Source organism: Bacillus sp. FSL R5-0560, assembly GCF_037966305.1.
GTDB lineage: Bacteria > Bacillota > Bacilli > Bacillales > Bacillaceae > Bacillus > Bacillus mojavensis.
Genome location: NZ_CP150195.1, coordinates 869,557 through 984,899, shown reverse-complemented (window position 1 = coordinate 984,899; position 115,343 = coordinate 869,557). Strand labels below are relative to the sequence as shown.

General features: G+C 45.8%; 110 protein-coding genes, 16 tRNA genes, 3 rRNA genes, 1 pseudogene and 1 riboswitch (1 of these 131 running past the window's edge). Of the genes and pseudogenes, 36 read left to right on the top strand and 94 right to left on the bottom strand.

Annotation, left to right across the window (positions count from 1 at the left end; translation table 11 throughout):
- Both NST56_RS04895 and NST56_RS04890 read left to right on the top strand, forming a co-directional pair.
- On the top strand, window positions 1–67 hold the 3' portion of the coding sequence (locus NST56_RS04895) for a helix-turn-helix transcriptional regulator (protein WP_168749409.1). It extends 134 nt beyond the left edge of the window; only the last 67 of its 201 coding nucleotides appear in the window; the start codon falls outside the window, past its left edge; its stop codon occupies window positions 65–67.
- 1 nt (window position 68) lies between these two features.
- Window positions 69–542: a hypothetical protein gene (locus NST56_RS04890; protein WP_268470828.1), complete on the top strand. Its 474-nt coding sequence runs from the start codon at window positions 69–71 to the stop codon at window positions 540–542.
- Between the two features lie 17 nt (window positions 543–559).
- Here the strand turns inward: NST56_RS04890 and rpsN are convergent, their stop codons facing one another.
- The 6 genes from rpsN to NST56_RS04860 all read right to left on the bottom strand — a co-directional run bounded on the left by rpsN (window position 560) and on the right by NST56_RS04860 (window position 5,323).
- Entirely contained in the window at window positions 560–829 is a 270-nt protein-coding gene (gene rpsN / locus NST56_RS04885) for a 30S ribosomal protein S14 (RefSeq protein ID WP_168747266.1), read from the bottom strand.
- Window positions 830–936: 107 nt separating this feature from the next.
- The gene (locus tag NST56_RS04880; RefSeq protein WP_326227659.1) at window positions 937–1,467 is read right to left on the bottom strand and encodes a hypothetical protein; all 531 of its coding nucleotides are present in this window, start codon (window positions 1,465–1,467) and stop codon (window positions 937–939) included.
- A gap of 89 nt (window positions 1,468–1,556) precedes the next feature.
- Window positions 1,557–2,693: an FMNH2-dependent alkanesulfonate monooxygenase gene (gene ssuD, locus NST56_RS04875; RefSeq protein WP_010333487.1), complete on the bottom strand. Its 1,137-nt coding sequence runs from the start codon at window positions 2,691–2,693 to the stop codon at window positions 1,557–1,559.
- Window positions 2,694–2,712: 19 nt separating this feature from the next.
- Window positions 2,713–3,546: an ABC transporter permease gene (locus NST56_RS04870; RefSeq protein ID WP_268504951.1), complete on the bottom strand. Its 834-nt coding sequence runs from the start codon at window positions 3,544–3,546 to the stop codon at window positions 2,713–2,715.
- Window positions 3,540–4,538 (bottom strand): aliphatic sulfonate ABC transporter substrate-binding protein, encoded by a 999-nt coding sequence (locus NST56_RS04865; RefSeq protein WP_339180396.1) that lies wholly within the window; start codon window positions 4,536–4,538, stop codon window positions 3,540–3,542. The genes NST56_RS04870 and NST56_RS04865 overlap by 7 nt, the downstream gene beginning before the upstream one ends.
- 17 nt (window positions 4,539–4,555) lie before the next feature.
- Complete coding sequence (locus NST56_RS04860) at window positions 4,556–5,323, bottom strand: ABC transporter ATP-binding protein (protein ID WP_339180394.1); 768 nt, start codon at window positions 5,321–5,323, stop codon at window positions 4,556–4,558.
- A 398-nt stretch (window positions 5,324–5,721) separates the two neighbouring features.
- Here NST56_RS04860 and katA point away from each other — a divergent pair, with 398 nt between their 5' ends.
- Complete coding sequence (gene katA / locus NST56_RS04855; protein ID WP_339180392.1) at window positions 5,722–7,173, top strand: catalase KatA; 1,452 nt, start codon at window positions 5,722–5,724, stop codon at window positions 7,171–7,173.
- A 38-nt stretch (window positions 7,174–7,211) separates the two neighbouring features.
- On the opposite strand, the gene NST56_RS04850 is transcribed toward katA, so the two are convergent.
- From NST56_RS04850 to NST56_RS04840, 3 genes are all read right to left on the bottom strand, one after another.
- The gene (locus NST56_RS04850) at window positions 7,212–7,397 is read right to left on the bottom strand and encodes an FbpB family small basic protein (protein ID WP_168747263.1); all 186 of its coding nucleotides are present in this window, start codon (window positions 7,395–7,397) and stop codon (window positions 7,212–7,214) included.
- 142 nt (window positions 7,398–7,539) lie between these two features.
- The gene (gene thiC, locus NST56_RS04845) at window positions 7,540–9,312 is read right to left on the bottom strand and encodes a phosphomethylpyrimidine synthase ThiC (protein ID WP_010333481.1); all 1,773 of its coding nucleotides are present in this window, start codon (window positions 9,310–9,312) and stop codon (window positions 7,540–7,542) included.
- 131 nt (window positions 9,313–9,443) lie between these two features.
- Window positions 9,444–9,551: riboswitch (TPP riboswitch) on the bottom strand.
- Between the two features lie 68 nt (window positions 9,552–9,619).
- Window positions 9,620–10,312, bottom strand: a complete 693-nt coding sequence (locus tag NST56_RS04840; protein WP_339182074.1) for a Type 1 glutamine amidotransferase-like domain-containing protein — start codon at window positions 10,310–10,312, stop codon at window positions 9,620–9,622.
- Window positions 10,313–10,413: 101 nt separating this feature from the next.
- On the opposite strand from NST56_RS04840, the gene NST56_RS04835 reads away from it, so the two are divergent.
- From NST56_RS04835 to NST56_RS04825, 3 genes are read left to right on the top strand one after another with little or no spacing between them, the layout of a single operon-like run.
- On the top strand, window positions 10,414–10,638 hold the full coding sequence (locus tag NST56_RS04835; RefSeq protein WP_010333480.1) for a hypothetical protein: 225 nt from the start codon (window positions 10,414–10,416) through the stop codon (window positions 10,636–10,638).
- Window positions 10,635–10,994 carry a spore coat protein gene (locus tag NST56_RS04830; RefSeq protein ID WP_211090770.1) on the top strand — a complete coding sequence of 120 codons (360 nt, stop codon included), beginning with the start codon at window positions 10,635–10,637 and terminating at the stop codon, window positions 10,992–10,994. Before NST56_RS04835 ends, NST56_RS04830 begins: the two co-directional genes overlap by 4 nt.
- A 20-nt stretch (window positions 10,995–11,014) precedes the next feature.
- On the top strand, window positions 11,015–12,151 hold the full coding sequence (locus NST56_RS04825) for a zinc-dependent alcohol dehydrogenase (protein ID WP_268446588.1): 1,137 nt from the start codon (window positions 11,015–11,017) through the stop codon (window positions 12,149–12,151).
- Between the two features lie 40 nt (window positions 12,152–12,191).
- Here NST56_RS04825 and NST56_RS04820 read toward each other — a convergent pair whose 3' ends face one another.
- The gene (locus tag NST56_RS04820) at window positions 12,192–12,389 is read right to left on the bottom strand and encodes a hypothetical protein (RefSeq protein ID WP_010333477.1); all 198 of its coding nucleotides are present in this window, start codon (window positions 12,387–12,389) and stop codon (window positions 12,192–12,194) included.
- 152 nt (window positions 12,390–12,541) lie between these two features.
- On the opposite strand from NST56_RS04820, the gene spo0M reads away from it, so the two are divergent.
- Complete coding sequence (gene spo0M / locus NST56_RS04815; RefSeq protein ID WP_168747258.1) at window positions 12,542–13,318, top strand: sporulation control protein Spo0M; 777 nt, start codon at window positions 12,542–12,544, stop codon at window positions 13,316–13,318.
- A gap of 96 nt (window positions 13,319–13,414) precedes the next feature.
- On the opposite strand, the gene NST56_RS04810 is transcribed toward spo0M, so the two are convergent.
- From NST56_RS04810 to NST56_RS04715, 20 genes are all read right to left on the bottom strand, one after another.
- Window positions 13,415–13,496 (bottom strand) — tRNA-Leu (locus tag NST56_RS04810).
- Between the two features lie 254 nt (window positions 13,497–13,750).
- Window positions 13,751–13,839 (bottom strand) — tRNA-Leu (locus tag NST56_RS04805).
- A gap of 7 nt (window positions 13,840–13,846) precedes the next feature.
- Window positions 13,847–13,917: transfer RNA gene (locus NST56_RS04800), tRNA-Cys, on the bottom strand.
- 5 nt (window positions 13,918–13,922) lie between these two features.
- Window positions 13,923–13,997, bottom strand: a tRNA-Gly gene (locus NST56_RS04795).
- 47 nt (window positions 13,998–14,044) lie between these two features.
- Window positions 14,045–14,116 (bottom strand) — tRNA-Gln (locus tag NST56_RS04790).
- Window positions 14,117–14,125: 9 nt separating this feature from the next.
- Window positions 14,126–14,201 (bottom strand) — tRNA-His (locus NST56_RS04785).
- Window positions 14,202–14,225: 24 nt separating this feature from the next.
- Window positions 14,226–14,299: transfer RNA gene (locus tag NST56_RS04780), tRNA-Trp, on the bottom strand.
- Window positions 14,300–14,304: 5 nt separating this feature from the next.
- A tRNA-Tyr gene (locus NST56_RS04775) sits at window positions 14,305–14,389 on the bottom strand.
- A 22-nt stretch (window positions 14,390–14,411) separates the two neighbouring features.
- Window positions 14,412–14,484 (bottom strand) — tRNA-Thr (locus tag NST56_RS04770).
- Between the two features lie 5 nt (window positions 14,485–14,489).
- A tRNA-Phe gene (locus tag NST56_RS04765) sits at window positions 14,490–14,565 on the bottom strand.
- A gap of 12 nt (window positions 14,566–14,577) precedes the next feature.
- Window positions 14,578–14,654: transfer RNA gene (locus NST56_RS04760), tRNA-Asp, on the bottom strand.
- 59 nt (window positions 14,655–14,713) lie between these two features.
- A tRNA-Met gene (locus NST56_RS04755) sits at window positions 14,714–14,790 on the bottom strand.
- A 7-nt stretch (window positions 14,791–14,797) separates the two neighbouring features.
- Window positions 14,798–14,873 (bottom strand) — tRNA-Val (locus NST56_RS04750).
- Between the two features lie 9 nt (window positions 14,874–14,882).
- Window positions 14,883–14,954: transfer RNA gene (locus NST56_RS04745), tRNA-Glu, on the bottom strand.
- Between the two features lie 34 nt (window positions 14,955–14,988).
- Window positions 14,989–15,080, bottom strand: a tRNA-Ser gene (locus NST56_RS04740).
- Between the two features lie 5 nt (window positions 15,081–15,085).
- Window positions 15,086–15,160: transfer RNA gene (locus NST56_RS04735), tRNA-Asn, on the bottom strand.
- A gap of 9 nt (window positions 15,161–15,169) precedes the next feature.
- Window positions 15,170–15,285 (bottom strand): 5S ribosomal RNA (gene rrf / locus NST56_RS04730).
- A 107-nt stretch (window positions 15,286–15,392) separates the two neighbouring features.
- Window positions 15,393–18,320 (bottom strand): 23S ribosomal RNA (locus tag NST56_RS04725).
- A gap of 169 nt (window positions 18,321–18,489) precedes the next feature.
- Window positions 18,490–20,039: ribosomal RNA gene (locus tag NST56_RS04720) — 16S ribosomal RNA — on the bottom strand.
- The 16S, 23S and 5S rRNA genes sit together here with 16 tRNA genes alongside, the layout of an rRNA operon.
- Before the next feature lie 228 nt (window positions 20,040–20,267).
- The gene (locus NST56_RS04715) at window positions 20,268–21,152 is read right to left on the bottom strand and encodes a nucleotidyltransferase-like protein (RefSeq protein WP_339180386.1); all 885 of its coding nucleotides are present in this window, start codon (window positions 21,150–21,152) and stop codon (window positions 20,268–20,270) included.
- A 206-nt stretch (window positions 21,153–21,358) separates the two neighbouring features.
- On the opposite strand from NST56_RS04715, the gene NST56_RS04710 reads away from it, so the two are divergent.
- Entirely contained in the window at window positions 21,359–21,712 is a 354-nt protein-coding gene (locus NST56_RS04710; RefSeq protein ID WP_010333473.1) for a YgzB family protein, read from the top strand.
- 30 nt (window positions 21,713–21,742) lie between these two features.
- On the opposite strand, the gene perR is transcribed toward NST56_RS04710, so the two are convergent.
- Together perR and bcp are read right to left on the bottom strand one after the other, a co-directional pair.
- On the bottom strand, window positions 21,743–22,180 hold the full coding sequence (gene perR, locus NST56_RS04705) for a peroxide-responsive transcriptional repressor PerR (RefSeq protein WP_010333472.1): 438 nt from the start codon (window positions 22,178–22,180) through the stop codon (window positions 21,743–21,745).
- 134 nt (window positions 22,181–22,314) lie between these two features.
- Window positions 22,315–22,788 carry a thioredoxin-dependent thiol peroxidase gene (bcp, locus tag NST56_RS04700; RefSeq protein ID WP_010333471.1) on the bottom strand — a complete coding sequence of 158 codons (474 nt, stop codon included), beginning with the start codon at window positions 22,786–22,788 and terminating at the stop codon, window positions 22,315–22,317.
- A 151-nt stretch (window positions 22,789–22,939) separates the two neighbouring features.
- Between bcp and NST56_RS04695 the strand changes: the two genes are divergently transcribed.
- Together NST56_RS04695 and NST56_RS04690 are read left to right on the top strand one after the other, a co-directional pair.
- Window positions 22,940–24,229: a glutamate-1-semialdehyde 2,1-aminomutase gene (locus NST56_RS04695; protein WP_168747249.1), complete on the top strand. Its 1,290-nt coding sequence runs from the start codon at window positions 22,940–22,942 to the stop codon at window positions 24,227–24,229.
- A gap of 220 nt (window positions 24,230–24,449) precedes the next feature.
- Complete coding sequence (locus NST56_RS04690; protein WP_101863566.1) at window positions 24,450–25,511, top strand: aromatic acid exporter family protein; 1,062 nt, start codon at window positions 24,450–24,452, stop codon at window positions 25,509–25,511.
- Window positions 25,512–25,583: 72 nt separating this feature from the next.
- On the opposite strand, the gene NST56_RS04685 is transcribed toward NST56_RS04690, so the two are convergent.
- From NST56_RS04685 to fabL, 5 genes are all read right to left on the bottom strand, one after another.
- Window positions 25,584–27,326 (bottom strand): ABC transporter ATP-binding protein, encoded by a 1,743-nt coding sequence (locus NST56_RS04685; protein WP_168747248.1) that lies wholly within the window; start codon window positions 27,324–27,326, stop codon window positions 25,584–25,586.
- Between the two features lie 84 nt (window positions 27,327–27,410).
- Window positions 27,411–27,941, bottom strand: coding sequence for a DUF402 domain-containing protein (locus NST56_RS04680; protein ID WP_003223272.1), 531 nt, complete (start codon window positions 27,939–27,941; stop codon window positions 27,411–27,413).
- Between the two features lie 143 nt (window positions 27,942–28,084).
- The gene (locus NST56_RS04675) at window positions 28,085–28,345 is read right to left on the bottom strand and encodes a YgaB family protein (RefSeq protein ID WP_010333466.1); all 261 of its coding nucleotides are present in this window, start codon (window positions 28,343–28,345) and stop codon (window positions 28,085–28,087) included.
- A gap of 173 nt (window positions 28,346–28,518) precedes the next feature.
- Window positions 28,519–28,776, bottom strand: coding sequence for a gamma type acid-soluble spore protein SspE (gene sspE, locus NST56_RS04670; protein ID WP_010333465.1), 258 nt, complete (start codon window positions 28,774–28,776; stop codon window positions 28,519–28,521).
- A 70-nt stretch (window positions 28,777–28,846) separates the two neighbouring features.
- Window positions 28,847–29,599 (bottom strand): enoyl-[acyl-carrier-protein] reductase FabL, encoded by a 753-nt coding sequence (gene fabL / locus NST56_RS04665; protein WP_010333464.1) that lies wholly within the window; start codon window positions 29,597–29,599, stop codon window positions 28,847–28,849.
- An 82-nt stretch (window positions 29,600–29,681) separates the two neighbouring features.
- Between fabL and NST56_RS04660 the strand changes: the two genes are divergently transcribed.
- Window positions 29,682–29,906, top strand: a complete 225-nt coding sequence (locus tag NST56_RS04660; protein ID WP_010333463.1) for a hypothetical protein — start codon at window positions 29,682–29,684, stop codon at window positions 29,904–29,906.
- Between the two features lie 6 nt (window positions 29,907–29,912).
- Here NST56_RS04660 and mutY read toward each other — a convergent pair whose 3' ends face one another.
- Complete coding sequence (gene mutY / locus NST56_RS04655; protein WP_339180382.1) at window positions 29,913–31,028, bottom strand: A/G-specific adenine glycosylase; 1,116 nt, start codon at window positions 31,026–31,028, stop codon at window positions 29,913–29,915.
- A 215-nt stretch (window positions 31,029–31,243) separates the two neighbouring features.
- On the opposite strand from mutY, the gene NST56_RS04650 reads away from it, so the two are divergent.
- Window positions 31,244–32,227: a metal-dependent hydrolase gene (locus tag NST56_RS04650; RefSeq protein ID WP_268505948.1), complete on the top strand. Its 984-nt coding sequence runs from the start codon at window positions 31,244–31,246 to the stop codon at window positions 32,225–32,227.
- On the opposite strand, the gene NST56_RS04645 is transcribed toward NST56_RS04650, so the two are convergent.
- The 5 genes from NST56_RS04645 to NST56_RS04625 form a co-directional block, all read right to left on the bottom strand.
- Window positions 32,224–34,809, bottom strand: coding sequence for a YfhO family protein (locus NST56_RS04645; RefSeq protein WP_339180379.1), 2,586 nt, complete (start codon window positions 34,807–34,809; stop codon window positions 32,224–32,226). The two genes, NST56_RS04650 and NST56_RS04645, sit on opposite strands and share 4 nt — an antisense overlap.
- Window positions 34,810–34,879: 70 nt before the next feature.
- Window positions 34,880–35,869 (bottom strand): glycosyltransferase family 2 protein, encoded by a 990-nt coding sequence (locus NST56_RS04640; protein ID WP_339180378.1) that lies wholly within the window; start codon window positions 35,867–35,869, stop codon window positions 34,880–34,882.
- Between the two features lie 232 nt (window positions 35,870–36,101).
- Window positions 36,102–36,965, bottom strand: coding sequence for an alpha/beta hydrolase (locus tag NST56_RS04635; protein WP_010333458.1), 864 nt, complete (start codon window positions 36,963–36,965; stop codon window positions 36,102–36,104).
- Window positions 36,952–37,284 carry an SdpI family protein gene (locus NST56_RS04630; protein WP_339180374.1) on the bottom strand — a complete coding sequence of 111 codons (333 nt, stop codon included), beginning with the start codon at window positions 37,282–37,284 and terminating at the stop codon, window positions 36,952–36,954. The genes NST56_RS04635 and NST56_RS04630 overlap by 14 nt, the downstream gene beginning before the upstream one ends.
- 85 nt (window positions 37,285–37,369) lie before the next feature.
- The gene (locus NST56_RS04625; protein WP_010333456.1) at window positions 37,370–37,888 is read right to left on the bottom strand and encodes an SH3 domain-containing protein; all 519 of its coding nucleotides are present in this window, start codon (window positions 37,886–37,888) and stop codon (window positions 37,370–37,372) included.
- 190 nt (window positions 37,889–38,078) lie between these two features.
- Here NST56_RS04625 and NST56_RS04620 point away from each other — a divergent pair, with 190 nt between their 5' ends.
- Window positions 38,079–38,291, top strand: coding sequence for a helix-turn-helix transcriptional regulator (locus NST56_RS04620; RefSeq protein ID WP_339180370.1), 213 nt, complete (start codon window positions 38,079–38,081; stop codon window positions 38,289–38,291).
- 1 nt (window position 38,292) lies between these two features.
- Window positions 38,293–38,676, top strand: coding sequence for a hypothetical protein (locus tag NST56_RS04615; protein WP_339180367.1), 384 nt, complete (start codon window positions 38,293–38,295; stop codon window positions 38,674–38,676).
- A gap of 36 nt (window positions 38,677–38,712) precedes the next feature.
- Here the strand turns inward: NST56_RS04615 and NST56_RS04610 are convergent, their stop codons facing one another.
- A complete protein-coding gene (locus NST56_RS04610) occupies window positions 38,713–38,982 on the bottom strand; it encodes a YfhJ family protein (RefSeq protein WP_024120650.1) in 270 nt (89 codons plus the stop codon).
- Between the two features lie 124 nt (window positions 38,983–39,106).
- Between NST56_RS04610 and NST56_RS04605 the strand changes: the two genes are divergently transcribed.
- Window positions 39,107–39,259 (top strand): small, acid-soluble spore protein K, encoded by a 153-nt coding sequence (locus NST56_RS04605; protein ID WP_010333452.1) that lies wholly within the window; start codon window positions 39,107–39,109, stop codon window positions 39,257–39,259.
- A 33-nt stretch (window positions 39,260–39,292) separates the two neighbouring features.
- Here NST56_RS04605 and NST56_RS04600 read toward each other — a convergent pair whose 3' ends face one another.
- The 3 genes from NST56_RS04600 to recX form a co-directional block, all read right to left on the bottom strand.
- On the bottom strand, window positions 39,293–40,486 hold the full coding sequence (locus NST56_RS04600; RefSeq protein WP_268447382.1) for an MFS transporter: 1,194 nt from the start codon (window positions 40,484–40,486) through the stop codon (window positions 39,293–39,295).
- A 137-nt stretch (window positions 40,487–40,623) separates the two neighbouring features.
- The gene (locus NST56_RS04595) at window positions 40,624–40,944 is read right to left on the bottom strand and encodes a YfhH family protein (protein WP_010333450.1); all 321 of its coding nucleotides are present in this window, start codon (window positions 40,942–40,944) and stop codon (window positions 40,624–40,626) included.
- Between the two features lie 7 nt (window positions 40,945–40,951).
- Window positions 40,952–41,743, bottom strand: coding sequence for a recombination regulator RecX (gene recX / locus NST56_RS04590; RefSeq protein ID WP_010333449.1), 792 nt, complete (start codon window positions 41,741–41,743; stop codon window positions 40,952–40,954).
- An 88-nt stretch (window positions 41,744–41,831) separates the two neighbouring features.
- On the opposite strand from recX, the gene NST56_RS04585 reads away from it, so the two are divergent.
- The 3 genes from NST56_RS04585 to NST56_RS04575 all read left to right on the top strand — a co-directional run bounded on the left by NST56_RS04585 (window position 41,832) and on the right by NST56_RS04575 (window position 43,164).
- Entirely contained in the window at window positions 41,832–42,743 is a 912-nt protein-coding gene (locus NST56_RS04585) for a TIGR01777 family oxidoreductase (protein ID WP_339180362.1), read from the top strand.
- A 53-nt stretch (window positions 42,744–42,796) separates the two neighbouring features.
- Window positions 42,797–42,907 (top strand): YfhE family protein, encoded by a 111-nt coding sequence (locus NST56_RS04580; protein WP_010333447.1) that lies wholly within the window; start codon window positions 42,797–42,799, stop codon window positions 42,905–42,907.
- A 65-nt stretch (window positions 42,908–42,972) separates the two neighbouring features.
- A complete protein-coding gene (locus tag NST56_RS04575) occupies window positions 42,973–43,164 on the top strand; it encodes a YfhD family protein (protein WP_229148989.1) in 192 nt (63 codons plus the stop codon).
- 38 nt (window positions 43,165–43,202) lie between these two features.
- Here the strand turns inward: NST56_RS04575 and NST56_RS04570 are convergent, their stop codons facing one another.
- The 4 genes from NST56_RS04570 to NST56_RS04555 all read right to left on the bottom strand — a co-directional run bounded on the left by NST56_RS04570 (window position 43,203) and on the right by NST56_RS04555 (window position 46,896).
- On the bottom strand, window positions 43,203–43,787 hold the full coding sequence (locus NST56_RS04570) for a nitroreductase (RefSeq protein ID WP_024120644.1): 585 nt from the start codon (window positions 43,785–43,787) through the stop codon (window positions 43,203–43,205).
- Between the two features lie 87 nt (window positions 43,788–43,874).
- The gene (locus NST56_RS04565) at window positions 43,875–44,753 is read right to left on the bottom strand and encodes a PhzF family phenazine biosynthesis isomerase (protein ID WP_339180357.1); all 879 of its coding nucleotides are present in this window, start codon (window positions 44,751–44,753) and stop codon (window positions 43,875–43,877) included.
- A 113-nt stretch (window positions 44,754–44,866) separates the two neighbouring features.
- Complete coding sequence (locus NST56_RS04560) at window positions 44,867–45,898, bottom strand: iron ABC transporter permease (protein WP_326218860.1); 1,032 nt, start codon at window positions 45,896–45,898, stop codon at window positions 44,867–44,869.
- Entirely contained in the window at window positions 45,895–46,896 is a 1,002-nt protein-coding gene (locus NST56_RS04555; protein ID WP_010333442.1) for an iron ABC transporter permease, read from the bottom strand. Before NST56_RS04555 ends, NST56_RS04560 begins: the two co-directional genes overlap by 4 nt.
- A gap of 156 nt (window positions 46,897–47,052) precedes the next feature.
- On the opposite strand from NST56_RS04555, the gene NST56_RS04550 reads away from it, so the two are divergent.
- A complete protein-coding gene (locus NST56_RS04550; protein WP_029441294.1) occupies window positions 47,053–48,030 on the top strand; it encodes an iron-siderophore ABC transporter substrate-binding protein in 978 nt (325 codons plus the stop codon).
- Window positions 48,031–48,048: 18 nt separating this feature from the next.
- Here the strand turns inward: NST56_RS04550 and mprF are convergent, their stop codons facing one another.
- On the bottom strand, window positions 48,049–50,619 hold the full coding sequence (gene mprF / locus NST56_RS04545) for a bifunctional lysylphosphatidylglycerol flippase/synthetase MprF (protein ID WP_339180354.1): 2,571 nt from the start codon (window positions 50,617–50,619) through the stop codon (window positions 48,049–48,051).
- A 167-nt stretch (window positions 50,620–50,786) separates the two neighbouring features.
- Between mprF and NST56_RS04540 the strand changes: the two genes are divergently transcribed.
- Together NST56_RS04540 and NST56_RS04535 are read left to right on the top strand one after the other, a co-directional pair.
- On the top strand, window positions 50,787–51,269 hold the full coding sequence (locus NST56_RS04540; RefSeq protein WP_168747237.1) for a MarR family transcriptional regulator: 483 nt from the start codon (window positions 50,787–50,789) through the stop codon (window positions 51,267–51,269).
- A gap of 114 nt (window positions 51,270–51,383) precedes the next feature.
- Window positions 51,384–52,940, top strand: a complete 1,557-nt coding sequence (locus NST56_RS04535) for an MFS transporter (RefSeq protein ID WP_339180350.1) — start codon at window positions 51,384–51,386, stop codon at window positions 52,938–52,940.
- Here NST56_RS04535 and bstA read toward each other — a convergent pair.
- The 3 genes from bstA to NST56_RS04520 form a co-directional block, all read right to left on the bottom strand.
- Window positions 52,937–53,473, bottom strand: a complete 537-nt coding sequence (bstA, locus tag NST56_RS04530; protein WP_029441296.1) for a bacillithiol transferase BstA — start codon at window positions 53,471–53,473, stop codon at window positions 52,937–52,939. The two genes, NST56_RS04535 and bstA, sit on opposite strands and share 4 nt — an antisense overlap.
- 157 nt (window positions 53,474–53,630) lie before the next feature.
- Window positions 53,631–54,719: an acyltransferase family protein gene (locus NST56_RS04525; protein WP_168747235.1), complete on the bottom strand. Its 1,089-nt coding sequence runs from the start codon at window positions 54,717–54,719 to the stop codon at window positions 53,631–53,633.
- Between the two features lie 470 nt (window positions 54,720–55,189).
- Entirely contained in the window at window positions 55,190–55,822 is a 633-nt protein-coding gene (locus NST56_RS04520; RefSeq protein WP_029441297.1) for a triacylglycerol lipase, read from the bottom strand.
- 408 nt (window positions 55,823–56,230) lie between these two features.
- Between NST56_RS04520 and NST56_RS04515 the strand changes: the two genes are divergently transcribed.
- Window positions 56,231–56,794, top strand: coding sequence for a PadR family transcriptional regulator (locus NST56_RS04515; protein ID WP_010333437.1), 564 nt, complete (start codon window positions 56,231–56,233; stop codon window positions 56,792–56,794).
- Window positions 56,795–56,902: 108 nt separating this feature from the next.
- On the opposite strand, the gene NST56_RS04510 is transcribed toward NST56_RS04515, so the two are convergent.
- From NST56_RS04510 to glvA, 12 genes are all read right to left on the bottom strand, one after another.
- A complete protein-coding gene (locus tag NST56_RS04510) occupies window positions 56,903–58,060 on the bottom strand; it encodes an ABC transporter permease (protein ID WP_339180345.1) in 1,158 nt (385 codons plus the stop codon).
- 14 nt (window positions 58,061–58,074) lie between these two features.
- Complete coding sequence (locus NST56_RS04505) at window positions 58,075–59,265, bottom strand: ABC transporter permease (protein WP_339180342.1); 1,191 nt, start codon at window positions 59,263–59,265, stop codon at window positions 58,075–58,077.
- Window positions 59,266–59,276: 11 nt separating this feature from the next.
- On the bottom strand, window positions 59,277–60,212 hold the full coding sequence (locus NST56_RS04500; protein ID WP_339180339.1) for an ABC transporter ATP-binding protein: 936 nt from the start codon (window positions 60,210–60,212) through the stop codon (window positions 59,277–59,279).
- Window positions 60,213–60,355: 143 nt separating this feature from the next.
- Window positions 60,356–61,018 (bottom strand): response regulator transcription factor, encoded by a 663-nt coding sequence (locus tag NST56_RS04495; RefSeq protein ID WP_339180336.1) that lies wholly within the window; start codon window positions 61,016–61,018, stop codon window positions 60,356–60,358.
- A complete protein-coding gene (locus NST56_RS04490; protein ID WP_339180333.1) occupies window positions 61,015–62,217 on the bottom strand; it encodes a sensor histidine kinase in 1,203 nt (400 codons plus the stop codon). The genes NST56_RS04495 and NST56_RS04490 overlap by 4 nt, the downstream gene beginning before the upstream one ends.
- A gap of 330 nt (window positions 62,218–62,547) precedes the next feature.
- Complete coding sequence (locus tag NST56_RS04485) at window positions 62,548–63,405, bottom strand: VOC family protein (RefSeq protein ID WP_339180330.1); 858 nt, start codon at window positions 63,403–63,405, stop codon at window positions 62,548–62,550.
- A 17-nt stretch (window positions 63,406–63,422) separates the two neighbouring features.
- Window positions 63,423–63,827, bottom strand: a complete 405-nt coding sequence (gene catD, locus NST56_RS04480) for a DoxX family oxidoreductase CatD (protein ID WP_229148960.1) — start codon at window positions 63,825–63,827, stop codon at window positions 63,423–63,425.
- 162 nt (window positions 63,828–63,989) lie between these two features.
- A complete protein-coding gene (locus NST56_RS04475) occupies window positions 63,990–65,804 on the bottom strand; it encodes an ABC transporter ATP-binding protein (RefSeq protein WP_339180325.1) in 1,815 nt (604 codons plus the stop codon).
- Window positions 65,798–67,519 carry an ABC transporter ATP-binding protein gene (locus tag NST56_RS04470; protein ID WP_339180322.1) on the bottom strand — a complete coding sequence of 574 codons (1,722 nt, stop codon included), beginning with the start codon at window positions 67,517–67,519 and terminating at the stop codon, window positions 65,798–65,800. Before NST56_RS04470 ends, NST56_RS04475 begins: the two co-directional genes overlap by 7 nt.
- A 105-nt stretch (window positions 67,520–67,624) precedes the next feature.
- Entirely contained in the window at window positions 67,625–69,211 is a 1,587-nt protein-coding gene (malP, locus tag NST56_RS04465) for a PTS maltose transporter subunit IIBC (RefSeq protein ID WP_286058858.1), read from the bottom strand.
- Window positions 69,212–69,225: 14 nt separating this feature from the next.
- Window positions 69,226–69,990: a MurR/RpiR family transcriptional regulator gene (locus NST56_RS04460; protein ID WP_010333426.1), complete on the bottom strand. Its 765-nt coding sequence runs from the start codon at window positions 69,988–69,990 to the stop codon at window positions 69,226–69,228.
- Between the two features lie 65 nt (window positions 69,991–70,055).
- The gene (gene glvA / locus NST56_RS04455) at window positions 70,056–71,405 is read right to left on the bottom strand and encodes a maltose-6'-phosphate glucosidase (protein WP_168747224.1); all 1,350 of its coding nucleotides are present in this window, start codon (window positions 71,403–71,405) and stop codon (window positions 70,056–70,058) included.
- Between the two features lie 334 nt (window positions 71,406–71,739).
- Between glvA and NST56_RS04450 the strand changes: the two genes are divergently transcribed.
- From NST56_RS04450 to NST56_RS04430, 5 genes are read left to right on the top strand one after another with little or no spacing between them, the layout of a single operon-like run.
- Window positions 71,740–72,054 (top strand): WXG100 family type VII secretion target, encoded by a 315-nt coding sequence (locus NST56_RS04450; RefSeq protein ID WP_010333424.1) that lies wholly within the window; start codon window positions 71,740–71,742, stop codon window positions 72,052–72,054.
- 5 nt (window positions 72,055–72,059) lie between these two features.
- Window positions 72,060–73,262, top strand: a complete 1,203-nt coding sequence (locus NST56_RS04445; RefSeq protein ID WP_339180314.1) for a hypothetical protein — start codon at window positions 72,060–72,062, stop codon at window positions 73,260–73,262.
- Window positions 73,263–73,273: 11 nt separating this feature from the next.
- Entirely contained in the window at window positions 73,274–74,050 is a 777-nt protein-coding gene (locus NST56_RS04440) for a hypothetical protein (protein ID WP_010333422.1), read from the top strand.
- Window positions 74,051–74,063: 13 nt separating this feature from the next.
- Window positions 74,064–74,621 (top strand): YfjD family protein, encoded by a 558-nt coding sequence (locus tag NST56_RS04435; RefSeq protein ID WP_168747221.1) that lies wholly within the window; start codon window positions 74,064–74,066, stop codon window positions 74,619–74,621.
- Between the two features lie 50 nt (window positions 74,622–74,671).
- Window positions 74,672–75,001, top strand: coding sequence for a YnfA family protein (locus tag NST56_RS04430; RefSeq protein ID WP_081720824.1), 330 nt, complete (start codon window positions 74,672–74,674; stop codon window positions 74,999–75,001).
- A gap of 36 nt (window positions 75,002–75,037) precedes the next feature.
- On the opposite strand, the gene NST56_RS04425 is transcribed toward NST56_RS04430, so the two are convergent.
- The 14 genes and pseudogenes from NST56_RS04425 to rlmD form a co-directional block, all read right to left on the bottom strand.
- A complete protein-coding gene (locus tag NST56_RS04425) occupies window positions 75,038–75,217 on the bottom strand; it encodes a small acid-soluble spore protein H (protein ID WP_010333419.1) in 180 nt (59 codons plus the stop codon).
- A 52-nt stretch (window positions 75,218–75,269) separates the two neighbouring features.
- Window positions 75,270–77,087 carry a sigma-54-dependent Fis family transcriptional regulator gene (locus tag NST56_RS04420; protein ID WP_339180307.1) on the bottom strand — a complete coding sequence of 606 codons (1,818 nt, stop codon included), beginning with the start codon at window positions 77,085–77,087 and terminating at the stop codon, window positions 75,270–75,272.
- Window positions 77,088–77,189: 102 nt separating this feature from the next.
- Window positions 77,190–78,566, bottom strand: coding sequence for a dihydrolipoyl dehydrogenase (gene lpdA, locus NST56_RS04415; protein ID WP_339180304.1), 1,377 nt, complete (start codon window positions 78,564–78,566; stop codon window positions 77,190–77,192).
- Between the two features lie 20 nt (window positions 78,567–78,586).
- Entirely contained in the window at window positions 78,587–79,783 is a 1,197-nt protein-coding gene (locus NST56_RS04410; protein ID WP_339180302.1) for a dihydrolipoamide acetyltransferase family protein, read from the bottom strand.
- Window positions 79,784–79,796: 13 nt separating this feature from the next.
- Window positions 79,797–80,825 carry an acetoin:2,6-dichlorophenolindophenol oxidoreductase subunit beta gene (gene acoB, locus NST56_RS04405; protein WP_010333415.1) on the bottom strand — a complete coding sequence of 343 codons (1,029 nt, stop codon included), beginning with the start codon at window positions 80,823–80,825 and terminating at the stop codon, window positions 79,797–79,799.
- Window position 80,826: 1 nt separating this feature from the next.
- Window positions 80,827–81,828 carry an acetoin:2,6-dichlorophenolindophenol oxidoreductase subunit alpha gene (gene acoA / locus NST56_RS04400; RefSeq protein ID WP_339180300.1) on the bottom strand — a complete coding sequence of 334 codons (1,002 nt, stop codon included), beginning with the start codon at window positions 81,826–81,828 and terminating at the stop codon, window positions 80,827–80,829.
- Between the two features lie 227 nt (window positions 81,829–82,055).
- Window positions 82,056–82,494: pseudogene (locus NST56_RS04395) on the bottom strand (hypothetical protein).
- Between the two features lie 29 nt (window positions 82,495–82,523).
- Window positions 82,524–82,976 (bottom strand): DUF6884 domain-containing protein, encoded by a 453-nt coding sequence (locus tag NST56_RS04390; protein ID WP_339180297.1) that lies wholly within the window; start codon window positions 82,974–82,976, stop codon window positions 82,524–82,526.
- Window positions 82,973–83,728: a hypothetical protein gene (locus NST56_RS04385; RefSeq protein WP_339180294.1), complete on the bottom strand. Its 756-nt coding sequence runs from the start codon at window positions 83,726–83,728 to the stop codon at window positions 82,973–82,975. The genes NST56_RS04390 and NST56_RS04385 overlap by 4 nt, the downstream gene beginning before the upstream one ends.
- A gap of 109 nt (window positions 83,729–83,837) precedes the next feature.
- A complete protein-coding gene (locus NST56_RS04380; RefSeq protein ID WP_339180291.1) occupies window positions 83,838–85,094 on the bottom strand; it encodes an amidohydrolase in 1,257 nt (418 codons plus the stop codon).
- A 23-nt stretch (window positions 85,095–85,117) separates the two neighbouring features.
- Window positions 85,118–86,653 carry an AbgT family transporter gene (locus tag NST56_RS04375; protein WP_339180288.1) on the bottom strand — a complete coding sequence of 512 codons (1,536 nt, stop codon included), beginning with the start codon at window positions 86,651–86,653 and terminating at the stop codon, window positions 85,118–85,120.
- Window positions 86,654–86,674: 21 nt separating this feature from the next.
- Entirely contained in the window at window positions 86,675–87,859 is a 1,185-nt protein-coding gene (locus NST56_RS04370; protein WP_339180286.1) for an amidohydrolase, read from the bottom strand.
- Between the two features lie 253 nt (window positions 87,860–88,112).
- Window positions 88,113–89,099, bottom strand: a complete 987-nt coding sequence (locus tag NST56_RS04365; protein ID WP_286058870.1) for a tRNA-dihydrouridine synthase — start codon at window positions 89,097–89,099, stop codon at window positions 88,113–88,115.
- A 337-nt stretch (window positions 89,100–89,436) separates the two neighbouring features.
- On the bottom strand, window positions 89,437–90,837 hold the full coding sequence (gene rlmD / locus NST56_RS04360; protein ID WP_268472454.1) for a 23S rRNA (uracil(1939)-C(5))-methyltransferase RlmD: 1,401 nt from the start codon (window positions 90,835–90,837) through the stop codon (window positions 89,437–89,439).
- 188 nt (window positions 90,838–91,025) lie between these two features.
- Here rlmD and NST56_RS04355 point away from each other — a divergent pair, with 188 nt between their 5' ends.
- Entirely contained in the window at window positions 91,026–92,024 is a 999-nt protein-coding gene (locus tag NST56_RS04355) for a hypothetical protein (protein ID WP_339180282.1), read from the top strand.
- A 32-nt stretch (window positions 92,025–92,056) separates the two neighbouring features.
- On the opposite strand, the gene NST56_RS04350 is transcribed toward NST56_RS04355, so the two are convergent.
- Window positions 92,057–92,920 (bottom strand): DNA-3-methyladenine glycosylase, encoded by an 864-nt coding sequence (locus NST56_RS04350; RefSeq protein ID WP_339180280.1) that lies wholly within the window; start codon window positions 92,918–92,920, stop codon window positions 92,057–92,059.
- Between the two features lie 117 nt (window positions 92,921–93,037).
- Between NST56_RS04350 and corA the strand changes: the two genes are divergently transcribed.
- Window positions 93,038–93,997, top strand: a complete 960-nt coding sequence (gene corA / locus NST56_RS04345; protein ID WP_010333404.1) for a magnesium/cobalt transporter CorA — start codon at window positions 93,038–93,040, stop codon at window positions 93,995–93,997.
- A gap of 99 nt (window positions 93,998–94,096) precedes the next feature.
- Window positions 94,097–94,855 (top strand): NAD(P)-dependent oxidoreductase, encoded by a 759-nt coding sequence (locus NST56_RS04340; RefSeq protein WP_339180277.1) that lies wholly within the window; start codon window positions 94,097–94,099, stop codon window positions 94,853–94,855.
- Between the two features lie 35 nt (window positions 94,856–94,890).
- On the opposite strand, the gene pdaA is transcribed toward NST56_RS04340, so the two are convergent.
- Together pdaA and NST56_RS04330 are read right to left on the bottom strand one after the other, a co-directional pair.
- The gene (gene pdaA, locus NST56_RS04335; RefSeq protein ID WP_059291644.1) at window positions 94,891–95,682 is read right to left on the bottom strand and encodes a delta-lactam-biosynthetic de-N-acetylase; all 792 of its coding nucleotides are present in this window, start codon (window positions 95,680–95,682) and stop codon (window positions 94,891–94,893) included.
- A gap of 99 nt (window positions 95,683–95,781) precedes the next feature.
- Complete coding sequence (locus tag NST56_RS04330) at window positions 95,782–95,967, bottom strand: SE1561 family protein (RefSeq protein WP_010333401.1); 186 nt, start codon at window positions 95,965–95,967, stop codon at window positions 95,782–95,784.
- Between the two features lie 145 nt (window positions 95,968–96,112).
- On the opposite strand from NST56_RS04330, the gene yfkAB reads away from it, so the two are divergent.
- Entirely contained in the window at window positions 96,113–97,234 is a 1,122-nt protein-coding gene (yfkAB, locus tag NST56_RS04325; protein ID WP_168747210.1) for a radical SAM/CxCxxxxC motif protein YfkAB, read from the top strand.
- Window positions 97,235–98,077, top strand: coding sequence for a mechanosensitive ion channel protein MscC (mscC, locus tag NST56_RS04320; protein WP_339180270.1), 843 nt, complete (start codon window positions 97,235–97,237; stop codon window positions 98,075–98,077).
- Between the two features lie 34 nt (window positions 98,078–98,111).
- Here the strand turns inward: mscC and NST56_RS04315 are convergent, their stop codons facing one another.
- On the bottom strand, window positions 98,112–98,906 hold the full coding sequence (locus NST56_RS04315; RefSeq protein WP_339180268.1) for a YfkD family protein: 795 nt from the start codon (window positions 98,904–98,906) through the stop codon (window positions 98,112–98,114).
- A 70-nt stretch (window positions 98,907–98,976) separates the two neighbouring features.
- Window positions 98,977–100,032, bottom strand: coding sequence for a calcium/proton exchanger (gene cax, locus NST56_RS04310; RefSeq protein ID WP_326226351.1), 1,056 nt, complete (start codon window positions 100,030–100,032; stop codon window positions 98,977–98,979).
- A 167-nt stretch (window positions 100,033–100,199) separates the two neighbouring features.
- On the opposite strand from cax, the gene NST56_RS04305 reads away from it, so the two are divergent.
- Window positions 100,200–101,375 (top strand): MFS transporter, encoded by a 1,176-nt coding sequence (locus NST56_RS04305; RefSeq protein WP_326196946.1) that lies wholly within the window; start codon window positions 100,200–100,202, stop codon window positions 101,373–101,375.
- Window positions 101,376–101,573: 198 nt separating this feature from the next.
- Here the strand turns inward: NST56_RS04305 and NST56_RS04300 are convergent, their stop codons facing one another.
- From NST56_RS04300 to NST56_RS04290, 3 genes are read right to left on the bottom strand one after another with little or no spacing between them, the layout of a single operon-like run.
- Window positions 101,574–102,401, bottom strand: a complete 828-nt coding sequence (locus NST56_RS04300) for a YihY family inner membrane protein (protein ID WP_010333394.1) — start codon at window positions 102,399–102,401, stop codon at window positions 101,574–101,576.
- Window positions 102,402–102,424: 23 nt separating this feature from the next.
- Window positions 102,425–102,748 carry a hypothetical protein gene (locus NST56_RS04295; RefSeq protein ID WP_010333393.1) on the bottom strand — a complete coding sequence of 108 codons (324 nt, stop codon included), beginning with the start codon at window positions 102,746–102,748 and terminating at the stop codon, window positions 102,425–102,427.
- 18 nt (window positions 102,749–102,766) lie between these two features.
- Entirely contained in the window at window positions 102,767–103,237 is a 471-nt protein-coding gene (locus tag NST56_RS04290) for a low molecular weight protein-tyrosine-phosphatase (RefSeq protein WP_010333392.1), read from the bottom strand.
- Window positions 103,238–103,438: 201 nt separating this feature from the next.
- Between NST56_RS04290 and NST56_RS04285 the strand changes: the two genes are divergently transcribed.
- On the top strand, window positions 103,439–103,654 hold the full coding sequence (locus NST56_RS04285; protein WP_010333391.1) for a DUF1128 domain-containing protein: 216 nt from the start codon (window positions 103,439–103,441) through the stop codon (window positions 103,652–103,654).
- Between the two features lie 201 nt (window positions 103,655–103,855).
- On the top strand, window positions 103,856–105,052 hold the full coding sequence (locus tag NST56_RS04280) for an MFS transporter (RefSeq protein WP_326218832.1): 1,197 nt from the start codon (window positions 103,856–103,858) through the stop codon (window positions 105,050–105,052).
- Window positions 105,053–105,086: 34 nt separating this feature from the next.
- On the opposite strand, the gene NST56_RS04275 is transcribed toward NST56_RS04280, so the two are convergent.
- Window positions 105,087–105,605 carry a type 1 glutamine amidotransferase domain-containing protein gene (locus NST56_RS04275; RefSeq protein WP_326218831.1) on the bottom strand — a complete coding sequence of 173 codons (519 nt, stop codon included), beginning with the start codon at window positions 105,603–105,605 and terminating at the stop codon, window positions 105,087–105,089.
- 242 nt (window positions 105,606–105,847) lie between these two features.
- On the opposite strand from NST56_RS04275, the gene NST56_RS04270 reads away from it, so the two are divergent.
- On the top strand, window positions 105,848–110,230 hold the full coding sequence (locus tag NST56_RS04270; protein WP_339180252.1) for a multifunctional 2',3'-cyclic-nucleotide 2'-phosphodiesterase/3'-nucleotidase/5'-nucleotidase: 4,383 nt from the start codon (window positions 105,848–105,850) through the stop codon (window positions 110,228–110,230).
- A 34-nt stretch (window positions 110,231–110,264) separates the two neighbouring features.
- Here NST56_RS04270 and NST56_RS04265 read toward each other — a convergent pair whose 3' ends face one another.
- The 4 genes from NST56_RS04265 to treP form a co-directional block, all read right to left on the bottom strand.
- Complete coding sequence (locus tag NST56_RS04265) at window positions 110,265–110,930, bottom strand: NAD(P)H-dependent oxidoreductase (RefSeq protein WP_168747203.1); 666 nt, start codon at window positions 110,928–110,930, stop codon at window positions 110,265–110,267.
- Between the two features lie 137 nt (window positions 110,931–111,067).
- Window positions 111,068–111,784, bottom strand: a complete 717-nt coding sequence (treR, locus tag NST56_RS04260) for a trehalose operon repressor (RefSeq protein WP_339180249.1) — start codon at window positions 111,782–111,784, stop codon at window positions 111,068–111,070.
- A 20-nt stretch (window positions 111,785–111,804) separates the two neighbouring features.
- A complete protein-coding gene (gene treC / locus NST56_RS04255) occupies window positions 111,805–113,493 on the bottom strand; it encodes an alpha,alpha-phosphotrehalase (protein ID WP_339180246.1) in 1,689 nt (562 codons plus the stop codon).
- Between the two features lie 73 nt (window positions 113,494–113,566).
- Window positions 113,567–114,979 carry a PTS system trehalose-specific EIIBC component gene (treP, locus tag NST56_RS04250; protein WP_168747200.1) on the bottom strand — a complete coding sequence of 471 codons (1,413 nt, stop codon included), beginning with the start codon at window positions 114,977–114,979 and terminating at the stop codon, window positions 113,567–113,569.
- Between the last annotated feature and the right edge of the window lie 364 nt (window positions 114,980–115,343).

The following is a 115,343-nucleotide window of genomic DNA, read 5'->3' as shown; positions in this document are numbered from 1 at the left end:
ATTAAAAATCTGCAAAGCTTTCTCCATGCAAATGGAGGATGTCTTTTGGCTAGAGGAGGAAGACTAATATGGGCATGAAAACAAAAGCAGCATTTCACCTCGTTTTGTTCGGCCTTGCATGCTGGACACTGGTTGCATACTTTGAAGCTTCGGAAGGCATTGGAGCCTTTTTCAGCACAAAGAACGGCCAGATGATGTTTGAAATAAACATCACCCCGTTTATTCTTTTTATTGCGGCAGCTGCGGTTTATATGTATTTACAAAAGAAAAGCCGGCCTGCGTCAAAAAATCTCCTGCTGCCAGATGAATTTGAGGAACAGGATGAAAGAGAGCAGATGATGACGGCAAAAGCCTGCCGTGCGTCATATATCGCCGTCTACTTTTCACTGCCTGCCGCCGCTGTCCTGCTCATTTTTTATCCGCTGTTTCAGTCACACATTCCCTTTTTCCCTATTATTGTCGTATTTATCATCATGATCATCCAGCACCTATCCTACGTCATTTCCTTCAAGAAAAATGAAAAAAACTCCGGCGCGATGTAATCGTCCGGAGTTTTTTCTTACCAGCTTGCTTTTTTCACACCGGGAATATGGCCTTTATGCGCCAGCTCCCTAAAAGCAATTCTGGACATTTTAAATTTTCTCATATATCCTCTCGGGCGGCCCGTTACCATACAGCGGTTATGGAGTCTTCCAGGTGCTGAATCTCTCGGCAGCTGACTGAGAGCTTCGTAATCTCCTTTTGCCTTTAACTCCTGTCTAATAGCTGCATATTGTTCAACAAGCTTCTGGCGTTTCAATTCTTTTGCCACTTTTGATTTCTTAGCCAAGAAAAAACCTCCTTTAAATCGTAATGTTTACGATTTAAAATGTATCATGTTGTATTCTAAAATGCAAGCACATCGCTCGGTAAAACAGACGGTCTAAGCCGTCCATTCTATTTATGCAATTCAACATAATAAAGCAGAGCATCTTTATGTTTGATCAGTTCATTTTTGTTTTCAGAGGTTTTCATTGTACCGTTAGAATCTTTTATACTGCTGCCGATCAATACAGGTTTTCCGAAAGAAATCGGCTCCGCTGATGATATATTCTGAGTCATTTCCTGTGCAGTGCTGACGTCACGCTGAAACGATGAAGCAGCCGTGCTGCTCCCTTGTTCATCAACAATGCCAAAGTGAATGGTGCTCATTTTTTTCTTCTCTTCCTCATTCTCAAAATAAACAAATTGTAATGTATCGGGATTTTCTTCCGTGTAATCAGCAGTTATCGGACCTATCGTTTCAACAAGTTTTCCGTTTTGGTAATGTTCAATGTACATGTCAGCCTCAGAAATGCTTTCGTTGATATTAGTCACTTCCGCAGCGAAGGAATGTGGAGACGCAATCTTCATTCTGTTTTTTTCAATATCTGAAACATCTGCCTCTTTGATTTCCATGTGCTTCGTATTTCCGCATGCAGACAGCATAACCATCAGAGAAAAGGCACTAATAAGTATTCTCATAAAAACAGCCTCCTTTTTTGTTATCATACCATGCTCGGAGGCTGTGTTTTCACTTAAACTGAAGCTTGATTCTCTTTGACAAAATAAGTGTTTCCGACGGCTTCTCCTCTTTTTTTCTGAAGCTTCCTTGTCCGCTCATTTTCGAACGGCAAAAGCGGGAAGACGAGCTCTGCAAAATAGTACGCTTCCTCTAAATGAGGATAGCCGGAAAAAATAAATGATTCAATGCCGAGGGCCTGGTACTCCGCTATGCGGTCGGCAATGGTCTGCGGATCTCCGACAAGAGCAGTGCCTGCCCCTCCTCTGACCAGGCCGATACCCGCCCACAGATTCGGGCTGATTTCAAGCTTTGTCCGATCGCCTCGATGAAGCTCCGCCATCCGCCTTTGACCCGAAGAATCAGCACGGCGCAAAGCGTCCTGTGCTTTGGCAATCGTGTCATCATCCAAATGGCTGATTAAACGCTCAGCCGCTTCCCACGCCTCATGTTCTGTTTCACGTGCGATCACATGCAGCCTGATGCCGAACCGCACAGTTCTTCCCTCTTTTTCCGCTTGCTTTTTGACTCTCTCAATCTTTTCTTTTACCTGCTCAGGAGGCTCACCCCACGTTAAATACACATCTGTATGCTTTGCCGCGACTTCAATTCCAGCCTGTGAGGATCCGCCGAAATAGATAGGCGGGTGCGGTGTTTGCCGCGGCGGGAATAGCAAATTGCTGTTTTCCACTTTTATATGTTTTCCTTCAAAGGTAACCGTTTCTCCGCGCAAAAGCCCCCGCCAAACAGTTAAAAATTCGTCCGTTGCTTCATAGCGCTCATCATGACTGATAAACAGTCCGTCCCCGGCTAGCTCGTACGGATCACCTCCTGCCACAACATTAATCAAGAGCCGTCCATCTGAAATGTGATCTAAGGTAGAGGTCATTCTGGCTGCAAGAGAAGGCTGCATTAACCCGGGCCGTACCGCGACTAAAAACTTTAAGTCTTTTGTTTCTCCCGCTAACGCCGAGGCGGTGAGCCAAGGGTCCTCGCACGATCTTCCCGTCGGCAGTAGGACTCCTGTATACCCTAGCCTGTCAGCGGCCTGCGCCACTTGTTTAAAGTATTCATGATCCGCCGTCCGTCCATCGCTTTCCGACCCTAAATACCTTGCGTCTCCATGCGTCGGAATAAACCAAAGAATGTCCATATCACTCTCTCCTTTTCGTCTATTTTCCCTCATAACTGTTTCTCCACTTTAATAGCTTTCGTTCTAGCAGCCTGACAAAAGAATCCGTCAGCTTTCCAACCACCGCAAAAATGATAATCCCGGCAAACACTTTATTCGTTTGTGAGAATTGTCTGGCATCCATGATCATGTAACCGACCCCAGAACTCGAACCCATCAGCTCCGCTACAACAAGCCCAAGCCATGCAATACCTAGCGATAAACGAATGCCGAGCAATATATTGGGCAGGGATGCCGGCACAATCACTTTTGTCATCTGCTGGTGCCATTTAAATTCAAGCACCCGGGCAACTTCGAACAGCTTAGCGTCAACTCCGCGAATGCCGTTAAATGTATTGATATACACAGGGAAGAAAGCGCCGAGCGCAATCAACAAAATTTTAGATATTTCATCAAAACCGAACCATAAAATAAACAGCGGCGTGACAGCCAAATGCGGAACGGTTCTGAGCATTTGCAATGATGGGTCAAGATACAATTCCGTCCGTTTAGAGAATCCGGCCAAAATACCGATCAAAAGTCCAAGACCCGCACCAAGTACAAAACCAAGCGCTGCGCGGTATATACTGATTTGCAGATGGCCAAAGAGCTCGCCTGTCAAAATGAGTTCTTTAAACGTCAGCAAGATCGCAACAGGAGTAGGGAGCACTGTCGCCGACACGATGCCAAGACTGCCGATCACCTGCCAGATGGCTATGAGCACAGCAGGCAGCAGAAGCCCCTTTGCCCACCCGTATTTGATTCTATGGGGCTTTCTTTGTATCGCTTCAGCATTTGCTTTCGGCAGTGAACCTGCAGCCTCTGCTTTCATGATGGATCACCTCCAGAGACGTTTTCCTTTAACGCTTTTTTGATAAATGAATTATCAACAACTTCTCTCACATCAATTTTCTTATCTATCGCTTTTGTTTTAAATTGAAAATCCGCTGTCTCCTGCTGCGCTTTTATAATGTCTTCACGAATAACCTCATTCAGAGGCTCCGTATTTTTCAGCACATTTTCTACGATCTTTTTATCGAGATCTTTTATTTTTGCATACAGGTCAGCCGCTTCATCCGGATGTTCCTTTTGCCATACAACCGCCTGGTTAAAAACCTTCAGAAAACGGACCACTTCGTCTGGATGTTCCTTAGAGAATGTTGTTCTCACTAATGTAAACCCTGGTGAATATAAATCGGTGCTTTCACCATTCACAAGAAGTTTTGCTCCGTGTTTGATTGTTTCTAAGGATAGGTACGGCTCCCAGATGGACCAAGCCTCAACCGAACCGTTTTCAAACGCAGAAGCCGCTTCATCAGGCTGCAGCTGAATAATGGTCACGTCATCAGCTGACAAACCTGATTGATCAAGCGCTTTATACAAAAAGTCAAAGCCGCTGCTGCCTTTCGCTACAGCAATTTTCTTTCCTTTTAAATCTTTGACCTCCTTAATCCCGCTGTCTGGATTCACAAGTATACCGTTCGCCTTTAATCCATCCTGAGACAAGCCGATTTCTTTAAAATCAATGCCTGCCGCTTGCCCAGCGATCACTGGTGAATTGCCGACTTGAGAAAAGTCAAGTTTATCTGCTGCAAGCCCTTCAAATTGTGGCGGCCCGCTTTGAAACTCCACCCATTTCACCTTGATGCCTTCTTTTTCAAAAGCCTCTTCAAACCAGCCTTTTTCCTTGGCGATTAAAAGCGGGCTTAAGCTTTGCTGTATTCCGATCCGAATTTCTTTCAATGGTTTTTTGTCACCGCTGGCTCCATTTCCGCATCCTGCCAGCAGAAAAAAAATAGATGCCAATACAATGATTCCTTGTTTCATCTCTGCTCCAACCCCTTCTATATCCCTGATCCTTCTGCATACTCAACGTCTTCTGTTTTTTCGAATTCCGACAGCACCTTCTGTCTGATCGCTTGGAAATCAGGCGTCGTCCTGTTTCGGGGATAAGCCAGATGAATTGGCATCAGCTTATGAATTTTTCCCGGTTTGGCTTTTAGGATCGCAATCTCATTCCCTAAGTAAACAGATTCATCTATATCATGAGTGACGAGTATCATCGTTGTTTTTTTCCTCCGCCATATATCCAGCAGCACGTCTTGAAGGTGTTTTCGAGTAAACGCGTCTAACGCACCGAACGGTTCATCCAAAAGCAGCACCTCCGGCTCCCGCAGAAGAGCTCGTGCGATGGCCACTCTTTGAGACATACCGCCCGACAGCTCACGCGGATATGCTTTCTCTGATCCTTTTAATCTGACAATCTCGATCAGCTCATCTACCTTTTGTTTGACTTTTGGATCTTTCAAATTCAAATCGGCGGCAATATTCTGCTCAACCGTCAGCCAAGGAAAGAGACGGTGTTCCTGAAAAATAAATCCTTGCTGAATACTTGGTGCAGTCACATGCCGTCCGTTAATTTCGATACGCCCGCTAAAATCAGAATCAAGTCCTGCAATTATCTTTAAAAGTGTGCTTTTTCCGCATCCGCTCGGTCCGATGAGCGTTAAAAACTCACCCGGTGCAATTGATAATTGAATATTCTCCAAGACCGCAGTTTTGCGGCCTTCTTGAGCAAATGCTTTTTCCTTGATACTGATGGTCACAGCCACTTTTATCCCTCTCCTTCTGCCAACCCCGCCTTCTAAAAAAACAAAAAGGCCCCCATCTCTGTTTTTTGTAGAGATGAGAGCCTTCGGCGGTCCGATCAGCTGCCCAATTGTTTTTTGTTTGAATATCATGTTAATTCAAATTATTCCGATATGTCAACTCTTTTTTATTCTACATTTTTTGTATTAATGTTTATCACTTACTTTTCATATTCGCAAATAGCGCTTTTTTCTTTGAAGCCTATATCATCTCTATTTAGCTGTTCTGCCAAGGGTTTTCTGCTTTATTTAATAGTTTTTATCGCATTATATAAATGATTATTTTATAATGATTATAAAATAATATTGACTTTTTACTTAGAGATGATATTATGTTCTTATAAATTCCAAGAGGTGATGACATGAGTTCAAATAAACTGACAACTAGCTGGGGCGCTCCAGTTGGAGATAATCAAAATTCAATGACTGCCGGTTCTCGCGGACCAACTTTAATCCAAGATGTACACTTACTCGAAAAATTGGCCCATTTCAACAGAGAGCGTGTTCCTGAGCGTGTCGTTCACGCTAAAGGTGCAGGTGCACACGGTTATTTTGAAGTGACAAACGATGTAACAAAATATACAAAAGCTGCTTTCTTATCAGAAGTCGGCAAACGCACACCTTTGTTCATCCGTTTCTCAACAGTTGCCGGTGAACTTGGCTCTGCTGACACCGTTCGCGACCCGCGCGGATTTGCTGTTAAGTTTTATACGGAAGAAGGAAACTATGACATCGTCGGTAACAATACGCCGGTATTCTTCATCCGCGATGCGATTAAGTTCCCTGATTTTATCCATACACAAAAAAGAGATCCAAAAACACACTTGAAAAATCCTACAGCTGTATGGGATTTCTGGTCACTTTCACCGGAATCTTTACACCAAGTGACGATCCTGATGTCTGACCGCGGAATTCCTGCTACACTTCGCCACATGCACGGTTTTGGAAGCCATACATTCAAATGGACAAATGCCGAAGACGAAGGCGTATGGATCAAGTACCACTTTAAAACAGAACAAGGCGTGAAGAACCTTGATGTGAAGACAGCTGCAAAAATTGCCGGTGAAAACCCGGATTATCATACAGAAGATCTGTTCAACGCAATCGAAAACGGCGATTTCCCTGCATGGAAATTATATGTGCAAATCATGCCTTTAGAAGACGCAAATACGTATCGCTTCGATCCGTTTGATGTCACAAAAGTATGGTCCCAAAAAGACTATCCGCTCATTGAAGTCGGCCGCATGGTTCTTGACAGAAATCCGGAAAACTACTTTGCTGAAGTAGAACAAGCAACATTCTCACCTGGAACACTGGTCCCCGGTATTGATGTATCACCGGATAAAATGCTTCAAGGGCGTCTGTTTGCGTATCATGATGCGCATCGCTACCGTGTCGGAGCAAACCACCAAGCCCTGCCGATCAATCGCGCACGCAACGAAGTAAGAAACTATCAGCGTGACGGACAAATGCGCTTTGACAATAACGGCGGCGGATCCGTCTACTACGAGCCAAACAGCTTCGGCGGACCGACTGAGTCACCTGAGGATAAACAAGCGGCTTATCCAGTACAAGGAATGGCTGACAGCGTAAGCTACGATCACAATGATCACTACACACAAGCCGGCGATCTCTACCGTTTAATGAGCGAAGAGGAACGCACCCGCCTTGTAGAAAATATCGTAAATGCAATGAAACCGGTAGAAAAAGAAGAAATTAAACTCCGCCAAATCGAGCACTTTTATAAAGCTGATCCTGAATACGGAAAACGTGTGGCAGAAGGCTTAGGTTTGCCGATTAAAAAAGAAGTTTAATCGCATAGAAAAAACCCGCTGTTTATTCAGCGGGTTTTTTACATAGATTCACGGACTGCCGTATGCTTCTCGTCAATCTTCATATAAATTTTCTCCATTAACTCTTCATTATTCATTATCTCCCGCTTGTTCTGTTCAATAAGAAGCGCCAGCGGCAGCATCTGATTGCCATATGTTTTTCGTTTTCTGAAGTGTCTTCTCCCTTTCTCTTTTTTGGTTCCCATCATTTCTCCCTCCTTTAAAAATAAAAAGGCCCTTATCTCAAGAGATAAGAGCCTTCGGTGGTCCGATCAGCAAATGTTGGAAATGTATATTAGCTATATTAAAACGTATTCAATTTGGCCTGTCAATCGCTTTTGTATACTGTTACTTATAAAGTTTGCTGCCTTGTTTTACAAATTCCTCAGCTTTTTCTTTCATACCCTCTTGAATGGCATCCCACTCATTGAGCTCTTTGTCTTTGGCATAATCACGGATATCCTGAGAAATTCTCATGCTGCAAAATTTCGGCCCGCACATCGAACAGAAATGAGCCGTTTTTGCCCCTTCGGCAGGCAGTGTCTCATCATGATATTCAAGCGCTCTTTCCGGATCAAGCGACAGGTTAAATTGGTCGCGCCAGCGGAATTCAAAGCGGGCTTTTGATAAAGCGTCATCTCGTATTTGCGCTCCCGGATGCCCTTTTGCAAGATCAGCCGCATGCGCCGCAATTTTGTATGTAATAACCCCTTCACGCACATCTTCACGGTTTGGCAGCCCTAGATGCTCCTTCGGCGTCACATAACAAAGCATGGCCGTTCCATACCAGCCGATCATCGCCGCTCCGATCGCTGATGTAATGTGGTCATAGCCCGGTGCAATATCCGTCGTCAGCGGTCCTAGCGTGTAAAAAGGCGCTTCTTTACAGATTTCCATTTGTTTATCGACGTTCTCCTTGATTTTATGCATCGGTACATGACCAGGCCCCTCAATCATCACCTGAACATCATGCTTCCAGGCAATTTGCGTGAGTTCTCCGAGCGTCTCTAATTCAGCAAACTGCGCTTCGTCATTGGCATCGGCAATTGATCCTGGGCGAAGCCCGTCTCCAAGAGAAAAGGCAATATCATACGTTTTCATAATTTCACAGATTTCTTCAAAATGAGTATACAGAAAGCTTTCCTGATGATGAGCCAGACACCACTGTGCCATAATCGCTCCTCCGCGTGACACAATTCCCGTTGTCCGTTTAGCGGTTAGCGGTACATATCGCAGCAAAACACCCGCATGAATCGTGAAATAATCCACACCCTGTTCAGCCTGCTCAATCAGCGTGTCACGGTAAATTTCCCACGTTAAATCCTCCGCTACACCGTTTACTTTTTCAAGCGCCTGATAGATCGGCACGGTGCCAACCGGAACCGGGCAATTTCTGATAATCCATTCACGCGTCGTATGAATGTCTTTCCCCGTGGAAAGATCCATCATCGTATCTGCTCCCCAGCGAATCGCCCACGTCATTTTTTCCACTTCTTCTTCAATCGAAGACGTAACCGCTGAATTTCCGATATTCGCGTTAATTTTCACATGAAAATTCCGGCCGATAATCATTGGTTCACTTTCTGGATGATTAATATTTGCTGGAATGATCGCCCTGCCGCTGGCTACCTCATCTCTCACAAATTCCGGAGACACATGCTCACGAATTGCGATAAACTCCATCTCAGGTGTAATGATTCCTTTTTTGGCATAATGCATTTGAGTGACATTTTGGCCCGCTTTCGCCCGCAGCGGTTTCCGCTTTAACCCGGGATAGCTTACATTAGGGTTAGCCTTTTTATAGCCGTTGTCTTCTGGCTTCACAGCACGTCCATCGTATTCTTCAACATCACCGCGCCCAGTGATCCACTTGTGACGGAGCGGTTTTAAACCTTCTTGAATATTAATCTTCACATCGGGGTCCGTATACGGTCCGCTTGTATCATAGACACGAACCGGTGCGTTTTCCTCTTCGCCGAATGATCCTGTCGTCGGACTAAGTTCAATTTCTCTCATCGGCACTTGAATATCCGGCGATGCACCCTCTACATATACTTTTTTACTCCCCGAAAAACTCGACATAATGGAAATGTTGGCTTGCTGCACTGAATGATTTTGCATTACTTATCCTTCCCCTCTCTTTGTTTGAAAGGACAAAATCAAGCCCATAACCAGCACAAAAACCGGATTCAGTTGAATGAACCCGGTTACAGTCAGAAAGAAACATATTATTGCAGTATACGGCAACAATAAAAACAATTCCTCTACTTCCCCACGCTGGTACGAACCAGATCAGGTCCAAAGGGTTAAGAAGCATATCTTCTCTCTCAGCCCGCTAGCGGGCACCCCTAGTAACTATTAATTTCCCACTCATCTTATCATAAAAACAAACTGAAAAAAAGAGGAATGTATAAAATATTCAGCATATTCAAGACAAATATGTAATCGGCAATGCTGTTTCAGAGACACCATTTTCATGAAGCAACACCTCATACGCATTTGCATGAAATCTTGAACTTACAGCCTGAAAAAACTGATCATCAATAAAGTGAAGAGCTGCTCCATCATCCGCCGCATAACCGTTGCTCAACGCTTTCTCTAATATCAGGCGATGATATGAAGGTCTCCGATCCTTCTCCCCATCATAATGAGGACAAAAACTGCCTTGCAAAAAACCTAAGCTTTTCAAGCCGGTCAGCGGTCCGGCAGAATCCGTCACTCCTTCTTCAAACCAGCAGATCGCACCGGCACTTAGTCCCGCCAAAATAGTGCCATTCTCCCAGGCTTCTCTTAATATATGATCCAGTCCCCACTCCTTCCACAGCACCAGCAAATTTCTTGAATTTCCTCCGCCGACATAAATCACATCTTTCTCCAAGATAAAGGAGGCTAAATCTGTTGTCGACGGCTTAAACAAAGACAAATGAGACGGGTCACAATCAAGCTGTTGAAAAGCATGATAAAACCGCTGGACATAATTCTCTGCATCCCCGCTTGCCGTTGGCAGAAAACAAATGCGAGGTGAGGGCTGCTTTGACTGATTAATGATAAATTGATCAAGAATCAGATGATCTGGTTCCATTGAAAAACCCCCGCCGCCCATCGCAATAATTTGTTTCATCATCCGACTCCCCCAAGAAAATATTTTATCCATTATAGCACTTTCGCATAAAAGCATGAGACAAGGCAAAAATACCTTTGAACCAGGAGGTGACCGAAAAAATGGAACAAGACCGTTTGGCAAACCACGAAACAGTTGATTTACACGAGATCCTCAACTTCAAAACCGTATGTTTACTTAAATCAAAAATGATGCAGGGACTGGTGTTCGATCAGGAACTGAGAGCCCTTATGGAGAAGGATGTACAGCAGTCTGTACGGGACGTAACTGAACTTCAGAGCCTCTATCAAAAGGCCCCGACAATAACAGGAGGTGACGATCATTGAACGATTTCTTAGACCCGAAAAACGCAAAAGGCATGCCTGACCTTGCTGATTCGGCACTCGCCCTTGATTTCTTAATTTCCGTAAAAACCGGCATCAAAAATTATGCTGTCGCCATCACGGAAACCGCAAGCCCAGAACTCAGAACAGCATTGCGCAATCAATTGGACGCCGCCATTTACCTGCACGGCGAACTATCACAGCTCATGATGGAAAAAGGCTGGCTTTTCCCTTCTGACTTGGACAAACAATTTCAAATCGATATGAAATCAGCACAAACAGCCATTGATATCGCCGGGCTAAAACTTTTCCCTGATAACACGAATCGTCTCGGAACATTCGCAACACCCGATCACTAAATAATAAGGAGACATCATGAATGAAAGCTGTTACGTATCAAGGCATTAAAGACGTCCGCGTCAAAGAGGTAAAAGCGCCAGAAATCAAAAAACCTGATGATATCATCGTCAAACTGACAACCACAGCAATCTGCGGCTCTGACTTACACCTAATTCATGGCATGGTTCCCAATTTCCCTGAAGATTATATCATCGGCCATGAACCAATGGGCATTGTGGAAGAAACAGGCCCCGACGTTCACAAGGTCAAAAAAGGCGATCGTGTCATCATACCATTTAACGTCAGCTGCGGCGAATGTTTCTTTTGCAAAAACCAGCTTGAAAGCCAATGTGACAATTCAAACGCAAACGGCGAAATCGGCGCTTATTTTGGCTATTCAGAATCAGCAGGCGGCTATCCCGGAGGCCAGGCTGAATACATGCGTGTCCCCTATGCTAACTTCACTCCCTTTAAACTGCCTGATGACTGTGAAATAGAAGATGAGAAATTAGTATTGCTTTCAGACGCTATGTCGACTGCCTATTGGAGCGTTGACAACGCAGGAGTAAAAGAGGGAGATACCGTCATTATTCTCGGCTGCGGTCCAGTCGGGCTGCTCGCGCAAAAATTCGCATGGATGAAAGGCGCCAAAAGAGTCATTGCAGTTGATTATGTAGACTACCGCCTTCAGCACGCCAAAAAAACAAACAATGTAGAGACCGTTAATTTCGAACACTTAGAAAACGCCGGATTATATTTGAAAGAAATCACACAGGGCGGTGCAGATGTCGTCATCGACTGCGTGGGAATGGACGGCAAAATGTCCCCGCTTGAATTTCTCGCCACCGGTGTTAAAATGCACGGCGGAGCCATGGGTGCATTAGTAACGGCGGCACAGGCTGTCAGAAAATGCGGCACAATCCAAGTGACAGGTGTGTATGGAATGAGATACAATGCATTTCCATTCGGAGACATCTTCCAAAGGAATGTAAATATCAGAACCGGGCAAGCCCCTGTCATTCATTATATGCCGTACCTGTATGATTTGATTGCTACAGGTAAAGTAGATCCGGGCGACATCATCACACATGTTCTGCCGTTAGATCAAGCAAAGCACGGATATGAAGTGTTTGATACGAAAACAGACGGAGCTATCAAAGTGCTTCTGAAACCATAAAAAAAGACGGTCTCTCATTTTGAGAAACCGCCTTTTTATTTTATTGCTCCACTCTTCTTAATGCTTCGTTTACTGTTTCTTTTATAAACGCATCTTCCCCGGTCAAACTGTCTAATCTGAGTTCGCCGCTTCTCAGTCTTTCTGAAAGATTGTTAATGTCCTCCTCGACTGTGATTTGCAGTTCACCAGCTAAAAACATTCTATGTAATTCATCAGCGACCATCGTTTCTTTATTCATTCATGTCTCCTCCTTTACTCAAGCATCAATTTTAGTCTGTCCCTCAGATAAACGATTATAGGAAAAAAGGTTCATTTATTTTGAAATAAATGAACCTTTTTTCCTTCTTCCCACGTATAACTGTTGAGAAAAAGAAAAAGGGGAAGATCAACATGTCATTTTTCAAGAAACTTGCAGCAAGTGCCGGCATCGGCGCAGCAAAAGTCGATACCATTTTGGAGAAAGATGCGTATTGTCCAGGAGAAGAAGTCCGCGGAACTGTACATGTAAAAGGCGGGAAAATCGCCCAGGATATCCGTTACATTGACTTACAGCTCAATACAAAATATGTCATTGTAAAAGACGATGAAGAGCACCGGAAATACGCAACAATTCATTCTGTTCGAGTAACTGGTTCATTCACCATTCAGCCTGGAGAAGAACATCAATTTCCGTTCTCCTTCATCCTGCCTCTTGATACACCGATTACTGTAGGAAAGGTAGAAGTCGCAGTAGTGACAGACCTTGACATTCAAGGCGGTATTGATAAATCAGATCACGATCGTATCTTCGTAGAAGCACATCCCTGGGTTGAAAATGTGTTAGAAGCAATTGAAAACCTTGGCTTCCGTCTTAACGAAGCAGACTGTGAACAGGCATCTTATTTCCAGCGCCGCCTACCTTTCGTTCAAGAATTTGAGTTTGTTCCAACATCAGGCTATTACCGTCAGATGCTTGATGAATTAGAGCTTATTTTTCTTTTAGAGGAAGACGGTTTAGAAATTATTTTCGAAGTCGATCGCCGGGCAAGAGGCCTGCGAGGATGGCTGGAAGAGATGTATAATGACGGAGAGCAGCTCGTACGTGTCCGTTTCAGACAATCAGAGCTTGATGATATCGAACAACTTGAAGAGGTATTAGAAGAGATCATCGACCAATATGCTGAGTAAATAACAAAAAGGAGCCTATAATAAACATAGGCTCCTCTTTTTAATAAAAAACAAAACCCTGTTTCTTACTTATGTAAGAAACAGGGTTCTATTGGATACCGGTGGTCGGGGTCGAACCGACACTCCAGAAGGAACACGATTTTGAGTCGTGCGCGTCTGCCAATTCCGCCACACCGGCAAGTTTTACGTCGTATCTAACCGACGAATATAAATATATCATGGATATGATAAAGTGTCAATGAATTTTAAAAAAGTTTTTTTGGAAATATAATAATAAGTAGCTAAAGCAATTTTCTATGAAATGCAGTCCAGTGCTTACATCGACATATTCATACAATAAAAAAATGATCTACTTATGTAGATCATTGATATAATTAGCTTCATTATATTTTTAAGCACAAACACCAATTTAACTTATCAAGTAAGTAAAATTGGTGCCGAGGGCCGGACTTGAACCGGCACGGTAGTCACCTACCGCAGGATTTTAAGTCCTGTGTGTCTGCCAATTCCACCACCCCGGCAAAAGAAAGGCGACACCCGGATTCGAACCGGGGATAAAGGTTTTGCAGACCTCTGCCTTACCACTTGGCTATGCCGCCGTAATTGGAGCGGAAGACGGGATTCGAACCCGCGACCCCCACCTTGGCAAGGTGGTGTTCTACCACTGAACTACTTCCGCATCTTAAGGGACTTAATACATTATATGCAATTGATATAAAAGTGAGACTGGGCTAGCTGGATTCGAACCAACGCATGACGGAGTCAAAGTCCGTTGCCTTACCGCTTGGCTATAGCCCAATGATAATATGGGGCGATTGATGGGAATCGAACCCACGAGTGCCAGAGCCACAATCTGGTGCGTTAACCACTTCGCCACAACCGCCATAATCTCAAGATGTCATAAATTTGGCAGGGGCAGTAGGAATCGAACCCACACCGGAGGTTTTGGAGACCTCTGTTCTACCGTTAAACTATGCCCCTATAAATGGTGGAGGGGGGCAGATTCGAACTGCCGAACCCTGAGGGAGCGGATTTACAGTCCGCCGCGTTTAGCCACTTCGCTACCCCTCCACATTAAGTTTTGAAAAAACAGTGCCGGCAAGAGGACTTGAACCCCCAACCTACTGATTACAAGTCAGTTGCTCTACCAATTGAGCTACACCGGCATAGGTGGTGGCTCGGGACGGAATCGAACCGCCGACACACGGATTTTCAGTCCGTTGCTCTACCAACTGAGCTACCGAGCCTTATTATTTAAATGGCGGTCCGGACGGGACTCGAACCCGCGACCTCCTGCGTGACAGGCAGGCATTCTAACCAACTGAACTACCGGACCATTTTGATTTTAATTGGTTGCACCCTTTGGGCGCTCCTTATTTAAAAGGATATATTTTTTGGTTGCGGGGGCAGGATTTGAACCTGCGACCTTCGGGTTATGAGCCCGACGAGCTACCGAACTGCTCCACCCCGCGATGATAATGGTGGAGGATGACGGGCTCGAACCGCCGACCCTCTGCTTGTAAGGCAGATGCTCTCCCAGCTGAGCTAATCCTCCATCATATAATGACCCGTACGGGATTCGAACCCGTGTTACCGCCGTGAAAGGGCGGTGTCTTAACCGCTTGACCAACGGGCCCAGACTTTCAATTGTGATTATGTATAAATATCAGTGGCGGAGAGCAAGGGATTCGAACCCTTGAGACGGAGTTGACCGCCTACACGATTTCCAATCGTGCTCCTTCGACCACTCGGACAGCTCTCCAATAATGGCTCCGCAGGTAGGATTCGAACCTACGACCGATCGGTTAACAGCCGATAGCTCTACCACTGAGCTACTGCGGAATGAAGTCTGCCTGGCGATGTCCTACTCTCACAGGGGGAAACCCCCGACTACCATCGGCGCTGAAGAGCTTAACTTCCGTGTTCGGCATGGGAACGGGTGTGACCTCTTCGCCATCATCACCAGACAATTTCAGTGACATTTAACATTATACTATGTATATCTTGAAAAGTCAAGAGTTTTTTTGAGAGTGTTCTCTCAAAACTAGATAACAGGTGTGACATCATTAGAAATTAGGTTAAGTCCTCGATCGATTAGTATCTGTCAGCTCCATGTGTCGCCACACTTCCACCTCAGACCTATCAACCTGATCATCTTTCAGGGATCTTACTTCCTTGCGGAATGGGAAATCTCATCTTGAGGGGGGCTTCATGCTTAGATGCTTTCAGCACTTATCCCGTCCGCACATAGCTACCCAGCGATGCCCTTGGCAGAACAACTGGTACACCAGCGGTGCGTCCATCCCGGTCCTCTCGTACTAAGGACAGCTCCTCTCAAATTTCCTGCGCCCGCGACGGATAGGGACCGAACTGTCTCACGACGTTCTGAACCCAGCTCGCGTACCGCTTTAATGGGCGAACAGCCCAACCCTTGGGACCGACTACAGCCCCAGGATGCGATGAGCCGACATCGAGGTGCCAAACCTCCCCGTCGATGTGGACTCTTGGGGGAGATAAGCCTGTTATCCCCGGGGTAGCTTTTATCCGTTGAGCGATGGCCCTTCCATGCGGAACCACCGGATCACTAAGCCCGACTTTCGTCCCTGCTCGACTTGTAGGTCTCGCAGTCAAGCTCCCTTGTGCCTTTACACTCTGCGAATGATTTCCAACCATTCTGAGGGAACCTTTGGGCGCCTCCGTTACCTTTTAGGAGGCGACCGCCCCAGTCAAACTGCCCACCTGACACTGTCTCCCCGCCCGATAAGGGCGGCGGGTTAGAAGGTCAATACAGCCAGGGTAGTATCCCACCGATGCCTCCACCGAAGCTGGCGCTCCGGTTTCCAAGGCTCCTACCTATCCTGTACAAGCTGTACCAACATTCAATATCAGGCTGCAGTAAAGCTCCACGGGGTCTTTCCGTCCTGTCGCGGGTAACCTGCATCTTCACAGGTACTATAATTTCACCGAGTCTCTCGTTGAGACAGTGCCCAGATCGTTGCGCCTTTCGTGCGGGTCGGAACTTACCCGACAAGGAATTTCGCTACCTTAGGACCGTTATAGTTACGGCCGCCGTTTACTGGGGCTTCAATTCGCACCTTCGCTTACGCTAAGCGCTCCTCTTAACCTTCCAGCACCGGGCAGGCGTCAGCCCCTATACTTCGCCTTACGGCTTCGCAGAGACCTGTGTTTTTGCTAAACAGTCGCCTGGGCCTATTCACTGCGGCTCTCTCGGGCTTGCACCCTAACAGAGCACCCCTTCTCCCGAAGTTACGGGGTCATTTTGCCGAGTTCCTTAACGAGAGTTCTCTCGATCACCTTAGGATTCTCTCCTCGCCTACCTGTGTCGGTTTGCGGTACGGGCACCTCTCACCTCGCTAGAGGCTTTTCTTGGCAGTGTGGAATCAGGAACTTCGCTACTAAATTTCGCTCGCCATCACAGCTCAGCCTTATGGGAAACGGATTTGCCTATTTCCCAGCCTAACTGCTTGGACGCGGATATCCAATACCGCGCTTACCCTATCCTCCTGCGTCCCCCCATTGCTCAAATGGTGAGGAGGTGGTACAGGAATATCAACCTGTTGTCCATCGCCTACGCCTTTCGGCCTCGGCTTAGGTCCCGACTAACCCTGAGCGGACGAGCCTTCCTCAGGAAACCTTAGGCATTCGGTGGAGGGGATTCTCACCCCTCTTTCGCTACTCATACCGGCATTCTCACTTCTAAGCGCTCCACCAGTCCTTCCGGTCTGGCTTCACAGCCCTTAGAACGCTCTCCTACCACTGTTCGAAGAACAGTCCGCAGCTTCGGTGATACGTTTAGCCCCGGTACATTTTCGGCGCAGAGTCACTCGACCAGTGAGCTATTACGCACTCTTTAAATGGTGGCTGCTTCTAAGCCAACATCCTGGTTGTCTAAGCAACTCCACATCCTTTTCCACTTAACGTATACTTTGGGACCTTAGCTGGCGGTCTGGGCTGTTTCCCTTTCGACTACGGATCTTATCACTCGCAGTCTGACTCCCAAGGATAAGTCATTGGCATTCGGAGTTTGACTGAATTCGGTAACCCGGTAGGGGCCCCTAGTCCAATCAGTGCTCTACCTCCAAGACTCTTACCTTGAGGCTAGCCCTAAAGCTATTTCGGAGAGAACCAGCTATCTCCAGGTTCGATTGGCATTTCACCCCTACCCACACCTCATCCCCGCACTTTTCAACGTGCGTGGGTTCGGGCCTCCATTCAGTGTTACCTGAACTTCACCCTGGACATGGGTAGATCACCTGGTTTCGGGTCTACGACCACGTACTCATGCGCCCTATTCAGACTCGCTTTCGCTGCGGCTCCGCATCTTCTGCTTAACCTTGCACGGGATCGTAACTCGCCGGTTCATTCTACAAAAGGCACGCCATCACCCGTTAACGGGCTCTGACTACTTGTAGGCACACGGTTTCAGGATCTCTTTCACTCCCCTTCCGGGGTGCTTTTCACCTTTCCCTCACGGTACTGGTTCACTATCGGTCACTAGGGAGTATTTAGCCTTGGGAGATGGTCCTCCCGGATTCCGACGGAATTTCACGTGTTCCGCCGTACTCAGGATCCACTCTGGAGAGAACGAAGTTTTGACTACAGGGCTGTTACCTTCTATGGCGGGCCTTTCCAGACCTCTTCATCTACCTCGTTCCTTTGTAACTCCGTATAGAGTGTCCTACAACCCCAAGAGGCAAGCCTCTTGGTTTGGGCTAATCCCGTTTCGCTCGCCGCTACTCAGGGAATCGCATTTGCTTTCTCTTCCTCCGGGTACTTAGATGTTTCAGTTCCCCGGGTCTGCCTTCTCATATCCTATGAATTCAGATATGGATACCACTCCATTACGAGTGGTGGGTTTCCCCATTCGGAAATCTCCGGATCAAAGCTTGCTTACAGCTCCCCGAAGCATATCGGTGTTCGTCCCGTCCTTCATCGGCTCCTAGTGCCAAGGCATCCACCGTGCGCCCTTTCTAACTTAACCGTTAAAAAGAATCACTATGTGATATCTTGTGTTACTAATTGAATGTGATGTCTACTGTTATCTAGTTTTCAAAGAACACGTTTCGAAGGAATGATCCTTCAAAACTAAACAAGACAGGGAACGTTCTGTTTATAAGACCCAAGGTCTTATATTCCGTAAATATCCTTAGAAAGGAGGTGATCCAGCCGCACCTTCCGATACGGCTACCTTGTTACGACTTCACCCCAATCATCTGTCCCACCTTCGGCGGCTGGCTCCATAAAGGTTACCTCACCGACTTCGGGTGTTACAAACTCTCGTGGTGTGACGGGCGGTGTGTACAAGGCCCGGGAACGTATTCACCGCGGCATGCTGATCCGCGATTACTAGCGATTCCAGCTTCACGCAGTCGAGTTGCAGACTGCGATCCGAACTGAGAACAGATTTGTGGGATTGGCTTAACCTCGCGGTTTCGCTGCCCTTTGTTCTGTCCATTGTAGCACGTGTGTAGCCCAGGTCATAAGGGGCATGATGATTTGACGTCATCCCCACCTTCCTCCGGTTTGTCACCGGCAGTCACCTTAGAGTGCCCAACTGAATGCTGGCAACTAAGATCAAGGGTTGCGCTCGTTGCGGGACTTAACCCAACATCTCACGACACGAGCTGACGACAACCATGCACCACCTGTCACTCTGCCCCCGAAGGGGACGTCCTATCTCTAGGATTGTCAGAGGATGTCAAGACCTGGTAAGGTTCTTCGCGTTGCTTCGAATTAAACCACATGCTCCACCGCTTGTGCGGGCCCCCGTCAATTCCTTTGAGTTTCAGTCTTGCGACCGTACTCCCCAGGCGGAGTGCTTAATGCGTTAGCTGCAGCACTAAGGGGCGGAAACCCCCTAACACTTAGCACTCATCGTTTACGGCGTGGACTACCAGGGTATCTAATCCTGTTCGCTCCCCACGCTTTCGCTCCTCAGCGTCAGTTACAGACCAGAGAGTCGCCTTCGCCACTGGTGTTCCTCCACATCTCTACGCATTTCACCGCTACACGTGGAATTCCACTCTCCTCTTCTGCACTCAAGTTCCCCAGTTTCCAATGACCCTCCCCGGTTGAGCCGGGGGCTTTCACATCAGACTTAAGGAACCGCCTGCGAGCCCTTTACGCCCAATAATTCCGGACAACGCTTGCCACCTACGTATTACCGCGGCTGCTGGCACGTAGTTAGCCGTGGCTTTCTGGTTAGGTACCGTCAAGGTACCGCCCTATTCGAACGGTACTTGTTCTTCCCTAACAACAGAGCTTTACGATCCGAAAACCTTCATCACTCACGCGGCGTTGCTCCGTCAGACTTTCGTCCATTGCGGAAGATTCCCTACTGCTGCCTCCCGTAGGAGTCTGGGCCGTGTCTCAGTCCCAGTGTGGCCGATCACCCTCTCAGGTCGGCTACGCATCGTTGCCTTGGTGAGCCGTTACCTCACCAACTAGCTAATGCGCCGCGGGTCCATCTGTAAGTGGTAGCCGAAGCCACCTTTTATGTTTGAACCATGCGGTTCAAACAAGCATCCGGTATTAGCCCCGGTTTCCCGGAGTTATCCCAGTCTTACAGGCAGGTTACCCACGTGTTACTCACCCGTCCGCCGCTAACATCAGGGAGCAAGCTCCCATCTGTCCGCTCGACTTGCATGTATTAGGCACGCCGCCAGCGTTCGTCCTGAGCCAGGATCAAACTCTCCGATAAAGTAGTTTGACTGACTACGCACATCGCTGTGCGATTTATTTAAAACTTGATTAACAGGTACGTTTTGTCTTGTTTAGTTTTCAAAGATCATCAGCACTTCTTGGAGAAGCGACTTTATTAGTATAACATTTCGACTTTGTTCTGTCAAATGTTTTTTATTTTATTTCTCCGCCGCTGTGAGCTTGTTTTTTCAGAAGCGCATCAGCGACGTTTAATAATATACCATGCTCAAGAATCAGAGTCAACATCTTTTTTAAAAGAATATCCTCGATGAAAGACAGCCTGTCCTTTGGTTTCCATTCGGCACACGCTGATAAGACCTTTTTCCGTCAGGTAATCAAGCATGACGCCAAGGTCTTGAGTGAAATGGATTAAGTCAGGATGCTGAAGAAGCTCGCTAAATTGCCATATGTCCTTTTCTTTCATGACTTCGAAAATATGTGCTGAACCAATCTCAGCTTTAGAATGAATCAAGAAATCATTTGCTAAGAATAATAATTCAAGCCTTTTTTCCAAGCTTTCGTGACTTTCAATCAGCTCGGAATATAATTTGTACACTTGAGGCTCGATTTGACGCACTTGACTCCACACAGTGGTTTCAGGGTGGAATCCTCTGTCTATTACTTCAATACGTGCGAGATGATGCAGGGCATGAACTACCGCATTGTAGGCATCTAAAAATTGATTGGCTTCAAAGAAAGCTTTTCCTTCAACGTATCTTCTAATTAACTTGCCGTATTCAAGGCCGATCTTCAGTTTGCGTTCTGCAAACGGAAAAGTATTAAGCCTGTCGATAAGCTCAGCAATATACTCATTGCGGTCAAACATGACTCTTCCGTTTACAATCCAATCTATCATTCTTCTATTTGTGCCGAGCAAAATCCATTCTTGAACCTGAGCATCAGTTATCACATGTAAAGAGGCTGTTTTGTGATCAAATTCATAATGCTTTATAAAAACAGGTTTATCAGACTGCTTTACAATGACAAGCAAAGCGGCATCAAAGTTATCTGTCAGGGAAGATGTTTTGTTTCTTCTCTCAATCATAATAACAGCCAATGTATTAGGATGGCTTGCTCTTTCTTGATAAATTGGACGGAGAAGATTTTCCATCACTATTCCTCCAATGCAATTGTTCAATTTTTTCATTCTCTATTTGATTCAATTCTATGGTTAAATCGAAATTCCTTTTTTCTAAACACATTGAACTATTATAAACAATTTCAAAGCAAGTCTCCATATTTAAATTCCATTTCAAACGAAAACATGAAGAAAATCCCATCGGGTTTGTGCTATATTTAATTCAGAGGGGGATGGACATGGCGAAATACTCCAGCAAAATTAATAAGATCAGAACGTTTGCGTTAAGTTTGGTTTTCGTTGGGTTTATCATTATGTACATCGGGATTTTTTTTAAGGAGTCCGTTTTGCTTTCGAGTTTGTTTATGATACTCGGGCTTTTATCTATCGGGCTCAGCACGGTTGTTTATTTTTGGATCGGCATGCTCTCGACCAAAGCGGTTCGTGTCATTTGCCCTGGCTGTGAAAAAGAGACCAAGGTTTTAGGCAGAGTAGATATGTGTATGCATTGCAGAGAGCCGCTGACGTTAGATCAAAGCTTAGAAGGAAAAGAATTTGATGAGTCTTATAATAAGAAGAAAATGTCGAAATAAATAAGCTGACCGTTTTGCGGTCAGCTTATTTTAATGGTTTTCTTTTTTTGAACACTCTTGGCAGACGCCGTAAATTTCTAAACGGTGGTGGCTTACTTTAAAGCCGGTCACATGTGCAGCGAGCTGCTCCACTTCGTCAAGGCCGGGATAGTGGAAGTCCACAATTTTACCGCAGCTTTCACAAATGGCGTGATAGTGATCGGATGTAACAAAATCAAATCTGCTAGAAGCATCGCCATATGTGAGCTCTTTTACCAGGCCGGATTCCCGGAACACACGCAAGTTGTTATATACCGTCGCTACGCTCATGTTAGGAAATTTCCCTTCCAGAGCTTTATATATATCGTCCGCTGTTGGATGAGCCATAGAGTTAACGAGATATTCCAGAATCGCATGACGTTGAGGAGTAATGCGAACTCCGGTTTCCTTCAACGTTTCTAAGGCTTCTTTTAGTTCATGTGCAGCCATCCGTCATGCACCTCTCTTCTAAAAAAGATTCTTACATTATAATGTTTATAATTAGTGTACCTCTTTTTACGATAATTTGTCAATTGATAATAGGGTAAAAGTTGCAGCATTTATTATAAAGCTGACTGACAATTTTACTTTTCCGACATATCTTTCAGCGTCTGGAGCGCTTCGGCTACATGGTCTTTCACTTTTACCTTTCTCCATTCTTTAACGAGCCGGCCATCTTTGTCAATTAAAAAAGTGGAGCGTTCAATTCCCATATATTCTTTTCCGAAGTTTTTCTTCAGTTTCCACACATCAAATGCCTCCGCCAGCTTGTGTTCGTCATCGACAAGCAGCAAAAACGGCAGATTGTGCTTCTCTTTAAATTTCCCGTGTTTTTCCTCGCTGTCCGGGCTAACGCCGATAATCACAGCATCCAGCTCAGCGAAGTTTTCATGGCTGTCACGAAAATCGCAGGCTTCAGTTGTGCATCCCGGTGTCATGTCTTTTGGATAAAAGTAAAGGACGATATATTGCCCTTCATAATCCGATAATTTTACTATCTCCCCATGATCACCTTTCAACTCAATATCAGGCGCTTTTTGTCCGATTTCAATAGTCATTTCATTACCTCCGGATGTTTTTGTATTAAGCGTATCCAATTCTTGTCCAGATTACAACCATGGGCCTTGATCTTGAGCCTGAATCCGTTGTTCTTGTCTCGAAGCATGCTACAATAGAGGGGACGCATGGAGATATAGGAGGTTATTATTTTTGTATACAAAATCAGTTGAACTTCACCGTGAAGCATTAGAGCATATTGTCGGCGGTGTAAACAGCCCTTCAAGATCATATAAAGCAGTTGGCGGGGGTTCTCCTGTTGCAATGGAGAAAGCAAATGGCGCTTATTTTTGGGACGTCGACGGAAACAAATACATTGATTATTTGGCGGCTTACGGCCCGATCATCACCGGACATGCCCACCCGCATATTACAGAGGCGATTAAAAAAGCCGCAGAAAACGGTGTATTATATGGAACACCGACAAAACATGAGGTTACTTTTGCAAAGATGCTGAAGGAAGCCATTCCTGCTATGGATAAAGTAAGATTCGTCAATTCAGGGACAGAAGCTGTGATGACGACCATCCGAGTGGCTCGTGCTTACACAGGCCGCACCAAAATCATTAAATTTGCAGGCTGTTATCACGGCCATTCAGATCTTGTGCTCGTAGCCGCCGGCTCCGGTCCGTCTACTCTGGGCACACCTGACTCAGCCGGTGTACCGAAAAGCATTGCAAACGAGGTCATTACAGTTCCATTTAATGATATTGAGAGCTACAAAGCGGCCTTAGATAAATGGGGCAGTGAAATCGCAGCGGTTCTCGTTGAACCGATTGTCGGCAACTTCGGTATCGTTGAGCCAAAAGAAGGTTTCTTAGAGCAAGTAAACGAACTGACACACAATGCGGGCGCCCTCGTTATTTATGATGAAGTCATTACTGCTTTCCGCTTTATGTATGGCGGTGCTCAGGATCTTTTACAGGTTAAACCGGATTTAACGGCACTCGGAAAAATTATTGGCGGCGGACTTCCAATTGGAGCCTATGGCGGGAAACAAGAAATTATGGAGCAAGTCGCACCGCTCGGCCCTGCATATCAGGCAGGAACAATGGCCGGAAACCCCGCTTCTATTTTATCTGGCATTGCTTGCCTGGAAGTGCTGAAAGAAGAAGGCGTGTATGAAAAGCTTGACCGTCTTGGCGCTATGCTTGAGGAAGGCATTTTGGCACACGCAGAAACCCATGGTATCACAATAACAGTCAATCGCTTAAAGGGTGCACTGACGGTTTACTTCTCTGATGAGAAAGTAGAAAATTACGATCAGGCAGAACGCAGTGACGGTGAAACATTCGCTACGTTTTTCAAGCTGATGCTGGAGCGCGGCATTAATCTCGCACCTTCTAAATATGAAGCGTGGTTTATTACAACAGCACATACAGAGCAGGACATTAAAGATACGCTTGCTGCTGTTGAGGATGCTTTTAAACATCTTAAAAAGTAATATTGCACATCAGGCGGACAGGAGCTTAAAGCTCCTGTTTTTGTGTACTTTTAAAAAGCGTGTAAGATTTTGGTCTTTTTCTTGAGAAATAGCTTGAATAATTGTATTGATCCCTGTATATTACTTAATTGTTTAGCAAATAAACTCACAGGGAATTTTAATGATTAGCCATTTGCTAGGTCAAACAATTTATTATAGAAAGGAATGCACGCACAAACCAATGAAACTTGGTGCCCGCATTTTCAAAACAGGGATCGCGATTACGCTGGCTCTTTATTTAGCTTCGTGGATCGGACTTCCCGCACCGATTTTTGCTGGGATTGCAGCGATATTTGCGATCCAGCCATCAATTTACCGCTCTTTTCTTATTATTATTGATCAGGTTCAGGCAAATATTATCGGAGCTGTTATTGCCACAGTATTCGGTCTTATTTTCGGACCCAGTCCGATTATGATCGGATTGACAGCAGTGATTGTTATTACCATAATGCTGAAGCTTAAAATTGAACATACGATTTCCATTGCTCTTGTTACAGTTATTGCGATTTTAGAATCTGCCGGTGACGACTTTTTAATGTTTGCGTTGATCAGAACAAGCACAGTCATTTTAGGGGTGCTTTCTTCCTTTATCGTCAACCTGGTGTTCCTGCCGCCTAAGTACGAGACAAAGCTGATTCATAATACAGTCGAAAACACTGAAGAAATTATGAAATGGATCAGGCTGATTATGCGCCAGTCAACAGAGCATTCGATTTTAAAAGAGGATATTGAAAAATTGAAAGAAAAAATGCTCAAGCTTGATCAGACATATCTTCTATATAAAGAAGAAAGAAGCTACTTTAAGAAAACGACTTACGTGAAATCAAGAAAACTTGTCCTGTTCAGACAGGCGATAATAACCGCAAACCGGGCGCTCGACACGCTGAAGAAGCTGCATCGCCTGGAAAACGAGATTTATCATATGCCTGAAGAGTTTCAGGAAACACTGACTGAAGAACTTGATTACCTGCTTTATTGGCACGAGCGGATTTTGATGAGGTTTGTCGGCAAAATTAAACCGCATGATGATACAGATGAAGAAGGCATCCAATACAAACAGCTGCTGACAAAGTCATTTCTTAAAAACCAGCGCAACTCAGATGATGAGCTTCTTGATTATAATATGCTTAATATTATGGCAAGCGCTGTGGAATACCGCGAGCAGCTTGAACATTTAGAAACACTTATTACAAGCTTTCAAACGTACCATCCGAAAGACTGCGAAATGGAAATAGAAGAGTAGCCCGGTTCATATGCCGGGTTTTTTTATACAAAAAAATCTTATATCCTTGATAAAAGGATATAAGATTGAAGTTTAATTCAAGTTTTGGATTGTGAATAAGTGCTTGTATTGACTGTCATAATCCATCAGTTCATCATGAGTTCCGGTTTCAATGATTGTTCCGTTTTCCATGACGACAATTTTATCCGCATGCGTAATCGTTGATAAGCGGTGAGCCACGACAAAAGTTGTTCTGTCCTTCGCCAGTTTATCCATCGCTTCTTGAATGTAGTGTTCACTTTCAAGATCCAAAGCTGAAGTGGCTTCATCCAAGATTAGCAGCGGCGGATTTTTCAGAAATACACGCGCAATGGAAATCCGCTGTTTTTGTCCCCCGGAGAGCTTAACGCCTCTTTCTCCTACACGGGTCTCATACCCTTCCGGAAAACTCATAATAAAATCATGTGCATTAGCTGCTTTTGCGGCTTCCATAATGTCTTCAAGCGTGGCGTTAGGTTTTCCGATCGCGATATTTTCTCTAATCGTTTCACTGAATAAAAAGGTATCCTGAAGCACCATGCCAACCTGATTGCGCAGGCTTCTTGCTTCATAATCCCGAATATCTGTCCCGTCAATCAATAGACTGCCGCTTGATACATCATAAAACCTTGGAATCAGGCTGACGAGCGTGGATTTCCCTCCGCCGCTCATTCCAACGAGAGCTACAGTTTCTCCTCTGATTACTTTTAATGACACGTCATGAAGGATGTTTTCTTTTTCCTTTTCATATTGAAACGATACATTTTGAAATTCGACTTCTCCGCGGATATGGTCAGCTTTGATGGCATTTGGTTTGTCAGTCAGCTCATACGGCTCGTCAATAAATTCAAACACCCTGTCCATTGAAGCGATTGACTGCGTCAAGGTTGTAGATGAATTAATCAGCCTTCTGACAGGGTTATACATTCTATCGATATATCCGACAAATGCAACCATCGTTCCGACAGTCAGCGGTCCGTTGATGACAAAATAGCCGGCAAATGCAATCACGATGAGCGGTGCCAGATCTGTAATGGTGTTGACAACTGCAAAGGTCTTGGCATTCCAATTCGTATGACTGATTGCTTTATCTAAGAAATGGCTGTTTTTTTCGTTAAAGTTGGCCTGCTCATGGTCTTCTATCGCAAAGCTTCTGATCACCGGCATGCCTTGAATCCGTTCATGCAAATGCCCCTGCACCTGAGCAAGTGCCTGTGACCGCTCTCTTGTCAGCTTTCTTAAACGGCCGTAAAAATACTTCACTGATATTCCGTATAATGGAAATAAAACCACAGAAATAAGCGTTAATTTCACGTCCAGTGTCAGCATGATAGAGATCACGATCAAAATCGTCAGCATATCGAGCCATATATTCATCAGACCTGTGATCACAAAGTCCTTTGTCTGTTCCACATCGTTGATCACTCGGGAAATGACTTCCCCTGTTCTAGTATTCGCATAAAAACGAAGACTCAGCTTCTGTATATGATCAAACAGCTTGGCTCTTATATCATAGAGTACCTTACTGGCTGTCCACTGGGCAAAATATTGGCGATAATATTCAACTGGCGGGCGCAAAATTAAAAATAAGGCGAACATGATCGCCATAATGGTGAACAATGACGTTGTTTTGTCACTGGCCGTGCCGCCTCCTTGAATAATATCGTCAACTACGTACTTCAAAAGCAATGGGAGAGCAAGCGGAATGGAGAATTTTACGATCCCGATTAATACTGTAATGAAAATTTGCTTCTTATAAGGTTTGACGAATTGCATATAGCGTTTCATAACCCCCACGTTGATTCCCCCTCTCTTTATCATGATGTGTGTGAGCCCATGTGAAAAACCTGTTGTACCCCGCAACAGGTTTTTACGTAACCATTATTTTGTATAGCGCAAATACCGTTCATACCACATATCGACAAACTCGGGCGCAAACGGTCCCTGCCGCTGATGAATCCAGTGAAGCAGCGTATTTAAGTAGTCTCTTAAAATACTGTCAATTTCTTTTGGATAATTCATGGCTTTCCGATGATCATCATACTCATCTTCGTCGAGAATATTATAGGTCATGTCAGGAAATACCTTGACATCCAAGTCGTAATCAATATATTTAATTGCTTCGCCATCATAGGCAAACGGAGAACTGATGTTGCAGTAATAGTGAACCCCGTCTTCCCTCAGCATCCCGATGACATTAAACCATTGTCTTGCGTGAAAATAACAGATTGCGGGCTCTCTGGTTATCCATGTCCGGCCGTCTGATTCGGTTACCATCGTCCGGTCATTGGCTCCGATGACACACATTTCTGTACTTTTTAAGATTGTCGTTTCATTCCAAATTCTGTGGATCAGCCCGTTATGCTTATAGCTGTGAATTTGAATGGTTTCTCCTTCCTTGGGATAACCCATATTTCTCCCCTACTTTCTATAAAGCCCTACAGTTAGTATGTCCAAACTTGCTTACCGACAACGTCTTTTACCTATTATAACGTTACAAATTGAAAAATGAAAATAAAAGAGCCATTCCGGCTTGGGAATGGCACATTCCTGCTCTACACAAAGGAAGACGGCTTTTCTGAGCTGCGATATGAACGAATCACCTGCTCTGTCTGCTTTTGAAACATATCCTGTATATCTGCAAGATGTTTTCGTTTTACCGCAATTTCATCCTGAATACCGCGCAGCCTTGCATCCCTTTCCAAGTGCCGGAGTTCTGCTTCGATTTGTTTACAGCGGTCGAGCTCTGATTGGAGATCGAGAAGCTTGTCCATCGTTTTCATCTGTTCTATTACCAGCTTTTCAAATTCCGTCATCGGTTCCTCCTTCAGCCCTGGTCAAAGTCTAAACGTTTCCACCATTAATCATTTCGATCCTGATCTGGCAAACCCTTTGACTCATTCTGTTGAGCTTTCACAAGTTTTGTCGTTTTTCAAACAGAAAAAAGCACTTCCACCCGAAGATGAAGTGCTTTTTTCTGTTTCAGTGATTAGCTGTTTTGTTGTTTGTTTTGTTCAGCAGATTGGTTTTGCTGTCTTACCTGCTGAGTGTTTGTTTCGCTTGCGAATTCAGTGCCGAATTGACCTTGTTGGCCAGCAGCTGATTGTTGGTTTTGTTTTCTGACTTGCTGAACGTTTGTTTCGCTAGCAAATTCAGTACCGAATTGACCTTGACCAGCAGCTGATTGTTGGTTTTGTTTTCTAACTTGTTGAGCGTTAGTTTTGCTGAAATTATTTGAGTTAGCCATTGTTATCACCTCCACGGTCATTAGAATGTGCAGGTAATCGATTGGCTATTCCTTTTTTCAAAAAAATTTTTTAAACGAGCAGTGAGCGCCCGCCGTCAACGATAATGGTCTGTCCGCGGATCATATCAGCTTTTGAAGACACTAAAAATTCAACTGTATCGACCATGTCTTTAATCTCTACCATACGTCCCGCCGGGGTATTTTGACGCGCATCCTCCAAAAGATCTTCTCTGTTCGGGAAGTGTTTGAGCGCATCTGTGTCAATCGCTCCGCCTGATACTGCATTTACGATAATCTGTTTTGGTGAAAGCTCTACTGCGAGATAACGGGTTAAAGCCTCTAATGCAGCTTTTGACACACCAACTGTCGTATAGTTTTCAAGGTACCGGATTGAACCTAATGAGCTGATGCTGACAATATGACCGCCGCCGTTCTTCTCCATCAGCTTTGCCGCTTCCTGAGCGCAGAAAAGCAAGGCTTTTGCATTGATGTTCATCGTCCAGTCCCAATGTGTCTCCTCTAATTCCATAACCGGTCTCAGTACACCTGATGCAGCGTTATTAACAAAAACATCCAGCCTTCCAAAGGTTTCATCAATCTGCTGAAACATCTCTTTAATTTTTGCGGGCTGTCCCACGTTTGCTTTTACAATAAGCACTTTAACACCAAGTTTTTCGATTTCTTCCGCAGTTTCCAGAGCGGCTTTTTTGCTGCGTGCATAGTTAATGACAATATTATAGCCATTTTCCGCAAGTCTGATCGCCGCTGCTTTTCCGACGCCGCGGCTGCTTCCTGTTACGAGTGCGCATTTATTTTGTTCCATTTTTTCCTCAGCTCCTTGTAGCGTATAGTTCTCTTCATTCCACAAACAATAATGGCAAGAACTTTAAAGGGGGTCTTCCGTTATGTATGTCGGACGAGATATGAGCGAATTGACCATGATTTCCAAAAAAGACTGGAAAAACAGTGAACTCGCCTATTTTCATCATGCCTTTCAGCAAATTATGCCTTATTTGAACGAAGAAGGCCAATCAAAATACCGTGAATTAACCCAAGAGATTGAAGCGCGCGGCGGAATGAAGCGCAATGAAGCAGACTACAGCCACGGCACGCGCGTCAGTTATGATTAAGGACTCTTACCGAGCAGCCGAATTATATACTCCGGCTGCTTCCACTGCCATCTTCCAAATTTTTTGATGTGACACTGGAAACGCGAATTCTTCGAGCTCTTCCTTCGTTACTTTTTTCAGTTCTGCAGCATCCGACACTTGTTTTACTTTACCGAAAAACACAGAAATATTCCATACCAGGTGGGTGAAAACATGCTCCACTACACCTTGGAGGTCACTGATTTCAGCTTGTATGCCAAAATCACTTTCTAAAAATGCAGTGAGCTGCTCGCGCTCTGTTTTCATTCCTTTTTGTGTTTCAAGATTCGGGAATTCCCACAGATTGGCTAGCAGTCCCTTAGACGGGCGTTTATGAATATAGACTTGTCCGTCATCATCTGTCAGTACAATTGCAGCCATTGTTTTGATCCCGGGTTTTTTCTTTTTGCTTTTCACCGGGAGTTCTCGTTCAGTCCCTTCTGCAAACGCTGAGCAATGCTGCTGGACAGGACAAAGCAGGCAAGAAGGTGATTTTGGCGTGCAGATGATGGCTCCCAGTTCCATTAAACCTTGATTGAATTCCGAGGGTTTTTCTTTTGAAATAAACACACGGACCGCTTCTTCAAAAACGGTTCTTGTTTTTGGCTTAGCAATATCATCCCAGATGGACAGAATTCTCGACATAACACGCATCACATTTCCGTCAACCGCAGGAATCGGTTTATTGTAAGCAATGCTTAGCACTGCTCCTTTTGTGTAAGGGCCTACGCCTTTTAAGCCGCCAAACTCTTTTTCTTCTGATGGAACAACTCCTCCGTACTGCTGCTTCACTTCTTTTACAGCGCTTTGCAGGTTTCTGACACGCGAGTAATAACCGAGACCTTCCCATGCTTTGAGCACTTTTTCTTCATCGGCATCAGCGAGCGCTTCTACTGTCGGGAATTGCTCCACAAACCGTAAAAAGTAAGGAATGACCGTCTCTACTCTCGTTTGCTGAAGCATCACTTCAGACACCCACACTTTATACGGATCTTGGTCCTCTCTCCACGGCAGAATGCGCTGTTCTCTTTCAAACCATGTAATTAAATCATTTTGAAATTGCTGTATATCTTTTTGTCTTACCTTATCTTCAAGTACGTTCATATGTGTTTCTCCCCAGTCTCTCGCGCCCCGCTTTTCTTTAGACTGTTTTTTGTTGTACACTAAGGGCACAGTACGATAATATGTTACATTAAATAGAAGTAAAGAAAAAGCGGAAACATATGAGAACGATTGAACAGGTTAAAAGATTGGGTATATAAAATTAGGGAATGTCTTACAAAGTGAATGTGCAGGATAAACCTGCAAGGAGGTCACCTATGGATACGGGCACACATGTTGTCATGGGCATCGCACTCGGCGGAATTGCGACACTGGATCCGGTTGTCGGAACAGATCCGGCAATGGCTCACGCAGTCATGATCGCTACGCTTGCGGGCTCACAGGCTCCTGATATCGATACTGTGTTAAAACTTAAAAATAATGCTGTTTATATAAGAAATCACAGAGGTTTTACCCATTCTATTCCCGCCGTTTTGTTTTGGTCTGTCATCATTCCGGCGATTTTGCATTTATTTTATCCTCAGGCTGATTTTCTGCATCTGTGGCTGTGGACTTTGCTGGCAGTCGTGCTGCATGTATTTGTGGACATTTTCAATGCATACGGAACACAAGCCATCCGGCCGTTTTCGAAAAAATGGGTGGCACTCGGGCTGATTAACACATTTGATCCGTTTATTTTCATCAGCCACCTGGCTGCCATCGCGGTCTGGTATGTCGGCGGCAGCCCCGGTATCACATTTCTCACCTTATACGTCATACTGGCAGGCTATTATATCTTGCGCCTGATGATGCAGCTGCGAATCAAACGGCAGCTCCGTGAGATAATTGATGAAGAGATCGAAAGCATTATCATTTCACCGACGATGAAATTCCGGCAATGGCGAATTGCCGTTACGACCGCGCATGCTTTTTATGTAGGAAGGAGCATGGACGGGCATGTGGTGATACTTGATACGTTTAATCGGGTTCCGGTTCCTGAAACCGATGTTATGCAAGCTGCGAAGCAGGATGACAACATTGCAGCGTTTCTTTCGTTCTCTCCGGTTTACAGGTGGGAAGTGGATACGTATAAAGACCATTATGAGGTCCGGTTTATTGACCTGCGTTATCGGAGTAAAGGGCACTATCCGTTTGTGGCAATCGTTCATATCAGCCATGATCTTGAAATACGCTCATCTTATACTGGCTGGATATTCAGCGAAGAAAAGCTTCAGAAAAAATTAAAGCTCGGCTCTATTTAGAGCCGGGCTTTTTTGCGTCTTGTATAAAAAACAGCTAGGAGCAGACTGATGAAAGAAATCACAGCCGATATCTTAAAATATGGCGGATAGTAGGTCAGTTCAATTTGATTGTCTCCCTTTTGCGCCTTAAAACCAATAAAAGTGTAATCGGCTTTTTCAATTTTCTGCTGCTTTCCGTTAATTTTCAGCTCCCAGCCTTTCTCATACGGAATCGGGAGCATGATGTACTGAGGTTTGGAATTGTGATATGTGAATGTCAGCTTGTTTTTATTCCATTCCAGGCTGTCTGTTTTCTCCGTTTTGTTTTGCGACGCAGCGTTTTTTAATGTTTGATAATTTTCTTCATAAAGCGCGATATGTGAAAGCTCGTACGTTCCTTTCGGAAGCCTGATTGAGATATGATCTGCTTTAGGCACTCTGATGGTCAAATCGTTTACTCCCGTTTTATAGATCGATTGATTTGATTTTCTTGTTGTGACATAATCATTTACCTTTAGCGTAAATCCTTTGTCTCTTGCTTTGCTTTTCAAATAAAAACTGACATAGTAATCGCCCGGACCGACTGATGGCTTTTTCGGGGTGATGATCAATTCTCCTCCGTTTTCTCCAGTTACAGTCAGGAGTCCGTTTTGATATTGAGCTTGTTTTGCAGTGATGTCCGATTTGGAAATCAGATTCGTCAGATCAGGGGGCTGCTCTGTTTTTTCAGTTGGATCTGCTAATACAATTCCTTTGAGCATCGCTTGCTCTTTTGCAAGTGCCGGCAACTTTTTCAGGTCACTTTCTGCGTAAACCCTTTCGGCTGATTTGACGAAAGGAAGCATATATTGATTTTCATAAACGGTGTAGTGCTCTGATTCCATATGTTTTGTAAAGCCGTATGGAACATTCGCTTCGTTTATTTTTTCCGTCATATAGTATCTGCCGTAAAGCAGGCTGTACAAGTTCGCTCTGTCCCCCAATGATGCGTAGCGGCTGACGCTTTCTCTTCCCATATCGATGCGAAGATCATTCCAATAAAAGGAGAGCAGATGGCTGTTTAAAATGCTCGAGTAGGCGCTGAATCCATTAAACCCGTAAATAATCGGAGTGTTATTGCGCACGCCATTCATCCAGTCGATTCTCACGAGCGGGTCATTGTCTTCCTTTTGCACACGTCTGATGAGCTTAGATTGTTCGTCTCCTTTGTATTCCTCGCTTGTAATATAGGATTTTGAGACACTGTCCAGCCCGCCTCCTTCTGAGAGCGCATATTTCTGATAGGTGTTAGCGACAAGCAGCGAAGACAAAATCACCACACCGTATACAGCAAGCTTTGCCCGTTTTTTCACAAAAACTGCGGCAAACAAAGCAGCAATTGTCAGGAACAAAAGCAGTAAGATGCTTTCATTCGCTGGCTTCCATATATCAAGCTCATATCTTTGGACATGATACCAGTAAAGAAGCAGAACAACCGCTGCTGCTGGAAGCAATTCTTTCCGCCTCAGCTCCTGCAGCTGTGATAAACCTGCCGCTGCCGCCCCGGCGATTGTAAAGGCCAAAATATATTCAAACCGGTTTTGCGGTGCGGAAAAGCCGTTAAAGGCGCTTGCCGCATACGGACTGAAATGAAAGAGAATAAACAGAAGGCTCATTCCGGCAAAAAGGCGAAACACGCGGTGTTTATAAAAAGAAATGACAAACAAAAACAGTAAAAAGATGGCTGGCACCACGATAATCCTGCTTGAAAATAAAATATTATCATCGAAATTCAGCCACTCTATTTTTTCATTATACGGTGGGCGCAGGTTATTTAAATATCCGTAAACCACCGGCACAAATACCGCCGCACTGATACCAAAAGAAATGAGTCCCGAGACAATAAACATTCTGCATTGAACCCATTTTTTCACTTCATGTTCTTCCAGCTTGATAAACCATCTGAACAAGATATAAATTCCAATGAAAATCAGATTTATGTATGCAAAGTAAAAATTGTTGATTAAGCTCAAGGAGCAAGCAATGATAAACCATGCCGGACGCCGCTCTCGGATGATTTTTTCTGCTCCGAGCACGAGAAGCGGGAGCCAAATCATTGTATCGGTGAAAAATTCCCAATACGCTTCGTGGCGAAAGTAAATAATCGATACTCCGTATAGGACAGCACCCGTAAATGCCGCTGCTCTGCGTTTGAGCAAATAGCTGAAAACAGAAGCTGCTGTAAAAATAATCAGACTCAGCTTAATAATGCTGATAAAAACGGCTGACTGCGCCCAAAAAAGCGCATCCGCCTCGCCGATGAGATGAACGGATTGCAGCAGCCATACTGCGGCGGAAGTCGCAAGAAAAAGAAAAGAAGCAGAAAAATAATAGCCAAGCTGACTGAATGTGCCTCCGCCGAGTCCGAATGAATAATGATAGAAAAAGTTTCCTTGCGTGTATTGTTCATATAATAATTTCTTAAATACGATCATTTGCGCCAGTCCGTCACCGGGACCGGTCATATATCTGCCATCCGCCCATTCTTTCACAAAAAAAGCGTGTGCTAGAACCGCTATGAACAGACTGGCCGCATAAATGAAGACATGTTTTCTTTTTTTCATAAGGATTCTCCAGTCTTGCCGTTAACTTGTAAGCATGCAAAAAAGCACTGCCAATGGCAATTCATTCATTTCAGTGCAGTTTAGTCAGGCGCCGCATGTTTTTCAATTCGTTCGTTTCAGGCAGATCTTTGCTTGGGATATTTGCTTCTTTGATCAAATAATGCGGCCGTTTTTTTGTTTCGTAATAGATTCTGCCGATGTATTCTCCTATGATGCCAAGGCTTAACAGCTGAACCCCGCCAAGAAATAAGACCGCAGATATAATTGTGAAATATCCGGGTACAGAAATACCGTTTGTAAGAATTTTGACGAACGTGGTGATAATATATATAAGAGAGAGCAGCAATACAAAAATGCCGGTGTAAAAGCATATTCTCAGCGGTTTATGGTTAAAGGAGACAACGCCGTCCATTCCGTAATTAAAAAGGCTGCTGAATGACCATTTGGATGTGCCGTTTTTTCTTTCGACATTTTCGTAAAAAACAATTTTCTGTTCGAAACCGATCCAGCAAAACAGGCCTTTTGAAAAGCGGTTGCCTTCGCTCAATTTCAAAAGTGCATCTACAGCTTGGCGGCTTAACAGTCGAAAGTCTCCGACACCGTCACGCAAATCAACTTCCACAGCTTTATTAATGAACTTGTAGTAAAGGGACGAAAGAAGCGAACGCACGGGGTTATCCCCTTTCCTGTTCCTCTGGGCAATGACTTGATCATAGCCTTCCTCGTAGCCTTTGATAAAGTCCTTCAGCAAATAGGTCGGATGCTGCAAATCGGCGTCCATCACGACAACTGCCTCGCCTTGAACATGTTCAAATCCGGCCAAGATCGCGGCTTCTTTTCCAAAGTTTCGCGAAAATGATATGTATTTCACTCGGCTGCATTTGGATGCCAGGTCTTTGATCTGCTGAAGCGTGTCATCAATACTTCCGTCGTTAATGAAGAATATTTCATAATCATAATGAATGTTTTTGAATTCCTTTTTTAAAGATTCATGAATGAGTTTGACATTATAACCTTCATTGTAAGACGGGATAATAATCGAGATTAATCCTTGCTTCATTAAGGCACCTTCTTTTTATTATTCTTTTTAAGTATTGCCTTAGGGGAATTTGTACACAAATCTTCAGTAAGGCTATTCCTTTTTTTAAAGTCGTTTAAACCTGTTTTTTGTTACATTTTTGGTATGACATTTGAGTATATGTAATGTTATTTTGTCAGGTTTAAAATAGAGTATGAAAAAAAAGCATAGAAAAAGTCTGCCATTTCGACAGACGGTACAAAGAAAATCTGACTTATTGTTTTTCAAGATATTCTAAAATAAGCTGATTCACGATGGCCGGCTTTTCGTGGCTGATCCAATGGGACGCTTCATCCACAAATATTAAATGTCCGTTTGGACAGCGGCTTGCTGTTTCTTTTGCAAGCTTTCTGCTTAAAAAGCGGTCTTCCATTCCCCAAATCATCCGGTAAGGGGCTGTATGGTATTCGCGGGGATTTTCCGCAAGGCTGCCTTTTCTGAGGGCCCTGTACCAGTTCAGCATTGACGTCAGGGCGCCAGGCTGCTTCCACGCTTCTTTGTACTTTTTGATATCCTCGGAAGAAAAAAGCTCCGGCCGATCAGATAGCCCGATGGCTTTATCTAATTTCTCATAATTATTTTCTTTTAACGCAGCCTCCGGTTTGTCCGGCAGCTGGAAGAAGGCAATGTACGAGCTTTTCAGCCATTGCGGAGGGTAGACTGGCGTTACGGTTTTCATGATGTGCGGATGCGGTATGTTAATGGCGATCAGCTTTTCAACATATTCCGGACGTGTTGATGCCAAGTGCCAGGCTACTGCTCCTCCCCAGTCATGCCCGATCACGATTGCTTTTTGATCAGTAAATTGCGAAATAAGCCCAATGATATCATCTCTTAATGTATCAATTCGATAGGCCTCAATTCCTTCGGGTTTATCACTGAGATTGTAACCGCGCTGATCAGGAGCAATCACCCGATACCCCGCATCGGCAAGCGGTTTGATTTGATTTTTCCAGCCATACCAAAATTCAGGGAACCCATGGAGCAGGACAATAAGCGGGCCGTCCTCCGGCCCTGCGGAAGCAACGTGGAGCGTGATCCCATTTGTTTTGATAAACTGACTGTTAACTCCTTCCACTCAACTCTCCTCCTTGACTTTTCGTCATATGTTTCAGCCTTTTCTCCGTCAGCATAAAAGTGATGATACAAGCAGCAATAAGCATGATCAGCTGAAGAATGATAAAGCTTGATCTCAGCAGCACCCCGGCCCCCAAGACAATCAAACCTGACAGGATCATGAGCGTCGCACTGTAACGGTTGGCTTCATTCCATAATCTTTGATCTGACATTGAGCGTCTCGTTCTGAATCCATATACACTGTTAATGGATTTTGGAGGGAACAATTTGATGAGAAGACCTGCAATGATCATGAGCCCTCCGCCGACTAAACAAGCCATATGATCATCTCCTTTCTCATTGTTACGTTCAGAAAGAAGAAATGTTTCAATATCAAGGCAAAAAGACAAGCAAGAGCCTGTCTATTTAGCGTATTTGTAAATCCTTTGTCTGAATATAGCCTTTTACCCCGCCATAATCAACGAATGCCCAGCTGAAATCAAATCCTCCGTTTTCACTGAATCCCCAGCCGAGCAAAGTGACTTCTGTCCCGGAGGAAAGCTGTTTGGCTTTTCCATTTTCCGGTGTTGGTGAATAGAAGGCAGTCTGTTTTGCTGTTTTTGCTTGACTTGCGGTTTTCATTAAGAAATGTGTTGAAATATATGCTTTTTTCCCTTTGAATTCGATTTGAGCCCAATTAGCATTTGCAAATCCCTTTACAGTGACTTTCTGTTCAGATGATACCGTGCCGAGGATCGCGCTTTTTTGATTTGGTTCAGTTCGCACATTCAGTTTTCCTGCTTTAATAACATAAGAATCTGATGATGGCATGGTGACATTCATGGTCTGAGGGGTTGCGGCTTTTGCTGCGGGAGCGGTGCTACATGCTGTGAAACTCAGTCCTGCGGCGGCTGTTAAAGCGAGCAATACTTGTTTCTTTTTCATTTATAGCTCCTCCTCGTATGTTGACAAGATATAAGAGGTATTCCCTTATTGCCTGGTGAATGAAACACTATTTGTTTATTTTTTCTAACAATTAAGGAAATGTTAAGGTTTGTAAGGTGTACATTACATACTAATACTTGTATGATACATTATGTAAGGTATACGTTACATAAAGAGAGGATCAAATTAGATGAAGCACGGGGTTCGTAATTGTGTAAAAGAATACAGAAAAGATAAAGGATGGACACAGGATCAGCTGGCAGAAAAAATTCAAGTGACAAGACAGACAGTCATTGCAATTGAAAAACAAAGATATGAACCCTCGATAGGCACTGCAATTAAATTATCATTAGTATTAGAGTGCTCATTAGATCAATTATTCTGGATAGAAAGAGATAAATAAGATGAACATGACGTATTGTACCGGATTATTATTGCAAACTTTACTTCCCGTTTTATTGTATATCCTTTATTGGCATTCACCTTCAACCTTAACACTTCTGTTAGCAGTCATCGGAACAGCCCGAGTTCTTTATTCTGCCGCGCACATTCATAGAAATAAACTCTGGGGAAACGTACACTTTCAGAATGACCAACGCACCCGCTCAAATGCTCATTTCGCGGGCTATATATCACATTGGGTGATGATTGTTCTATTGCTAATAGGTGCTGTTCTTATTCATCAATCTATGCTTCCTTTATCCTATCTGCAGCTGATTGCATATACTGCTTTTCTTGGTTTTATGATTAGAATGGTGATGAGTGATGTACTCAATACAAATGTGTAAAAAACAGCCTGCCGTACTTTATGCCGGCAGGCTGTGTTAATGTAAAAGACCTCTGCTTTGGTTTAAGTAATCATTTACGTCTTCACGGCCGCTTTGAAAAAGGTGGAGCTGGCCGCCGTAGTTCTCAATCCACTGTGTGACGATTTTTTCGGTCATTTTTTCGCCTTGGTAGGCGTGTCCGGCTTTTGCATAGGTTGCTTCAAAGTCGCTCCATAACAATTCCACCCATGTTTTCGCCTGAATGTAGCTGATCATATCGTTTTTTTCCAGAAGCAGATTTGTCAGTTTCTCAATATACGTATTCATTTGGTGGTCTCCTTTCCTTCAGGAAAAAAATTACGCTTTAAAACTTCATGTTCTCCATATACTAACCTTACGTCTTCATCCGGCAAGACGCAACTTTTTGATCTCGAACCTAGGGGGATATGACATGGTCCGCAATAAAGAAAAAGGATTTCCTTACGAAAACGAAAACAAGTTTCAAGGTGAACCGAGAGCGAAGGACGACTATGCTTCAAAGCGTCCTGACGGGTCAATCAATCAGCATCCTCAGGAGAAAATGAGAGCCTCCGGCAAACGATAAAAGAAGAACAGCTGCACATGTGCAGCTGTTTTTTTACCCTTTATTGACTTGATATTCATAGACGCTTTTCTTTTCAGACAGATGCGCAAAGGTTGACAGCACCAGTCCGCACGCGGTCATCAGCGCCCCTCCCGCAAACAGCCAGGAATAGGAGCCGGTCCCGCTTAAAATGATACCGCCGATCCACGCGCCGAGCGCATTGGCCAGATTAAATGCAGACACGCTCACAGCTGCGGCGATCGTTGTGCCATTCTCAGATGAAGAAAGAACCTTTGTTTGCAAAAGAGGCGGCGTGCCGAATGCGCAAGCGCCAAATAAGAAAGTCCCGACAATGGCTGCGGCCGGATAAACGGCGATGTACGGAAATACCGCAAGTACGCCGATCAAACCGATCATGACGCCAATCATGGTCCGCGTCAGCAGAGGAAGCGGCACTTTTCCCGCAAAGAAATTCCCTGCAACCCCGCCCAAACCATAAGCGAAGAGGGCGCCTGTAATGCCGACTGTGCTGAAACCCGCTGAATTTCTTAAAATCGGTTCGATAAACGTGTAAGCGATAAATACGCCTGAATAGCCTAAAATGGTAATCGCAAAGGAATACAGCACCTGTTTGTGTTTAAATACCCCCCACTCATTCATGAGCATCGGGATGACTTTTGGTTTTCTGTTCGGCACGGTGGCCATCAGGCCTAAAAATCCGATCACTCCAAGCACCGTAATAATGGAAAACACGACTCTCCAGTTTAGGACATCACCCAAGTAGGAACCGAATGGAACACCCAGCATTAAAGCCACTGTTAAACCGCCGTTCATAGACGCAGCGGCTGCGGCACGTTTTTCTGGCGGCACCATTTCACTAGCAAATACCATCGCAATTGCAAAGAATGCGCCATGAATGGAAGCAGATAAAATTCTTGAGACGGCCAATACCGCAAAATTCGGTGCCAGCGCACTTAACAGGTTGGAAAGGATGAAAATCCCCATCAATCCAAGAAGCACCGGCTTTCTCGGGAGCTTGACAGAAACAATCGTGACAAGCGGGCCTGTCACACAGACGCTTGCCGCATAAGCGGTAACAAGGAGTCCAGCAGAGGAAACATGTATATGAAAGTCATTGGCAATCGACGTCAAAATACCCATCACCGCATATTCTGTGTATCCAATTGAAAACGTGCAGATCATAAGAACAAAAATAATGAATTTTACAGATGGATTTTTCATACTCAACGTCATCGCCTCCTTTAATTTTTAAAAAACAACGAGTTCCATCTTAAAAGAAATCCAGGATGAATTCAATCATTTTTACTCTGAAAATCGCCTTGAATGTGCTCAAATAAAAAAGAGGCTGATATTCAGCCTCTCGGTCATCCCTGCTTCTTTTGCTGCAATACTGAGATTGGAAGCGCTTCTTCTTGATCGGGAGCCGATGTTCTGTATCCCCAAGCGAAAACGCCATTTAAGTAGTTAATGTAAAACTCGTCCTCAGAGCCGTCCACAATATACGTTTCTCCCGGTGAGAAGTCCTCCGGGTTCAGCAAGTAAGCTTTTGCCATTGCAATTTTCCGTTCGAGCACTGCCAGTTCATTGATGATTCCAAGCTGTTCCGCTTTTCTTGCTTTTTCTGAAAGTCCTGCGATTTCTGTATTGAGTTCGTGCGTTGTCATTTGACTGTATCGTTTCTCCATTTTTCAGCTACTCCTCTTCCCGCAGAAATTGCTCGATTAAATCGAGTGAGAATCCTTTTCTAAATAAAAATTGTTTGACCTTCATGGCACTTTCATAGGAGCCGTCATAACGGTATTTTCTAAACGCTTTTTCCGCATGAAGACGCAGCGCTTCTTTTTCAGTGTCTTCATCATTTTCGTATTCAATCTGCTCCAGCGCCGCAGAGATGACATCAAATGAAAAGCCTTTGCGCTGCAGCTGCATCTGGGCTCGCTGTTTGATTTCTTTTGAAGAGAGTTTCTTGTCTTTCTTCAGAAGCTTTTCGATATGCGTAACTGCTTTTTCCGTCTGTTCCTCAAACGAGAAAGAACCTAGCGTATCTTTAATCGTATCGTCATCGATTCCTTTCGCCTTCAGCTCTCTGAACAAAACGTCAGGCCCTTTTCCGTTTGTTTTTTTGTGAGTGCTTACATAGGCCGCCGCAAACTCTTGGTCATTTAAATAGCTGTAATCGTTCAGCCTATGAATCACTTCCGCAATGACGGGCGCCGAGGTTTCTTTTTTCTTTAAGTAGTCTTCTACCTCTTTCGTTGACCTCATTCGATAGGATAAAAACTCAATCGCACGGTTGAAGCCTTTTTTCACTTCATCGCCGTATTGAATCTCAATGATCTCGAGGTCATCAAGCTCTTTTCCCTTTTTAAGCTCAAATTTCACGAGCACATCGGCGTCAACGCTGAAAGCATATTTTTCATCCAGAAAAATATTAAAACGTTCAGTATTCTTCTTTTGCGCTGATATCTTTGTAATAAATGGCATCTTAATCTCCCTTCTCCGGTCTCAAACGCGTTTTCTATGATCAAAATGAGGTAAAGTATAGTTATCAGAACGATGAGGAGAGATGTGTATGAATATTGCAATGACGGGCGGAACGGGTTTTCTCGGTACGCATCTGACTGGCGTCCTCACCCGCCAGGGACATCATGTTTATATCTTATCAAGAAACGCGGGAAAAACTGAACAAAAAAATATCACTTATGTCCAATGGCTGACTGAAGATGCTGCGCCTGAACAAGAACTTCCTCATATTGATGTCTGGGTAAACCTTGCGGGAAAATCGATTTTTGGCCGCTGGAATGAAAAAACGAAACAGCAAATTCTCTCCAGCCGTATCGATGCAACCCGGGAAGTACGGCGGCTTATTCATAGACAGGCGGAAAAACCGAAGGCGCTTATTCAAGCCAGTGCAGTGGGCATTTACGGCACTGACCTTGAAAAGACCTTTACAGAAGACTCTCCCACGTCAGACGAGGATTTTCTCAGCCATACTGCACATCTGTGGGAACGGGAAGGGCAAACTATTGAGGCGATGGGCATCCGAACGGTTTACGCGAGATTTGGCGTGATGCTTGGAGAAAAAGGCGCTCTCCCGCTAATGATTCTGCCATACAAACTGCTGGCCGGCGGAACGATCGGGACGGGCAATCAGTGGCTGTCCTGGATTCACGTGGATGACGCCGCCCAGCTGATTCTATATGCAATTGAAAACGACAGTATCTCAGGTCCTGTTAATGTGACCTCCCCTAATCCGGTTGAAATGAAGCAGTTCGGAAAAACGATTGCACGGGTGGTACATCGTCCCCACTGGCTCCCCGTTCCAGAATTCTTTTTATCAAAAGCATTGGGTGAGATGAGCCTGCTTATTGTGAAAGGACAGCGCGCTCTGCCTAAAAAAGCAATTACGTCCGGATTCCGTTTTACATATTCAGATCTGGAATTCGCCCTTTCGCAGCTGCTGACGGACCGAAAGGCTGTATAAAAACGGAAGGAAGCGTCAACCTTAAGAATAACATGGTTGAAGGAGGTCCTTTTATGGAAAAGAAAAGGGAGAAGCACCAGCAAGGAGCCAACCTGAAGAAAATGCAGGAAGTTCTTTATTCAAGTGAATTTAAAAAGGCGGAAAAAGCTGCTAAGCGGAAGTAGGGATACATAGCGCCGGAAAGCAGATACTATGTTTGTTTGATATCACTTTTTAGGGGGAATTTGATATGGGCAGAAATCATATCCACAAAAACCGTGATAAAAACAAACAAAAACTTCCTCAGGTTCCAGATGCGTTAAAACGAGAAACTGACGGCGTTTACGAGGAATATTCAAGCGAGCTCGCTGATGCGGATGACCGCGAAGCGCAGGAGCGCGCGAAAGCGGCCGATAAGAGAGCGAAAAGCAAGAAACGTTAATGAAAAACCCCTTGTCTCTGCTTGAGACAGGGGGTTTTTTACAGCTCGGTGAACCGTTCCTTTATCGGTGTGCGTTTTTTCACTTCCGGCATTTCATCAGGATAGCCTGTTTGTATGATCGCGGCGAAGCGCTCGTTATCCTGTAAACCGAAGGCTTGATGCACGTCTTTATCATAGAGGATCTTTCCGCTTTTCCAAACCATGCCGATTCCTTTTTCCCAGGCAAGAAGCTGGAGATTTTGAATCAATGAGCTGGTTGCCGCAAAATCATCATCTCTTGCTCTTTCGTTCTCATCTTCCTGAAATACAACAAGCAGAAATCCAGGCACACGGCTGAGTGTCTTTTTGAAATTTTGGAGTTTTTCTTCCGTCATGTCCGGCTTTGATTTTTTAGAAAATGAAGCAAAGGTTTTAATCAAGCTTGCTTTTCCTGTTTCACTGGAAACGTAAATAAATCTCCAAGGCTCCGTAACTCTGTGATTCGGCGCATATTTTGCCGTTTCTAGCATGTCAAGGATGACAGCCGGAGGGACGGGATCTTGTTTAAATTTACGGATTGATCTTCTGCTACGTATGATATCCCGCAGTGCTGAATCTTGATTTATCTGTTCGGCTTGAGGCATACCGCTTCACCCTTTCTATCCAATTGAAAATGATTATCAATCATAATCATAACGGAAAGTGCAGCTTTTTGTAAACCGTCAGCCATATTAGATTTCAAGAATCCGAGTTTCTGAGTAAACAGCAGTCCCTGTCATGTTCACTTTGATGTGATCGTTATCTCCGTTTATTTCAATTTCCACTCTTCCGTCTTTCCCTATCTCCTGTCCTTGCTCAATGATAAATGTGCGCTGCCCGGACCTGACGTATTGCTGCATGTAAGCTCCCATCACGCCGGATGCTGTGCCAGTCACGGGATCTTCTATTGTTCCTGAATACGGCGACGAAAAGTGGCGTCCGTGCAAGTCGCTGTCAGAGTGAATCGTTTCAAAGGTAAACGGGTGCACTGAGGCTTTTGGCAGATCTACTAGAACTTTCGGAAATTGTTTGTTATTTGGCACCATTTTTTTAGAGGCTTCTAATGATTTGAGCGGAACAATTGCAGTCCATATGCCTGTACTGCCAAAAACAATTGGAAGGTCCTCATGAAAGTCCTCCGCCGTAATTCCCAATGCGTCCGCGAGCTTTCCCCGGTCGCCCGTAAATGGTCTGAATTTCGGAGCGGCCTGTTCAAGTGTGATATGAATGCGCCCCTCTTTTTCAGAAATGTTTGCTGGCAGGATACCGGCTTTTGTCTGGATGGTGTACGTTTTACCGCTCTCCAGCCTTCTGTTTTCACATAACGCGTATAGGGAAGCGACCGTCGCATGTCCGCATAAATCTATTTCGTGTCCCGGAGTGAAGTAACGGAGTTCAAGATCAGCCGCCTCGCTGTTCCGAATAAAGGAGGTTTCTGAATATCCTGCGAGCTCAGCTATTCTCTGCATTTCTTCTTCTGTGTAAGCATCCCCGTGCAATACCACTCCCGCGGGGTTGCCTTTGCCGGGATTTTCCGTAAAGGCTTCATATTTTAATACCTCTGCTTTCATTCGCCTGCCATCCTTTCTGCATCAATGTCTCTGTCAGTATAACAAAATATTAGTTGCAATTTTCAGTCATTATTAAAAAACCCATTTTCTTTCAGAGAAAATGGGTTTTACGATCAGGAATTTCTTGTTTTATAGAGCAAATAAATAAAATAGGGAGCGCCGATCGCCGCTGTAAAAACGCCTGCCGGAACTTCGACCGGGGCAAATAAGGTTCTGCCGATGATGTCTGCTCCTAATACGAGCAGAGCCCCAATCAGTGCAGATGCCGGGAGCAGCGCACCGTAAGACGAGCCGACGAGGCGCCTTGCGATGTGCGGCGCCATCAGACCGACAAAACCAACCGTTCCGGCAACCGAAACCGCACAGCCCGTAAGAGCCGTACTCAGCAGCAGCAGGAAGAACCGGTTTCTTTGCACGGAGCTTCCCGCACCTGCCGCAATATCTTCACCGAGCATCTGTATATTCATATTTTTTAGACAGATAAAACAAATGAATAAGAGAATGGCTGACAGCAACACGGCTATTTTTACATGCTGCCAGTTCGATCCGTAGACTGAACCTGTTATGTATACATTGGCTTGAGACGCCCTGTAGATCGGGCCTTTGATCATGAGCAATGTGGTCATCGCTTGTGCAGACATTGAAAATCCGATTCCGATCAGCACCAGCCGAAACGTGGAGGCGCCATTTTTGTATGCGAGTAAATAAACGATAAGTCCAACAACTGATGCCCCGATAAATGCGGCTGCCGGAAGCCATGACAGACTGATCGTCAGTGAATCGCTTCGGTCTGAGAAGAACATCATGACAAGCACCACAGCCACAGCCGCTCCGCCCGTGATTCCGATAATATCCGGGGATGCGAGAGGGTTTCTGACCAGCCCCTGCAAAATTGCGCCTGCCGCAGCCAAGCAAACGCCGGCGCATACAGCTGTCAAAATTCTTGGCATGCGGAACGACATCACCATCATTTCATCCAGCTTTGAACCTGCACCGAAAAATGTTTTGGCCACATCCCAAGGAGGAATGAACCGCTGCCCGAGCCCGGCGCTTATGATGAACACAGCCGCTGTTAAACCGAGTAAAACAAAAAAGACAATCCATGCTTTCTTTTCAGCCGCTGTAAAGCCAAAACGTAGCTTCATAGATTCGCCCCCCTTCTTGCGATGTAAACAAACACAGGCATGCCAATCATCGCCGTCATGACCCCAACCGGAACCTCCTGAGGCATAATGATATATCGTGCCCCGATGTCCGCGGCAACAAGTAAAATTGCACCTAAAACAGCGGAAAACGGCAGAACCCAGCGATAGTCATTGCCGATGATAAAGCGGGCAAAGTGCGGGATGATGATGCCGATAAAGGAAATCGGCCCGGCAATGGCGACAGCAGAACCGGCAAGCAGGACAATGCATAGTGCCATAACGAATTTCAGCAGCCCCGTTTTTTGACCGAGTCCTTTGGCAACATCTTCTCCCATGACAAGAAGATTAATTTTTTGGCCGAGGAAACAGCTGATCAGAAGCGCTGCCGCGGCATACGGAAGCATTGTCAGCAGCAAATCAAGACTCCTGCCCTGCACAGAGCCCGTCAGCCAAAATAACACCTGAGCCAGCTCGAGTTCATTGACGGAGAGCATGCCTTGTGTCAGCGAAGAAAACATTGCCGCCATGGCTGCTCCAGCCAGCGTCAATTTGATCGGCGTGAGCCCTTCTCTTCCAAGCGAACCTGCGGCATAGACAATCGCGGCGGTAAAGGAAGCACCGAGGAACGAGCTCCATACAAGCGCTTGGGGTGATTGAATATGCAGAAAAAATGATCCGGCAACAATAAAAAAGCCGGCCCCTGCGTTGATTCCGAAAATCCCTGGTGATGCTAGCGGATTTTTTGTCAGCGCCTGCATCAGAGCGCCGGCAGCCGCAAGGGAAGCGCCGACAACTGTGGCAACCAGTGCTCGCGGGAGCCTGACGTCTTTAATGATGACTTGCTCATTTGATCCGTTAAAAGATGTAAATGCTTGATAGACCTGTCCCCATGACGTACCGGTATAGCCGTAAATGACACTTGCGCAGACAGCCACCAGCAAAACGAAAAGCAGACATAATAACAAAATCCATTTCGAATAAGCCTCTTTGAAGATCATCATCCAATTCTCCTAGTGATTTACTATGTACCATTCTTCACCATGACTGCAGTAAATTAATTGTTTTTGAGAATCATCCTCAATTAATGATTGACACTCTCACCACTGCTTATTATGATCTAAATGATAATGAATTTCAATATTGGGAGGAAAAAGATGAAAAAGCATATCAGCATGCTATTTGTATTCCTTATGGCCGTTATGGTGCTTTCTGCCTGTAATAGTTCAGAAAGTTCCGGTAACAGCCAGGGGGCAAACAGCAAAACAAGAACGGTTAAACATGCAATGGGGACATCAGACAATATTCCAGCCAATCCAAAACGGATTGTCGTCTTAACAAATGAAGGGACAGAGGCGCTTTTAGCGCTTGGCATTAAACCAGTCGGGGCCGTGAAGTCTTGGAAGGGTGATCCGTGGTATGACTACCTGAAAGACGACATGAAAGGTGTGAAAAACGTCGGGCTCGAAACCGAACCGAATGTGGAAGCCATCGCGGAATTAAAGCCTGATTTGATTATTGGAAATAAAGTGCGCCAAGAAAAGATTTATGATCAGCTAAATGCGATTGCGCCGACGGTTTTTGCTGAATCTTTAGCCGGGAACTGGAAGGATAACCTGACTCTTTATGCCGACGCGGTGAATAAGGCCGACAAAGGCAAAGAAGTCATTGCCGATTTTGATAAGCGCGTTGCCGATATGAAAGATAAGCTTGGCGATCAGACAAACAAAACCGTGTCTGTTGTACGGTTTCTGTCCGGCGAGTCGAGAATCTATTATAAAGATTCATTCTCCGGCATTATTTTAGACCAGCTAGGTTTTAAACGTCCTGAAAAGCAAGTGGAGCTATTCAAGAAGCAAAAGGACCAGTTTACGTTCTCAACAGACAGCAAAGAATCCATTCCTGATATGGATGGCGATGTGCTTTTTTATTTCACTTATAAAGCCGATAATGCAAAAGATAATGAAAAATGGGCCAACCAGTGGACGAGCAGTTCACTATGGAAAAACCTTAAGGCTGTGAAGTCAGGGAACGCCCATGAGGTCGATGACGTCGTGTGGACAACCGCAGGCGGAATCAAAGCCGCAAACTATCTGCTTGACGATATTGAAACGTATTTCTTAACGTCTAAATAAAAAAAGAACTCCGTCTGTTTAGACGGAGTCTTTTTTGCTTTTGCCGATCAGACGCGTGACGAGGAACATGGTGACAGAAAGAGATCTGTTTTTCCGATACGCCAAGTATTTTCCGCGCCATTCGGGTTTGTATTTTTCTTTAAATGCCCTGAGCCCGCTGAAGCTGTACATATACCGAACATTATTAAAAATGACAGCCGCGAAGCGTTCTGACCAGAAGGATGTAAAGGCTGTGCCGACATTGGCCAAAGGCGCCATACCCATGTTAAATGACGTGCATCCCTCCTCCTTCGCCCATAAAAACATGCGGATGAACAATGCATCCATAATACCGTTCGGGGCGTCACTGCGATAGCGCATCAGATCGACCGAGATTTCGCCTTCCTGATACATCGGCATGATATTTGCGAAAGCCACAATGTCCCCTTCAGCATTTTTCATATAAGCGATCGGTGCTCTCTGTAAATATGACGGATCAAAGAACCCGAGTGAAAAGCCCTTCTCCTTTTTCGAGCCGAGCCATTCATCTGAGATTTGTTTGAGCTCTTCTAAAAATGCCTCTGAAAATGGAGGATGGTCAACATGGAAGGTATATTCCTCCCGTTCAAACCGGTTATTGATCGCCCGCAGACCGGCTTTTTTCTTCCCTGATATGGTAAACGTGTTTAAGTCCACATAGGCTTCCTCGCCAAGTTTAAAAAAGTTATACCCAAAATCATGGTACAGCGCCATGTCCTCTCGTTCGATTTGATAGAACAGAACACTGAAGCCCTTTTGATGTGCTTCGTTCAGAAATTCTTCGAGCACAAGGGGGAACGATTCCTTTTGGCCGGACGGATCGCCAAGCACGACCAGACGTCTTGCGATTTTTCCAAACAGAAGCAATGCATTGCCGTCGCTTGAGAAATAAAACCGCTTATCCCCCAGAAAGCCGAGATGGCTGAGCGCGTTGCCGCCTTTATCATTCAAAAACTCAGCAAGACGTTCTGGATCAGCTTTTTCCCCAATTGGTTTGGTTTTCTTATGATACACCACTGTAAAGATAAAGAAGAACAGCGGAACGGCGATGACTGCCATAATGGTCGCATGTGTAATATGAGAAGTGCTGTGGACGAAATATTCGTGGCGCAGCACCTTCTTCATCCGATCCCAGATGAAGCTTGCGATAAGGTTATAGTTAAACAGCGCCACAGTAAACAGAGCCGCAGCGAAAATCATTTGCCCGAGCGTATAGGAAGCCTGTTCTCTGACAAATTGTTTTTTCAACAGCACAAGTAAAACAATGATAATCGGCAATATGAATATAGCACTGATATTAAGCCCTTTTAAAAAGCTGAAAACAAACCCGCCGACAAGCGCTGTAACCGCCATTGTATAGGACCGTTTTGTCCGTTTATAAAGCTCGATCGGCAATATCAGCAAAATGAGCGCTGAGCTTAAGGACAGCCCATTGAACAGCAAAAGGACCGGATGCGGAATGTGCGGAATGACTGTCAGCCGATCAATCGGCAGTGACACCGACGCAAGGACAATGAGACCGCCTACGAACACAATGAGTGAAAGCGATCCCTGCAAAATCCTCACTAACATGGCCCGCTGTACGACAAGCAGAACGTTTGTCGTTTCGATTGCCGGTGCAATTCGCGGGTTCGTTTCAAGCCGTTTCATCGTACTTTCGGTCAGGTCGCCGGCAGCAAAGAACAGCCCCAAAACGAACGGGATAAATGAATAGACGAGCCGGTACAGCACAATCGACGTCACAATGGCTTCCTGATGGTAGCCTAGCTGCTCCATTCCGAGCAAAAACAAAAGGTCAAACGAGCCGAAGCCGCCTGGAACAAGACTGATCATGCCTCCGATTGCCGCAATCACAAATACCCCGAACACATACCTGATGTCAGCATGAATTCCCATGGCGAGCAGAGACAGATAGATTACGATTCCAGCCATAAGCCATTCTGCTACGGAAGCGCCCATATAAGCGAAAATCGGATTTTTCACTATGTCTTCGCCCTCTTCATCCTCTGCTTTGCGGCCTTTTCGTATAGCCGCCGCCAAAGAGATCGGCACAATCAGCGCGAAGCCGATAACAACCGCCCACAGCCATGGTTTTTCATTGATGACTTCATCCACGGGCAGCAATCTTGCGATAACGAAAATGCTGAAAACTGAAAGGCCGAGCAGCATCGAGGATGTAAGCCAGGCAATTCCTTTCACCAGCGCTTTATGGTCTTTTGTATGCTCCTTATAAAACATCATTCTTAACCCGACTCCGGCTAACCCTCCGAAGCCAAGGACATTATTAAATGAATTAGCAATCCAGGATACCCTGAACACCTTTCCGTTTGTGATCGAAAGGCGCAGCGAATATTTAAGAACGTAATCATAGAGTGACATGGCCGCAACAGCAAGCAGGCCGATGAGCACAAGAATGAATAAGTCGGTCCGCTCCAGCCCGTTGATCACCATAAGCGTTCGTTTGAATGACAGGTTTGTCAATTCTTTTTTCGACTGATAAAACACAAATAGTAAAACAGCAACAGGAAAAACGATTTTTAAAATTGATAAAGCATTCTTTTTAATCAGCAATGGTCTCTCCAATCATATACAGTTCGATATTTCTTTCCCCAATAATCTCCAACTCATTATACACTACCGCTATTTTTCGGACAAAGTCCCATCTGCGGTTTGACTTTCTTTCAGCAGTTAAAATCGAGTAATATGGTAAGAGGAGCGAATGATGAGGAAGTGATCAAATGGAATATAACTTACATGATACAACAGTATTAAACGAAAATATTCTTTCATCTGAGGAACGTGAAATTTGGGTGCTTTATATGAAAGTCTTAACATCTGCCGGGCTCGGTGATGTGTCTGAGTGGATGAAGCTGGATATGAGCATGCCGCAAATGAAAGTGCTGATGCTTTTAAACAATCACGGAACGCTGAAGGTCAGTGATATTGCAGAGAAAATGGGAGCTTCCCTGTCAAATACAACCGGGCTGCTAGACCGCCTTGAGAAATCCGGCTTTGTTAAACGATCACATTCTGAAGAGGACCGCCGTTCAGTGGTTGTCCATTTAACGGAGGATGCGAAAAATATTTTTCGCGGGCTTTATCAAAAGGGCCATATGAAATTGAAGCGTTCCTTGGAAATACTGTCTCCTGATGAAAAGCAAGCTGTTTCCAAAGGGCTTTCTATTCTTTCCAGAGCGCTGGAGCAGGCAAAAAAAGAATAATGTCAGGCGAAGTCTGTCCTCCCGCAAACTGCGGAGGCAGACTTTTTTTATTTGACATTTAGTTCATTTTAAATGAATAATATATTTCAAGTGAAGTAAAAGGAGTTGATGAGTATGCCAAAGGCATTGGCAGATCAAAAAAGCCAAAAGTGGGCGATCAGCCTGTTTACCATCGGGGTATTTATGGCTGCGTTGGATAATGGGATCATTTCCGCTGCGCTGACCACGATAAACGAATCGTTTGCTGTTTCCCCGTCTTGGGGTTCGTGGGGCATTACGCTTTATACGCTCGGACTCAGCGTCAGTGTGCCGATCGTCGGAAAGCTTTCCGATCGCTACGGCAGAAAAAAGCTGTTTCTTATTGAAGTCGGCCTTTTCGGGCTTGGTTCTTTGCTTGTCGCCTTGAGCCAAAGCTTTCCGCTTTTTCTTATCTCACGGCTGATTCAGGCGCTTGGAGGCGGCGGAATTTTCATCATCGGAAGTTCTCACGTCCTTGCTACGCTTCCAAAGGAAAAGCAAGGGAAGGCCCTTGGCTTGCTAGGGGCGATGAACGGGATGGCTGCTGTGCTAGGACCCAATGTCGGAAGCTTTCTGCTTGATTGGACCGGATCGTGGCATTGGCTGTTTTTGATTAACCTGCCGATTGCGGTGCTGCTGGTTGTTTTCGGTGCATTTTTTATTGTGGAAACCAAAGCGCCGGAGGCCAAACGTCTCGACACGGCCGGAATTTTTCTTCTGTCCTTGTCAATTTTGGCTGTAATGTACGGCATGACAAACCTTGACGGAACAAATCTATTAAAAAGCCTGGGAGATCCTGAGGTTTATGGATTTATTCTAATTGGTATTTTCTGTTTTGCGGCGCTCGTATGGTTTGAGAAGCGGATGGAAATGCGCGGGGGCGATCCCATTCTGGCGTATTCTTTACTTCGGAATCACCTGTTTCAGCGAACGCTTATCATCGGTTTATTATCCGGGGGCCTGTTGGCGGCGGTTATTTTTATTCCGTCCTTTGTTGAGCAATATTTAGGCGTCCCTCCCGCAAAAGCGGGCTATTGGATGACACCTCTCGCCTTAGCTTCCGGAATCGGCGCTTGGCTTGGCGGAGCGCTCACCGACAAAAACGGACCGGTGAAAACTGTTGTGCTTTCAGGAATCATTTCATGTGCGGGATTTGCTTTATTTCCGCTTTGGGTGACGGAGAAATGGGAGTTTGTGATCGCAAGTGTGGTAGCTGGGATTGGTTTTGGCTTTCTGTTAGGCGCGCCGCTGAACGTCCTTGTATCAGAGGCAGCGAAAACGAATAAGGGCACGGCGCTTGGCACGCTATCATTGGTAAGGCAAATCGGCCTGACATTGGCGCCTACTCTTTATGCAGGTTTTATCACAGCAGGGTTTGACCAAATCGGTGATGAAATCAGCAGCCGCTTATCGGACAGCGGACAGTCAGGGAAGGATATGCAGATGATTCCCGAGATCGACAGTTCAGATGTTTCTTCTTTACAAGAACAGATCGAACGCATACCTGTGCCTGAAGTCAAAACTGCGATAAGCGATGCCATTCATGCAAGTGTTGCCAGCGGCTATGATCATTTATATGCGGCGGCGGCCGTGATTTCACTGCTGGTGGTTGCAGCAATCAGTCTTCCGGCTTTCCGCCGGCAAAAGCGTTAAGACCACCCCATCCGTTTGGAAAGCTCCGTAATATGAGCGATATGGTGATGGGAGTGCCAGACATACAGCCCGAGCGCGTTCTCTAGGGTAATGACCTCTTTTGTATCGGGATGGTAAAATCCGCGCTGAAATTGCTGATCTGTCAGAGTGCGAAGAAGAGCTGTCCATCTTCCGTGAAGCTCCTGCAAAAGCGCGAGTGAACCGCTCGGCTCCGCTGTTTTGGAGTCTTCAAGCTCCGACCATGCTTTTTCATCATACGGACGGATAGCCGGTGTCTCTTCTGTCAAGGTTAATTTAAAACGGATATAGCCATTCATATGACTGTCAGCCAGATGATGTACAACTTGCCGGACGGTCCATCCGCCGTCTCGGTACGGTGTATCAAGCTGGCTGTCTGTCATCCCCTCAACGGCTTGCTTCAGCTTAGCCGGCACTTCCTCCAGCACTTGAATCCATTCTTCTTTCTGCTCGTTTGATATGAATTTCCTAAGTTTGTACTCTCCTATCGGATAGCTTAGATTGGCTGTTGACATGGTTTGGTCTCCTTTCAATAAACAGGCATCTAATAATCCTGAATCATTGGCATATATTAAATTCACTTTTATTTTAAAGGAAATGGTTTAATAGTTGTTCTATCATGTATATATTTGCGTAAAAAAAAGGCAGGAACGTTTCTCCTGCCGCGATGTTTCAGCCTGCGTGGTCTCGCACTTCCATTTTTACTTTTCGCTTCTTCGGCTGATAGATTTTCCCTACAAACAAATATCCATATTTAAACTTGTTCAGTGTCCAGGATGTCAGGATCGGGCCCGCTGTGCAGACGGCAAACATTAAGAAAACGGCCGGCACAGCGGGAATGTCCGGCATATTCAACAGCAACACATAGCCAATGATCATAAAATAGGCGTGCAGCAGATAAATCGAAAAGGAGTAGTTACTGATAAACATAATGATTTTCGGCACGTGCTTTATGTTAGAAAACAGGTGAAAGCACAGGAAAATCATACTTGTTGAATAAAGCATGATGTCAGGCCGCTTTGAGCTGATCATGCCGACCTCTCCGAAATAAGAAACAGCCACAACCAACGCGGCGGATCCGATCGCAGCACTGTATATCACCCAGCGGTATTGATTCAGCAGCGCTAAAAACTGCTTGTACTCTTTTCCGCAGTAATAAGCGAGACAAAAGTAGAAAAGCCAGCCTGCAAACGGAACCCAGAAAAACGGAAAGGAACCGCCTTGTTCAGAAGCGGGAGCCGGACTGACTGCTGAGAAATAGCCCAAATAAGCGGCTGTCACCACAAACGAGACAGACAGCACCCATTTGGGCGATGCTTTTTTCAAATACTCATGAAAGAGCATGTGCAGGATGTAAAATTGGAAGATGACAAGAATGAAATATCCGATAAAGTTTCCTAAAAATACGTTTTCCAGATATTTCTGAACAAACGCCAGAAATGTCAGCTTTCCCCCCATTGCACTGGTCATCAGCAAGGCATCTATGGCTGCGATAAACAAAAACGGAATAAAAATCACTTTTCCTCTCTTCTTCAAAAACCCCTCCGGCACCCCATCAGGATAAGAACGCGCCAGCAAAAACTCAGAGATGAAAATGAAAGCAGGCGTGCTGAACATCAGGAGTGTGCGCAAAGAATCAACCGTGTGAGAAATATCGGCAAGTGCTTCCGCCTGAAGCATCAGAACCATTGAAATGATATGGAGCAGAACGACACTTAAGCACGAAATGCAGCGGATCACAAAAATTTCTTTAATTTGCATAACAGCGCTCCTTTATTTCAAATTTTTAGAAATCGATGGTTGTACCATAACACACCTGCTTCAATTGAAAAAAGTGCCTGATTTCTTATCTTTCAGCAATGCATGAAAGATAAGACCCATAAAAACCTATAACTTTTTGGTATACCGCCCTCAGCCATTTGTCCCGTACAGCCGGGCTGCTATGCTTGACGCGCTGGAACAGTGTCCTATTCACCTTTTGATAATAATCCAATTCGATTTCAGCATTCCCGAGTGAAATCGCCAAAAAAGCTGGCGTTACGGAAGGGACAATTTGTCCTGAAGGCGGTGGGGCTCCCGCAATAGCGAAAAGCTTCAGTAAAGAAGTGGTTGAGCTGGAATATGGAAGCTGAATAACCGCTTACTCTAGGTTCTGAATTCCTCAATCTGTCAGAAAACAAAAAACCTGCTGTCATGAACAGCAGGTTTAATCTAGCGCATACCCCGAGGCATCAGTTCGTATTTAGTCCCCCGCCATTTAATCCTTCTTTGATATAGGCGTTGACTTGGCTATTAGAAAGCAAGCCAATATGGCCGATGCCATAAAGCTGGATGTTTCTGGCTCCTTGTAATCGAGACAAGCTATTGATGACAATTTCATCATTTAGACTGTAGATTGATGTATAGAGAATCTTTTGATTAGGATCTGTACCAGGCAGCGCAACAGATGACACTAAACCATTAGCTCCTCCAAGCGTGACAACATTTTGAATCTTATTGCCCCCGCCTAAGTATTTTATATAGTATAGAGTATTGGCTCCTCCCATGCTATGAGCCACAATATCTACTTTTTTTGCTCCTGTTTCTTTTAAAACACGATCAATATATGCAGCAAGCTGTGGTCCGTTATTTAGGTTATTCCCTGTCTTATCATAAAAATCAATCGCATATAGTTTATTGCTTTGCCAGCCTTGAGAGATTAAGTAATTTTTAATAGCAAAAAAATTGTATGACGCGCCGCTAATCCCATGAACAAGAACAACAGGGTTATGTGCTGTTTCCGCTTTTGCACTTGAAGGCGGAGCGGCTAGAATAGACAAAATCAATGATAGACAAATAGATGATGCAATAAGTAATCGTTTCATTTTCCGTTTCTCCTCAATTATGTATTTACCAGAATGATTATACAATTAAATTTAAACTTGGTAAATATAAACTTATCAGAATCTTCAATTTCTCTATTATTTTGAAATAAGCATAAACCTGTCGATGGGTAGTTGTCTGCAGTACACTTGATCCATACACTCGATAGCAACTTGAAAGGACAATAAGCGTAGGAGACATGCGGTTGTGTTCCCAGCCTCCCTTTCCTATAATATAGGGAACAGATGAAAGCTAGACATGAGATGGCAATGACTATTTGATATAGGACAAGTTTCAAGAAGGAATTCAATTTTGTTTTCCTGGTATAAGAGAAAAGAATGATACGATTTGCGGCAGGGCATTTAAAAAACTTCTGTTTTGCAAAAACAGCCATAGACACGGAGGACAGCATGAGAGTATTAAAATACGCCATATTAGGGCTTTTACGAAAAGGCGAATTGAGCGGGTATGATATTACAAGTTATTTCAAAGCGGAGCTCGGCCAGTTTTGGAGCGCCAAGCACAGCCAGATTTATCCTGAGCTCAAAAAGCTGACAGATGAAGGCTTTATCACATTCCGGACAACGATTCAGGGCACAAAACTTGAGAAAAAAATGTATACCTTGACTGACAGCGGAAAACAGGAACTGCACGCGTGGCTGACCCGCCACCATCCTATTCCGGAAACAGTGAAGGATGAATTTATGCTGAAGGCTTATTTCATTTCTTCTCTGTCACGCCAAGAGGCAGCCGACTTGTTTACAGACCAGCTGCTGAAACGCAAGGAGAAGCTCGCTGACCTGCAAAGGAGCTATGAAAAGCTAATGGCATCAGCAGAGCCGATGTCGTTTTCTTCACCGGATTTCGGCCACTACCTTGTGCTGACGAAAGCGCTGGAGCGGGAGAAAACCTACGTTTCTTGGCTGGAGCATATTTCAGCCATGATACAAGAGGATACCCAGGAGCGGCCTTAAATGATCGAAAGTGACTGGCCGTCCGTCAAACAACATCTGGAACAAAGACTGAACCTGACAGAAAACAAGATATAATGATAAAAAGCATCTGCCCGGAGGCGGATGCTTTTACGTTCGGAGCGCTTTCAGCCCCGCTGTGAAGGTGACAGCTGCAAAAGCAAACAAGATGCCGCAAATGCCGAGTATATCCGTGATGTTTGCCCCGTTAGCGATAATTTCTGTCAGTCCGCTCATCGCCCACTTTTGCGGGAGAAAGTCAGCAATGGACTGCATCAGCTTCGGCTCAATTTCTATCGGCCAATACATTCCGCTTACCATACACGTCGCAATAACGAACAAGTTGCCGAAAGCAAGCTGCTGTTCTGGTGTTCTGACATGGGCAGCAATCATCAGCCCGATACCCACGACTGCAAACAGAAAAAAGGATACTAACACGATCAGCGCAGCCGGATTGCCCCAGCTGATTCCGAACAGCCAATGGGATGTGAGAAGCAGCATTCCAAATTGAATCCAGCCAATCACAAAGAACGACAGCACATACCCCGCTCCAATTTCCGCGCGGCTGACAGACGCGGTGAGCAGTCTCTGCCAGACACCGCTTTTTCGCGCTTCTAATATCGTGCCCGCTGCCCCCATCATTGTCAGCATCACAAACAGAATGGAAAAGCCTGCAGCTCGTGAAGCTGTGTCACTTACGCCCTTACCTTCTTTTTTATCACTGAGAGATTCCCGTTTTACAGCTGTGGCGCTATCCCCATGATCTTTGGCGATTACCGTTTTATAAGCCGACTTCCAGCTCTCCCCCGCCGCCTCGGCCGCTGTTTTTGCCGCGGTTACCTGAATGTTGAGCTTTGCCAGCTTGCTTTCGGCATACTGTTTAGCAACGGGCGCTCCTGTTAGTTCTGGACCGTGGCTGAAGACTAGCTCCGGCTTCTCGCCTTTTTCAAGCTTCTCTTGGAAAGTGCGGGAAAGGGTGATGACTCCGGCAATTTTCTTTTGTTTCAGTTTTTCTGAAGCTTTGCTTTTAGACATCGTTTGAAAGGTATACATATCATCAAGTTGCTTGAGTTCCCGGGTATAATGCTGTGAAAGAAGCGTATCATCCTGATCGACGATCGCAAGCCGCACCTTATCATCTTTTCCGCCGAGCAGACCGCCGAATACAAAGGTCAGCAGCAGCGGGGCAGCGAACATCATCAAATAGTTCTGCGGCTTCTTAAAAATGAGAGAAAGCTCAACGCCGCAAATGGCTATGATTTTTTTCACCGTGTTTTACCTCCTTATCTTGTGTGAAGCCTTCTGATGCCAACAGCCAGTGAACAAAGGCCGATTGCCGCAAAAAGAAGGACCGGCGTTTGAAGTTCAGCCCAGCCTCCCCCCTCCATTAAGGAAAGAAAGCCTTCGAGCGCCCATCGATTTGGCACCGCCTTTGAAACAGACTGCAGGAAATCCGGAAATTGATAAAGCGGAAGCATCGAACCGCCGAGAACGGCAAGCACCTGTATCCCAAAACCGCCTAAAACATCCGCTGACTTCATATCGCTGAGGCATGAAGCAAGAAGCATTGAAATGCCGGATACAGCTGCTGCGTAAGACAGCCCCAGCACACTCACGAACAAGAGATTGTCTCCCCAGTCCACATCAAACACATTGATGGTTACAATAAGAAAAATGAAAAATTGTATAATGGCAAACAAATAGGTTCCGAGCCACTTCCCGAAGAGAATGGCGTATTTTTGTGCAGGCGTCATCAGCAGTCTGGCAAGGGTTTCCGTTTCCTTTTCCAGCAAAAATGATTTCGCGCCGACCGTCATATGAAACAGCATAAACATGCAAAGCATTGCCGCCGAATAGTATTGAAAACTGGTAACTTCTTTTGTGCCGACTGATTTCTCTGTAACAGCAAGCCTGGCACCCGCTTCTTTTTCAAGCGTCTTTGCAAGGTTTTCTGCAATGAGTGAAGGATTGAGCTTTCCTTGTTTTGCGGCTTCCGTCTTGGTGACATATTCCATTGAGGCGGATGACGCTTCTCGGACCGCCTTGTATTGATCTATAAAAGACACTGCAGCCGTTTCTATGATAGAGCCTTTTAATTCCTGTTCAGTGCCAGCATAGACAGCGGCCGGTTTCTTGCCGGATCCCCAATGTGCCGGGACGGCAATTCCGACATCAATTTTCTTTTCCGCCAGCAGCTTTTTCATCTCCTTTTCACTGCCGGCTTCTGTGACCTTGATCATCTTCATTTTTTCAAGTACATCTGTTTTAAGCATCCTCGACGCGCCTGACTGATCAGACTGGACATAGCCGACTTTGATTTCATCAATCTCGCTGCCTCCGCCAAGGATTGATCCAAGAGCGGCCCCTAAGATGGCTGTTAAGATCAGCGGCATCAGGATAAGCATCATAAACCCTTTTTTGTCCGTGATTCTGATTTTGACATCTTTCCATGCGATCCATATTGCTTTTTTCATCGCTGTTCCTCCTAATCCCGCAATGTGCGGCCTGTCAGATTCAGAAACAGCCGTTCCAGATTTGGCTCCTGAACCTGGAGAGACAGGAGATTCGTTTGATGGGCAGCGGCTTCCGTGAGCAGGCTGGTGACTACTTTCTCATGGTGCGCCGCAGCAACCTCAATTTTGAGCTCAGATTCACTCACTGTCACATCATTCACATGGGCAAGAGAGCGGACAGCAGAAAGGAACCCTTCATCTGTCCTGCTGACAGTCATTTGGATGATCGTGTCTCCTCCAAGGCGGCTGCACAAGTCGGTTTTTGTGCCGATCGCAATCATTTCTCCCTGATCAATAATGCCGATCCGGTCGCATAAATACTCGACCTCTTCCATGTAGTGACTCGTATAGATCACAGTCATGCCTGTTTCGTTGAGCTGTTTGACTGTTTCTAAAATATGATTTCTCGATTGGGGGTCGATGCCGACGGTCGGTTCATCCATGATTAGCAGCTCAGGCTTATGCATAAGGGCGGCGCCGATATTGATTCTCCGTTTCATTCCGCCTGAGAAGGTTTCGATTTTCTCTTTAGCACGCTCAGTCAGTCCGACATACTCAAAGACTTCTGCTGATCTTTTTTTGGCCTCTCCATGCGTGAGTCCATACATTTTCCCCCAGAATACGAGATTTTCTTGTGCCGTCAGTGTCGGGTACAGGGCGATTTCCTGCGGGACAATGCCAATTTTTTGTTTGGCTTTGTTCGTGTCTTTGCCGATAACATACCCGCCGACTGTAATCTCCCCTCCGTCAAGCGGCACAAGTCCGGAAATCATAGAAATGGTTGTGGACTTCCCCGCTCCGTTCGGTCCGAGCAGTCCGAACGACTCACCCTTTTTCAAGGAAAAAGAGATTCCTTTGACAATTGTTTTTTTTCCGTATGCCTTTTTGATATTTTCTGCTTGAAGCACGCCGTTTCACTCCTTTTTTTATCCCATTGCCATTGTAGAAGAGATGAGAGTGTAAAACATGTGGCGCCGGATAGAACATCAGGCATAAAAAAAAGGCCTGCGGCAGGCCTTTTCAAGGTAATGCATATGCCAAACGTCATCTATCAAAAGACAGATACGCCATGTCTGACGGAATAAATGGCAGCTTGGGTTCTGTCTCTGACCGACAGTTTGCTGATAATGTTTGACACGTGATTTTTCACTGTGCCTTCTGTAATATACAGTTTTTCAGCAATTTCTTTATTGTTCAGCCCGTACCCGAGCTGAGCCAGCACTTCCATTTCGCGCTCGGTTAAGTCGTGCAGCTCCTTCGGCTTTTCTTTCACTTCCGTTCCCTTCAGCTGTTTTTCACGTTTCCATTCATTCAGCATTTGGGCTGTGAGTTCCGGCGGGAGCACCATTCCGCCTGATTGAACAGTCATAACCGCTTTCACAATTGTATCGGCTGACATGTCCTTTAACAGGTACCCGCTTGCCCCTTCTTCAAGCGCTTCGGCAATCAGCTCTGAATCTTTAAAGGTTGTCAGCATCAGTACCTTTACGCCCGTTAGCGAGCTGGTGATCAATTTTGTTCCCTCCACCCCGTTGGAACCCGGCATGCGGATGTCCATTAATACGATATCCGGTTCAAGCTCTTTCGCCTTTTCAAAGGCTTCCTGTCCGTTTCGCGCTGTGGCGATGACATCGAGTTCTTCCCGGAGCTGAAGCAGGGATGCCAGCCCTTCCCTGACGATATCCTGATCGTCGGTAATGATGATCTTAATCATGATAAACTCTCCTTTTGCTGCGCGGGCCCAAAGCTCCATTTTTTATTGGCCAAAGAAAATTCGGCGATTACAGTAAATCCTTGATCCGTTTCACTTTCAAAGCGGATCGATCCGCCGTGCTCCGCTGCCCGCTTTTTCATATTCAAAAGGCCAAAGCCGAGTGACGCCTCGGGATTTCCTTTTCCGTCATCCTTCATAACAAGGCTGATGCTGTCCGTTGTGCAGGCAAGCTGGATTGAACAGGCTGTGGCGCCGCCGTGGCGTTTGGCATTGGTCAGCGCCTCCTGCACTGTTCTGATCACAGTCGGGTGCAGAGACAGCGGGACCAGCGCAGGGTCGCCGCTGACCGTCAGTTCGGATGTGACGCCCGCATTTTTGTAAAAGTCTTCTGTCAGCTGTTTCAGCGATTCAATGAATGAGGGATCGCTCTCCGATTGCAGGGTGCGTACTGATAAGCGGATATCATCAAGCGCTTCACGGGCAAGCGTTTCACATACCCCGACTGTCTCTTCCGCTTTTCGGCTGTCTCTTTTTTGCCATTCACGCAGAAGCTGCAGCTGGACAAGAAGCGCCGTCATTTTGTGCCCCACTGTATCATGGATGTCCCGTGCCATTCTGTTCCGCTCGTGAATGGCGGTGAGTTCTTCGACCTGCTTCGCATATAAATGCAGCTCCTGGTGTGCTGCTGACAGCGCCCGATGCGAATCCGTCAGTTCCTGAAACTGCTGTTTTGCCGTTTCTTGTGCTTCAAGAAGTTTGCCGATTAATTTACCGACGACTCCGCAGAACACCACAAATGTCATGCTGGTGATATGATCCATGACGTATTCATTGCCGACTAATAGATATGTACGAATGAGGACAATTGAAAACAAAATGGAGCAAAGACATAACACAGACCATGCCATTTTTCTATTGAACCCGCGCAGAAAAAATGCGACAGCTACCGGACATAGCATAATAATGAACAAACCAGTGCCGGGAAACATGAATCCAAACGAAAAGCCGACCGTAATATCAATCAGACAAAACCAGACGTCATACTTCTCTGTTTTCAGCAGAAAATGATTGGCTGCATACACGGCAGCTCCTAACGCTATAAATAGATATTCAAACCAGCTATCATTCTTTACGAGGGACAGATACATCGAACAGCTCACCATTAAGGTGAAAATTCTTGTAAATAAAAGAGCCTTCACGCTCATCACTCCTATAAGCAATTCCCTTCTTATCATACCTGCCTCTTGTTATTTTTTACAGGTGTTTCTGGAAGATAAATCCCGGAATTAAAAAACCGCATATGAACTCTATGTCAAATGCGGCGCTTTCACTTATTTATTCAAATTCATCGCTCCCGAATAATAGGTGTGAAATAAGGCACCATTTTGCTCTATTTAAAACGATTGAGCCCGTTACAAGATGGTTCAGTTCCATGTCTAACGCCCCCTTACAGGTTAGTTCTCTTACCATAACAAGGCGGACAAAAATAAAAAATCCCCCTGCCGTTATTTACGGCAAAGGGATGACAGTCAAATCACAAATTTGATAAGCGCTCCGGAGACAGGGTCTTTCACATGAAAATGATCTTCCGTTTCTTCAATCGAATATCCAGCGTTTTTGACTCGGTCCGCTACACGTTTGAGTTCCTCTTGATGAGGCAGGACAACAGTGTAATAGTCTAGTCCGCTGGCATTTGCCGGTTTAGGCGGCGCGTTTCTTCCCGCCCAAATGTTTAAGCCGATATGGTGGTGGTAGCCACCGGCTGAAACGAAGAGAGCAGACATGCCCGCATAGTCTCCGACAATGTCAAAGCCCAGCACATCTGTGTAAAACGCTTTTGCTTCTGTCAGATCGCTGACATGCAGATGAATGTGCCCGATGACCGTACCGTTTGGAAGTGTTGTTTTCCGCACTTCTCCGGCCTCTTCCAAAAGGCTCTCGATGTCGACAGCGGTTGTCGTCATGACATAGTTTCCTTCACGATCCCGCTGCCAAGTGCTCCGGGGGCGGTCAGCGTACATTTCAATTCCGTTTCCGTCAGGATCAGAGAGATAGAGCGCCTCGCTGACAGCGTGGTCTCCCTGACCGATGGCAATCTCTTTTTCAATCAAGCGGGCAAGTGCGATACCAAGTTCCTTTCTGTTGGGCAGCAGAATCGCAAAGTGATACAGGCCCGTTACCGTGCGTTCAGGCAAGACGACAGCGCTTGGATTTTCTTCAAGAATAAGGAGGGTGCGTATTCCGTCAGCCGTTAATTCAGCTCGGCGGTCCGTCTTTTTCAAGACTTGAAAGCCGATCACATTGCAATAGAACTGAAGGGAACGCTCCAGACTGCGGATTGTGAGTTTGACATAGCCAATGGTTGTACCCTCATGAATGCTGGTCATGCTGTATGCCTCTTTTCTTATGCTGATACATTTTCGTTCTTTTTTGCTTTAAACACAAATGAGTCCAGCGCCAAGAAACGGCTTCCCGAAAGCGCCAGGTGAATGGATGTCAGAAGCAGAAGGTAATCAAATTCTGAGTTCCCCATGAATGGCGCTTTCAGCTTCACTGTAATAATGGCTCCGATCAGCGTAAGAGCAAACAGAACACCTACAATACGTGTAGCCAATCCGAAAAAGACGAGCACTCCGCCAACGAGTTCAATCGCTGCGATGACATACGCCATAAAGCTTGGAAGCCCTATGCTGCCGAAAAATTGGATCGTGCCCTCCATTGCCTGAAACTTTGATAAACCGTGAACAAAAAAGATAATACCTGTGATGACTCTTAAAAGTAATGTGCCAATTTCAAATGATTTATTCATTTTTATCCTCCTTGATAAATGTTATCACTTACTTAATGTAAGCTAGTATATATACATAACTTGTTTACGTCAAGTAATTTTGTTACATTTTACGAAATTGAAATGAAAGTACTATAAATCTGTAACAAAAAAGACCTTTGTGCAGGACAAAGGTCTTTTTCATTATTGCTTAAATTGGCTTTCGTATAAGTCACTGTAAAATCCTTTTTGGCGTATCAGCTCATCATGGCTGCCTTTTTCAATCATTTCGCCGTCTTTTAACACAACAATCTGATCCGCTCGTTGAATGGTATTCAGCCTGTGGGCAATGATGACGCTCGTTCTCCCCTCCATTAAGCGGGCAAGCGCTTCTTGGATTTTCACTTCTGTTACGGTATCAATGTTGCTTGTCGCTTCATCCAAAATGAGCAGAACCGGATCGGCCAGCACGGCTCTTGCTATGGAGATCAATTGCTTCTGCCCTTGACTGATGCCCGAGCCGTTTTGTGTCAGCACTGTATCATATCCTTTTGGCATCCGCGCAATAAAGCTGTGCGCATTCGCTGTTTTTGCTGCGGTCTCGACTTCCTGATCGGAGGCATCGAGCCTGCCGTAGCGGATATTTTCTCTGATCGTGCCTTGGAATAAGAACGAATCCTGAAGCACAAACCCCATGTTTTTTCTCAGGCTGGCTCTTGTCAGCTTTTTAATATCAATCCCGTCGATTAAAATGCTCCCCTCATTGGGCTCGTAAAAACGGGCAAGGAGATTGGTTATAGTGGTTTTCCCCGCTCCCGTCGGGCCGACAAAGGCGATTGACTGCCCGGCCGGTACTGTGAATTGGAGGTGTTTCAGCGTCTGATTGTTTTCCTCGTAGCCGAAGGAAACATTTCGGAATTCAATGCTGCCTGTTTGTATCGGCTGATGCAGAGCATTCTTTTCATCCTCCCGCTCCTCTTTTTCATCCAGCACGTCAAACACCCGTTCAGCGCCGGCAATAGCGGACAGCATCGTATTAAACTGATTGGCCAGATCATTTAAAGGGCGTGTGAACTGTCTTGAGTACTCGGCAAAGACAACGATGGTACCGATGGATATCCAGCCTTTCAGCGCAAACAGTCCGCCGATTGCGGCAATGATTGTAAAGCTTAAATTGTTTAAAGAGTTCATCACTTTCGGGATAAAGCCGGAAATTGTCTGTGCCCAGAAGCCTGAAGTCTTGAGTGCGGCGTTTTTTTCCAGAAATTCAGCTGTGATCTGGTCTTCCCGTGAATACGCTTTGATGACCTTTGCGCCTGAAATGCTTTCTTCAATATATCCGTTCAGCTCGCCAAGGTTTTTTTGCTGTTCTTTAAAGAGTTTCCCCGTACGGTTAGTAATCCATTTCAAACTTACCGCCATTACTGGAATGATCGTCAGCGTAATCACCGTCAGCAGCGGGCTCATATACAGCATGACGGCAATCGTTCCGACGAAGGTAATGACGCTCGACAGAATTTGAATCACTGACGTATTTAAAGTGGAGCTGACATTTTCGATGTCATTGGTCACCCGGCTCATCAGCTCTCCATGCCGCTGTTTATCAAAAAACGGGATCGGCAGCTCATGCAGATGGGTGAACAGCTCGCTTCGCATTCTAAAGACTGTGCCTTGCGAAATCGTGATCATCCAATAGTTTTGAAACCAGAGTGACAAAGATTGAATGAGATATATGCCAAGCAGAATGAGCAGAACGGGAATAAGCCCGCTGACCGTCTGGCCGACGATGAAATGATCGATGGCCTTTCCGATCACAAAGGGGCCGAGGAGGCCGAATATCGCGCTGATTACGACCATCAGCATTACGAGTATGAGTAGCCCTTTGCGTTCTGCCAGGTATGACCAGATTCGCCTCAGGGTGCCTTTTGTATCCTTTGCTTTCGCTCTTTTTTTGGCGCGTTCCTTTTTATCGATTGGGATTTTGGGATATTGGAAAGGCTTGCGGATGTCTTTCAGCATGACTCGCTCCCCTCCCTTCCGAATTGCGACTCGTAAATGCGCTTGTATAAATGTGATTCAGAAAGCAGCTCGCTGTGTGTGCCTTTTTCTATCAGCTCGCCATCCTCCATCAGCAAGATTTCATCAGCTTTCATGGCCGTTGTTATTTTTTGTGTAATGATTAAGGTTGTGCACTCATATGTGCTGATGGCCTCAAGCAGATTCGCTTCCGTTTGCAGGTCAAGCGCGCTTGTGCTGTCATCTAAAAGAAGGATGGATGGTTTTCTGATCAGCGCCCGTGCAATAGAAATCCGCTGCTTTTGGCCGCCGGACAAATTGACGCCTCTTTGTCCCAGAACGGTATCATATCCCTTTGGAAGCTTCATGATCGTTTCATGGATTTGCGCATGTTTTGCCGCTTCCATTATTTCATCAAGTGAAGCATGTTCTTTGCCCCAAGCAATATTTTCTTTGATTGTGCCTGAAAACAAGAGCACTTCCTGGGGCACAAATCCGATTTGCTTGCGAAGACCCTCGGCCGGAAAGTCATCAATTGGCTTTTCATCTATGTAAATGCTGCCCGAATCCGGCTGATAAAGCCGCGGGATGAGCTGAAAAAGCGTTGATTTTCCTGATCCTGTCGCCCCGAGTATCGCGATCGTTTCTTTCGGCTTTGCGGAAAATGCGACATGCCGCAGCGCTTCTCTGTCCATATCCGGATATCGGAAGGACACATCCTGAAAGTCAATTCGGCCTGACAAGCGATCTGAGAGTAATCCTCCCTCCTGCTCGTCACCTTCTGTTTCAAGCACTTCGCCGATTCTGTCGCCTGAGGCTTTTGCCCGGGTAAAAATCATAATCAAAAACGGGAACATAGAAAGCGCACCCGTAATTCGTGTCGCATAGTTAATAACCGCGACGACATCGCCGACCTGAGTGCCTCCGCTTGTAATGCTGTGAGCTCCCGCCCATAAAATAAACAGAATGCAGAGGTTCATCAGCAGCATCAGCACAGGCATTGTAAATTCTACAAGCTGAAATGCCGAGACCGTTTTTTGCATCAGCATCGTGTTTGCTTTGATAAATCTCTTGACCTCATGGCTTCCGCGCAGCAGCGCTTTAATCAGCTTGATCGCAGTTAAATTTTCCTGCATGATCGTATTCACTTGATCCAGCCGTTTCTGAACAGACCTAAACAGCGCTCCGCCTTTTTTCAGTACCCAAAGCAAAAACAAAATCAGGATCGGAATCGTCACAAGAAGAAAAAAGCCGAGCTTCACGTTAACAGCGAGTGACAGCACAATGCCGCCCACAATCATTAACGGCGCACGCAGCATAAACCTCAGGCTCATAAAAATCAGGTTTTGCACCTGTGTTACATCGTTTGTGAGCCTTGTCATGTAGGAGGAGGACGAAAACAGTCCAAATGTTGAATAAGAGAAGGACTGGATTTTTTGAAAAAGCCCTTTTCTTGTATCGTAGGAAAAGCTTTGGCTGACATGGGCAGCGTAAAAGGAATTCAGCATACCCGCCGCAAATGATAAAAAGGTCAGTCCGATCATGACCGCACCCCATATCCAAACGTGCCGCATGTCTTGCTTCAAAATCCCATCGTCGATGATTTTTGCAATCAATAGAGGCTGTACCAGTTCAACCGCGAGTTCCGTCAGCATGAGAATCAGCGCAATTCCCACCAGAAGTGAGTATGGTTTTAAATATGATAAAGCCTTTGACATGTAAAAGCCTCCAAATCCCTTTATAATCGGTTGTCTCTATCTTTACTTTACTATGATGGTCTTTTTGACGGCAAACGAAAACCCTCCCATAAAGGAGGGTCTGCTTTATTGATCTAATAGTTTTTCCACACGCTCCCGCATCTGCGGCACACTCAATCCGATAATCACCTGAAACGCTTTCCCGTTTCTGACGACGCCGTGTGCGCCAAGCGCGCGGAAGACGCTGTCGGGTTCGACCTTTTTTTCATCCTTGACGCTGACTCTGAGGCGGGTGGCGCAGTTTGTGACCTCGGTGATGTTGTCTTTTCCGCCTAACGCTTCGATGTACAATGCAGCGGTTTCATCTGCCGTTTCCGCAGCGGAGGCTGTTTCGTCCTTTTTGTTTTTTCTTTCTCTGTATTCCTGTTTTGAATACAGCTTTGTTTCCTGCTGATCGTCAATTTCCCGTCCCGGTGTGGCAATATTGAATTTAAGGATCAGAAATCGGAAGACGAAAAAATAAATAGCAGTAAATGAGAGTCCAATCAGAACTTGATACACATACGTCATACCGTGGCTGCCAAAGAGCGGAATCCAGTTCAGGGTAACCGCCTCGATTAACCCGCCCCCCATGTTTCCGACAACACCGGCCATATACATGACCGTCGACATTGTCGCGGCGAGTACGGCGTGAACCGCAAATAGGAAAGGAGAGATGAATAAGAAAGTAAACTCAATCGGCTCTGTAATGCCGGCGACGATCGCCGTGAGTGTGACAGGAATTAGCAGGCCGGCGACGAGTTTTTTCTTTTCCTTTTTGGCTGTGACATAAAACGCGAGCGCAATCCCCGGAATGCCGAAGATTTTCGAATTGCCGTGAAGCGCGAATCCGCCTTGCGGGAACAGCTCCTTCAGCGGTTTGGCGCTTTGTGAATATTCACCGAGGTGCTGCGCCCAATACGTGACGATACCGCCTTCCGCCACAGCCGGGCCGTAGATGAACGGCGTGTAAATAAAATGATGAAGGCCGGTCGGAATTAAAATCCGTTCCAGGAACGTGTAAACCCATACACCTGCTGCCCCCGAGGCAACAAGGAAGCTTTGAAGCGAGCCGATTCCCGTTTGGACCATCGGCCAGATAAAAGACACGGCCAGAGCGACCGGAATCATAATGAAGAAGGAAATCATGACGATATACGTGGAGCCTTGAAAGATGCCGAGAAAATCAGGCAGTTTTTTATCAAAATAGCGGTTATGCAAAAATACAACAATGGAAGAAATAAAGATTGCCCCAATAATGTTGGTATCAAGCGTTTTAATGCCGGCAATCATCGTTAGTCCGCTCGTTCCGCCGACCTCTTGGTTCATGTCGACGCCGAATGCTCCTCCCCATACCGTCAGGATCGAGCTGACAAAGTAGTTGAACGTCAAGTAAACCGTAAGCGCTTCCAAACAAGCGCGCGCCTGAGCTTTTTTCGCCAAAGCGACTGGGATGCCGATGGCAAATAAGAGCGGCATTTGATTAAATACGGTCCAGCCGCCCTGCTCAATGATATACCAGCACTGGTACCAAAACCCGTCAGGATCGGCGAGCGGGCCCATCAGGGTTTCGTTTTTGAAAAGTGTGCTGACACCGACAATAATGCCGGCGAACGCGAATAATAGAACAGGCACAAACATCGCGCTTCCAAAGCGCTGGACTTTTTGCATCATATCAAAACCCCCTGCTACTCAATGTCGTTTTTTTCAGCTTCTTTGTAATCAACATATGCGCGGAATAATGCTTCGCCAACGAGAAAAAACGGCGCAAAAGCGACAATTTCTTTTTTATCGCTCAATGTCACGGCCTTGCTTGTCGCATAAAGATTATGCGGTGTCAGTTGGGCGAGGACATTGTTTTTCAGATTCGTAATGGAAATAAAGGGAACACCCTTTGCGGAAAGCATTCTTGCCTGCGGGATCAGCTCAGGTGTTTCTCCGGACAGCGAAATGATGATAAACAAGTCATTCACCTTAAAATCATCCTGCATCTGGTCAAATTCATTTCTGCCCTCAATTAAAATCAGATACTTATTGAGAGGGATAAACATTCTTTGCAGATCATGGGCGCATATCTTTTGCGCCGTTCCGGACCCGTACACGAACATGCGGTCCGCTTCATCAATCAGCTGGCACATGTCCGTCATGTCCTTTGTCCTTAAAAATTTCAGGTTTGCTTCAATGTCATCCAGCAGCTTTTGAAAACTCATACTCTCGCCTTCTTCCGACTGATCTTCCCACTTCAAAAAAACGCGAAATTCACTGTAGCCGCTGAAACCAAGCTTTTGGGCAAGACGCAAAATCGAGGAACGCGATACACTGCACGCTTTCGCAAGGGCATCGATTCCAAGACGATAGCACGTGTTCTTGTGATTCAATATATATTTCAAAATATGAAAATCATTGTCATTTAATTTACTGTAATGCTGATTAATCAGTTCTTCGAGCTGCATATCAGATCCCCCCATTTTCTTTCTATTATATACAATATAGATTTCGAAAATGGGGGATTTTTCAGTTAGGAGATGCGGCTAGGACTTTGATCAAGCTCAGGCCAGAAATCTTTATTGGCTTCCATTAAATCTTCGAGAATGAGCCTTGCCACACGGGCGTTCGGCACTGTTTTTGAGAGAATGAGCGCCTGCCATAGTTTTTGGAAGGATTTTTCCGTCCACGCCTCAACTGTCAATTTCTCAACTGATACCTGCTGCTCCATCAGTCCTTTTTGGAACTGCGGAATGTTTCCGACTGTGATCGGTTCAGGCCCGTTTGAGCCGACGATACACGGCACCTCTACCATCGCTGTCGGGTCAAAGTTTGCGATTGCGCCGTTATTTTCAACGATTAAAAGCATTCTTTCACCTGTATTGTAGGCAATGGCACGGGCCAGATCGACGATATATGACGCGTGATCGTCTATTTTGATGTCGCTGTTTTTAGAGGACTGCTCGCGTGCAATCATATCGCATTGGCTGAAAATAAAGGCTTCGCGTCCTTCCATAACTTCGTTTGCCCGCGTATGGTTCGGATTTGATTTTTTCACCATGTCATCCGGGAACAGATAATATTGTAAATACGTATTCGGCAATGTGTCTGGATCGGCGGCCTGCACGTCACGCGCTTTTGCGAACGTGTCATTCCAGCTCGCCTCCACCGCTTCGGACTCTGCGTTCGGAATATACCCGTACTGAGACACATGTTCCTTCAGCTTCGGCATTAAATCATTGCCCTCTTGATCCTGAATGGATGTCCACCAGCCGAAATGATTTAACCCGTAATACCGGACCTTCATTTCTTTTCTTGAGGACAGGCCGAGAATTTGCGCCATACGGTCTTCGATACCGACCGGCATATCACAGATGTTGAGGATTTTTGAGTTCGGTCTGAGGCGTCTCGTTGCTTCCGCCACAATCGCCGCCGGGTTGGAGTAATTCAGCATCCACGCATCTGGCGAGTATGTTTCCATGTAATCTAATATTTCAAGCACGCCGCCAATCGAACGCATACCGTATGCGATACCGCCCGGTCCGCACGTCTCCTGGCCCACAACTCCGTACTTCAGCGGAATTTGCTCATCAAGCGCGCGCATCGCGTATTTCCCTACCCTGATGTGTGCCATGACAAAATCAACGTCTGTAAAAGCTTCTTCCGGATCAGTCGTCGCTGTAAATTCAATTTCCGGTGCTTTTTCTCTGATAAAAACGTCACAGGCCCCCGCAATCCGCTCCTGTCTTTCCTTATCATTGTCATACAGCTTCAGCTTTCTGATCGGAAACTCCTCCAAATGATCCAAGAGCATCAGAACAATCCCGGGAGTAAATGTGCTCCCTCCGCCCGCTATTACGATTGAGAATGATTTTTTCTTCATATGACGACCTCCTTGATAACGTTTACATTTTATTTATATCATGTGACAGCTTGTCTCGTAATGCTTTTGGCGCACTTAGGTCATTTGATCAGTTTTAGTTTTTTTTCCCATAGAGCGGGAAATTTCTCACTTGCTATCATGTAATTAAATTTGATTTTTTTACCTTTTTTGCACTCTCAAAGTCTCATCATCTGTGAAATTTGAGTGAATATACGCCCTTCCAGTTCTTATGAAAAGGTTCTTTTGTACGATTCGGATACATGCCGAATTATTTATAATCATTTATATAAAACATCCATTTGTGCGTTAATTTAGGAAAGGCAGGGGACAAAAGTTGGACTCACATAAAGTCATCGAGCTTGCAAATCAGTACAGTGCAGCCGCAGAAGAGGTCAGAAGCTCAAAAATGCTCCTTGACTCCCGGTTATCTGCATTGGGCGATGCGTGGCAGGGAAAAGCAAGAGACACATTTGACCAGGATTTTGAGGAAACAAGAGCTGCCTACGACCAGTTCGAACAGGAGCTGCTTGAAACAAGCCAGGAACTTAAGGCAGCTGCCGTAAAAATAGAAGAACGAAAAGCTGAGATTGCCAGAATGGAAGAATTAGAAAGAAAAGCAAGAGAGGAAAGACATAAACTCGAGAGGTGAATAGCGTGTCAGGAAACATTGCAATTGATCCGGATAAGCTTGAACAGCTGGCAAATGATGTGGTCACAGAATTAACTGATATGGAAAACAAATATAAGGATTTGCATGGGGAGCTGGGACAGCTGATTTTACAATGCGATCCCCGCTACAGCAGCTGTTTTTCGGGGGTCGGGGATGCTTGGAGCTCAGGAAAAGCGCTCGTCAGCAAGCTGAGTGACAATGAGATATTCATCAGAAAAACGAGCGACAAATTTGTTGAGCAAGACAATATTTTACGAAAGCTTTATAACGCTTATGACAAATATGGAACGATGACAAGCTTAACCGCCCTTATGCTGACCCAGGGAAAATACTACGGATTAGGGCTTACAAAGTTTGTGAAACAGCCAAGCGGCTTACATACTGCACGCCATTCAAACATTCTATTGGACATTTCCAGAGCAGTAGACAGCTCCCGTTATCAAAAAGCAGCCAGAGTGCTTTTGAACCCAAAATATCTGTTTAAAAAGACAAACCGACCATTTTCTGATCTGGTACATAAAAAGTTTACAAAGTACTTTCCACAGGACACAGTGGATTTTTCAAACAGCGTAAGGAGCTATACAAGAGGATTTGTTAATGAAGCCGGCGTACGCTCAACGCTGAAGGACGTCGGAAAAACAGGCTTGAAATTCGCAAAAGGAAATGCCATTACAGCGACACTGATAACCGGAGCGACAGAAACGTTTGGAGCAGGCTTAAAGATCGCAGAAAACTACTCGAAATATGAAGACAAACCCGAAGTGCTCAAAAGGGAAAATGCAAAAGCTGTTGGCAATGCAGTGAATAACACGATTTTTATCGCTGGCGGGGCAACGGCAGGCGCAGTCGTCGGCGGTGCCGTCGGAAGTGTGTTAGGCCCTGTTGGCACAGTCATCGGCGGTACGATTGGTTCCGCTGTAGGCGGTTTTGTTGGAGAGAAAATTGCCAAATTCACATCAGGTTTCGCTGAAAAAGCAGCCATAAAGCTAAAAGAACCGATTCATGCTGTCGTTGATACAGCCAAGCAAGGCTTGGAAGCTGCCGGCAAGGTCGTAGAATCAGTGAATGACGGCATAGATGCGGCCAATAAAACAATTCATAAAGGAATGGAGAAAGCAAAGAAAACGGCGGACTCGCTTATACACGGCGCAACCCATTTCCTTAAAGGCAAACTTTCATTCGGATAGGAGAATAAATCATGAATCAGTTTACGATCAGCTTAGAAGAGCTCATATTTTGTTTTTACAGCGAAGGCTTTTTTGAACAGGGCATGTCACTGAAGCAAGCCTATTTCCCTGAAATTGAAGATGAGCAGCTCGGTTTCTTATTTGAAGCAGCCTGCCGTTCGCTTTTGGCGAAGGATGCTGTTGAATACCGGAATCATCAATACAGGTTAAAAGACGAGTACTGCCCGTTTATCCACGTATTAAATGACGCGGACTATACAGTAAAGCTTTCCAAGTTTGACGAACAAGGCAGTGAACGGAATGTTTCCTGCCACGTTTCTAAATTTGGCACCTACTCTCATGAGCTTCTTTTTGATGAGCAAGTACATAGCATAAAAAAAATGGAATCAAATGACGGATTGCTTACAAAAGCAGCTGAGTTTTTAAATATAATAGATACCGAGGATAAAAGCGAATCTATCCTGGCTTTGACATCAAATGAATTTGAATTACTTCTGGAAGGTGCTTCCGAGACTCCCTCCTATCTGAAGGAATTCCTTGGAAAGCACGACTATCAGGAGGACATTACCCGGTTTATAAATGATTTGGCATTGCGTAAAGGAAAGCTGGATACACTGATGCGCCTGTCTTACGATAAAGATAACGCGCCGGAAGTGGATGACATGGCTTTTATCCTGCCCGGCACCCGCCATACTTGGCTTATTACGGGTATCACGCAAAATGAATTTTCTGTCATAACAGCAAGTGTAGATATAATAAAAGATATGCTTTTTGTTAAAGAGCGATAAAGGAGAAAAACAATTGAAGAACAATGAAGTCATTAAAGTGAAAAGCAGAATGTTTTTCAGAATCTGGCTGTTTCTCGCAACTGGAGGCGCCGTGATTGCAGGTGTGTGGCTGGTGTCAGAAGCCATTACGTTCGAATCCAAATACGCTCTGCTTTATTTAGGTGGCGGATTGATGGCAATTGTCTATGGCTTGATCACATTTTCTATGGTTTTACCAGCGTTCACAAGCCGAGGAAATGTTATTTTTCGTATCAAACAAGGGCCTGATGGGAAGATTTTCACAAAAAAACGCAGCGTGCCATTTGCTGAAATCAAGCGCATTTATATGGGGCGCCATCAATACAGTTTGAAAGGGATTTTCTTTGAGGATATTATCATTGAGAAGAATGACGGCAAGATCGTTCGCATTCCGACTTGGAACATCATAGCTAATCCATTATTTTTCGAAGCGGTTGAACGCTATATGCTGCCCCATATGACGGAAGAGGCGAAAAACAATTGGATCAGCCAATTTACGGAGATTCAGCGCAGTGTGTATTTGAAGGAATTTGAAGAGAATCCGAAGCTTTAACGCGTCTCGCTCCTTTATAATGAAATACAACTGCAGTTTGAGGGGTGCGCGTGATGCTGATGACCATTCTTTTATTTCTAGCGGCGGGGCTTGCTGAAATTGGCGGGGGCTATTTGATTTGGCTGTGGCTGAGAGAAGCGAAGCCCGTCGGCTATGGGGTAGCCGGGGCGCTGATCTTGATTGTGTACGGCATTCTCCCGACGTTTCAATCCTTCCCTTCCTTCGGCCGTGTATACGCCGCTTATGGAGGGGTGTTCATCGTACTAGCTGTCTTTTGGGGGTGGCTTGTCGATCGAAAAACTCCAGATCTGTATGACTGGATCGGCGCACTGATTTGTCTGATTGGCGTTTGTGTGATTCTATTTGCGCCGCGAGCATAACAAAATGGCCTGCTTATGAAAGCGGGCCATTTTTGTTTAATCCTCTTTTAAGTTGTTCAGCAGCACTTCATGCTCCTGCTGCGGTTCATCCAGCGGATAAATTCTTGCTGTTCCGGTTTCTTCATTCACATGCTGAATGTAAATCGGCACTCCGTTGTATGTTACTTTTTTCATATCCGGTGATTCCACGATTTCTTTTGCTCTCTGTATATTCATCTCAACACCCTCCTTCACACATAACGTTTCCACTTCTTGAAAGAAGTATGCTTTATGATCCAGCGGTCATATTAAATTTTTTCAATCGTTTGTAGAAGGTGCTGCGCGGAATGCCGCTGATTTTTGCTGCTTGGGAGACGTTTCCTTTTGCTGTTTCAAGCGCATTGATGAGGATATCTTTTTGAATTTGCTCTCGGAGATTCAGCGCCTTTGTTTCAGCCCGCTTTTCTTTTACGGGGCCGATCGGCAAGCCTGACGCTTCGAGCAATAAGGAAAGCGGCTCGTCACTCAGCCTTCCGTCCGGAAATCTGATGGAAAGGCGTTCAAAAACATTAAACAGCTCGCGAATATTCCCCGGCCACTTCCATTGCTTCAGCACGTCCAAAAAGCCTGGCGGAAGCTCTCCCGGCCATCCATTTTTCTGTGTGTAGTACGCAAAGAGATCCTCAATATCTTCAAGACGGTTCCGCAGAGGAGGAAGCTGAATCGGGTAGACATGAAGGCGGTAAAACAGGTCCTCTCTGATTTTTCCGCTTTCTGCGAGTTCACGCAAATCACAATGTGTGGCAGCAATCACTCTGATATCAACTGGAATTTCCTTTGTCCCGCCAATTGGTGTAATCTTGCGTTCCTGAAGCACCCGTAAAAGCGCTACCTGCATCGAGTGGGAAATTTCTCCGATTTCATCTAGAAATAAGGTGCCATGATTCGCTTTTTGGAAGGCGCCTTTGTAGCCATTTCGTTTCGCTCCCGTAAAAGCGCCTTCTGCATAGCCGAACAGCTCGCTTTCGATTAAATCCGACGGGATCGCTCCGCAATTCACGGCTACAAACGGCCCGTTCTTACGGTCGCTGTTTTCATGAAGCGCGCGGGCCGCGACTTCCTTCCCCGTGCCGGTTTCGCCCGACAGACAAACTGTCGCATCTGCCGCGGCCGCTCGTTCGAGGCTTATGAGCATGGCTTGCGATTGCCTGCTTTGTCCGAGGACTCCATGAAATCGAAAGGCCGCTTTTTTCTTTTGTTCCGATAAATAAAAACAAGTGCCGCTGTCCCCCATGGTGACCGCTTTTTCGATCGTAAAACCCTTTTCCTTCAACTCATAAAGATGCCGGCCTTGCCAATCCGGTATTGACGTTTGTATCGGTAGGCTTGCGCCGATGATGTGCTGTTTGGCATTGCAAAGCACGATCGGCACACGGGACGATGCCCTATCGGCAAAGCGGCTGAGCAGTTCAAGCTCTTTCTCCCTGCTTTTGGCTGCCAATTCCCTTTCCGCGGCATAGGCAATCGCCGTGGCAATGCCTAGCATATTTAGGGGTGTGTGCGCTGCCGGGCAAGAGATATCAATCACCCCCGCAAGAGTGCCGTCCTCATAATGAATCGGTGCTGCTGAGCAATTCCAGTGATGGGAGGCGACAGAATAATGCTCTGAACCTTGAATGACAACTGGCTCGCTAATGTGAAGCGCCGTTCCGATTGCATTTGTGCCAACCGCTGTTTCCGTCCAGCACGCGCCTTCGATAAAGTTAATGCGTTTGGCTTCATGGAGCGCGCGGCGATGCCCGTCAAGCGCCAGCACCACGCCGTCCGCATCAATTAATAGCGCCACCATTTCCATTTCTTTTATTGCAGGCAGCAATTTTTCCAGGTAAGGCATTGCGGTCGACAGAAAGAATGAATGTTTGTTTGACTGCTGATCCAGCTCCGTTTGCTGCAAAACCTTCGGGCCTTTTTCCAAATAGGGGTTAACCTCAGCCTTTCTGCAGCGATGCCAGGACTCGGCTATCCTTTTTCTTATTCGGGCTTCATCCAGCACGCCGTCCTTCACAAAACGTTTCCAGGTTTGCAAATCGTTCGGGATCGAATTCATTCCTTGATCGTTCCTCCCTTACACGCCGTTTTCATCTATTGTAGGGGAAAAGTAAAACGCTTTCAACAATAAAAAAGCTGGCGCATTCGCCAGCTTTTCTTGTTATGCATGCACCGCAAGCCCAATTGTGCTTAACAATGCTTCGTGCAGCGTTTCCGAGAGTGTCGGATGAGCCGCGATAAAATGCTCTGCCATATCCGCCGTCATTTCACCGTTCATGATGGCAGCCGCCTGGCCGATGAGCTCGGTCACATCCGGTCCGATCATTGAGACTCCGACGATTTCACTGAACTCTGGCTCAACCACAATTTTGACCTTTCCTTCTGCTTGGTGTTTGATGAGCGCCTTCCCGTTTGCGGAAAAAGGAAATTCACCAATCTGCACATCTCCGTAAACGTGTCTCGCCTGTTTTTCTGTCAATCCGATACAAGCAATTTCCGGGGATGTATAAATACATCGGGGCACATTTTTTTCGTTCATTTTGACGTTCCGTCCTGAAGCGTGTGAAGCTGCGATGATCCCTTCATGGAAAGCGGCATGAGCCAGTTGAATGCCACCGATCGCGTCCCCGCATGCGTAGATATGAGGCACATTGGTCTGCATCTGCTCATTTACAGAAATACCTTTATGGGAAAAATCAATTCCCGCCTGCTCAAGCTGTAATCCATCCAGACGAGGTTTTCTTCCAATCGCCACCAGCACATAATCGGCCTTCGTCTTAAACTCACGCTGTCCGCTTTTCCATATCGCCGTTTTGGCTGCTGGATCAACACGCTCTAACCGGGAGGAGGTATGAACTTCAACTCCGTCTTCCTCAAGCTTTTCCTGAAAGTGACGGGCGATATCCTCATCCTCTGCCGGAATCAGCTGGCCGGCTGTTTCAATGATCGTCACCTTCGTTCCAAGTCTGGCGAACAATCCGGCATACTCGCAGCCGATCACACCGCCGCCGACAATCACAAGCGAAGCGGGAATGTCTGAAAGGGCGAGTGCGTCTTTGCTATCAATCACCCATTCGCCGTCAAACGGGGCAAAGGGCAGCTCGATCGGCTCTGATCCGGTTGCGATCAATATTTGTTCCGCCTCTCTGATTTCTTTTCCGTTCTCCCCTTTGATCAAGAGCTTCTTGTCAGAAAGAAAGGAAGCCTCTCCCTTTACGACCTGTATTTGATTTTTCTTCATTAAGTACTGTACGCCTTGGACAAGCTGGCTGACAACCTGCTGTTTCCTGCTCTGCATCTTGTTCCAATCAACCGAGATTGCACCAGGCGGAAGTTCAATTCCGAAGCGCCCGGCATGTTTGATTTTATCAAGTACGTTTGCGCTTTCTAACAAAGACTTCGTCGGAATGCAGCCTTCATTCAGACAGGTTCCTCCAAGCGAGCCTTTGTCAATGAGCAGCACGTTTCTGCCCTGCTGTGCCGCTGAGACTGCAGCGGCATAGCCTGCCGGTCCCCCTCCGATAATGGCTAGTGTCATGTCGTTTTCACCTGCTTTTCCTATAAAATTAATGCTGCCGGTTCTTCCAAATATGTTTTAATCGCCTTCAGAAAGGCAGCGGCCGGAGCGCCGTCACAGACTCTGTGATCAAATGTCAGGCTGAGCGGCAGGACCGTGCTTCTGACAATTTCCTCCCCTAGATACACCGGCGTGTCATAGCTTGCTCCGATGCCGAGTATGCCTGTTTCCGGCGGATTTAATATCGGCGTGAAATGCTCCACTCCAAAAGCGCCAAGGTTTGTAATAGAGAAGGTTGAGCCTTGCAGTTCTTCGCTTCCCGCCCGTCCCTCGCGTGCTTTTTTGGCATTTTCCGAGATGGATTGAGCCAGTTCAATCAGCGATTTCTTTTCAGCATGGCGGATCACAGGCACAACCAACCCTTTTTCAAGAGCAACAGCCATTCCAAGATGAACATGAGGATGTGTGATAATGCGCTCATTTTTGTAGAAGCTGTTCAGCATAGGATGTGATTGGAGAGCGAGCACCGCAGCTCTTGAGACAAAATGAGTCATCGTTAATTTCGTGCCGTGCCGTTCCTCTGCTGTCGGCGCAAGCTGTTTTTGAAGCGCTGCCAGCTTAGTGATATCAGCCTTCATTGTAATCGTCAGCTGGGCGCTGTTTGCCAAGCTTTCCTGCATTCTGGACGCGATCACTTTTCTCATGCCTGTAACCGGCGTTTCCTGCGCCTTTTGGTCGGATACTGGCTCAGCCTGTTCTCTTTTCTGTTCAGAAAGCGCCTTTGTGACATCATCCTTCACGATTCGTCCACCCGGTCCCGTGCCCTTCAGATTTTTCAGGTCTAACCCTGCTTTTTCCGCTATTTTTCTGGCGACTGGAGAGATTTTCAGTCTATCTTTTTTAGTGTTTGCGGGTTTGTTTTCATGTTTAAGAGGCTGGGGATCTGCTTGCCTGCTTGCTTCGGCGGCTGGCTCTTCCGTTTCTTCCTGCACCGATTCATCGGCATCCCCGATGTAGCAGATGGCCGTACCGGGCGGAACCTCTTCCCCTTCTTTCACCTTGATATCAATGAGCGTGCCCTTTTCTGGCGCTTCAATTTCCATTTCAATTTTCTCCGACTGAATGCTGGCGATGCTTTCTCCTTTTTCAACCGGATCTCCCACTTTTTTGTTCCAAATTGATACTTCTCCTTGTTTCATGGCCATTCCCAACTTTGGCATCACTACTTTGACCGCCATATGTGTCCCCCCTTTAATTCACTGCCGGCTCGCCAAGCAATTCAAGCGTGACGCTGACGATTTTATCTGGTGTCGGCAAATATTGATCTTCAAGCACTGGCGAAAACGGCACAGGTGTGTGCGGCGCTGTAATCCGCTTAATCGGCGCATCTAGCAGATCAAAGCCTTTGTCAGCCACAATCGCGGCAATATCTGTCGCTATGCTGCATCGCGGGTTGGCTTCGTCCACGATGATCAGCCGGTTTGTTTTTTCTAACGATGTGAAAATCGCGTCCTCATCCAGAGGAGACAGACTGCGGGGATCGAGTACCTCGGCTTCGATGCCTTTTTCTGATAATTGTGCTGCCGCTTCGAGTGCGGTATTGACCTGCTTGCCGATCGCAAACAGCGTGATGTCGCTGCCCTCGCGTTTGATGTCCGCTTTTCCAAGCGGGATTGTATAATACTCTTCCGGCACTTCGCCTTTCATGTTGTAGGACGTTTTGTCTTCAAAAAAGAACACCGGATCGTTGTCTTCGATTGCCGCAAGCAGCAGGCCTTTGGCGTCATACGGATTCGATGGAACAACCGTCTTCAGCCCCGGAATGCTTGTGAAAAGGCCGTACAGCGCCTGGGAGTGCTGTGCCGCAGCCCGGAAACCCGCTCCGTATGTGGTGCGGACGGTAATTGGCACTTGCGCTTTTCCGCCGAACATATAGCGGAATTTTGCCCCTTGGTTGATGACCTGGTCAAAGCACGTACCGATGAAGTCGTTAAACATCAGCTCCGCAATCGGTCTCAGCCCTGTGGATGCCGCAGCCATAGCGGCGCCCATATAGCCCGCTTCAGAAATAGGCGTATCCAGCACCCTGCTCCGTCCAAATTCCTGAACGAGCCCTTTGGTGACGCCTAATACGCCGCCCCATGCTTCATCGTCCTGCAAATGATCGACTGCCGCTCCTCCGGCTACATCCTCACCGATCAACAGCACATTTTCGTCCCTTCTCATCGCAAGTTTCATCGCCTCATTGATCGCGTCTGACATGCTTATGACTCTTGCCATCTTACATTCCTCCTTTTTCATATGAGACATATACATCTGTCAGCAGCTCTGATTCTTTCGGATATGGGCTGTCTTGGCTGAAGGAGACTGCTTTTTCAATCGATTCATTCACGCTTTGTTCAATGTCTGCCAGTTTTTTTTCATCCGTCTCTTTTAACAGATAGTTTTTAAAGCCTTGAATGGCGTCCTTTTCTTCAAGGTGCTCAGCTCTTTCATCCTTTGTTTTATAGGTTTGGGCATCTCCTTCGAAATGGCCGTAGTTTCGGTAGGTCATGCATTCAATTAAAGACGGGCCTCCGCCGTTTCTTGCTCGTGCAATTGCTTCCTCCGCTGCCTGGTAAACTGCTAAAATATCTTTTCCGTCCACGGTTACTCCCGGCATGTTATAGGCAGCTGCCCGATCAGCGATTGAATCACAGGCTGACGCGTACTCAAATGGCGTGGCTTCGCCGTAGCCATTGTTTTCAGCAATAAACACAACTGGAAGGTTCCATACAGCCGCTAAGTTGAGGCCTTCATGAAAGGTTCCTTGGTTATTTGCTCCGTCTCCGAAAAAGCAAACGCTTACATTTTTAGTCTGTTTATATTTAGCCGTGAGCGCTGACCCGCATGCGAGCGTAAACCCGCCCCCGACGATTCCATTTGCCCCCAACATGCCTTTATCGAGATCAGCAATGTGCATCGATCCGCCTTTGCCTTTACAAAGCCCGGTCGCTTTCCCGAAAATTTCAGCCATCATGCCGTTCAGATCACAGCCCTTGGCGATACAATGGCCATGCCCTCTGTGTGTGCTTGTAATGCTGTCGCCATCATCTAAGTGAGCGCACACGCCTACAGCTACCGCTTCTTCACCAGCATACAAATGGACGAATCCGGGAAGCACTCCCTCTGCGAACAGTTCATGCACTTTGTCCTCAAAGCCCCTGATTTCCAGCATCTTTTGGTACATCCACAGCGCTTTTTCCTCAGTTAATGACAAGCCTTCTCGTTTTAACAGTTCCATTGTGTGTGCCTCCTTCTATTTAGGGTTCACAATAATAAATGCAAGAAGTGTGCCAATCTTTGGAGCCCGTAAAATCAGTCTTCTCGTCTTCACCCTGGAGACAGTTTGAGACGGGTGTCTCGTTTTGTCTCATACTGATTCATTTGTATCATTTTACAGATGCAAAAAAGACCGGATATCACCCGGCCTTTGACAATGTTCGACGTATTTATTTCCTTGGAAATTTTTTAACTTCCCAGTTCCTCTGCATCGTTTGACTGAATCACTGCTTTTGAAAGAAAATCAATTGAATATTGCGGAACCGCTTTTTTCAGATCTGCTTCGATTGCCTTCGATGCTACTTCATTTACATGCTTTGCTACTGATTCGGTATATGCTTCTTCAATTCCATCGCACGTTACTTTAGGATGGAGAAATCCCTTCGTACACATTGGGTAGCGATGAGATTGGATGTTTGCTTGCTTGGAATACATATTCAGAGGTTTTAGCGTTATATACCCCATTTGTGATCTTGATTTCTTTTTTTGGATAGGTTTCCTTCACATAAGAGGTAAGCTTCTGCTCTGCAGCACTTTTCGAAAATGGATCACCGAACCATACATGGTAGATATATAGCCCGTATCCGAATACCGCAATAACAAGCAAGCCAAACACAAGTTTTTTCATGTTCACACTCTTTTCTTGATATGTACGTGCTACAGTTCATGCTTGTCTTCAACCGCCCGGTTCAGTGCTTGAAGCATGTAGCCAATGCCTTTGTATGATAACAGGGGCCAATTGATATATTGATGCTCGCCGATGACGGCGTTTAGGACGCTTCGATATTTTTTCCCGCCAAGCATGACAAGCTCTTCGATGTCGGAAAAGCCTTTTTCGCAAAATTGGTGGCGCAGCTCCTCCGCTGTCATGATTTCCGGATGACCGGTGCCAAAAGTCACATCGTAATTTCCTGATACGATATCATTAGGGCGAAGAAAGCCGTGCTTCGCCGACAAAATCACCCACTCATCGAAAAATGATTTCGCATACCGCTCGCACGCCTGATGAAACGGGCTGAGATAAGCGACCTCTGCTCTTACCGGCCCGGCATCAGGCTGGACATCCCAGATTTTTTTCTTGCCGCAGGGGATGATGCATAGTCGTTTCATATTGATTTTCGAACTCCTTTTGTCTTCTGGACTATCACAATGATTAAAATCCCGATCATAATCGCACAACCAACAGCGAACGTAATCAACGGATACAAAAGAGGAATTATGATATTGGGGATCACTTCATACATATCAGAATGATACCCCATTGAATTTCCTCCAACGTATGAAAAATTGAGCAGTTTCACACTCAATGGATCCTCGCTTCGATCAGAATAGCTTAGAAGCTTCTCCTGTACAGTTCCATCCTGGTTGATCTTGATTATTTTCCATTTGCTTTTTTCAAGACTTATTAGATCGTCAGTTATTCTCTGAACAATGTAAACCAGATTTTGATCAGTCTTTCGATCCTTTACCGTTAATATTTCAAGCCATGAAAAGTATCTCCCTCCTCTTTTTCGATTAGAAAGCCATACTTCAGAAGGTGAGGAGAGGTATCGGCCATCTAATTGATACTGTATGTTAACAATCTCTCCGGCAGGAACGTCTTCATCTTTATCCCAGCTTGTCAGGGGCGCATGTTTTCCTGTTTTGCCTTCAATAATCCTAATATGATGATTAAAAATGTTGATATGTTGAGTATCTATTGCAGATTCATAACCATGCTTGTCTTGATATGCATAATGAATGTCATAACGATTTGTTACGTTGTGATCTATTATATTTTCTCTCAATAGTACAAAGATAGGATAGGCTGACATCACGATCAGCAGCAGGCCTATACCTGTACAAAAATGCATTCTCTTCATTTGATTCTCCTCTTTTTTTCATACCTATCAATGTACCATAAATCCAACAAATCGTCTCCTTTATTTGGAAAGCGTTTCGAATGACATAAAAAAAGAGGGGATTCCCCCTCTACTTCAACAGCTTCAATGCCGCTTGCTTCAGCAGCTGAACGCTTCGCGGAAGAATATCTTCCTGAATATCGAACTTTTCATGATGATGCGGGGCAGCGATGTCGGTGCCAATGATCATATATGTCCCTTTTCCTCCCCGCTCCTGAACTCTTTTGATCATATAGCTTGCGTCTTCACTTCCTCTTGAGCCGGTCTGGATGCCTTGCAGTGAGGAAAATCCGCCAACCTCTCCAGCAGCTTCTAGCACGGTCGAAACCATTTCCTCGTCACATTTGATCGGAATCGCTCCGCCGATGATTTCGACCTCATGTTCAAGCTCATGCATGGCTGCGCTGTGGGCGATGATCTTTCTCACCCGCTCTTCCAGATCGCGGTTGACCTCTTCTGAATCTGACCGCGTTTCAATGATCATTTTCGCGTGCTGCGGGATGATATTGGCCGCTGTTCCGCCTTCAAGCACGCCGACATTGATCCGGGTATCGCCCGAGCTGAAACGCGGAATGGCATGTATATTTAAAAGCGCCGTCGCCGCCCCTAGCAAAGCATTTCTGCCATGCTCCGGAGCCGCTCCTGCATGTGAGGAGACGCCCCGGAAATGAGCAGCCATTTTCGTAGTGGCCAGAAATCCTTCTGCACCGCCGTATACTTCCCCAAGCGGCACATTAGTCCCCAGATGATGGCAGAGGAGATAATCAACATCGTCCAGCATGCCTTTCTCAGTAACGGCATACGCTCCGCGGACACCCTCCTCAGCGGGCTGGAAAATCAGCTTCAGAGTACCTGCAAAGTTTCGATGTGCCAGCGCTTCAGCAACGCCTAGCCCGATCGCGGTATGTCCGTCATGGGCGCATGCGTGCATATTTCCTTCAAATGCAGAACGGAAGCCCTTGGCGTGAGGACCATGGTCAGCATCTGCGCTTTCTGTAATTGGCAGTGCATCCATATCAAAACGAAGTGCAACGACGGGCCCCGGCGCATTTCCTTCAAGCGTTCCAATAACTGCGGTATATCCGCCTTTCATTGCCGCAATGGTACCAGGATCGGCTCCATTTTCTATTGCACGGTCAAACGCGCGCTCCAGCTCTTTTTCTGATGGGACGCCTCTGCGGGTTTCACCATCCATTGCGTCCTTGCCATATGTCACGTGATATCCGAGAGCTTGAAGGGTTTCCACAACCTTTCCGGCCGTGCGAAATTCTGTGAAGCCCAGTTCGGGATGCCGGTGTAAATCTCGTCTTATTTGTATAATATCCATATGTCTCCCACCCTTTGTCGTTTTTACTTTGCATAAACGCCCGGTCCGATCGGCCAGCCGAATATGTACCAAATGAACATCATGAGAAGCCACGCCAAGAAGAATAGAACCGTATACGGAATCATGGTTGAAATCACAGTTCCAAAGCCCGCATCGGATTTGTAGCGTTTATAATAAGCCATCAGCATTGGCAAATACGGATTCATCGGCGTAATGGTGTTGGTGGCGGAATCCGCAATCCGATAGGCAATTTGAATAAACGCGGGATGAAAATCCAGCAGCATCAGCATCGGGATAAACACAGGGGCCAGCAGCGCCCATAAAGCAGAGCCGCTCGTAATAAACAGACTGACGATACAAGTCAGCAACGAAAATCCGATTAAAACAGGAAAACCTGTTAAATGGATGGATTCCAGAAAGTCCGCTCCTTTTACTGCCATAAAAATTCCCATATTGCTCCACGTGAAAAAGGCGATAAACTGCGAAATAACAAATACGAGTACAATAAAGCCTGACATGCCTTTAATGGAATCTCCCATCAGCCTCGGGACGTCTGTCTGATTCTTAATGCGTCCGGCCACGATGCCATAAACAACCGATACAGTAATAAAGAACAGCAGAATGATGGGGATGATGCCTTTCAGAAAAGGCGAGGAAAGAATCGATCCGTTTTCAGGATCACGCAGAAGCGCTCCCTCTGGAACAACTAATAAAGCAACGACTCCAGCATATAAAAGAGCCGCTCCCCCCGCCGCCTTCAGTGCTTTGATCTCTTTTCCCGTTAACGCCGCCATTTCAGGCTTGTATTCTCCGCGGTAGCTGCCAAGCCGGGGTTCAACGATTTTGTCAGTAATCCATGCACCGATAAAGGCTAAAACAAATACGGAGGCCGCCATGAAAAACCAGTTGTCGACTGCCGATACCTGAGCATGTTTATCGACCGTTTGTGCGACCTGTGTGGTAATGCCGGATAGAAGCGCGTCTGTTCCTGCGATCATCAGATTGGCCGTAAATCCTGACCCTACTCCTGCTGCAGCGGCCGCAAAGCCGGCAAGAGGATGACGCCCGGCTGCCATAAAAATCAAGGCGCCCACCGGCGGGATAATAACCCATGCCGCATCAGACGCCAGATTTCCCAAAATCCCGACAAATACGACGGAATAGCTGATGATCGCTTTCGGAACATGCAACATCATCTTTTGCAGCACAGCCTCGATCAAACCGACGCGTTCCGCTAGGCCGATGCCGAGCACCATCGTAAGCACAAGTCCGAGAGGCGGAAATTGAACGAAGTTGTTCACAGCTTCCGTCAGCATCCAGTGAATGCCTTCGATGCTGAGCAAACTCTTAACGGCTACCTCTTTCCCATCACCCGGATGTGTCACTGCGTTTCCTGCCAGCAAAACAGACATGGCAATGATGATCATCGATAAATAGATAAATAACATAAAAGGATCAGGCAATTTGTTTCCGACCGTTTCGACCAACTTTAATAGTCCTTTATGCTCGATTTTTTGTAAAGAATCAGCGGTCGTGACTTCCGGCAGATGTTTAGCCATAGCGCCCTCCTATAATTGGTTTTAGTTGATCTTCATTGAAATCGATTCACGGGAATGCAGGATATAATAGACTGAATTTACAAATAATTTAACACCTGCTGATAACGCTTTTTCATCGAACGTGAATTTAGGATGGTGATGCGGATAGATCATCTCTCCGGCTCCCGCTCCCAGAGCGATATAACAGCTCGGCACTCGTTCAGAAAACGACGAGAAATCCTCTCCGCCCATCATTGGCACTAACGGAAATATCTGATCCTCCCCCCACAGATCCACCGCTGCTTTTCTGACCAGTTCGGTTACGTTCGGATCGTTCACAACAGACTTGTATCCTTGGCGATAATCCAATTCATACGAGGCGCCATGGGCTTCAGTTACGCCTTTTATGATGGTTTCCATAAACGCTTCCGTATTTGCCCTGACTTCCTTTCGAAATGTCCTTACCGTCCCACCAAGCGTCACAGTGTCGGGGATCACATTGTAGGCGGCGCCGGCATGACACATGGTAACAGAGAGCACCAGTCTTTCGGCAGGATCTGTATGTCTTGAGGCAATGCTTTGCAAATGAGTAATGACCTGTGAGGCGATCACAAGCGGGTCAATGCACTGTTCAGGCTGAGAGGCATGCCCGCCTTTTCCTTTAATCGTGATATCAAAGCGGTCAGAGTTAGCGGTGACAGGACCTGATGCCAGTCCGATTTTTCCTAAAGGCATAGCAGAAAACAGATGAATGGCTATGCATACGTCAAGATGGTCCGCAATACCAGCCTTCACCATTTCCTGCGCCCCGCCGGGATGAACCTCCTCGGCATGCTGAAAAATAAAGTAGACTTCGCCGCTGAGCTCATCCTTTTTCTGAGACAAAATCTCAGCCGCCCCAAGCAGCATGGCAGTATGCCCGTCATGCCCGCACGCATGCATTACACCTGGATGGCGGGAGCAAAAATGACTGTCATGCTCCTCTTGAATCGGCAGCGCATCCATATCAGCGCGCAGCCCAATTCGTTTGCCCGGCCGCGCACCGCTCAGCCGGGCAACGACACTTGTCCTTGTCGGGCGGCTGATCTCAAGATATTCAAAAGAAGAGAGCGTATCATATACAAATTGAGCTGTTTTTTCTTCTTGAAAGGACAGCTCTGGGTATTGATGAAGATGTCTCCTCCATTCAATCACGTTCTTATACATACTGGCGTATTCATCCATCATGCTTCCAGCCCCCCTGTTTTAGAAACTCTTGCATTTACTTTATTGATTATATGGAGCTAGTTCAATTGGAATGTCAGACAATCTGACTTATTGAATCAAAAAAAGAAGAGGAAATCTGACAGATTCCTCTTCGTCTGATGTTATTTTGGACAGTGAAAATAAATAACTAACCTATCAAGCAATAATTGGCTGGTATAGTGCGGTTCCATACCGCTTTCCCATCTGCCAATGTATTGCTTATCATAAACTCTATCTACTGTTGCTCCACCCCATCAAGATACTTTCTCTCAAAGTCATCGAGCAATGCCCGCACTTCATCCGTTGACTTTGTGTTCATGCATTGATTTCTTAATTCACTCGCCCCTCGGAATCCGCGGAGATAAATCTTGAAAAAGCGAGGAAGAGGCTTGTACGGACGCGCTTCTAATGCTGAATATTTATCATGAAGATCCAGGTGCAGCCTTAAGAGATCAAGCAATTCCTTGCTGCTATGCTCTTTCGGCTCCTTTTCAAAGGCAAATGGATTTGTAAAAATACCACGCCCAATCATAATTCCATCGACACCGTATTCTTGAGCGAGTTTCAAGCCAGTTTGACGGTCAGGGATATCCCCATTGATCGTCAATAGCGTATCTGGCGCCACCTCGTCACGAAGTTTCTTAATCTCCGGGATGAGTTCCCAATGCGCATCCACTTTACTCATTTCCGCTCTTGTACGAAGATGAATAGAGAGATTAGCAATGTCCTGCTTCAATACGTGTGTCAGCCAATCGCGCCATTCATCCACATTCGTGTAACCAAGCCTTGTCTTCACACTTACAGGCAATCCCCCTGCTTTTGCAGCTTGTATTAATTCTGCCGCAACTTCAGGACGGCAAATAAGGCCGCTTCCCTTCCCATTGCCTGCCACATTAGGCACAGGACAGCCCATATTGATATCTAGACCTTTAAATCCTAGCTCCGCCATACCAATACTCATTTGGCGAAAATTCTCAGGCTTGTCTCCCCATATATGAGCCACCATTGGCTGTTCATCCTCCGTGAAGGTCAAACGGCCGCGGACACTATCCTTCCCATCCGGGTGACAATAGCTCTCCGAGTTTGTAAACTCTGTAAAAAATACATCCGGCCTGCCTGCTTCACTTACTACATGACGGAAAACAACATCCGTCACATCTTCCATTGGGGCCAGTACAAAAAAAGGCCGTGGTAATTCACGCCAGAAATTATCTATCGTCATTCCATTCAAATCCTTTCATTATGGGATACCAACGCAAACCTTTATCCCAAAATTAAAAAGCTGACCATACTTCTTTTACACTTATAGCATGCATAAGCACTTCTTATCAAACGAAAGTAAATTTTGAACATTTAAATCTTTACTAATAACATATAACAAGCGACAAAACAAACCGACTAGAAAAGCAGTTTGAGTCATAGGGTCAGGTACATAATCCAAGTTTCAGTGTATGTTCCTGCAAATTTTCTTTCAATAGCTTGGACTGCGCATGAAAAAGACCCGGAAATCGGAATTGTTTATTTTACCGAAATCCAGATCTGATTAGAAATTGTTTATTTTAGTTAGATGATTTTAATACAAGCTTCGCCACCGCTTCCACATGAGCCGTCTGCGGAAACATATCCACAGGCTGAATATATTCCACGCGATAGTCTTTCGACAGCGCCTGTAAATCCTTCGCAAGTGTGGATGGATTGCAGGAAACGTAGACAAAGCGTTTCGGTTTAACTTTTTTGATCGTATCCAGGAACGTGCTGTCACAGCCGGTTCTTGGCGGGTCAACGATGACGACGTCCGGGCGGAAGCCTTCTTTCGTCCATTTCGGGAGCCAGTGCTCGGCTGTTCCTGTTACGTACGTGGCGTTTGTCATGCCGTGTTTTTTGGCATTTTTCTTAGCATCGTCAATCGATTCTTCGATGACGTCCATGCCGCGGACTTCCTTCGCTCCGTCGGCCACCCACATGCCGATGGTGCCGACGCCGCAATACGCGTCAACGACTTTTTCTTTCCCGGTCAGCTGCGCCGCTTTTTTCACTTCATCATACAGCTTGACGGTTTGCTCCGGATTGAGCTGGAAGAAGGCGCGGGCGCTCAATTCAAAAGATACGTCGCCGAGCACCTCTTGAATCACGGTATGTCCGGCGAGGGGTTTTGATTTCTCACCGAAAATAACAGAGGTTTTCGCTCCGTTTACATTTTGAATAATGGATTTCACCTCAGGCAGGCGCTTTTGGATCGCTTTGACGATTTCTTCCTTATGCGGAAGCGTATCTTTTGCTGTGACAAGCACGACCTGCACTTCGCCTGTTTCAAAGCCGACTCTCGTCACTATCGTGCGGACGTCGCCTTTTCGTTTTCTTTCATTATAAACAGACACATTGAAGTCCTCTAAAATGCGACGGACGATGCCTGTTGTTTTGTTGGTTGCCGGATGCTGGACGATGCAGTCTTTGATTGGCACGATATCATGAGAATCAAGACCGTATAAGCCGGCAATGATGCTGCCGCTTTGTGAGCGTCCGATCTGGAATTGGCTTTTGTTACGGTAGTTCCATGGGTTGTCCATGCCGACCGTTTCTCTAATATCCATGTTTTCGACTTTGAACTTCGTATGGCGCTCCAGAGACTGGATGACGATGTCGCGCTTTTCCCGAAGCTGCTGGCTGTATGCAAGATGCTGAAGCTGACAGCCGCCGCACTGCTCGTAGACAGGGCAAGGCGGTGCCACCCGATGCTCCGAAGCCTTGCGAATCTTCTTGATCCGTCCCTCCGAAAACTTCGGCTGCACTTTCGTCGCTTGGACGACAACCTCTTCACCTGGAAGCGCGCCGGGCACGAATACGACTTTTTTCTTGAAATAGCCGACGCCTTCCCCGTTAATCCCGAGACGTTTAATCGTCAGCGGAAAGGTCTGTCCGACTTTCAGTTCGACGGGCGCCTTTTTGTTTTGTTGGTTCACGTTGTTCTCTCCGTTTCTATATGAAGCTTTCTGCGGATGGCAGAAAGTGAAATGGTTTTTTCACATCTTTCTAGTATAACATGCTTGCCTAGATTCCTTCATATTTTTCAAAAACATTTCCATTTTTGCTCAATAATTTTGCAAAACAGCCGATACAGTTTATGACTATTACATAAAAGAGGGATAAAATGAAGAAATTTCTAACCGCTGCCTGTGCATTAGGATTATTATTCAGTGCGGCAGGATGCGGAAACAGCAGCAGCGCGAGCTCTGCAAAAACAGAAAAAACAGCAGAAGACGAAAGCAAAAATCTGGATTTTCTAAAAAAAGACTTTAACAGTATTACCAAAGAAGAGTGGGGAAAAATCCATATTTCGAAAAAAGATTTAAACGGCGCATTTGAAAAAATGACAGAAGCCAATTCCAATGGAGAAAAAGTGATTAAAAATGTGGAAGTGAAAAACAATACGGTTGTTGTCACCTTTAACAACTCAGACGGAAAATCGATGGAAAACGGTCTCTTGGCAATTGTCTTCGATCAGTTTCTTCGCGCATTGTATAAGCATTCGTCATATTATGACGGCAGCGAACCAGCCATTCGATTTGTCGATCTTGACAATCAGCTGATTCAGGAAAGCAATAAGCCGCTGGATACCGACAATGAAACAGATGATTCAAGCCAAGACAGCGGGCATAAAATTCTTTCCAAACCCGGTGAAACATCCACCGAGGACAATGGAGAAATTGTTACATTAGACAAAATTGCTGATGTCCAGAAACAGACAGCAATAAAGCCCTTAACGATTACTGTCGATGAAGTCAAATTGCTGTCGCGTACAAATATCAGCCCCCTCCAGCTGAAGCTCTTTAAAAGAATGACAGATCAAAAAGTGTCTGAACCTCTTCGTTACATTCAAATCACTTATAAAGCCGAGAATACAGGAGACACACAAGTTGATTGGCAGGGTATCGAATCTGTAGAAACAGATGACGGGCAAAAGCTGACAGTTTCTGATAATAATATCTTTAAAGACAATGATCATGTTTTCGGACCTCACAAAGAAAACGAAGGTGTGATAGGAGCTGTATACAGCGGAAAAGCGGAAGATCTTCACCAATTAAAAATTACGTTTTCACCTGTTAAAAATGGCGCTTCAGGCCAAAGCATGACAGTGAAGCTTGATTAATCTCAGCGGCTGTCGAAAAGGCAGCCGTTTTTTCATTCTATACTCCTCCACAAATATAACGACGCATAGCTCAAATAAGGCTCCCACTCCTTGCTCATCGCGAGCATAACATCCTTTGCCGGTTTGTCGTCCAAATTGAAATGGCGTTTGATCGCGTTTTGCAGTCCGATATCGGCCAGCGGGAATAAATTGGGCCGCCCGAGCCCAAACATCAGCACGTTTTGTACTGTCCATGGGCCGATGCCTCTGATTTTGATCAGTTTCTTCATGATGTCTTCATCTGTCAGTTGGGGCAGCTCTGACAAATCGAGTGTGCCTTCTGCAATCATCCTTGACGTATCAATGGCGTATTCCGCTTTTCTCATGCTGAACTGGAGCTCGCGGAGATCTTGATAATCCAGCGCCGCAATCGTTTCCGGCTTCGGATAGCACCACACGCCGTCCTTCTGCTCGCCGAACGTATGGACAAACCGTTCTGTCAAGGTGTACGCAAAAGATAGATTCAGCTGCTGGTGCACAATGCATTTCATGATACAGTTGTACACGCTGTAGTCCAATACAAGCGGCGTGCCTGCATGCTCTTCAAATATCGCGGAAAGATTCGTTTTAGAGAAATGCTCAAGGACATGCTGCAAATCATGTTCCCATTGAAAAATCCGTTTGATTTCCTTCATCATGTCTTCCTGCTCTGTTTCCCCGCTGACGAGAAACTCGGGCTCGTCCGCATCGCCTAAAGCCTGCACCTTCACAATACATACGTCACCGGTCTTATTTCTGATCGGCACTCTTATGTCCCGCGCTTTCAGATCAACTGCATTCAAAGGGTCTAACGCCAGCCTGTCGAGCACACGGTCAAAATGGTACGGCGGTGTGACCGATACTTTTTCTTCCCACATATGATCAGCCCTTTTTCCGTTTTTGTTCAGTATACCACGCCGCTGGAAACCGGCAGAAAACACTGTATACTTTTCTGAAAAAGGCCGCATGATATAATGGCAGGTGGAGGGTTGTTTATGATCAACATTACCGCTATCACAACACAGCATCAGCTTTTAAAAAATATACCGATCGAACGGGTTGAACAGCCGGATATTGCGTGGTACTGGGTTGATTTTTACGGCCCGGAGGAAACAGAAACCGCGTTATTGAGAGATTTTTTTCATTTTCATCCGCTTGCGATTGAAGATTGTTTTCAGCATATGCAGCGCCCGAAGCTTGACCATTACGACGGCTATCGCTTTTACGTGCTTCATGCGCTGAATCAGGAAACGCTTGAGACCGAAGAAGTCGATATCTTTCAGGGCGAAAAATTTGTCGTCACCTTTCATTTACACGAAACACCCGGTATCGCCAAAGTCCGGGAGCGTTTATATGCTTCACCGGATCTGTTAAAAAAAGGGCCGGGGCATATTTCTTATATGATTATGGATCAGCTTGTTGATGAATATTTTCCTCTGGTGTACAAAATAGAAGACCGGCTGAATGAGATTGAAGACAGCCGCAGCCACAAAACATACGGGACGCTGATGAGCGAGGTGTTTGAGCTCAGAACAGACCTATTGCATCTCAGGCGGACCATTATTCCGATGCGTGATTTGCTGTATCGGATTTTAAGTCTTGACCATCTCAAAGACCAGCGTGAAACAAAGGCATACTTTAGCGATATTTACGATCATTTATTAAAGCTTTCAGAAATTGTGGAATCTAACCGTGACATGACGTCCGATTTGCGTGACAGCTACGTGACACTGAATTCCAACCGGATGAATGCGATTATGATGACATTGACCATCGTGTCTACGATATTTATCCCGCTCACGTTTATCGCCGGCGTTTACGGCATGAACTTCGACAACATGCCGGAGCTTCACTGGGAATACGGATATTACGCCGTGCTTGGCCTGATGGCCGCCCTTGTGATCGGCATGCTGATATGGTTTGTACATAAAGGATGGTTCAACATCTTTAAATGAGGACAGCGTGAAGCTGTTCTTTTTATTTTGGCAAGCCGATTTCCAGCATATCCTGTTCGTTTTGTATATAATGAAAAAAATGTTCAGGGAGGGATCAGATTGAAAATCGCTGTGATCGGACTTGGCAATATGGGACAGCCCATTGCCCGAAACGTGCTACAAGCAGGCTATCGTTTGACGGTATACAATCGGACGAAAGAAAAGACGGAGGAATTTGCATCCCAAGGCGCCCAAGTGGCAGAAACGCCTCGCCAGGCGGCCGAGACCGCTGATATCGTCGTGACAATGCTTTCTGATGACAATTCTGTCAGCGCTGTGACATTCGGCAAAGATGGATTGATTGAAGGATTATCAGAGAATGGGATTCACATTTCGATGAGCACGATCAGTGTTGAGTTCTCAGAAAAGCTCGCGGCCGCCCATGCGGAAAAAGGACAATCCTTCCTCGCCGCTCCTGTGCTGGGAAGACCAGATGCCGCAGCAAACGCCGCGCTTCGGATAATTGCGGCAGGACCCGCGGAAGCAAAAAAAACAGCAAAACCTCTGCTCGAAAGCTTGAGTCAGCAAGTGTTTGACGTCGGCGAAGAAAGCAAAACAGCAAACGCAGCGAAAATTAGCATCAATTTCCTGCTCGTATCCATGCTGGAGGCGTTATCTGAATCATTCCTGATGATGGAGAAATACGGTTTAGAGCAAAAGCAATTTTTAGACATCGCCAACGCGCTTTTCAGCTCCCCTGTATATCAAAATTACGGAACGATCATGGCCGAGCTGGCGAAAAGCCATTTTGAAAATGGTATTGAAAAAGGGCTTGGAGACCTAGATTGGGCCGCTTTAATAACATGCATAGAAAAATAGAAAGAAGCCTCTCCATTGCGGAGAGGCTTTCTTGTTTACAAAGACGGCAGCTTCATTTCTTTCTCAAACATCAAGTCATCAATGCTTTTAAAGGTATAGCCTTGTTTTTTCAGATCGGTAATCGCATCGTCCAGCGCCTCGGCATTGTCCTTGGAGACAGTGTGAAGCAGGTAAATCGCTCCCGGATGCGCCTGTTTGATCATGTGATCGTAGGCGTATTTTTTCCCTTTTTGATGATTGATTTTCCAGTCGACAAAAGCGACGGACCAGAAAACGGTTTGATAGCCCATGCGTTTCGTTTCTTTCAGCACGTATTCACTGAACACGCCGCGCGGCGGCCGTAAGTACAGATTGTCCTGCTTTCCCGTGATCTTATAAACCTCTTCGTTGACTGAATCGAGCTCGTCCTGAATTTGGTCAGCGGTTTTTGTCGTCAGATCTGGATGGTGAAAGGAGTGGTTACCGATGATATGCCCTTCATCCGACATCCGTTTGATCAGCTCGGGCTGATCTTTCACGAAATGCCCGGTGACAAAAAACGTTCCTGTCACGTGATGTTTTTTTAAGACATCAAGCACCTTTGGCGTATATCCATTTTCATAGCCGTTATCAAATGTTAAATAAATTGTTTTTTCTTTAGTATTGCCTAAATAAAACGCGTCGTATTTTTTGATCAGGCTGTTCAGCTGTTTTCCCGCATCTGGCGGCTGATGGTTAACGCTTCGCTTAAAGCCCCAATTAATTGGCTCATTCGGTACCGCATCTGCCTGTTTTGCTCCTGCTGCAAGCAGGACGGCGGCGCAGCATATTGCACACATCCACTTCATGGCCAGCGCTCCTTCTGCATTTTTTCTTATTTTACAGAAAGGCGCTCCATTTTATACTGACGCTTTATGCCAATATAAAAAACCGCGGCAAGCGCGATTTTATTCCCAGTCTTTTTTAAATCGTTCATATTTGGCTTCCAGGTCATCCAGCATGCCGATGAGCCTATCTATATCTTCTACGTCTGTTGCTTCAGGGTCTAATGAATCAATGACGTTCATAAACATGTCTAGTCTGTTCTTTAAATAATCAAGCTGCTGATCTTTATTGTTTACTGCGTTCCCCATTCTGCGCCTCCATTCATTTTTTATCATGGTAGCTCATTTTTTGCTGTTTTTCAATCGCCCCGCTACTTGCGATCTTGGCAAATCAGGTCTAAAATTAACTGTTGGCAGCGTTAGTATGCCCCATTTATAAAGGAGTTAGATAGTCATGACACAAAACACGAAGCTGCGTCCGATTACACCTGAGTTCGATCCTTGGGAAGCCTATATGGATGTCGACCAGTATGGAGATATGCAGCTGACGAACGTTGAATTTACAACGACGACACTGTGCAATATGAGATGCGAGCATTGCGCTGTCGGCTATACATTGCAGCCCAAAGACCCGAATGCTCTCCCAATAGATCTTCTGTTAAAACGGCTGGAGGAAATTCCCCTCCTCAGATCCATCAGTATTACAGGCGGAGAGCCGATGCTTTCACTAAAATCCGTAAAGGAATATGTCGTGCCGTTATTGAAATACGCCCACGAACGCGGGGTGCGGACCCAAATCAATTCAAACCTGACTCTCGATATCGAGCGATACGAATGGATTATTCCGTATCTTGATGTGTTACATATTTCTCATAACTGGGGAACGGTTGAAGAGTTTGCGGAAATCGGTTTCGCTATGATGGACAGAAAACCGACCTTCGAGCAGCGCGCGCGCTATTTTGATAAAATGATTGAAAACAGCCGCAAGCTAGTGGATGCCGGAGTGATGGTATCAGCGGAAACGATGCTGAACAAACGCACACTTCCGCATATTGAGCATATTCACCGCCAAATCACAGAAGATATGAAATGTCAGCGCCATGAAGTCCATCCGATGTATCCGAGTGATTTTGCGAGCGCCCTTGAATCTCTCAGCCTGAAGGACATGAGACAGGCCATTCACCGCTTGCTGGATATTCGTGATGAAAATACATGGATGCTGTTCGGAACACTGCCGTTTTACGCATGCAGTCCCAATGAAGAGGATCAAGAGCTGCTGCGTCGGCTTCGCACGGCGAAAAACGTGACAGTGAGAAATGACCCTGACGGCCGGTCGCGCCTGAATGTCAATATTTTTGACGGGAATATTATCGTGACAGACTTCGGGGATACACCGCCGCTCGGCAATATACAAACGGACAGCCTGCCTTCCGCCTACCAAAAGTGGAGAGAAACAAAGCTGGCCAAAGAGCTGAACTGCCACTGCCCGAATGTCCGGTGCCTCGGACCAAACGTACTCGTCAAAAACAGCTACTACCAGGATACAGATTTTTCAAAACGTCAAGCCAGGAGTTAGATGCGGATGGAAGAAACACTTACGGAGATTTTTCAGAATAAAATCGTTGATATTCTCCTCGTCGCCGTTATTTTGTGGATCGGTGTTTTTATCATTAACCGATTGGTGCAGTTATTTTTTAAACGGACGGACTTTATTGAAGAGAGAAAAGAGAAGACCATCGAAAGCCTTGTCCGTTCTATCACCCAATATACGGCGACAATTGGTTTTATCTTTTATGTTATTTCTTTATTTGTGCATGATTTCGGCAAAATTTTAGCCGGGGCGGGTGTAGCCGGTATCGTCATCGGTTTTGGCGCCCAATCGCTGATTAAGGATGTGCTGGCGGGTGTGTTTTTAATTTATGAACGCCAGCTGCACAAAGGCGATTATGTGACGGTAAACAATTTATTTAACGGCACCGTCGAAGAAATTGGCCTGCGCTCGCTGCAAATCCGCGAGTGGAGCGGAAAACTGCTCACCATCAGCAATGGTGAGGTCAGACAGATAGAAAATTACAATATCGATTTTATGCGTATTACCGAATCCTTTCTCATCAGCTTTAAAGAAGATCCAGACCGTGTATACAGTGTGCTGGAGGAAGCTTGCGACATGCTGAATGAAGAGCTTCGCGATTCACTGAAGCGGGATGAATTCGGAAACCCGACAGAGCCTTTTCAAATACACGGCATTACCGCTTTGAATAAAATTAACCGCGGGGTTGAATTTACCGTGAAGGGTATGGTGCGGGATGAAGATTATTTCAGCACCAGCCTTGCCGCCAGACGGGTTCTCGTTCGCCAGCTGTACCAAAACAATGTTCAAATGCTTGAGGAAGCGGTAAGGATCGAAAGACCCCAATAAAAAAACTGATTCCATAATGGAATCAGTTTTTTATTTATCTTGGCTGTGAGGAAAGCTGGAAGCTAAACGTGACATGGTCTTGAACCGGAATCCACGCGCCGATTCCCTGTGACGTGACATTTTTCACAACAAGTTTTCGTTTATTGCCTTTGAGCACTAAATAGACTTCTCCGTAAGTCACTTTCCCTTTTTCATTCACAGCCGGAGCATATGCGTTTAAATAACCAAGCTTTTTCGGAGCGACTTTATAAATTTGATCTCGTTTTGTTCCCGCTCCGATGACCGTTTCAAATGCAAGCGGAAGATTTGTTTTTTCCATCGCCTTCAGCATCATCATGCTTTTGACATCTTCCGTGTTTGGAACTTTTGCTGTCAGGCCGCCCGTTACTTTATATTGCTGCTCTTGAGCGTAATGCATTTCAGCCGTTTGTTTTCCGCCGCGGTTATCCGAACGGTTTGTATTGATTTTTTTATATTCCCAGTTGGCGACCGTTTCATTCGATTCATATCCGAGCGCCCATTTCCCGAGAAATATTGTGGCCCGGTAGCCGACCGCAAGCGGTGTGCCAGAGACCGTAGACTCGTTCAGCATTTTGATGAGGTGCGGATTTTGGATCTGTACCTCTGATGAATTCAGCAGTTCCTTAGCCAGCTTGCTCGGCTGAAGCATCGGCTGATCCTGTGAAGCATTCGGATATGTGTTTTCCTTCGAGATGCTTGCTACAGAATTAGGCACCTTAAACTGCTTTTTCGCGTGGATGGGCTGAACGCCGAAAAAACTAAAGAATAACAACACAATAAGTGTGGAATGAAATAGCTTTTTCATCATATCACTCTTTCTATGGCATTTTCCCTTAGTCTTTTCTTCCCGCTTTGTTGTTATCCATCATTTTTTTAGGTTAAAGAAGGAAAAAGCCGATCGCCATAATGACATAAGCCGCTAGCAGCGTAGCACCTTCAAACCAGTTGGAATCACCATCATTCGAAATGGCAATCATCAAGAGAACGGAAGATACCATCGCGACAAGCTCCGGCAGTGTAAAGACAAGCGGCATGCTTACCGGGAAAAAGATGGAACAGATCACGAGCACTGGCGCGACAAACATGGCAATCTGCAAAGTGGAGCCGACAGCGATCTCCACCGCAATGTCCATTTTGTTTTTATAAGCCATGATAATCGCTGAAGCGTGTTCCGCCGCATTACCGACAATCGCAACGATGATGACCCCGATAAACAGCTCACTCCAGCCAAACTGTTCAGCAACCGAGTGGAATGTGTGCACCAGGTTTTCGGATATGTACGCCACGACAATTGTTGCCGCAAACAAGACGAGCGTGGCAACCTTCCCTGACCATTCCGGCTGCTCCTCTTCCTCTGGCTTGACAGCATTTTTTGGCTGATATACACCGCGGTGCGTAACAAGTTTAAAGTACAGAGCCGCCACATATAACAGAATCAAAATGATGCTGATGCCGATACTCAAATTAAGCTTGCTTGTATCCCCCATACCAACCGAAAACACCTCGGGAATTACGAAAGCCACAATAATGGCGAAAATCAAAAGCCCGGAATTATGGCGCGCGTCATGGATATTAAACTCCTGCCGCTTGTATTTTAAACCGCCGACAAAAAACGATAAGCCCGCAACCAGCAGGAGATTTCCTAGCACTGAACCGGTTAAAGAAGCAAGCACGATTCCGGTGAGACCTTCCTTTAATGCAAATAGCGAGATAATCAGCTCAACCGCATTCCCGAAGGTGGCGTTCAACAGACCGCCGATCCGCGGCCCTGCAATAATGGACAGCGATTCTGTCGCTCTCCCCATATAGCTTGCCAAAGCAATAATCGTTACACAATAGACTGCAAAGAGAATGGCAGAAGGCCAATGCATCAAACTGCCGATAACAGACAGCGGGACACCCGCCGCCACTAATATAAAAAAGATACGATTCATAGTGAATTGACTCCTTTTGTATGACTTGTTTTATTTTTATTCTTCACAAAAATCATCATGATTACACGAGGTCAAATGTTTACGGGCGATTTAGGCTTTTTTCAGGTTGCCGGCTTTTGGAAATCGGTGTACGATCAACATAGATCTCACAAAGGAGAACAGACACGATGTCACGAAAGCATTTTTTTATTCTGGTTTTGCTTGTTTCCATATCCGGTTTTTCACAAGGCATGCTGCTGCCCGTCATCTCGATTATTTTTGAAACAAATGGTGAATCCGCGGCGATTAACGGCCTGCATGCGACCGGACTGTACATCGGAGTGCTATTGGCTTCTCCGTTTATGGAGGCTCCACTTAGAAAACTGGGCTTCAAACCGCTGATTGTCATGGGCGGAAGCATCGTCATTTTAAGCTTGTTCGGGTTCATTTGGCTTCAGTCGGTTTGGGTGTGGTTTCTGCTTCGTCTTTTCATCGGGATCGGCGACCATATGCTTCATTTTTCGACGCAAACGTGGGTGACCTCCATGTCGTCAAAGCAAAACCGCGGGAGAAATCTTTCCATTTACGGACTCTCCTTTGGCCTTGGTTTTGCTGCGGGCCCGTTTATGGTTCCGCTTGTAAAGCTGAGTCCGGCACTGCCTTTTATCGTGTCAGGCTGCATCAGTTTGCTTGCGTGGCTGTTTGTTTTCTTGCTACAAAATGCATACCCGGAAACCAGCCCTCATGAAACCCAATCAGACAATAGTTTCAGACGCTTTTACCAGGCTATGCTGTTTGCATGGGTTGCGTTTATGCCTACGTTCGGGTACGGATTTCTGGAGACAGCATTAAACGGCAGCTTTCCTGTATATGCGCTGCGTCTGGGTTTATCTGTGGACGCCGTCGCTTTGATTCTTCCTGCATTTGCGATCGGGAGCATTATTTTTCAATTCCCGCTCGGCATTCTCAGCGATAAATACGGAAGACGGAATGTGCTGCTTGTGATTTTGCTGGCGGGAGCCATTTGCTTTCTCATCGCAGGCGTGTTCCCGTTTCCTTATGTGATCGGCTGCTGCTTCTTTATTGCGGGCATGGCAGTTGGGTCAACCTTTACACTCGGCATCAGCTTTATGACAGACCTTCTTCCGTCCCACCTGCTTCCGGCGGGGAATTTGCTTTGCGGCATTTCATTCAGTCTCGGCAGCATTTTCGGGCCGATTGCGGGCGGCTGGTATATGCAAACCTTCGAAAGCGCTAACTTGTTTTATTTGATTACCCTCATTCTGGCCGCTGTCTGGCTCGCTATTGCTTTAGGCAAACCGAAAAGCTGGCCCGCGGCTGAGACCTATTCTTCCTCTTCATAAGAAAAAGCCTCCTGACATCATGTCAGGAGGCTTTTGTTCTAATGATAGCCGTTTTGTCCGTTGGCACTTCCGCTAGTTTTTTGGCTCGATTTGCTCTTTGAGTTCTGTTTGTTATGGCTTCCGCCTTTTTTCGTATGCTTTGTCATCACGTTTAGCCCCCCGGATCATTTTTGAACTGAAGTTCCTTTATAGGGTGCGCTAATTGTAGGGATTTTCATCAGGAAGCTTTTTACGTTTATGTAAAAGCGCATTGATTTCTCCCCCTAAAATAATTAAAATGCCGCTTAAGTAAAACCAGATCATCAGGACGATGATCCCCCCAATGCTTCCATATGTGGCACTATAGTTCGCAAATGTACTGACATAAAACGAAAACAAGGTGCTGACGACAATCCAGCCGATGGCCGCAAACAGTGCACCCGGCATCACAAAGCGAAGCGACAGCTTTTTGTTAGGGGCGATGATGTACAAAGCAGAAAAAACAATCAGCAGCACAAGCGGGCTGACTCCCCAGCGAATCGCAGTCCAGATGGATAAAAACAGGTCCGACGCGCCGACAAAATCCGCAGCAAGCAGTCCAATCTGCCGGCCGAATACCGGCAGAAGGAGGGCAACTAAAATGGTAAACACCATGGCAATCGTCAGAAAAATTGAGGTCAGACGAACAATGATAAAAGAGCGGTTTTCCTCCACTTCATACGCGTGGTTTAACGATCTGACGATGGAATTCATTCCATTAGACGCAGACCATAACGCCGCGATGATCCCGAATGACAGCAATCCGCCGTTTCGGTCATTTAATGTTTGGTGGGTAATGGATTCAATGAGGGACATCGCACTCCCGGGAGCGTATTGTTTTACAACCCCCAGCACGTCATCTGTAGAAATCGGAAGATACGCGGTGAGCGTCAGCATAAAAATCAAAAACGGAAACAGCGATAATAGAAAAAAATACGCCAGCTCCGCAGATTTGCTTTGCCCCTCATGAAGGGTGTATCTGCCGAACAGCTCTTTCAGAAAGTTCATGTCGTCTCACCTCGAATGTTTGATCATTTATCTTTTGAAAAGTGGTCCTTCGTTTCCTGTACCAGCTCCATCACTTTCGGCGTTGTTTTTTTCAGCTCTTTAACTTGCTGATTAACGAAGCCGACTTCATCTGACAGCGTCTGGGCCAGCTGTTTTGCTTGATCAATTTTTGTAATGACATTGTTTTTCAATAGTTCAGGATTGTTTTTGTACAGAGACATTTTATGCTTGCACGTCATCCATCTCATGCCGCAGGCCTGTCTCGTCGGCTTATGGAATAAGGATAGCGCAGCGCCTGCCGCGGCTCCGAGAATGACCCCTTTCAGCAACCAGCGTTCATTGTTCATGATGAACTCTCCTTTCCCTTACAATAGTTTTTCTTCTTGAATGGATGCAAGCAGATGCTCACAGCCTGATCTGATCAATTGATAGACCTCGTCAAAGTTCCCAGTGTAGTAAGGGTCGGGAACATCCGCAAGATCTGAATCATCAACGTAGTCAAGCAGCCTCTTGATCTGTGCGGCTTTTTTAAACCCCGCCATGCTTCTCAGGCTTCCGATATTTTCTGCATCCATCGCAATGATGTAATCAAAATCGGTTAAATCCTGTTCGCGCACCTGGCGCGCCAGCATGCCTTCAAAACTGATTCCTTCTCTGCGCAATATCTCCTGCGTTCCTTCATGCGGAGGATTGCCGATGTGCCAGCCGCCGATGCCGGCTGAGTCTGTTCTGATTTTCCCCTCTAAACCTTTTGTTGCTGCCAAGTCCCGAAATATCGCTTCCGCCATTGGAGACCGGCAAATGTTTCCCAAGCAAACAAATAATACGCTGATCATGTTGTGCAACCTCCCTATTCTTTGCCCATATTTCTCTAAAAAGAAACCTTTACCGCTATCTTAGTAGGATGTTCAATCACATTTCAACTGATGTCACCACTTTTTTGAAATAAATGGACGAAATGAGAATAGGGTTTTTTTCTGATGGAATTCTGTTAGAATAAAACATACCAAATGACGCGAAAGAAAGGATGTAATCATTTGTCCAGCCAAAATACTGAAACATTAACTCAAATGATTGAAGAGATTTCACAAAAACTGAACATGCTGAATGTTGGGGTTATCAAAGCGGAAGACTTCAGCGACGAAAAAATAGAGGATCTCACCTACCTTCATAAAATGGTGATGAAAAAAGAAGCATTCAGCCCGAGCGAAATGCAGGCGATCGCTCAAGAACTTGCATCACTTCGAAAATAATGGGGCTTGCCGGCATTCGGCAAGTCTTTTTTTATTATGGATAAAGATGATTCTTTTTGCTTTCGTTCGTTGGGAGCCGGAAAGACGCGGCAGCAGGCATGCCCGCAAACATCTACCCGATGACATCAGCATGATGACAGCAAGGCGCCGGTCTTGGCGAACACAGCAAATGGTCGAATAAGATTTTGAAGGAGTACTAGAATGAAAACGAAATACGTCAAAACAGCAACCGGAATGTACATCAACTACTTCTTGCTCGGAATGGTCAATATTATTCTCGCATCCAACATGTCCTCCTTAACAAAGCAGTGGAATACCGACCCGACAGGCATCAGTTATGTGATTGCGGCTATCGGATTCGGCAAGCTGCTGACATACGGAATATCTGGCGTTTTATCAGATAAAGTAGGCAGAAAACCGCTCATTGTGGCTTCCGCAGGAATGATGGCTGTCTTTTTAGTCGGTATTCCCTTATCACCGAGTTATGAACTTGCGTTTGTGTTTGCTTTATTAGCCGGAGTCGCAAATTCAGCCATGGACGCAGGAACATATCCGGCTTTAACGGAGCTCTTTCCAACTGCCCCCAGCTCGGCGAATGTCTTGGTAAAAGCTTTTATGTCTCTCGGGGCCGCTCTTTTGCCGCTCCTGATTACAGTTTTGGCAGACCATAGCCTATTCTACGGATTTGCATTTTATTTGCCGGCAGCCGTCTATGCGCTGAATATCCTCTATTTATCAGCAGTTTCGCTGCCAAAAAAACAGAAACAACCAATCAGCTCCGGGCAACAGGGATCTCCAGCTTTCTTATCAGAACCCGACATGAAGAAAGAAGGCGCTGCCCTGATTATTATTGGCTTTACTTCAACAGCTTTATTTACAGTCTCTCAAATTTGGCTCCCAAGCTATGCCCAAAAGGCTGCAGGGTTAGCTGAATCAGCATCCGTACAATTGCTGAGCTACTATAGTATAGGATCTTTGATATCGGTTTTATTATTAGCTCTTTTGCTGAACAGATGGGTAAAACCGGTGATGATTACGCTGCTGTACCCCGTTATTACATTATGTACGCTTGCGGTTATGCTTACAATTCACGATCCAGTTGTGCTGGATATCACAGCCTTTTTCTTAGGATTTTCAACCGCTGGTGTGTTTCAAATTACCGTTACATTAATGACAGAGCTTTTCTGGAAACGCAAAGGCACCGTCACCGGAATTGTTGCGACAGCTTCAAGTCTTGCGTCGATTCTGCTGCCGATTGCTACAGGACTCATTGCAAAAGCGGGAGGCATAGCCCATATCTTTATGTTCGACTTCGGCATTGCTGTCATCGGGACAGTCTCCGCTGCCTTTTTGTATTACAGATACAATAAACTAACCGCAGGCTCCAAGCGATCATGAAAAAACGGACGTCCCCGCAGGGCGTCCGTTTTTGTTATTTTTCAAGCAGTGCCAAAGACTCGCGGTTAAATGCAGGAAGGTCCTCCGGCGTTCGGCTGGTGACCAATTGATCTTGGCAAACCACTACCTCCTGGTCAACGACATTAGCCCCCGCGTATTCCATATCTACACGAATAGACGTATAGCCTGTCGCTTTTCTGCCTTCCAGCGCTTTAGCAGTAATCAGCAGCTGCGGGCCGTGGCAGATCGCAAATACCGGCTTTTTGTCCGTCATAAACGCTTTTGCAAACTGGACGAACCGTTCATCGGCACGAAGCTGGTCGGGTGAAAACCCTCCCGGAATTAACAGCGCGTCAAAGTCGGAAGGGTTTACGTCATCAATGGACGCATCGACTGTGACTTGCGCATTCCCCTGCTTGCCTTTTACGGTTTTTCCTTTTTCATTTTCGATAACGGTCAGCTCATGCCCCGCTTCTTTAAATGCTTTGGCTGGTTCAGTATACTCGCTGTCTTCGAAATAATCTGTCAGCACAACGGCGATTTTTTTACCCATGATTGATAACCTCCCCCTTAATATGTCTACATAAAACACTCTACCCCAGCCACAATATAATAAACATTTTGCAGATCTGACACACGATAAGCACAATGACCCAATTCACATCACTCAAAGATGATACATAATACTTATTTTTCTCCCTTTTACAATAATCATAAAGAAACATCTACAAATGCTTACAAAATATTCTTACAATAGAACCTGTAACATAAATTTCGTTGAAAGGTGGAGAACTGGTGAGAATACAGAAAAGACGAAAAGACGTCAGTAACATTCTCCGTATTCTGCTGCCCCTCATTATGATACTTAGCCTAATCCTCCCAACACCGCCCGTTTACGCAGAAGAAAACACGGCTCCTCAAGTGAATCTCAGTATTTTGGCTACAACTGATATTCATGCCAACATGATGGATTACGATTACTACAGCGACAAAGAAACGACAGAATTCGGGCTTGCCAGAACGGCTCAGCTGATCCAAAAGCACCGTGAGCAAAGCCCAAACACCCTGCTCGTCGATAACGGCGACTTGATTCAAGGGAATCCGCTGGGCGAATACGCGGTGAAATATGAAAAAGACGACATTATCTCCGGCGCGAAAACCCACCCGATCATCAGCGTCATGAATGCGCTGAAATACGACGCCGGCACATTGGGGAATCATGAATTTAATTACGGGCTCGACTTTCTCGACGGCACGATCAAAGGAGCCGATTTCCCGATTGTAAATGCCAATGTCAAAACACCTGGCGGCAAACACCGTTATACGCCGTATGTTATTAACGAAAAAACAGTCACAGATGAAAACGGAAACGAACAGAAGATCAAAATAGGCTACATAGGCTTTGTCCCGCCGCAGATCATGACCTGGGACAAAAAGAATCTCGAAGGACAGGTTCAGGTACAGGATATTGTCGAATCTGCCAATGAAACGATACCGAAAATGAAGGCAGAAGGCGCGGATGTCATTATTGCCCTTGCCCATACCGGTATTGAAAAGCAGGCGCAATCGTCAGGTGCAGAAAACGTCGTTTTTGACCTGGCCACGAAAACCAAGGGCATTGATGCGATTGTCTCGGGCCATCAGCACGGACTCTTCCCTTCCGCAGATTATGCGGGTGCCGCTCAGTTCGATGTTGAAAAAGGAACAATAAACGGCATTCCGGTCGTCATGCCAAGCAGCTGGGGCAAATATTTAGGCGTTATTGACCTCAAGCTTGAAAAAACAGACGGCTCGTGGAAGGTCGCAGATTCCAAGGGCAGCATCGAATCAATTGCCGGCAGTGTCGCTTCCAGAAACGAAGCCGTCACAAACACCATTCAGCAAACACATCAAAACACGCTGGAATATGTCAGAAAGCCTGTCGGCAAAACAGAAGCTGACATAAACAGCTTCTTTGCACAGGTCAAGGACGACCCTTCTATTCAAATTGTGACAGATGCGCAAAAATGGTACGCGGAAAACGAAATGAAGGATACCGAGTATAAGGATCTCCCGATTTTGTCAGCCGGCGCGCCGTTTAAAGCCGGCGGCAGAAACGGAGCCAATTACTATACCAACATTCCGGCCGGGGATCTTGCGATTAAAAACGTCGGTGACTTGTATCTGTACGATAATACCCTCCAGATCGTAAAATTGACCGGCAGCGAAGTGAAGGACTGGCTCGACATGTCAGCGGGCCAATTTAATCAAATCGATCCGTCAAAAGGCGGCGACCAAGCCTTGCTGAATGAGAATTTCCGCTCCTACAACTTTGACGTGATTGACGGCGTCACCTATCAAGTCGATGTCACGAAACCGGCCAAATACAACGAAAACGGAAAAGTGATCAACGGAAATTCAAGCCGGATCATCAATCTTTCCTATGAAGGCAAACCAATCAGCCCGAGCCAGGAATTTCTCGTAGTGACAAATAATTACCGCGCAGCCGGCGGAGGTGGTTTCCCTCATCTGACGAGTGATAAGATTGTCCACGGCTCCGCAGTTGAAAACAGACAGGTGCTGATGGATTACATTATTGAACAGGAAACATTAAATCCAAAAGCCGATAACAACTGGTCGATTGCACCGGTTTCCGGCACGAATTTGACGTTTGAATCTTCACTTTTAGCCAAGCCTTTTGCGGACAAAGCCGATGATGTCGCTTATGTAAAACATTCTTCAAATGAAGGCTATGGCGTGTACAAGCTTCAATTTGACGACGATTCAGATACCGATCCTCCTAAAGGCGGATTATGGGATCTTACCGTCATGCATACGAATGATACGCACGCGCACCTTGATGACGCAGCCAGACGAATGACGAAAATCAACGAAGTAAGAAACGAAACAGACCACAACATCCTGCTTGACGCGGGAGATGTGTTTTCCGGCGACCTGTATTTCACGAAATGGAACGGTTTAGCCGACCTGAAGCTGATGAACATGATGGGTTATGACGCCATGACCTTCGGAAACCACGAATTTGATAAAGGTCCGTCCGTGCTTTCTGATTTTCTCAGCGGGAACAGCACAACTGTCGATCCGGCAAACCGGTATCACTTTGAAGCGCCCGATTTTCCGATCGTCAGCGCGAACGTGGACGTATCAAATGAACCTAAGCTGAAATCATATGTCAAAAAGCCACAGACCTTTACTGCGGGAGAAAAGAAAGAGCCGGGCATCCATCCGTACATTCTGTTAGACGTTGACGGTGAAAAAGTCGCCGTTTTCGGACTGACAACAGAAGACACAGCCACAACATCCAGCCCGGGCAAAAGCATTGTATTTAACGACGCATTTCAAACTGCGCAGAACACCGTGAAAACGATTCAGGAAGATGAAAAAGTAAACAAAATTATCGCTCTCACCCACATTGGGCATAACCGCGATCTTGAGCTAGCCAAAAAAGTGAAAGGCATTGACTTGATCATCGGAGGACACACCCACACCCTCGTGGACAAAATGGAGGTCGTGGAAAACGACGAACCGACTATCGTGGCGCAGGCAAAAGAATATGGCCAATTCTTAGGGCGTGTCGATGTCGTGTTTGATGAAAACGGCGTTGTACAAACAGACAAATCAAATCTGAGCGTGCTGCCAATTGATGAACATACAGAGGAAAACGCGGAAGCAAAAGAAGAACTCAAATATTTCAAAAAAGAATTAGAGGACGTTAAAAATGAAAAAGTCGGCTACACGGATGTGGTGCTTGACGGCCAGCGTGAGCATGTGCGAACGAAGGAAACCAATCTCGGAAACTTCATCGCGGACGGCATGCTGGCAAAAGCGAAAGCATCAGCAGGAGCCGACATTGCGATTACAAATGGCGGCGGCATCAGAGCAGGCATTGACAAAGGCGATATCACTCTCGGCGAAGTACTGAACGTCATGCCGTTCGGCAACACACTTTACGTCGCTGATTTAACCGGAAAACAAATTAAAGAAGCTCTTGAACAAGGCTTAAGCAATGTGGAAAACGGAGGCGGCGCTTTCCCTCAGGTGGCTGGAATCGAATATACCTTTACATTAAACAACGAACCTGGACACCGTGTTGTAGACGTGAAATTCGAATCGCCTAACGGAGAAAAAGTTGATTTGAATTCAGATGATACCTACCGCGTCGCAACAAATCATTTTGTCGGCGGCGGTGGAGACGGATACTCTGTCTTTACGGAGGCATCCCATGGTGAAGACCTTGGTTACGTAGATTATGAGATTTTCACCGAACAGCTGAAAAAACTAGGAAACAAGGTCTCTCCTAAAATCGAAGGACGCATTAAAGAAGTATTCCTGCCGACTAAGCAGAAGGATGGCAGCTGGACACTCGATGAAGACAAATTTGCGATTTATGCTAAAAATGCCAACACGCCATTTGTCTATTATGAAATGTCTGAAGGATCTCAAGAGAAGCCTATCAATCTAAAAATGAAAAAAGATCAGGTCAAGCTATTGAAGGATAGAGATTTAGATCCTTCCCTGACGGTGTTCAACTATTGGTACAGCATGAAGCTTCCAATGGTGAACATCAAAACCGCGGATACTGAGATCGGAATCGAATCTAAAGGAGAATTAAACGTCTCCTTATCAAATGTATATGACTTTACAGTGAAGCAAAAAGGAAAAGAAGTGAAATCATTTAAAGAACCCGTTCAGCTTTCGCTTCGGATGTTTGATATTGAAGAAGCTCACAACCCTGCCATTTACCATGTTGACTGGAAAAAGAAAGCTTTCACAAAGACAGAAAACGGATCAGTTGACAATGATATGGTAACAGGATACACAAACCACTTCAGCGAATACACGATCTTAAATTCCGGTGAGAACAACAAACCGCCGGCATTCCCGTCCGATCAGCCGACAGGCGGTGATGACGGCAGCAATGGCGGAGGCTCCGATAAACCAGGCGGAAAACAGCCGACTGACGGCAAAGGCGGCGGAGGCGGGGATCAAACACCTCCCGGCACTGAACCAACAAATGGATCGGGCGGTTCGGGAACCGATGGCCCAGCCGGCGGCTTGCTTCCTGACACAGCCACATCCATGTATTCCATCCTGCTGGCCGGATTTCTGATCAGCGCACTCGGAACAGCATTATATTTGCATCAGCGAAGAAAACAGAACAGAGCGAATCAGGCATAAAAAAAAGCTGCTCGTTATCGAGCAGCTTTCTTTTTTATACCCACTTCACAACATCCTCAACAGCAGATCTTGTTTTCGGACGAGGGTCTCGCACACGGTAGCCGAACGCCACCATAACAGAAATATCAAAGCTTCCGTTTTCCAGAAGGCCTTCTTCTTCAAGAATACGATGAATTTCATCATATTGGAAGCCTTCCACGGGGCAGGAATCAACGCCGATTTGCGCAGCGGCTGTCATCATGTTGCCAAGCGCAATATAGGTTTGTTTGGATGCCCAGTCAAACAATGTTCTGTCACTTTCAAGCAAATGCAGATCGTTTTTCTGGAATTCTTCGGTTTTGCTCAGGTAGCCTTCGTACACGTCCTGAGGCATTTGTTTCACTTCTTTTAAATGGCGTTTGATATAGTCAGCGTCATATCTGATATCCTTCGCCGTACGTGCCAGAATCAGTACAAAGTGGCTTGCAGTCGGCAGCTGCTTTTGCGCGCCCCATGTGAATTCACGAAGCTTCTCGCGGAATTCCGGATTCTGCACGACAACGAATTTCCAAGGCTCTAGGCCGAGTGAACTCGGAGACAGTCTTCCTGTTTCTAAAATAAATTCAAAATCGCTGTCTGATACTTTTTTATTCGGGTCAAATTCTTTCGTCGCATGTCTGAAATGGTACGCATCCAGAATTTGTTTTTTTAATTCTGCCATGTTAAACACCTCTCCTTTTGGTTACTCTCACTTCTATTGTAGCCATTCTCATAAAAAGTAAAAGTACGCACATTTTTGTATGATAGTATCAATTTTGATACCAAGAGAAAAAGCGCTCTGCCGCAGGCAGGCGCTCTTTATTTTCCCCGTCGCGCAAAATCGACAAACCTGAATTTGTCCAGACGGTGTCTGCTTTCCGTATATTGAAAGAGACTTGTATCCTCTAAAAAGACATAGTTTCTCACAACCACCATATGGTCATAGCCGCGTAAATCAAGCAATTCCCTGTCTTCATCCGTACAAGGCTCGGCCACAATTTCTTTCTGTGCGTAACTGATCGAAAGACCAAGCTCTCCTTCAATATATTCATAAATGGAGTTTTCGCAAATTTCTTTCGTCAGGTGAGGCACATGCTTTCTGAAAAAGTAGTCCTTGTCCAAAATGACATGCTCCCCGTCAATCTTTCTTGACCTGATGACTTCCCATATGTCATCATTCGGCTGTGCCCGAAGCTGTTTTTGGATCAGATCTGACGGGGGCACCAGCCCGAATTTGTGAACGGCTGTTTTCGTTTCTTTCCCCAAAGTTTGCGCCAGTTCCTTGAAGCTGACAAGCCCTGAGACCGGAAACTGCATTTTTTCACGGTTGAGAATCACAGAGCCTTTCCCTCTGATTTTCTGGATATATCCATTTTGAGCCAGCATGTGAAGCGCCTTTCGGACCGTTTCTCTTGATGTGCCGTACTGTGCAGTCAATTCATGTTCAGACGGAAGAATCTCCTCCGCCTTCCATTGGCCGTCTTCAATTTGCTGTGCGATGTTTTTATAGATTGTGATAAATTTATTCACCTTCATTTATGACCACCCAGCTTAGTTTAGCACGGTTTTGTTAAATGATAAACAATGGACTCATACGGGCGGAGCGTCATATTCTTCAGTTCCTCTCTCTCTTCATCGTTTGTCAGAAGCACCTCTGCCTCCCACTCGTCGGGCTTAAGCGTGTCCGGCAGTGTAAAGGCTGCCTCCGTCCCGTAAAAATTATTGATGACGAGCAGTTTCTCATTTTCACCATGTCTCATATAAGCAAACACGTTTGGATTGTCCTTTGCGATCAGTTCATACGTTCCGTCTGTGACAATGTCGTACGCTTTGCGAATCTGAATCAGCTTCTGGTAGTGATAAAAGACTGAATGTTTGTCCTTCAGCGCCGACTCTGCATTGATCTCCCGGTAATTGCCGGCGACCGGTATCCACGGCGTGCCTGATGTGAATCCGGCATTCGGCGTATCGTCCCACTGAACGGGTGTTCTGGAATTGTCACGGGATTTTTCCTGTAAAATGGCTAAAATCTCTTTCTCCGCCATGCCTTTTTTCTTGAAGGCGTGATACATGTTCAGCGACTCAACATCCCGATAGGAGCTGATGCCGGTAAATCTCGGATTCGTCATGCCGAGCTCTTCACCCTGATAAATATAAGGTGTGCCCTGCATCATATGAATGGCCGTCGCAAGCATTTTTGCCGATTTCACCCGATATGGACCGTCGTTTCCATATCTCGATACAATGCGCGGCTGATCGTGATTGCACCAAAACAAAGCGTTCCAGCCCCCTCCCGCCTGCATCTCCGTCTGCCACACGGATAAGATCTCCTTCAGCTTCAGAAAATCGAACGGAGCCAAGGCCCATTTTTCTCCGTTTGGATAATCGACCTTGAGATGATGGAAGTTAAACGTCATATCAAGCTCTTCGTTGCCCGGATTTGTATAACGGATGCAATGGTCAATCGATGTAGAAGACATCTCACCGACTGTCATGCTGTCATATTTTGCGAATACCTCCCTGTTCATTTCATGCAAAAACTCGTGTACACGGGGGCCGTCTGTATAAAAGGAACGGCCGTCACTGCCGTCTTTGGTATTCGGAAAGCGCTGGTCTTTTGAAATCAGATTGATAACATCAAGCCTGAAGCCATCAATTCCTTTTTCAAACCAAAAATGCATCATCTCGTAAACATGCTTTCTGACCTCTTCATTTTCCCAATTCAAATCAGCCTGTGTGACATCAAACAGGTGCAAATAATATTGGCCTGAGGCTTCGTCAAGCTTCCATGCCGAGCCGCCGAATTTCGATTCCCAGTTTGTCGGGGCTGTGCCGTCTTCGTTCGGGTTTTTCCATATATAAAAATCACGGTATGGACTGTCTTTTGAAGAAATCGCCTCTCTAAACCATTTGTGCTCAGTTGACGTATGATTGACCACAAGATCCATGACGACTTTTAAGCCTCTTTTGTGCGCTTCAGCTAATAAGCGTTCAAAATCTTCCATTGTGCCGTACTCTTGATAAATCGTGTAGTAATCCCGAATATCATACCCGTTATCATGCTGCGGAGAGTCGTAAATCGGCGTTAGCCAAAGAACATCAACCTGAAGCGTTTGTAAGTAATCAAGCTTTTCAATAATTCCATTCAAATCGCCAATGCCGTTTCCCGTCGTATCTTTAAAGCTTTTCGGATAAATTTGATAAACCACGGCTTTTTTCCACCATGGTGTTTGTTCTGTTTTCATCTGTCTCCACCACCGTCTTTTTTAATGAAAAAGGGAAAAAGGGACCGTCAATCACACGTCCCGCTCCCCTTTGTTATTTACGTTTCAGTCGTGCATAAGCGTATGTTCCGGCAAACGGAACAATTAAGACAATCGCCATTCCGATTGCGAATGCGCCCCAGTACTGGCTCATAATCGAGAAAATGCCGGGCACGCCGCCGACACCGACGGAACTTGCCAAAACGCCTTGAGATGAGATATACATCCCGGCCAGCCCTGAGCTGATCATCGCAATGATAAAAGGAAATCTGTAGCGAAGGTTCACCCCGAATATGGCAGGCTCTGTAATGCCCAGATAAGCGGAAATGCCTGATGTTAAGGAAAGACCTTTTTGTTTCTCATCCTTTACGATAAACATCATCGCCAGTGCCGCTGATCCTTGGGCGATATTTGAAAGCGCCAGCATCGGCCATAAAAATGTGCCTCCGAGCTTAGAGCCGATCAGCTGCAGATCAACTGCCAAAAACGTATGATGCATTCCGGTAATCACCAGCGCTGAGTATAAGCCGCCGTACAGCAGCCCGCCCAGCGCGGCAAATGAGCCGAACACCGAGATAAGCCCCGAAGTTAACACATTCCCGATCGCAAATGTGACCGGACCGATAATGATAAAGGACGCAAAACCCGTCACGAGCAGGGTAATCGGCGCGACGACTAAAAGCTGTATTCCCTCGGGCGTCCGTTTCGTCAAAAACAATTCAATCTTGGCGAGCAAATACGAAGCGAGCAAAATCGGGAGCACCTGCCCCTGGTAGCCGACCTTCTGCACCTCAAGGCCGAAAAGATTCCATACGGGGATCTCTCCGCTTTGTTCCGCGGCGCCATAGCCCCACGCATTCAGTAAATCAGGATGCACGAGCATAACGCCGAGTACAATGCCAAGGAGCGGATTTCCGCCAAACCGCTTCACCGCCGACCAGCCGATCAGCGCTGGCAGGAACGTAAAGGCCGTGCCTGCGATTAAATTGATCATATTGGCGAGATCCGCCCACTGCGGATACACCTGCACAATCGACTTCGTATTGAAGAAAATCCCCTGCGCCGTTAAGATATTGTTGATCCCCATTAAGAGACCTGCCGTGACAATCGCCGGCAAAATCGGAATAAAGATATCTGCAAGCGTTTTCACAGCACGCTGCAAAGGATTCATATTTTTTTCTGAGGCCTTCTTCACATCGTCCTTTGTTGACTCGCCAATCCCCGTTTCCTCGACCAGTTCCGCATATACTTTGTTGACTGTTCCCTGGCCGATTACAACCTGAAACTGTCCGTTTGTCGAAAACGATCCCTTTACAACATCGATTTGATCCAGCGCCTCTTGGTCAACCTTGCTTTCATCTATTAACGCGAAGCGTAAACGTGTTACACAATGAGTTGCCGCTGCAATATTTTCAGCACCGCCGACTGCTTCAACAATTTGCCGTGCTGATCTGTTCAGTTCCCCCATGCCAACCCCTCCGTTTGATAACTTGTATATACAACTTATGTTTATATTGTAGTCCTGTATATACATGTAGTCAACAACTTTTTGTAGCGCTTTCATACTATTCGTAAAGTCATAGAATGGCTTAACAGAAAGGTTGCTCTAAAAAGCTAGCAACTGTTTTGAGAGGTGAGCCCTATAAATAAACACGAGAATACCCTGCAAGTTCCTCCGTGAGCTCGAGGCCAACAAGGAAGGGCCGCTTTCTCCTATCTCAAGGAAAACACTATTAACAGAAGGCTGGGGTTTGACTTCGGAAATGGTCTGTGCGGATTTGTTGTATATATCGAAGGAATCGTAAATCTATTCAGGATCACGCCCTCCTTCC

Excerpts from the sequence above, each read along its gene's own strand:
- NST56_RS04890 (WP_268470828.1), top strand. The coding sequence starts at position 69 with ATGGGCATGAAAACAAAAGCAGCATTTCACCTCGTTTTGTTCGGCCTT.
- NST56_RS04880 (WP_326227659.1), bottom strand. The coding sequence starts at position 1,467 with ATGCTGTCTGCATGCGGAAATACGAAGCACATGGAAATCAAAGAGGCA.
- ssuD (WP_010333487.1), bottom strand. The coding sequence starts at position 2,693 with ATGGACATTCTTTGGTTTATTCCGACGCATGGAGACGCAAGGTATTTA.
- NST56_RS04865 (WP_339180396.1), bottom strand. The coding sequence starts at position 4,538 with ATGAAACAAGGAATCATTGTATTGGCATCTATTTTTTTTCTGCTGGCA.
- katA (WP_339180392.1), top strand. The coding sequence starts at position 5,722 with ATGAGTTCAAATAAACTGACAACTAGCTGGGGCGCTCCAGTTGGAGAT.
- NST56_RS04850 (WP_168747263.1), bottom strand. The coding sequence starts at position 7,397 with ATGGGAACCAAAAAAGAGAAAGGGAGAAGACACTTCAGAAAACGAAAA.
- thiC (WP_010333481.1), bottom strand. The coding sequence starts at position 9,312 with ATGCAAAATCATTCAGTGCAGCAAGCCAACATTTCCATTATGTCGAGT.
- NST56_RS04840 (WP_339182074.1), bottom strand. The coding sequence starts at position 10,312 with ATGAAACAAATTATTGCGATGGGCGGCGGGGGTTTTTCAATGGAACCA.
- NST56_RS04835 (WP_010333480.1), top strand. The coding sequence starts at position 10,414 with ATGGAACAAGACCGTTTGGCAAACCACGAAACAGTTGATTTACACGAG.
- NST56_RS04825 (WP_268446588.1), top strand. The coding sequence starts at position 11,015 with ATGAAAGCTGTTACGTATCAAGGCATTAAAGACGTCCGCGTCAAAGAG.
- NST56_RS04820 (WP_010333477.1), bottom strand. The coding sequence starts at position 12,389 with ATGAATAAAGAAACGATGGTCGCTGATGAATTACATAGAATGTTTTTA.
- spo0M (WP_168747258.1), top strand. The coding sequence starts at position 12,542 with ATGTCATTTTTCAAGAAACTTGCAGCAAGTGCCGGCATCGGCGCAGCA.
- NST56_RS04715 (WP_339180386.1), bottom strand. The coding sequence starts at position 21,152 with ATGGAAAATCTTCTCCGTCCAATTTATCAAGAAAGAGCAAGCCATCCT.
- NST56_RS04710 (WP_010333473.1), top strand. The coding sequence starts at position 21,359 with ATGGCGAAATACTCCAGCAAAATTAATAAGATCAGAACGTTTGCGTTA.
- perR (WP_010333472.1), bottom strand. The coding sequence starts at position 22,180 with ATGGCTGCACATGAACTAAAAGAAGCCTTAGAAACGTTGAAGGAAACC.
- bcp (WP_010333471.1), bottom strand. The coding sequence starts at position 22,788 with ATGACTATTGAAATCGGACAAAAAGCGCCTGATATTGAGTTGAAAGGT.
- NST56_RS04690 (WP_101863566.1), top strand. The coding sequence starts at position 24,450 with ATGAAACTTGGTGCCCGCATTTTCAAAACAGGGATCGCGATTACGCTG.
- NST56_RS04680 (WP_003223272.1), bottom strand. The coding sequence starts at position 27,941 with ATGGGTTATCCCAAGGAAGGAGAAACCATTCAAATTCACAGCTATAAG.
- NST56_RS04675 (WP_010333466.1), bottom strand. The coding sequence starts at position 28,345 with ATGACGGAATTTGAAAAGCTGGTAATAGAACAGATGAAAACGATGGAC.
- sspE (WP_010333465.1), bottom strand. The coding sequence starts at position 28,776 with ATGGCTAACTCAAATAATTTCAGCAAAACTAACGCTCAACAAGTTAGA.
- fabL (WP_010333464.1), bottom strand. The coding sequence starts at position 29,599 with ATGGAACAAAATAAATGCGCACTCGTAACAGGAAGCAGCCGCGGCGTC.
- NST56_RS04660 (WP_010333463.1), top strand. The coding sequence starts at position 29,682 with ATGTATGTCGGACGAGATATGAGCGAATTGACCATGATTTCCAAAAAA.
- mutY (WP_339180382.1), bottom strand. The coding sequence starts at position 31,028 with ATGAACGTACTTGAAGATAAGGTAAGACAAAAAGATATACAGCAATTT.
- NST56_RS04650 (WP_268505948.1), top strand. The coding sequence starts at position 31,244 with ATGGATACGGGCACACATGTTGTCATGGGCATCGCACTCGGCGGAATT.
- NST56_RS04645 (WP_339180379.1), bottom strand. The coding sequence starts at position 34,809 with ATGAAAAAAAGAAAACATGTCTTCATTTATGCGGCCAGTCTGTTCATA.
- NST56_RS04640 (WP_339180378.1), bottom strand. The coding sequence starts at position 35,869 with ATGAAGCAAGGATTAATCTCGATTATTATCCCGTCTTACAATGAAGGT.
- NST56_RS04630 (WP_339180374.1), bottom strand. The coding sequence starts at position 37,284 with ATGGCTTGTTTAGTCGGCGGAGGGCTCATGATCATTGCAGGTCTTCTC.
- NST56_RS04625 (WP_010333456.1), bottom strand. The coding sequence starts at position 37,888 with ATGAAAAAGAAACAAGTATTGCTCGCTTTAACAGCCGCCGCAGGACTG.
- NST56_RS04620 (WP_339180370.1), top strand. The coding sequence starts at position 38,079 with ATGAAGCACGGGGTTCGTAATTGTGTAAAAGAATACAGAAAAGATAAA.
- NST56_RS04615 (WP_339180367.1), top strand. The coding sequence starts at position 38,293 with ATGAACATGACGTATTGTACCGGATTATTATTGCAAACTTTACTTCCC.
- NST56_RS04610 (WP_024120650.1), bottom strand. The coding sequence starts at position 38,982 with ATGAATACGTATATTGAGAAACTGACAAATCTGCTTCTGGAAAAAAAC.
- NST56_RS04605 (WP_010333452.1), top strand. The coding sequence starts at position 39,107 with ATGGTCCGCAATAAAGAAAAAGGATTTCCTTACGAAAACGAAAACAAG.
- NST56_RS04595 (WP_010333450.1), bottom strand. The coding sequence starts at position 40,944 with ATGGAGAAACGATACAGTCAAATGACAACGCACGAACTCAATACAGAA.
- recX (WP_010333449.1), bottom strand. The coding sequence starts at position 41,743 with ATGCCATTTATTACAAAGATATCAGCGCAAAAGAAGAATACTGAACGT.
- NST56_RS04585 (WP_339180362.1), top strand. The coding sequence starts at position 41,832 with ATGAATATTGCAATGACGGGCGGAACGGGTTTTCTCGGTACGCATCTG.
- NST56_RS04580 (WP_010333447.1), top strand. The coding sequence starts at position 42,797 with ATGGAAAAGAAAAGGGAGAAGCACCAGCAAGGAGCCAACCTGAAGAAA.
- NST56_RS04575 (WP_229148989.1), top strand. The coding sequence starts at position 42,973 with ATGGGCAGAAATCATATCCACAAAAACCGTGATAAAAACAAACAAAAA.
- NST56_RS04570 (WP_024120644.1), bottom strand. The coding sequence starts at position 43,787 with ATGCCTCAAGCCGAACAGATAAATCAAGATTCAGCACTGCGGGATATC.
- NST56_RS04565 (WP_339180357.1), bottom strand. The coding sequence starts at position 44,753 with ATGAAAGCAGAGGTATTAAAATATGAAGCCTTTACGGAAAATCCCGGC.
- NST56_RS04560 (WP_326218860.1), bottom strand. The coding sequence starts at position 45,898 with ATGAAGCTACGTTTTGGCTTTACAGCGGCTGAAAAGAAAGCATGGATT.
- NST56_RS04555 (WP_010333442.1), bottom strand. The coding sequence starts at position 46,896 with ATGATCTTCAAAGAGGCTTATTCGAAATGGATTTTGTTATTATGTCTG.
- NST56_RS04550 (WP_029441294.1), top strand. The coding sequence starts at position 47,053 with ATGAAAAAGCATATCAGCATGCTATTTGTATTCCTTATGGCCGTTATG.
- NST56_RS04540 (WP_168747237.1), top strand. The coding sequence starts at position 50,787 with ATGGAATATAACTTACATGATACAACAGTATTAAACGAAAATATTCTT.
- NST56_RS04535 (WP_339180350.1), top strand. The coding sequence starts at position 51,384 with ATGCCAAAGGCATTGGCAGATCAAAAAAGCCAAAAGTGGGCGATCAGC.
- bstA (WP_029441296.1), bottom strand. The coding sequence starts at position 53,473 with ATGTCAACAGCCAATCTAAGCTATCCGATAGGAGAGTACAAACTTAGG.
- NST56_RS04525 (WP_168747235.1), bottom strand. The coding sequence starts at position 54,719 with ATGCAAATTAAAGAAATTTTTGTGATCCGCTGCATTTCGTGCTTAAGT.
- NST56_RS04520 (WP_029441297.1), bottom strand. The coding sequence starts at position 55,822 with ATGAAACGATTACTTATTGCATCATCTATTTGTCTATCATTGATTTTG.
- NST56_RS04515 (WP_010333437.1), top strand. The coding sequence starts at position 56,231 with ATGAGAGTATTAAAATACGCCATATTAGGGCTTTTACGAAAAGGCGAA.
- NST56_RS04505 (WP_339180342.1), bottom strand. The coding sequence starts at position 59,265 with ATGAAAAAAGCAATATGGATCGCATGGAAAGATGTCAAAATCAGAATC.
- NST56_RS04495 (WP_339180336.1), bottom strand. The coding sequence starts at position 61,018 with ATGATTAAGATCATCATTACCGACGATCAGGATATCGTCAGGGAAGGG.
- NST56_RS04485 (WP_339180330.1), bottom strand. The coding sequence starts at position 63,405 with ATGACCAGCATTCATGAGGGTACAACCATTGGCTATGTCAAACTCACA.
- catD (WP_229148960.1), bottom strand. The coding sequence starts at position 63,827 with ATGAATAAATCATTTGAAATTGGCACATTACTTTTAAGAGTCATCACA.
- NST56_RS04475 (WP_339180325.1), bottom strand. The coding sequence starts at position 65,804 with ATGCTGAAAGACATCCGCAAGCCTTTCCAATATCCCAAAATCCCAATC.
- NST56_RS04470 (WP_339180322.1), bottom strand. The coding sequence starts at position 67,519 with ATGTCAAAGGCTTTATCATATTTAAAACCATACTCACTTCTGGTGGGA.
- malP (WP_286058858.1), bottom strand. The coding sequence starts at position 69,211 with ATGATGCAAAAAGTCCAGCGCTTTGGAAGCGCGATGTTTGTGCCTGTT.
- NST56_RS04460 (WP_010333426.1), bottom strand. The coding sequence starts at position 69,990 with ATGCAGCTCGAAGAACTGATTAATCAGCATTACAGTAAATTAAATGAC.
- glvA (WP_168747224.1), bottom strand. The coding sequence starts at position 71,405 with ATGAAGAAAAAATCATTCTCAATCGTAATAGCGGGCGGAGGGAGCACA.
- NST56_RS04440 (WP_010333422.1), top strand. The coding sequence starts at position 73,274 with ATGAATCAGTTTACGATCAGCTTAGAAGAGCTCATATTTTGTTTTTAC.
- NST56_RS04425 (WP_010333419.1), bottom strand. The coding sequence starts at position 75,217 with ATGAATATACAGAGAGCAAAAGAAATCGTGGAATCACCGGATATGAAA.
- NST56_RS04420 (WP_339180307.1), bottom strand. The coding sequence starts at position 77,087 with ATGAATTCGATCCCGAACGATTTGCAAACCTGGAAACGTTTTGTGAAG.
- lpdA (WP_339180304.1), bottom strand. The coding sequence starts at position 78,566 with ATGACACTAGCCATTATCGGAGGGGGACCGGCAGGCTATGCCGCTGCA.
- NST56_RS04410 (WP_339180302.1), bottom strand. The coding sequence starts at position 79,783 with ATGGCGGTCAAAGTAGTGATGCCAAAGTTGGGAATGGCCATGAAACAA.
- acoB (WP_010333415.1), bottom strand. The coding sequence starts at position 80,825 with ATGGCAAGAGTCATAAGCATGTCAGACGCGATCAATGAGGCGATGAAA.
- acoA (WP_339180300.1), bottom strand. The coding sequence starts at position 81,828 with ATGGAACTGTTAAAACGAGAAGGCTTGTCATTAACTGAGGAAAAAGCG.
- NST56_RS04390 (WP_339180297.1), bottom strand. The coding sequence starts at position 82,976 with ATGAAACGACTATGCATCATCCCCTGCGGCAAGAAAAAAATCTGGGAT.
- NST56_RS04385 (WP_339180294.1), bottom strand. The coding sequence starts at position 83,728 with ATGAAGAGAATGCATTTTTGTACAGGTATAGGCCTGCTGCTGATCGTG.
- NST56_RS04380 (WP_339180291.1), bottom strand. The coding sequence starts at position 85,094 with ATGGATATTATACAAATAAGACGAGATTTACACCGGCATCCCGAACTG.
- NST56_RS04375 (WP_339180288.1), bottom strand. The coding sequence starts at position 86,653 with ATGGCTAAACATCTGCCGGAAGTCACGACCGCTGATTCTTTACAAAAA.
- NST56_RS04370 (WP_339180286.1), bottom strand. The coding sequence starts at position 87,859 with ATGATGGATGAATACGCCAGTATGTATAAGAACGTGATTGAATGGAGG.
- NST56_RS04365 (WP_286058870.1), bottom strand. The coding sequence starts at position 89,099 with ATGACGATAGATAATTTCTGGCGTGAATTACCACGGCCTTTTTTTGTA.
- NST56_RS04355 (WP_339180282.1), top strand. The coding sequence starts at position 91,026 with ATGAAGAAATTTCTAACCGCTGCCTGTGCATTAGGATTATTATTCAGT.
- NST56_RS04350 (WP_339180280.1), bottom strand. The coding sequence starts at position 92,920 with ATGTGGGAAGAAAAAGTATCGGTCACACCGCCGTACCATTTTGACCGT.
- corA (WP_010333404.1), top strand. The coding sequence starts at position 93,038 with ATGATCAACATTACCGCTATCACAACACAGCATCAGCTTTTAAAAAAT.
- pdaA (WP_059291644.1), bottom strand. The coding sequence starts at position 95,682 with ATGAAGTGGATGTGTGCAATATGCTGCGCCGCCGTCCTGCTTGCAGCA.
- NST56_RS04330 (WP_010333401.1), bottom strand. The coding sequence starts at position 95,967 with ATGGGGAACGCAGTAAACAATAAAGATCAGCAGCTTGATTATTTAAAG.
- yfkAB (WP_168747210.1), top strand. The coding sequence starts at position 96,113 with ATGACACAAAACACGAAGCTGCGTCCGATTACACCTGAGTTCGATCCT.
- mscC (WP_339180270.1), top strand. The coding sequence starts at position 97,235 with ATGCGGATGGAAGAAACACTTACGGAGATTTTTCAGAATAAAATCGTT.
- NST56_RS04315 (WP_339180268.1), bottom strand. The coding sequence starts at position 98,906 with ATGATGAAAAAGCTATTTCATTCCACACTTATTGTGTTGTTATTCTTT.
- cax (WP_326226351.1), bottom strand. The coding sequence starts at position 100,032 with ATGAATCGTATCTTTTTTATATTAGTGGCGGCGGGTGTCCCGCTGTCT.
- NST56_RS04305 (WP_326196946.1), top strand. The coding sequence starts at position 100,200 with ATGTCACGAAAGCATTTTTTTATTCTGGTTTTGCTTGTTTCCATATCC.
- NST56_RS04300 (WP_010333394.1), bottom strand. The coding sequence starts at position 102,401 with ATGAACTTTCTGAAAGAGCTGTTCGGCAGATACACCCTTCATGAGGGG.
- NST56_RS04295 (WP_010333393.1), bottom strand. The coding sequence starts at position 102,748 with ATGAACAATGAACGCTGGTTGCTGAAAGGGGTCATTCTCGGAGCCGCG.
- NST56_RS04290 (WP_010333392.1), bottom strand. The coding sequence starts at position 103,237 with ATGATCAGCGTATTATTTGTTTGCTTGGGAAACATTTGCCGGTCTCCA.
- NST56_RS04280 (WP_326218832.1), top strand. The coding sequence starts at position 103,856 with ATGAAAACGAAATACGTCAAAACAGCAACCGGAATGTACATCAACTAC.
- NST56_RS04275 (WP_326218831.1), bottom strand. The coding sequence starts at position 105,605 with ATGGGTAAAAAAATCGCCGTTGTGCTGACAGATTATTTCGAAGACAGC.
- NST56_RS04265 (WP_168747203.1), bottom strand. The coding sequence starts at position 110,930 with ATGGCAGAATTAAAAAAACAAATTCTGGATGCGTACCATTTCAGACAT.
- treR (WP_339180249.1), bottom strand. The coding sequence starts at position 111,784 with ATGAAGGTGAATAAATTTATCACAATCTATAAAAACATCGCACAGCAA.
- treC (WP_339180246.1), bottom strand. The coding sequence starts at position 113,493 with ATGAAAACAGAACAAACACCATGGTGGAAAAAAGCCGTGGTTTATCAA.
- treP (WP_168747200.1), bottom strand. The coding sequence starts at position 114,979 with ATGGGGGAACTGAACAGATCAGCACGGCAAATTGTTGAAGCAGTCGGC.